The sequence below is a fragment of the Gordonia sp. G4 genome (assembly GCF_057770005.1).
This window is the reverse complement of the sequence record NZ_CM173442.1, coordinates 5,342,779-5,455,317: the sequence shown is the minus strand read 5'-3', so window position 1 is coordinate 5,455,317 and position 112,539 is coordinate 5,342,779. Positions and strand designations below refer to the sequence as shown.

The 112,539-nt window shown below is 68.3% G+C and carries 107 protein-coding genes and 5 pseudogenes (1 of these 112 only partly in view); 59 read left to right on the top strand and 53 right to left on the bottom strand.

From position 1 onward, the window contains the following. A protein-coding gene (locus tag AC3B5T_RS24730) for an alpha/beta fold hydrolase (protein ID WP_055476654.1) crosses the window boundary here: on the top strand, positions 1-655 show its 3' portion. It extends 8 nt beyond the left edge of the window; only the last 655 of its 663 coding nucleotides appear in the window; its start codon lies beyond the left edge, outside the window; its stop codon occupies positions 653-655. Here the strand turns inward: AC3B5T_RS24730 and AC3B5T_RS24725 are convergent. The 9 genes and pseudogenes from AC3B5T_RS24725 to AC3B5T_RS24685 all read right to left on the bottom strand — a co-directional run. Beyond that, entirely contained in the window at positions 639-1,427 is a 789-nt protein-coding gene (locus AC3B5T_RS24725) for a hypothetical protein (RefSeq protein ID WP_231632781.1), read from the bottom strand. The two genes, AC3B5T_RS24730 and AC3B5T_RS24725, sit on opposite strands and share 17 nt — an antisense overlap. Positions 1,428-1,703: 276 nt before the next feature. Continuing rightward, positions 1,704-2,081: a VOC family protein gene (locus tag AC3B5T_RS24720; RefSeq protein ID WP_055476653.1), complete on the bottom strand. Its 378-nt coding sequence runs from the start codon at positions 2,079-2,081 to the stop codon at positions 1,704-1,706. A gap of 249 nt (positions 2,082-2,330) precedes the next feature. Continuing rightward, a complete protein-coding gene (locus tag AC3B5T_RS24715; RefSeq protein ID WP_055476652.1) occupies positions 2,331-3,623 on the bottom strand; it encodes a vWA domain-containing protein in 1,293 nt (430 codons plus the stop codon). Then, entirely contained in the window at positions 3,620-4,924 is a 1,305-nt protein-coding gene (locus AC3B5T_RS24710; protein ID WP_055476651.1) for an AAA family ATPase, read from the bottom strand. The genes AC3B5T_RS24715 and AC3B5T_RS24710 overlap by 4 nt, the downstream gene beginning before the upstream one ends. Positions 4,925-4,964: 40 nt before the next feature. Next, positions 4,965-6,269, bottom strand: a complete 1,305-nt coding sequence (locus AC3B5T_RS24705; protein WP_231632780.1) for a hypothetical protein — start codon at positions 6,267-6,269, stop codon at positions 4,965-4,967. Between the two features lie 212 nt (positions 6,270-6,481). After that, positions 6,482-6,916, bottom strand: a complete 435-nt coding sequence (locus AC3B5T_RS24700) for a DUF1801 domain-containing protein (protein ID WP_055476649.1) — start codon at positions 6,914-6,916, stop codon at positions 6,482-6,484. Between the two features lie 100 nt (positions 6,917-7,016). Continuing rightward, the gene (locus AC3B5T_RS24695) at positions 7,017-7,874 is read right to left on the bottom strand and encodes an ABC transporter permease (protein WP_231632779.1); all 858 of its coding nucleotides are present in this window, start codon (positions 7,872-7,874) and stop codon (positions 7,017-7,019) included. Then, on the bottom strand, positions 7,871-8,347 hold the full coding sequence (locus AC3B5T_RS24690) for an ATP-binding protein DrrA1-3 family domain-containing protein (RefSeq protein WP_488358798.1): 477 nt from the start codon (positions 8,345-8,347) through the stop codon (positions 7,871-7,873). Before AC3B5T_RS24690 ends, AC3B5T_RS24695 begins: the two co-directional genes overlap by 4 nt. 3 nt (positions 8,348-8,350) lie before the next feature. Continuing rightward, positions 8,351-8,772: pseudogene (locus AC3B5T_RS24685) on the bottom strand (ATP-binding cassette domain-containing protein); the annotation flags it as partial. Positions 8,773-9,007: 235 nt separating this feature from the next. Between AC3B5T_RS24685 and AC3B5T_RS24680 the strand changes: the two are divergent. After that, positions 9,008-9,769, top strand: coding sequence for a TetR/AcrR family transcriptional regulator (locus AC3B5T_RS24680; RefSeq protein WP_055476648.1), 762 nt, complete (start codon positions 9,008-9,010; stop codon positions 9,767-9,769). A 25-nt stretch (positions 9,770-9,794) separates the two neighbouring features. Here AC3B5T_RS24680 and AC3B5T_RS24675 read toward each other — a convergent pair whose 3' ends face one another. Next, positions 9,795-10,994, bottom strand: a complete 1,200-nt coding sequence (locus tag AC3B5T_RS24675; protein ID WP_488358058.1) for an NAD(P)/FAD-dependent oxidoreductase — start codon at positions 10,992-10,994, stop codon at positions 9,795-9,797. Between the two features lie 88 nt (positions 10,995-11,082). Between AC3B5T_RS24675 and AC3B5T_RS24670 the strand changes: the two genes are divergently transcribed. After that, entirely contained in the window at positions 11,083-12,744 is a 1,662-nt protein-coding gene (locus AC3B5T_RS24670) for an ABC-F family ATP-binding cassette domain-containing protein (RefSeq protein ID WP_055476647.1), read from the top strand. 2 nt (positions 12,745-12,746) lie between these two features. Here AC3B5T_RS24670 and AC3B5T_RS24665 read toward each other — a convergent pair whose 3' ends face one another. After that, positions 12,747-14,117 carry an LLM class flavin-dependent oxidoreductase gene (locus AC3B5T_RS24665; RefSeq protein ID WP_055476646.1) on the bottom strand — a complete coding sequence of 457 codons (1,371 nt, stop codon included), beginning with the start codon at positions 14,115-14,117 and terminating at the stop codon, positions 12,747-12,749. A gap of 176 nt (positions 14,118-14,293) precedes the next feature. On the opposite strand from AC3B5T_RS24665, the gene AC3B5T_RS24660 reads away from it, so the two are divergent. Further along, entirely contained in the window at positions 14,294-14,665 is a 372-nt protein-coding gene (locus tag AC3B5T_RS24660) for an ArsR/SmtB family transcription factor (RefSeq protein WP_010843435.1), read from the top strand. Positions 14,666-14,668: 3 nt separating this feature from the next. After that, on the top strand, positions 14,669-15,157 hold the full coding sequence (locus AC3B5T_RS24655) for an SRPBCC family protein (RefSeq protein ID WP_014927663.1): 489 nt from the start codon (positions 14,669-14,671) through the stop codon (positions 15,155-15,157). 3 nt (positions 15,158-15,160) lie between these two features. On the opposite strand, the gene ygiD is transcribed toward AC3B5T_RS24655, so the two are convergent. Then, complete coding sequence (ygiD, locus tag AC3B5T_RS24650) at positions 15,161-16,003, bottom strand: 4,5-DOPA-extradiol-dioxygenase (RefSeq protein ID WP_488358797.1); 843 nt, start codon at positions 16,001-16,003, stop codon at positions 15,161-15,163. A 137-nt stretch (positions 16,004-16,140) separates the two neighbouring features. Here ygiD and AC3B5T_RS24645 point away from each other — a divergent pair, with 137 nt between their 5' ends. The 6 genes and pseudogenes from AC3B5T_RS24645 to AC3B5T_RS24620 all read left to right on the top strand — a co-directional run bounded on the left by AC3B5T_RS24645 (position 16,141) and on the right by AC3B5T_RS24620 (position 22,122). Next, positions 16,141-17,376, top strand: a complete 1,236-nt coding sequence (locus tag AC3B5T_RS24645; RefSeq protein ID WP_488358057.1) for a serine hydrolase domain-containing protein — start codon at positions 16,141-16,143, stop codon at positions 17,374-17,376. An 89-nt stretch (positions 17,377-17,465) separates the two neighbouring features. Next, on the top strand, positions 17,466-18,065 hold the full coding sequence (locus AC3B5T_RS24640) for a DUF1707 SHOCT-like domain-containing protein (RefSeq protein WP_488358056.1): 600 nt from the start codon (positions 17,466-17,468) through the stop codon (positions 18,063-18,065). A gap of 99 nt (positions 18,066-18,164) precedes the next feature. Continuing rightward, positions 18,165-19,016: an ABC transporter permease gene (locus tag AC3B5T_RS24635; protein ID WP_010843430.1), complete on the top strand. Its 852-nt coding sequence runs from the start codon at positions 18,165-18,167 to the stop codon at positions 19,014-19,016. 40 nt (positions 19,017-19,056) lie between these two features. Then, positions 19,057-19,838, top strand: a pseudogene (locus tag AC3B5T_RS24630) (ABC transporter ATP-binding protein). 39 nt (positions 19,839-19,877) lie between these two features. Further along, positions 19,878-20,948 (top strand): ABC transporter substrate-binding protein, encoded by a 1,071-nt coding sequence (locus AC3B5T_RS24625; protein WP_014927658.1) that lies wholly within the window; start codon positions 19,878-19,880, stop codon positions 20,946-20,948. A gap of 79 nt (positions 20,949-21,027) precedes the next feature. Beyond that, positions 21,028-22,122, top strand: a complete 1,095-nt coding sequence (locus AC3B5T_RS24620; protein WP_488358055.1) for an LLM class flavin-dependent oxidoreductase — start codon at positions 21,028-21,030, stop codon at positions 22,120-22,122. Positions 22,123-22,161: 39 nt separating this feature from the next. Here the strand turns inward: AC3B5T_RS24620 and AC3B5T_RS24615 are convergent, their stop codons facing one another. From AC3B5T_RS24615 to AC3B5T_RS24605, 3 genes are all read right to left on the bottom strand, one after another. Next, a complete protein-coding gene (locus AC3B5T_RS24615; protein WP_035717730.1) occupies positions 22,162-23,208 on the bottom strand; it encodes a PHP domain-containing protein in 1,047 nt (348 codons plus the stop codon). 90 nt (positions 23,209-23,298) lie between these two features. After that, positions 23,299-23,643: a histone-like nucleoid-structuring protein Lsr2 gene (locus AC3B5T_RS24610; RefSeq protein WP_010843425.1), complete on the bottom strand. Its 345-nt coding sequence runs from the start codon at positions 23,641-23,643 to the stop codon at positions 23,299-23,301. Positions 23,644-23,834: 191 nt separating this feature from the next. Continuing rightward, positions 23,835-24,728 (bottom strand): hypothetical protein, encoded by an 894-nt coding sequence (locus AC3B5T_RS24605; protein WP_488358796.1) that lies wholly within the window; start codon positions 24,726-24,728, stop codon positions 23,835-23,837. 1 nt (position 24,729) lies between these two features. Here AC3B5T_RS24605 and trhO point away from each other — a divergent pair, with 1 nt between their 5' ends. The 6 genes from trhO (at position 24,730) to AC3B5T_RS24575 (ending at position 30,282) form a co-directional block, all read left to right on the top strand. Then, positions 24,730-25,575, top strand: a complete 846-nt coding sequence (gene trhO / locus AC3B5T_RS24600; protein ID WP_055476639.1) for an oxygen-dependent tRNA uridine(34) hydroxylase TrhO — start codon at positions 24,730-24,732, stop codon at positions 25,573-25,575. Further along, the gene (locus tag AC3B5T_RS24595; RefSeq protein WP_488358054.1) at positions 25,572-26,630 is read left to right on the top strand and encodes a CobW family GTP-binding protein; all 1,059 of its coding nucleotides are present in this window, start codon (positions 25,572-25,574) and stop codon (positions 26,628-26,630) included. Before trhO ends, AC3B5T_RS24595 begins: the two co-directional genes overlap by 4 nt. Positions 26,631-26,837: 207 nt before the next feature. Continuing rightward, positions 26,838-27,860: an N-acetylmuramoyl-L-alanine amidase gene (locus tag AC3B5T_RS24590; protein ID WP_488358053.1), complete on the top strand. Its 1,023-nt coding sequence runs from the start codon at positions 26,838-26,840 to the stop codon at positions 27,858-27,860. A gap of 91 nt (positions 27,861-27,951) precedes the next feature. After that, positions 27,952-28,875 (top strand): SDR family oxidoreductase, encoded by a 924-nt coding sequence (locus AC3B5T_RS24585; protein ID WP_488358052.1) that lies wholly within the window; start codon positions 27,952-27,954, stop codon positions 28,873-28,875. A 4-nt stretch (positions 28,876-28,879) separates the two neighbouring features. Continuing rightward, positions 28,880-29,677 (top strand): fructosamine kinase family protein, encoded by a 798-nt coding sequence (locus AC3B5T_RS24580; RefSeq protein WP_488358051.1) that lies wholly within the window; start codon positions 28,880-28,882, stop codon positions 29,675-29,677. Beyond that, a complete protein-coding gene (locus AC3B5T_RS24575; protein WP_488358050.1) occupies positions 29,674-30,282 on the top strand; it encodes a nucleosidase in 609 nt (202 codons plus the stop codon). Before AC3B5T_RS24580 ends, AC3B5T_RS24575 begins: the two co-directional genes overlap by 4 nt. Before the next feature lie 4 nt (positions 30,283-30,286). Here the strand turns inward: AC3B5T_RS24575 and AC3B5T_RS24570 are convergent, their stop codons facing one another. The 4 genes from AC3B5T_RS24570 to AC3B5T_RS24555 form a co-directional block, all read right to left on the bottom strand. Further along, complete coding sequence (locus AC3B5T_RS24570) at positions 30,287-31,267, bottom strand: DUF6542 domain-containing protein (protein WP_488358049.1); 981 nt, start codon at positions 31,265-31,267, stop codon at positions 30,287-30,289. 4 nt (positions 31,268-31,271) lie between these two features. Beyond that, positions 31,272-32,525, bottom strand: a complete 1,254-nt coding sequence (locus tag AC3B5T_RS24565; RefSeq protein ID WP_488358047.1) for a DNA recombination protein RmuC — start codon at positions 32,523-32,525, stop codon at positions 31,272-31,274. A gap of 61 nt (positions 32,526-32,586) precedes the next feature. After that, positions 32,587-33,231 (bottom strand): methylated-DNA--[protein]-cysteine S-methyltransferase, encoded by a 645-nt coding sequence (locus tag AC3B5T_RS24560; RefSeq protein WP_488358046.1) that lies wholly within the window; start codon positions 33,229-33,231, stop codon positions 32,587-32,589. A 108-nt stretch (positions 33,232-33,339) separates the two neighbouring features. Continuing rightward, positions 33,340-34,896, bottom strand: coding sequence for a DNA-3-methyladenine glycosylase 2 family protein (locus tag AC3B5T_RS24555; protein ID WP_488358045.1), 1,557 nt, complete (start codon positions 34,894-34,896; stop codon positions 33,340-33,342). A gap of 119 nt (positions 34,897-35,015) precedes the next feature. Between AC3B5T_RS24555 and AC3B5T_RS24550 the strand changes: the two genes are divergently transcribed. The 5 genes from AC3B5T_RS24550 to AC3B5T_RS24530 all read left to right on the top strand — a co-directional run bounded on the left by AC3B5T_RS24550 (position 35,016) and on the right by AC3B5T_RS24530 (position 38,955). Then, a complete protein-coding gene (locus AC3B5T_RS24550) occupies positions 35,016-35,363 on the top strand; it encodes a hypothetical protein (protein WP_488358044.1) in 348 nt (115 codons plus the stop codon). 83 nt (positions 35,364-35,446) lie between these two features. Continuing rightward, entirely contained in the window at positions 35,447-36,745 is a 1,299-nt protein-coding gene (locus AC3B5T_RS24545) for an AI-2E family transporter (RefSeq protein WP_010843413.1), read from the top strand. Between the two features lie 58 nt (positions 36,746-36,803). Further along, positions 36,804-37,883, top strand: a complete 1,080-nt coding sequence (gene ychF / locus AC3B5T_RS24540; protein WP_014927642.1) for a redox-regulated ATPase YchF — start codon at positions 36,804-36,806, stop codon at positions 37,881-37,883. Between the two features lie 7 nt (positions 37,884-37,890). Then, positions 37,891-38,382, top strand: coding sequence for a peptide-methionine (S)-S-oxide reductase (locus AC3B5T_RS24535; RefSeq protein WP_055476633.1), 492 nt, complete (start codon positions 37,891-37,893; stop codon positions 38,380-38,382). 135 nt (positions 38,383-38,517) lie between these two features. Then, a complete protein-coding gene (locus AC3B5T_RS24530) occupies positions 38,518-38,955 on the top strand; it encodes a VOC family protein (protein ID WP_010843409.1) in 438 nt (145 codons plus the stop codon). A 2-nt stretch (positions 38,956-38,957) separates the two neighbouring features. Here AC3B5T_RS24530 and AC3B5T_RS24525 read toward each other — a convergent pair whose 3' ends face one another. Next, complete coding sequence (locus tag AC3B5T_RS24525; RefSeq protein ID WP_488358043.1) at positions 38,958-40,325, bottom strand: S1C family serine protease; 1,368 nt, start codon at positions 40,323-40,325, stop codon at positions 38,958-38,960. Positions 40,326-40,476: 151 nt separating this feature from the next. Between AC3B5T_RS24525 and AC3B5T_RS24520 the strand changes: the two genes are divergently transcribed. From AC3B5T_RS24520 to AC3B5T_RS24510, 3 genes are all read left to right on the top strand, one after another. After that, positions 40,477-41,025 carry a putative immunity protein gene (locus tag AC3B5T_RS24520; RefSeq protein ID WP_488358042.1) on the top strand — a complete coding sequence of 183 codons (549 nt, stop codon included), beginning with the start codon at positions 40,477-40,479 and terminating at the stop codon, positions 41,023-41,025. A 317-nt stretch (positions 41,026-41,342) separates the two neighbouring features. Beyond that, the gene (locus tag AC3B5T_RS24515) at positions 41,343-42,398 is read left to right on the top strand and encodes a glycoside hydrolase family protein (protein WP_488358041.1); all 1,056 of its coding nucleotides are present in this window, start codon (positions 41,343-41,345) and stop codon (positions 42,396-42,398) included. Positions 42,399-42,553: 155 nt separating this feature from the next. Beyond that, positions 42,554-43,435, top strand: coding sequence for a sulfurtransferase (locus AC3B5T_RS24510; RefSeq protein WP_488358040.1), 882 nt, complete (start codon positions 42,554-42,556; stop codon positions 43,433-43,435). 46 nt (positions 43,436-43,481) lie between these two features. Here AC3B5T_RS24510 and AC3B5T_RS24505 read toward each other — a convergent pair whose 3' ends face one another. Both AC3B5T_RS24505 and AC3B5T_RS24500 read right to left on the bottom strand, forming a co-directional pair. Continuing rightward, on the bottom strand, positions 43,482-44,453 hold the full coding sequence (locus AC3B5T_RS24505) for an isopenicillin N synthase family dioxygenase (RefSeq protein ID WP_488358039.1): 972 nt from the start codon (positions 44,451-44,453) through the stop codon (positions 43,482-43,484). Further along, the gene (locus tag AC3B5T_RS24500) at positions 44,450-44,950 is read right to left on the bottom strand and encodes a nucleoside deaminase (RefSeq protein WP_035717744.1); all 501 of its coding nucleotides are present in this window, start codon (positions 44,948-44,950) and stop codon (positions 44,450-44,452) included. The genes AC3B5T_RS24505 and AC3B5T_RS24500 overlap by 4 nt, the downstream gene beginning before the upstream one ends. A gap of 89 nt (positions 44,951-45,039) precedes the next feature. On the opposite strand from AC3B5T_RS24500, the gene AC3B5T_RS24495 reads away from it, so the two are divergent. Beyond that, a complete protein-coding gene (locus tag AC3B5T_RS24495) occupies positions 45,040-46,620 on the top strand; it encodes a PucR family transcriptional regulator (protein WP_488358038.1) in 1,581 nt (526 codons plus the stop codon). Here AC3B5T_RS24495 and cynS read toward each other — a convergent pair. After that, positions 46,608-47,060 carry a cyanase gene (cynS, locus tag AC3B5T_RS24490; RefSeq protein WP_035717743.1) on the bottom strand — a complete coding sequence of 151 codons (453 nt, stop codon included), beginning with the start codon at positions 47,058-47,060 and terminating at the stop codon, positions 46,608-46,610. The genes AC3B5T_RS24495 and cynS overlap by 13 nt on opposite strands. A 255-nt stretch (positions 47,061-47,315) precedes the next feature. On the opposite strand from cynS, the gene AC3B5T_RS24485 reads away from it, so the two are divergent. Continuing rightward, a complete protein-coding gene (locus AC3B5T_RS24485) occupies positions 47,316-48,182 on the top strand; it encodes a formate/nitrite transporter family protein (RefSeq protein ID WP_488358037.1) in 867 nt (288 codons plus the stop codon). Between the two features lie 16 nt (positions 48,183-48,198). Here AC3B5T_RS24485 and AC3B5T_RS24480 read toward each other — a convergent pair whose 3' ends face one another. Next, the gene (locus AC3B5T_RS24480) at positions 48,199-49,806 is read right to left on the bottom strand and encodes a DUF2339 domain-containing protein (protein ID WP_488358036.1); all 1,608 of its coding nucleotides are present in this window, start codon (positions 49,804-49,806) and stop codon (positions 48,199-48,201) included. Here AC3B5T_RS24480 and AC3B5T_RS24475 point away from each other — a divergent pair. Then, complete coding sequence (locus AC3B5T_RS24475) at positions 49,766-50,236, top strand: hypothetical protein (protein WP_055476625.1); 471 nt, start codon at positions 49,766-49,768, stop codon at positions 50,234-50,236. The genes AC3B5T_RS24480 and AC3B5T_RS24475 overlap by 41 nt on opposite strands. A gap of 144 nt (positions 50,237-50,380) precedes the next feature. Continuing rightward, entirely contained in the window at positions 50,381-50,890 is a 510-nt protein-coding gene (locus AC3B5T_RS24470) for a carboxymuconolactone decarboxylase family protein (RefSeq protein WP_014927629.1), read from the top strand. 99 nt (positions 50,891-50,989) lie between these two features. On the opposite strand, the pseudogene AC3B5T_RS24465 reads toward AC3B5T_RS24470, so the two are convergent. The 3 genes and pseudogenes from AC3B5T_RS24465 to AC3B5T_RS24455 all read right to left on the bottom strand — a co-directional run. After that, positions 50,990-51,991, bottom strand: a pseudogene (locus AC3B5T_RS24465) (transposase); the annotation flags it as partial. A gap of 60 nt (positions 51,992-52,051) precedes the next feature. After that, a complete protein-coding gene (locus tag AC3B5T_RS24460) occupies positions 52,052-53,443 on the bottom strand; it encodes an IS256 family transposase (protein WP_045540970.1) in 1,392 nt (463 codons plus the stop codon). Positions 53,444-53,543: 100 nt separating this feature from the next. Further along, positions 53,544-54,101, bottom strand: a pseudogene (locus AC3B5T_RS24455) (transposase); the annotation flags it as partial. Positions 54,102-54,266: 165 nt separating this feature from the next. On the opposite strand from AC3B5T_RS24455, the gene AC3B5T_RS24450 reads away from it, so the two are divergent. Then, positions 54,267-55,517 (top strand): MFS transporter, encoded by a 1,251-nt coding sequence (locus AC3B5T_RS24450; protein ID WP_055477099.1) that lies wholly within the window; start codon positions 54,267-54,269, stop codon positions 55,515-55,517. Between the two features lie 29 nt (positions 55,518-55,546). Here AC3B5T_RS24450 and AC3B5T_RS24445 read toward each other — a convergent pair whose 3' ends face one another. Continuing rightward, positions 55,547-56,152 (bottom strand): TetR/AcrR family transcriptional regulator, encoded by a 606-nt coding sequence (locus AC3B5T_RS24445; RefSeq protein ID WP_055477078.1) that lies wholly within the window; start codon positions 56,150-56,152, stop codon positions 55,547-55,549. Between the two features lie 114 nt (positions 56,153-56,266). On the opposite strand from AC3B5T_RS24445, the gene AC3B5T_RS24440 reads away from it, so the two are divergent. From AC3B5T_RS24440 to urtE, 6 genes are all read left to right on the top strand, one after another. After that, positions 56,267-57,313, top strand: a complete 1,047-nt coding sequence (locus tag AC3B5T_RS24440; protein WP_055477079.1) for an oxygenase MpaB family protein — start codon at positions 56,267-56,269, stop codon at positions 57,311-57,313. Positions 57,314-57,592: 279 nt separating this feature from the next. Further along, positions 57,593-58,903 (top strand): urea ABC transporter substrate-binding protein, encoded by a 1,311-nt coding sequence (gene urtA, locus AC3B5T_RS24435; protein ID WP_035717714.1) that lies wholly within the window; start codon positions 57,593-57,595, stop codon positions 58,901-58,903. 100 nt (positions 58,904-59,003) lie between these two features. After that, positions 59,004-59,891, top strand: a complete 888-nt coding sequence (gene urtB, locus AC3B5T_RS24430; protein WP_055477080.1) for an urea ABC transporter permease subunit UrtB — start codon at positions 59,004-59,006, stop codon at positions 59,889-59,891. Next, complete coding sequence (gene urtC / locus AC3B5T_RS24425; protein WP_014927624.1) at positions 59,888-61,000, top strand: urea ABC transporter permease subunit UrtC; 1,113 nt, start codon at positions 59,888-59,890, stop codon at positions 60,998-61,000. The genes urtB and urtC overlap by 4 nt, the downstream gene beginning before the upstream one ends. Further along, positions 60,997-61,878 carry an urea ABC transporter ATP-binding protein UrtD gene (gene urtD, locus AC3B5T_RS24420; protein ID WP_055477081.1) on the top strand — a complete coding sequence of 294 codons (882 nt, stop codon included), beginning with the start codon at positions 60,997-60,999 and terminating at the stop codon, positions 61,876-61,878. Before urtC ends, urtD begins: the two co-directional genes overlap by 4 nt. A gap of 3 nt (positions 61,879-61,881) precedes the next feature. After that, a complete protein-coding gene (urtE, locus tag AC3B5T_RS24415) occupies positions 61,882-62,574 on the top strand; it encodes an urea ABC transporter ATP-binding subunit UrtE (RefSeq protein ID WP_055477082.1) in 693 nt (230 codons plus the stop codon). Between the two features lie 24 nt (positions 62,575-62,598). Here the strand turns inward: urtE and AC3B5T_RS24410 are convergent, their stop codons facing one another. After that, on the bottom strand, positions 62,599-63,420 hold the full coding sequence (locus AC3B5T_RS24410; RefSeq protein ID WP_055477083.1) for an SDR family NAD(P)-dependent oxidoreductase: 822 nt from the start codon (positions 63,418-63,420) through the stop codon (positions 62,599-62,601). Between the two features lie 105 nt (positions 63,421-63,525). Here AC3B5T_RS24410 and AC3B5T_RS24405 point away from each other — a divergent pair, with 105 nt between their 5' ends. Next, entirely contained in the window at positions 63,526-64,185 is a 660-nt protein-coding gene (locus AC3B5T_RS24405; RefSeq protein ID WP_055477084.1) for a TetR/AcrR family transcriptional regulator, read from the top strand. Here AC3B5T_RS24405 and AC3B5T_RS24400 read toward each other — a convergent pair. Further along, positions 64,154-64,894, bottom strand: coding sequence for a hypothetical protein (locus tag AC3B5T_RS24400; RefSeq protein WP_055477085.1), 741 nt, complete (start codon positions 64,892-64,894; stop codon positions 64,154-64,156). The two genes, AC3B5T_RS24405 and AC3B5T_RS24400, sit on opposite strands and share 32 nt — an antisense overlap. 47 nt (positions 64,895-64,941) lie before the next feature. On the opposite strand from AC3B5T_RS24400, the gene AC3B5T_RS24395 reads away from it, so the two are divergent. After that, positions 64,942-65,121 (top strand): hypothetical protein, encoded by a 180-nt coding sequence (locus AC3B5T_RS24395; protein ID WP_055477086.1) that lies wholly within the window; start codon positions 64,942-64,944, stop codon positions 65,119-65,121. Positions 65,122-65,207: 86 nt separating this feature from the next. Beyond that, positions 65,208-65,633: a hypothetical protein gene (locus tag AC3B5T_RS24390; protein WP_010843385.1), complete on the top strand. Its 426-nt coding sequence runs from the start codon at positions 65,208-65,210 to the stop codon at positions 65,631-65,633. A 117-nt stretch (positions 65,634-65,750) separates the two neighbouring features. On the opposite strand, the gene AC3B5T_RS24385 is transcribed toward AC3B5T_RS24390, so the two are convergent. Together AC3B5T_RS24385 and AC3B5T_RS24380 are read right to left on the bottom strand one after the other, a co-directional pair. Continuing rightward, a complete protein-coding gene (locus AC3B5T_RS24385; RefSeq protein WP_014927620.1) occupies positions 65,751-66,083 on the bottom strand; it encodes a transglycosylase family protein in 333 nt (110 codons plus the stop codon). A 420-nt stretch (positions 66,084-66,503) separates the two neighbouring features. After that, on the bottom strand, positions 66,504-67,811 hold the full coding sequence (locus tag AC3B5T_RS24380; RefSeq protein ID WP_055477087.1) for a cytochrome P450: 1,308 nt from the start codon (positions 67,809-67,811) through the stop codon (positions 66,504-66,506). 97 nt (positions 67,812-67,908) lie between these two features. On the opposite strand from AC3B5T_RS24380, the gene AC3B5T_RS24375 reads away from it, so the two are divergent. Next, positions 67,909-68,574: a TetR/AcrR family transcriptional regulator gene (locus AC3B5T_RS24375; protein ID WP_156354376.1), complete on the top strand. Its 666-nt coding sequence runs from the start codon at positions 67,909-67,911 to the stop codon at positions 68,572-68,574. A 10-nt stretch (positions 68,575-68,584) separates the two neighbouring features. Here the strand turns inward: AC3B5T_RS24375 and AC3B5T_RS24370 are convergent, their stop codons facing one another. The 5 genes from AC3B5T_RS24370 to AC3B5T_RS24350 all read right to left on the bottom strand — a co-directional run bounded on the left by AC3B5T_RS24370 (position 68,585) and on the right by AC3B5T_RS24350 (position 73,561). After that, positions 68,585-69,247 (bottom strand): GntR family transcriptional regulator, encoded by a 663-nt coding sequence (locus AC3B5T_RS24370; protein ID WP_035717742.1) that lies wholly within the window; start codon positions 69,245-69,247, stop codon positions 68,585-68,587. Continuing rightward, positions 69,244-70,119 (bottom strand): sulfurtransferase, encoded by an 876-nt coding sequence (locus AC3B5T_RS24365; protein ID WP_055477089.1) that lies wholly within the window; start codon positions 70,117-70,119, stop codon positions 69,244-69,246. The genes AC3B5T_RS24370 and AC3B5T_RS24365 overlap by 4 nt, the downstream gene beginning before the upstream one ends. Next, positions 70,116-71,465 carry an LLM class flavin-dependent oxidoreductase gene (locus tag AC3B5T_RS24360; RefSeq protein WP_055477090.1) on the bottom strand — a complete coding sequence of 450 codons (1,350 nt, stop codon included), beginning with the start codon at positions 71,463-71,465 and terminating at the stop codon, positions 70,116-70,118. The genes AC3B5T_RS24365 and AC3B5T_RS24360 overlap by 4 nt, the downstream gene beginning before the upstream one ends. Then, on the bottom strand, positions 71,465-72,286 hold the full coding sequence (thiM, locus tag AC3B5T_RS24355; protein ID WP_055477091.1) for a hydroxyethylthiazole kinase: 822 nt from the start codon (positions 72,284-72,286) through the stop codon (positions 71,465-71,467). Before thiM ends, AC3B5T_RS24360 begins: the two co-directional genes overlap by 1 nt. Positions 72,287-72,475: 189 nt before the next feature. Further along, positions 72,476-73,561 carry an NADH:flavin oxidoreductase/NADH oxidase gene (locus AC3B5T_RS24350; RefSeq protein WP_055477092.1) on the bottom strand — a complete coding sequence of 362 codons (1,086 nt, stop codon included), beginning with the start codon at positions 73,559-73,561 and terminating at the stop codon, positions 72,476-72,478. A gap of 128 nt (positions 73,562-73,689) precedes the next feature. Here AC3B5T_RS24350 and AC3B5T_RS24345 point away from each other — a divergent pair, with 128 nt between their 5' ends. Further along, entirely contained in the window at positions 73,690-74,478 is a 789-nt protein-coding gene (locus AC3B5T_RS24345; protein ID WP_055477093.1) for an enoyl-CoA hydratase, read from the top strand. 27 nt (positions 74,479-74,505) lie between these two features. Here AC3B5T_RS24345 and AC3B5T_RS24340 read toward each other — a convergent pair whose 3' ends face one another. From AC3B5T_RS24340 to AC3B5T_RS24325, 4 genes are all read right to left on the bottom strand, one after another. Further along, entirely contained in the window at positions 74,506-75,657 is a 1,152-nt protein-coding gene (locus AC3B5T_RS24340) for an acyl-CoA dehydrogenase family protein (protein ID WP_055477094.1), read from the bottom strand. Between the two features lie 20 nt (positions 75,658-75,677). After that, positions 75,678-76,910 (bottom strand): acyl-CoA dehydrogenase family protein, encoded by a 1,233-nt coding sequence (locus AC3B5T_RS24335; RefSeq protein ID WP_010843374.1) that lies wholly within the window; start codon positions 76,908-76,910, stop codon positions 75,678-75,680. Between the two features lie 126 nt (positions 76,911-77,036). Beyond that, positions 77,037-78,146 carry an AI-2E family transporter gene (locus AC3B5T_RS24330; protein WP_156354380.1) on the bottom strand — a complete coding sequence of 370 codons (1,110 nt, stop codon included), beginning with the start codon at positions 78,144-78,146 and terminating at the stop codon, positions 77,037-77,039. 251 nt (positions 78,147-78,397) lie between these two features. Continuing rightward, positions 78,398-80,803 carry an acetyl-CoA acetyltransferase gene (locus tag AC3B5T_RS24325; RefSeq protein WP_442902736.1) on the bottom strand — a complete coding sequence of 802 codons (2,406 nt, stop codon included), beginning with the start codon at positions 80,801-80,803 and terminating at the stop codon, positions 78,398-78,400. A gap of 173 nt (positions 80,804-80,976) precedes the next feature. Here AC3B5T_RS24325 and AC3B5T_RS24320 point away from each other — a divergent pair, with 173 nt between their 5' ends. The 4 genes and pseudogenes from AC3B5T_RS24320 (at position 80,977) to AC3B5T_RS24305 (ending at position 86,409) form a co-directional block, all read left to right on the top strand. After that, on the top strand, positions 80,977-82,215 hold the full coding sequence (locus AC3B5T_RS24320) for an acyl-CoA dehydrogenase family protein (RefSeq protein WP_055477097.1): 1,239 nt from the start codon (positions 80,977-80,979) through the stop codon (positions 82,213-82,215). Between the two features lie 19 nt (positions 82,216-82,234). Beyond that, positions 82,235-83,529, top strand: a pseudogene (locus AC3B5T_RS24315) (wax ester/triacylglycerol synthase domain-containing protein). A gap of 544 nt (positions 83,530-84,073) precedes the next feature. After that, entirely contained in the window at positions 84,074-84,538 is a 465-nt protein-coding gene (locus tag AC3B5T_RS24310) for a hypothetical protein (RefSeq protein ID WP_488358035.1), read from the top strand. 125 nt (positions 84,539-84,663) lie between these two features. Beyond that, a complete protein-coding gene (locus AC3B5T_RS24305) occupies positions 84,664-86,409 on the top strand; it encodes an HNH endonuclease signature motif containing protein (protein ID WP_488358034.1) in 1,746 nt (581 codons plus the stop codon). A 26-nt stretch (positions 86,410-86,435) separates the two neighbouring features. Here the strand turns inward: AC3B5T_RS24305 and AC3B5T_RS24300 are convergent, their stop codons facing one another. Continuing rightward, a complete protein-coding gene (locus AC3B5T_RS24300; protein ID WP_010841431.1) occupies positions 86,436-87,404 on the bottom strand; it encodes a hypothetical protein in 969 nt (322 codons plus the stop codon). Between the two features lie 72 nt (positions 87,405-87,476). Continuing rightward, positions 87,477-88,061 carry an HhH-GPD-type base excision DNA repair protein gene (locus AC3B5T_RS24295; protein WP_055475876.1) on the bottom strand — a complete coding sequence of 195 codons (585 nt, stop codon included), beginning with the start codon at positions 88,059-88,061 and terminating at the stop codon, positions 87,477-87,479. 48 nt (positions 88,062-88,109) lie between these two features. On the opposite strand from AC3B5T_RS24295, the gene AC3B5T_RS24290 reads away from it, so the two are divergent. Next, positions 88,110-88,649: a hypothetical protein gene (locus tag AC3B5T_RS24290; RefSeq protein ID WP_055475877.1), complete on the top strand. Its 540-nt coding sequence runs from the start codon at positions 88,110-88,112 to the stop codon at positions 88,647-88,649. Between the two features lies 1 nt (position 88,650). On the opposite strand, the gene AC3B5T_RS24285 is transcribed toward AC3B5T_RS24290, so the two are convergent. From AC3B5T_RS24285 to AC3B5T_RS24265, 5 genes are all read right to left on the bottom strand, one after another. Further along, positions 88,651-89,313, bottom strand: coding sequence for a lysoplasmalogenase (locus AC3B5T_RS24285; protein ID WP_055475878.1), 663 nt, complete (start codon positions 89,311-89,313; stop codon positions 88,651-88,653). Beyond that, entirely contained in the window at positions 89,310-90,608 is a 1,299-nt protein-coding gene (locus AC3B5T_RS24280; protein ID WP_055475879.1) for an alpha/beta hydrolase family protein, read from the bottom strand. Before AC3B5T_RS24280 ends, AC3B5T_RS24285 begins: the two co-directional genes overlap by 4 nt. Positions 90,609-90,659: 51 nt before the next feature. Next, the gene (locus AC3B5T_RS24275; RefSeq protein ID WP_055475880.1) at positions 90,660-91,562 is read right to left on the bottom strand and encodes a hypothetical protein; all 903 of its coding nucleotides are present in this window, start codon (positions 91,560-91,562) and stop codon (positions 90,660-90,662) included. Positions 91,563-91,775: 213 nt separating this feature from the next. Continuing rightward, positions 91,776-92,435: a GAP family protein gene (locus AC3B5T_RS24270; RefSeq protein ID WP_055475881.1), complete on the bottom strand. Its 660-nt coding sequence runs from the start codon at positions 92,433-92,435 to the stop codon at positions 91,776-91,778. A 131-nt stretch (positions 92,436-92,566) separates the two neighbouring features. Continuing rightward, positions 92,567-93,397: an Rv1157c family protein gene (locus tag AC3B5T_RS24265; protein WP_055475882.1), complete on the bottom strand. Its 831-nt coding sequence runs from the start codon at positions 93,395-93,397 to the stop codon at positions 92,567-92,569. Positions 93,398-93,697: 300 nt separating this feature from the next. Between AC3B5T_RS24265 and AC3B5T_RS24260 the strand changes: the two genes are divergently transcribed. From AC3B5T_RS24260 to AC3B5T_RS24245, 4 genes are read left to right on the top strand one after another with little or no spacing between them, the layout of a single operon-like run. Further along, on the top strand, positions 93,698-94,768 hold the full coding sequence (locus AC3B5T_RS24260; protein ID WP_010841423.1) for a thiamine ABC transporter substrate-binding protein: 1,071 nt from the start codon (positions 93,698-93,700) through the stop codon (positions 94,766-94,768). 7 nt (positions 94,769-94,775) lie between these two features. Next, entirely contained in the window at positions 94,776-96,431 is a 1,656-nt protein-coding gene (locus tag AC3B5T_RS24255; RefSeq protein ID WP_055475938.1) for an ABC transporter permease subunit, read from the top strand. Further along, on the top strand, positions 96,428-97,465 hold the full coding sequence (locus AC3B5T_RS24250; protein WP_055475883.1) for an ABC transporter ATP-binding protein: 1,038 nt from the start codon (positions 96,428-96,430) through the stop codon (positions 97,463-97,465). The genes AC3B5T_RS24255 and AC3B5T_RS24250 overlap by 4 nt, the downstream gene beginning before the upstream one ends. 37 nt (positions 97,466-97,502) lie before the next feature. Continuing rightward, on the top strand, positions 97,503-98,381 hold the full coding sequence (locus AC3B5T_RS24245) for an EamA family transporter (RefSeq protein ID WP_055475939.1): 879 nt from the start codon (positions 97,503-97,505) through the stop codon (positions 98,379-98,381). Positions 98,382-98,389: 8 nt separating this feature from the next. On the opposite strand, the gene AC3B5T_RS24240 is transcribed toward AC3B5T_RS24245, so the two are convergent. Beyond that, positions 98,390-98,566 carry a hypothetical protein gene (locus AC3B5T_RS24240; protein ID WP_010841419.1) on the bottom strand — a complete coding sequence of 59 codons (177 nt, stop codon included), beginning with the start codon at positions 98,564-98,566 and terminating at the stop codon, positions 98,390-98,392. 210 nt (positions 98,567-98,776) lie between these two features. On the opposite strand from AC3B5T_RS24240, the gene typA reads away from it, so the two are divergent. The 7 genes from typA to cofG all read left to right on the top strand — a co-directional run bounded on the left by typA (position 98,777) and on the right by cofG (position 108,028). Further along, the gene (gene typA, locus AC3B5T_RS24235) at positions 98,777-100,690 is read left to right on the top strand and encodes a translational GTPase TypA (protein ID WP_488358033.1); all 1,914 of its coding nucleotides are present in this window, start codon (positions 98,777-98,779) and stop codon (positions 100,688-100,690) included. 63 nt (positions 100,691-100,753) lie between these two features. Then, the gene (locus AC3B5T_RS24230; protein ID WP_488358032.1) at positions 100,754-102,706 is read left to right on the top strand and encodes an ABC transporter family substrate-binding protein; all 1,953 of its coding nucleotides are present in this window, start codon (positions 100,754-100,756) and stop codon (positions 102,704-102,706) included. Beyond that, the gene (gene mshB / locus AC3B5T_RS24225; protein ID WP_488358031.1) at positions 102,703-103,602 is read left to right on the top strand and encodes an N-acetyl-1-D-myo-inositol-2-amino-2-deoxy-alpha-D-glucopyranoside deacetylase; all 900 of its coding nucleotides are present in this window, start codon (positions 102,703-102,705) and stop codon (positions 103,600-103,602) included. The genes AC3B5T_RS24230 and mshB overlap by 4 nt, the downstream gene beginning before the upstream one ends. Before the next feature lie 12 nt (positions 103,603-103,614). Continuing rightward, positions 103,615-104,022: a hypothetical protein gene (locus tag AC3B5T_RS24220; RefSeq protein WP_010841415.1), complete on the top strand. Its 408-nt coding sequence runs from the start codon at positions 103,615-103,617 to the stop codon at positions 104,020-104,022. Positions 104,023-104,082: 60 nt separating this feature from the next. Further along, positions 104,083-105,222 carry an FO synthase gene (locus AC3B5T_RS24215; RefSeq protein WP_488358029.1) on the top strand — a complete coding sequence of 380 codons (1,140 nt, stop codon included), beginning with the start codon at positions 104,083-104,085 and terminating at the stop codon, positions 105,220-105,222. 56 nt (positions 105,223-105,278) lie between these two features. Next, positions 105,279-106,784: a flavin-containing monooxygenase gene (locus AC3B5T_RS24210; protein WP_488358795.1), complete on the top strand. Its 1,506-nt coding sequence runs from the start codon at positions 105,279-105,281 to the stop codon at positions 106,782-106,784. Continuing rightward, positions 106,781-108,028 (top strand): 7,8-didemethyl-8-hydroxy-5-deazariboflavin synthase CofG, encoded by a 1,248-nt coding sequence (gene cofG, locus AC3B5T_RS24205; RefSeq protein ID WP_488358028.1) that lies wholly within the window; start codon positions 106,781-106,783, stop codon positions 108,026-108,028. Before AC3B5T_RS24210 ends, cofG begins: the two co-directional genes overlap by 4 nt. Positions 108,029-108,274: 246 nt before the next feature. On the opposite strand, the gene AC3B5T_RS24200 is transcribed toward cofG, so the two are convergent. Both AC3B5T_RS24200 and AC3B5T_RS24195 read right to left on the bottom strand, forming a co-directional pair. Next, positions 108,275-108,649, bottom strand: coding sequence for a rhodanese-like domain-containing protein (locus AC3B5T_RS24200; RefSeq protein WP_068972057.1), 375 nt, complete (start codon positions 108,647-108,649; stop codon positions 108,275-108,277). After that, entirely contained in the window at positions 108,646-109,302 is a 657-nt protein-coding gene (locus AC3B5T_RS24195; protein WP_488358026.1) for a cysteine dioxygenase, read from the bottom strand. The genes AC3B5T_RS24200 and AC3B5T_RS24195 overlap by 4 nt, the downstream gene beginning before the upstream one ends. A 437-nt stretch (positions 109,303-109,739) precedes the next feature. On the opposite strand from AC3B5T_RS24195, the gene fdxA reads away from it, so the two are divergent. Further along, positions 109,740-110,069 (top strand): ferredoxin, encoded by a 330-nt coding sequence (gene fdxA / locus AC3B5T_RS24190; RefSeq protein ID WP_004019217.1) that lies wholly within the window; start codon positions 109,740-109,742, stop codon positions 110,067-110,069. A 10-nt stretch (positions 110,070-110,079) separates the two neighbouring features. After that, entirely contained in the window at positions 110,080-111,222 is a 1,143-nt protein-coding gene (gene dapC, locus AC3B5T_RS24185; RefSeq protein WP_488358025.1) for a succinyldiaminopimelate transaminase, read from the top strand. Positions 111,223-111,234: 12 nt separating this feature from the next. On the opposite strand, the gene AC3B5T_RS24180 is transcribed toward dapC, so the two are convergent. Then, positions 111,235-111,480: a DUF3072 domain-containing protein gene (locus AC3B5T_RS24180; protein WP_014927574.1), complete on the bottom strand. Its 246-nt coding sequence runs from the start codon at positions 111,478-111,480 to the stop codon at positions 111,235-111,237. Positions 111,481-111,540: 60 nt separating this feature from the next. Next, positions 111,541-112,506: a 2,3,4,5-tetrahydropyridine-2,6-dicarboxylate N-succinyltransferase gene (gene dapD, locus AC3B5T_RS24175; protein WP_014927573.1), complete on the bottom strand. Its 966-nt coding sequence runs from the start codon at positions 112,504-112,506 to the stop codon at positions 111,541-111,543. Between the last annotated feature and the right edge of the window lie 33 nt (positions 112,507-112,539).

Here is a 112,539-nt window from a genome sequence, read left to right as displayed (position 1 = left end):
AGATATCGCAATGGGTCGACGACGCGGACACGTGATCAGTCCGGAGATCACTCCGCCACCCGGTTACACCGACGCCGACCTGCAGGCTCGATTGGCCGCGGAGGTCGCGGATTCGGCTGAGCTGCAAGGGCCCTGGCATGTGGTGGGGCATTCGTTCGGCGGACAGGTCGCCCTGGAACTCGCGATCGCGCGGCCCGATCTCGTGTCGCGCCTCACGCTTCTGTGCACCCGAGACACTCCCTTCCCGGCTTTCGATGCAGTGGCCGCCGCCGTGGAGGCCGGCTCGGTCGATGTCGACGGCGCACTCCGACGTTGGTTCAGCACAGGTGAATTGCAGGCCGACGGCCCGGTCGTCCGGTATGCGCGGGAGGCAGTGGCCACCGCGGACCGGGCATCCTGGGCGTCGGCGTTGCGCGCGATCGCGGGCTTCGACTGTTCGCAGCGCACACCCTCGATCGCGTGTCCGGCGACGGTGGTTGCGGCCGAACACGACACGGTGTCCGACGTCGGTTCGATGGAGGCGATGCATCGTCGTATCCCGGATTCGGAATTCGTCGTTCGTGCCGGCGCCTGGCACATGAGCGTCTTCGACGACCCGGTCGCGCTGGCCCAGGTTCTCGGTGACCCGGCTGTGCCGCCTAAGCGGCGTCCTTGATGACCTGTCGCTGTGCCGCGAACATCTCGGCCAGGTTGTTGCTGACCTCGGAATCCATGGCGGGCGGAGTGTCGTCGATGGTGTTGTGCGTGACCGAGAACGACACGCCTCGTTCCTCGCCGATCACGATGATCCCCGCCAGATTGAGCTCGAACCCACTGACCTCGTACGCGCCGGTCATCCGAACGGCCTTGTAGTCGTCGTCGATGGGCAGGTCCACCTTCTCGAGGGTGAGTGCGACCGGGACGTCGCCGTCGTCGAGTGTCAGCGTGAAAGAGGAGCAGGCGGAGAGGATCTCGTCGAATTCGTCGTAGCTGCTGTCGGCCGGTTTGGTGACGTCGGCGCTGTAGTTGTCGAGGCCGAAGAGGATCTCGCTCGACGACGAGGTCTCGGTGAGCTCGCGTTCGGCGCGTTCTCCGGTGGTCTGCTGGGAGTCGACCAGCGTCTTGCACTTCTCGTTGTCGACGGTGCTGCCATCGTCGTCGGTGGCACCCGTCTCGGTGGTGAAATCGCCTGTGATGTCCGGGAACTGGTCTTCGGGCAGGACCAGATCGAGTGCTGAGGCGGTGGGGACCGACGGCTCGTCGTCGCCACCACTCAGCGTCAGAGCCAGCACCACCGCCACGACGACGATCAATACGAGGACGAGTCCACCGCCTCCGATGATCCACCACTTCTTGCCACCGCCAGAGGTCGGCGGCGGGGGGTTGCCGGCCGAACTGCTGGTTGTACGGCTGGCCGTATGGCTGCTGTCCGAAGGGTTGCTGGCCATATGGCTGCTGACCATACGGTTGCTGACCGTACGGCCCCGAGTGGGGCTGACCCGGAGCCGCCTGGGGCCCACCGGGTTGGTGACCGCCGGCGGGCGGCCATCCGGGTTGCTGCGGCCCCTGCGGACCCATGGCGGTCGGCTGGTTGGGGTCGTAGGGACTGCCCACGGTCGGCTCCTATGCGCTCGGTGACCTCGGGAGATTACCGCGCGCGACGTGCCGGATCGTCGCGTTTCATGCAACCGAATGAGCCACGCTCGACCACCGGTCCCGACGGATCACCGGAGCGCGGGCGGTGGATATTTCGGCTCGTACAGGGTGATCTCGCCGGCGCCGGGAACCTTGAGTCCGACGGTGACGCCCCACCCCTCGTCGGTCGGGGCGCCGGCGAACTCCGCGCCGCGCGCCGAGAGTTCGCGCATCGTGGACTCGAGATCGTCGCACATGAACGACACGTCGAACTTCTGGTCGGTGCGTCCGGCGGTCCCTTCGTGCTCCCACGCATTCGGGTGGGCGCCCATCTCGCTGGGGCCGGTCTTGAAGATCAGCCATCCACCGCCGGTGTCGACGTGCGGAAAGCCGAGCACGTCGCGGAAGAAGGTGCGTGCGGCCTCCGGGTCGTCGCAGTAGATCAGTGTGTGCACTGCGGTGATCATGGCGGTCAGAGTAGTCCGCGACGAGACTGTAGCCGGCGGAATGACCGCCTCGGGGTCGGGTGGCCCGGGCCGCTGGGAATGCGCTCCTATAGGTCGTCTCGAGAATTCTCGTCCCCGTGAGCACGGTCGAAGGGCAATGTGCCCTTCGATACCGCTGAGGGGGATGAGAATTCGTCGCCGGTCGCGGCAGGCACCTCCGGGAACGACGATCGCGACAGTTCTGCCAACGAGCCGACGGCACAAGGGCGCTCACCGACCCGCCTCACCGATGCGCACGACGTGGGCCCAGTCGGGTGGCGCCGACCACCCGCCGGGATGGGCGCCACCGCCCCCGAATCCGGAGACGGGCGAACCGGTGAGCGGGACATACGCACGGTGGTCGCGCGCGAAGAGACCGACGATGGTGCGACAGCCGGGCCGGTGACTCGGCCACGGGGTGTGGCCGTCGGTCAGTGCGACGACGACGTCGGGTCGGGTACGCAGGGCGCTGTCGAACCCGGTGCGCAGGTCGGTTCCACCGCCGCCGTGCAGCGGGATGTGCTCCGCACGGCAGATGGGTTGTGCGACATGCGCTGCGGCGTCGCACGACACCACGGTGAGCCGGTCACGCCGGCCGCTCACGGCGCGCGAGATGGCGGCCACCTCGAGCAGGGCGCTGCCGAGTTCGGCATCACTGACCGACCCCGAGGTGTCGATGACGACGCTCACCTTCGGTGGCGTGCGCCGAAGGCTGGGAACGATCACGCCGGGCACCGCCACCGACCGTCTCGCCGGCCGCCCGTAGGTGTAGTCGTCTCCGACACCGGAGGTCGACACCGCGGCTCGTATCGCGGCGCCCAGTAGTGCCTGCCAGGGTTGTGGCGGGTGCACGGCGTCGCGTGCCCACCGCCGCCAGCCGGCCGGCACGTCGCCTGCGCGGTCGGAGATCGACGTCGCCACCGCGAACCGGACGGCTTCGCGTTCCTGATCGCTCAGACCGTCGGCGCCATCCGGTCCCACTTCCCAGTCCCGATGACGGCCGTCGCTTCCGCTACCGCACTCGAGCCAGGCCATCTCATCGGTTCCCGGGCCCAGGCTGAACCACCGGAGGTAGTCCTCCATCAGCAATCCGGTGTCCAGATCGAGCGCGGATGGGTGGACGGCGTCGTCGGGCGTGATGAGTCCGTCCCCGTATACGTCGTCGTTGACCTCGAAGTCGGCGGCGATGTTCATCCGCAACCGTTCCGACGGACCGTCGGTGTCGTGGTCGTCGGCATAGCGGTCGCATCGGCCCGCGTGATCCCGGAGGAGATGAGAGACCAGGTGTACCAGGCGTGCTGCGATCTCCTCCTCGGGTCGGCTCGCGACGAAGGCGGGCGACAGATAGCAGCGCCAGTGGCGGTCGACGCTCATGGTCGGGACGCGCGGCGATTCGACGAGGTGCAGGGCGTACAACGCGGTGGCCATGTACGGCCGGGCGCGGACCGCTTGCAGGCGAGCCACGTAGATCTTGTCCGAGATCGACTCCGATGCCGTCGACGCCGGTGCCTCGCTCATCGTCATCGCATCCGGCCCCGCCCTGGTCGAGCGGCGACCCGCTCGGCGGCGTCGTCGGCTGCGCGAGACACCGACACCACCCCGGCCAGCTGGTCGATCGTGCTGGGGATCTGCCAGTCGTCCCGGCGCAGGCTCGCCAGGGTGGTCGCCGGGACCACCACGAGGTCGGGAGCGCCTGTCTGCACCGCGACGGCCAGCACTTCCCATGCGGCGTCCCACCGGTCGCGGTCGGGTCGGCGCCGAACCGCCGCGACGACGGCATCGAGTGTGGCCTGACGCAGGTCGCCTCGATCGGGGAGCGTGACCGCGGACGGATCGGCGAGCAGCGTTTCGGGGTCCGGGAGATCCATGTGATCGATACTCGCCAGCAGTTCGAAGCCGGGCCCGTCGCCGACCGTGCCGCGGATCAGCAGCGAGAGCACGTCGGATGACGCGGAGGCGGCTGTGGCGAACGCGATCAGTCGCACCGTCGCGGCCCAGCTTCGCGGCGACGGCCAGGCGCCGCCCCGACGGGTCTGGCTTCCCGGAAGCTTGTGGACCAGCGCGGGCCGCGCTGCCAGGAGTGTGCACACGGCGCGGCGGGCGAAATCAACAGCACTGGGGAACTTCTCCGGGTCCAGGGTCGGCAATGTCGCCGTGGGCCAGGTGCCTCCGAGACCGCGCACGACGACCTCGTGGTCGTGGGTCCAGTGCAGGTGGACGAATCGGTTGGCCAGCGGTGCGCTCAACTCCCAGCCGTCCGCCGCCGACGACGGTGGGTTCGCGGCGGCAACGATCCGGACTTCGGGAGGCAGTTGCAGTGCGCCCACTCGTCTTTCGAGCACGAGTCGCAGGAGCGCCGCCTGCACCGCGGGAGGTGCCGTGGAGAGCTCATCGAGGAAGAGCAGTCCGCGGCCCGCGTCGGCGAGTCGGACGGCCCAGTCGGGCGGCGCCATGGGAACGCCCCGAGTCGCCGGGTCGTCGCCGACGATGGGTAGTCCGGAGAAGTCCGACGGTTCGTGGACGCTCGCGATCACGGTCGTGAGGGGCAGATCCAGGGACGCGGCGAGTTGCGTGAGCGCCGCGGTCTTACCGATCCCCGGTTCACCCCACAGCAGGACCGGGAGGTCGGCGGCGACGGCGAGCGTGAGCGCCTCGAGCTGGTCATGGGACCGCTGCTCGGTGGTCGTCTCCTCGAGCATGGCGAGTAATCCGGCGGCCCTGTCGAGTTGAGCACCGCTGGATCGATCGCTGCCGGGCTGAGCGTTGGCGTCGTCTGGTGCGGACTCGGTGGTCCGGGGGAGTGTGGTCGAGGCATGTGCGGGCATGGTTCACCTACGGGTTGTGGAAGGGAAGGGGGGATCGGCGTCAGCGATGAGTCGCATGTCGTGGACGTGCGCGTCTACGTCGGCCGGTGTGGCCGCGGCGGCGGGGTCCACCGGGAATGGGTTGTGGGACAATATCTATGTCGCCGGCGCGATAGGCGTCGTGGATCTCCAACTGAGCGCGAGCGCGTTCGACGGCGTCGCGTAACGGTCCGCTCCGCAGGATCGCCTCAGGGCCGAGCAGGTGCTCGACGATTGCGAGTGCGCCATCGATGTCGCCGAAGTCGAGTCGTTCCTGTACCCCGGTGAGACAGTCGGGCCGACGATGGGCGCGGTCGATCGCCTCCAGACAGGGTAAGGGCGTGCCGGTGAGGGACGCCAGCATCCCCTCGCGGCGAATCTCGTCGCGGTCGTGATCCAATGCCGACAGGACTCCGTTCGCGACCCCGATGCGATGCAGTTCGCCGCGACATCGAACCTCCTGAAAGGAATTGTCGACAAGCGCTTTTCGACGATGGGGTGACGAAGGGGAGTCGGGCGTCAATGCGGCCGCAACCAGAGGGTGCAACCGATCGGGAGTGATGGCGCCGTGTCGGAGCAACTCGAGGTCCGGGAGCGTTCTGGTCGCGGCGTCGGGCAGAACCGGGAACGTCGTGATCTCCCCTGGCGGCGGGTCGTTCACCCAGTGAGCAGCGGTGGGGTCGTCGATATCATTGTGCAGGAACAGATCTCCATGTGTTCCGAGCCGTATCCGCACGCACCCGGACCGGTGCCCCTCGGCGCGGAGCACCACAGTGGCTTCGGCCGCCCACCGATCGACGGCGCAGCCGTCCGGCAGGTCGGGAGGCGGGGACAGGATCGGCGGCGACGGTGAAGAGTCAGCGCCGCAACGGATTCGGAGCTCACTGGTATGCCGGACGTCCCACAGGTGGCGGTGCAGGTCGAGGCGGTATCTGCGATCGGGTCGAGGGTGAGGGTGTGGGTCGGGCGTCGATCCGTCCCACAGGGCCAGCGACACTCGCTGGCCCGCGTCGGCCCAGCGCGGTGCCGTCCGCGCGACCAGATACGTCGAACCCACTGTGCCGAAACGATTTCCGTGTTCGGGCCCGTAACGTGCCAAGGCGATGGTGAGGCCGGGTCGTAGGTGTCCTGCGGGACCTGTTCGCGGCAGATGCCAGCGCAATAGGTCGGGGGCGAGATGGAGAAGGTCGTCCCGTAGGAGTTCGGCCAGGTCGGGGCCGCACCTTCGACGGATGTCGGCGAGATCGATATCGGGGTCGAAACCCGCTGCGGCGCAAGCGCCGATCCAGTCACCGGCGCGGCGCGCAGCGGTGGCGGCGTCGATCATGGAGGGCGGTACCGCGAACTGACGGGCGCGGAGCCAGAGGGAGAGGCGGGGAGGAAATCCAGTCGTGGGCGGGAGGCGCATCAGCACTCACCGCGCACGACGTGGACCCCCAATCTTTGTTCAGAGGAAGTCAACACCCGTCGAAATATACCGTGTCGCAGTCCTCTTGGCCAGGGGTGGGCCCCGATGGCCTGCCCGCGGTCCTCGAACGGTCAGCTCACAGCCTTGGCGACGAGCGTCGTGATCGTCTTCTCGACCCCGGCGTCCACGGTGCTGACAGCGAACGACGTGGGCCAGAAACCGCCGTCGTCGAGGTGTGCGTTCTGGGTGAATCCGAACGTGGAGTAGCGCTCGTTGTCGTCGTGGCCGCTGCGGAAGAAGCACACGACCTTGCCCTTGAGTGCGTACGCGGGCTGCCCGTACCAGAGTTTGGGCGCGAGGTCCGGCGCGGTCGCGGTGACGATCGCGTGGATGCGTTCGGCCAGCGCGCGATCGGCCGGGTCCATCTTCTCGAGCTTGGCGAGCAGATCGAGTTCCTCGGCCGCTCTCTTGTTGCCACGCCCGCGGGTCTTCTCCTTCTCGAGTTCCGCGGCGCGCTCCTTCATCGCGGCACGTTCCTGATCGGAGAATCCTCCCGAGTTGCCCATACGTGTTCCTCTCCTGGTCGTCATGTATCGAGGTGTCACTCACGGTAGCGGGGCACGACCCTGTCGGGCTTCTCGATTCGTGACCGATGAGCCGGCTCGATCAGCGGCGGAGATGCCGGAAGGCGGACACCGCCAGAGGAAGGAAGATCGCGATGATCGCCACCGGCCACGCGATGGCGAGAAGCGTGGCGTGGTCGGCGAACACACTGTCGCCGCCGCCGATGACAGGGGCGCCCAGGAGCTCGCGCAGCGCGGACGCGGTCGCCGACAGCGGGTTCGCGTCGGCAATCGTCGCGAGCCACCTGGGCATGGTCGACGTGTCGATGAACACTGTGGAGAAGAACAGGATCGGCCACACCAGGATGTTGAACGGAACCAGCGCTTCGGGACTGGTCGCCTTCAGACCGATGAAGATCCCGGTCCAGAGCATCGCGATCCGGAGCAGGAGTAGCAGGCCGAGCGCGGCACACGCCTCGGGCGCACTGGTGTCGGGACGCCACCCGAAGGCCAACCCGCCGGCGACGACCACGACGAGCGTGATCAGCGAGTCGAGTAGATCGGCAACACACCGGCCACCCACCACGGCGATGCCGCTGATCGGCAGCGAGCGGAATCGGTCGGTGATCCCCCGTAGGGAGTCCTGGCTGACCGCTGCCATCGTGGTCTCGAGGCCGAGAAAGGCTGTCATGGCGAGGACACCGGGCATGACGAAGTCGATGTAACTGCCGCCGACATCGCCTCCGAGTGCACCACCGAGGAGGCCCAGGAACAGAGCCATCAGGACGATCGGCCACAACCAGCCGAAGATTCTGGCTCCGAGAAGGTGACGCCAGTGCTGGATGTCCCGACGGGTGATCGTCCATGTGTCGGCGAACGCGCGTACGACGGGGGAGGTCGGTCCGTCGGGCGGGATGCTGGCGGGCGCGGCCTGAGGAGTGTGGGTGGTCGGGATCGTCACTTGTGGGCCTCCGCAATGGTGGGTGGGGTGTGTAGTCGTGCGTCGTCGGGCGCGTCCCCGAAGGGGGTGTGCCCGGTGACCTGGAGGAAGACCTCGTCCAGTGTCGGTGTGCGCACGGCGATGTCGCGGACTTCCAACCCGGCGTCTCGCAGGGCCGCCGACGCCCCGATCACCGATGCGGTGCGATCGGCCAACGGCACGCGGACGCGATTGCCGACGATGGTGATCTCGCCCGCAGACCACTGCGAGAGCATGCCCCGGAGCCGGTCGGCGTCGGCCTCGTGGACCGTGCTGACCTCCAACCAGTCGTCGCCGGCGCGGGCTTTCAGTTCCGCCGGGCTGCCGTCGGCGACGACTCGACCGCTGCCGAGCATCGAGATGTGGTCGGCGAGCTGGTCGGCTTCCTCCAGGTATTGCGTGGTCAGCAGGACGGTCGTGCCGCCACGTACGAGTTCCCGGATCGCGTTCCACACATCCTGCCGCACACCGGGATCCAATCCGGTGGTCGGCTCGTCGACGAACAGGACCTCGGGAGCGGTGATCAGGCCGGCCGCGAGGTCGACACGACGCCGCATCCCACCCGAATACGTTTCACCTGGCGATCGGCTGCTTCGTCGAGTCCGAACCTCTCGAGCAACTCCGCCGCGCGCCGAGCCGCGGTTGCCGGTCGATACCGGTTGAGTCGGGCGAACATCACCAGGTTTTGGCGACCCGTCAGGGCTTCGTCGACGGCGGCATGCTGACCGACGAGACCGATCCGCGCTCGCACCCGGCCGGGGTCGCGCACCGCGTCGACGCCGGCGACCCGGACGCGCCCTGCGTCGGGCGCGAGCAGGGTGGTCATGATCCGCACCGCAGTCGTCTTGCCCGCACCGTTCGGGCCGAGCAGGCCGTGCACGCTGCCACGCGTCACGGCGAGGTCGAGTCCATCGAGGACCGGCGCCGCCGATCCACCGCCGTATCGCTTGCGCACGCCTTCGAGCGTGATCGCTGAATCGGTGTCACCCACCGCGAGCCTCCTCGGGGCCAGTTATACGACGTTATTTACACCGTACGTTACGAGCGTACGATACGGTGGCCCCGAACGCACGCGTCGGTGGGATCTGGTTGTGCGAGTGACTACGAGGAGGTTCGTGAACACGCCGAAATCCGCACCCGAGGTGGTGCGCAGCCTCTACCTGCTGTGGGGGCATCATCCGCCGGCGGGTCGTTCGGGCATCACAGTCTCGCGGATCGTGCATGCCGGGATCGAACTCGCCGACGCCGACGGGCTCGACGCCACCTCGATGCGCAAGGTCGCCGAGCGGCTGGGCGTCAGCACGATGGCGCTGTACAACCACGTGCCCGGCAAGGACGACCTCACCGCGCTGATGGTCGACGCCGTGTACGGCGGCCTCTACGACAACGCTGACTCGGCGACGGACGCAGGTGATTGGCGGGCTGGCATACAGTATGTCGCGCAACGGAATTGGGAACTGATCCTGCGCCATCCCTGGCTCCTCGACATCCACGACGCCCGCAGTCTGCTCGGGCCGAACGCCGGAGACAAATACGAAGCAGAGTTGCGTGTCCTCGACGGGATAGGTCTGTCGGATCTGCAGATGGAGGCCGGCCTGACGACTCTGTTGACCGTCGTCGAAGGCGCCGCGCGTGCATATCGCAGTGACCACGAAACCCGGCAGGCGTCCGGGATGGCGGACCCGGAGTGGTGGGCCATCGTCGCGCCCGCACTCGGCCATCTCATGAAGGACCAGGACTACCCGGTATCCGGGCGCGTCGGCACGACCGTCGGGGCCACCTTCGACTCGGCGCGCAGCCCGCAGCATGCGCTGGAGACCGGCGTGACGATCGTGATCGCCGGGATCGATGCACTGATCCGTGCCGACGGGGACTGACCCGGGTGTTCCTACCGGGCGCGGTTCACACGCGTCCGCGCAAGATCGCGTTCCAGTAGAGACGGGGCAGCACGTAGCGGTCGAAGGCCCATGCGCTCCGACGCGGCTTCAGCGGGTCGATGACCGACGGCAGCGACGAGGTGATGGTTCCGTCGCGGTCGAACTCGGCGGCGATCAGATGGTGGGCGTCGGTTGCGATCGGCGCGACGGTGTACCCGTCGTAGGTGGTGAGTTCTTCGCCGGCGCGCGCGGCCGCGAGGTTGTCGACGAGTACCGCGACCTGGCGCCGCAGCCCGCCACCCGACGGGTCGGTGGCGATCGCGGCACCGTCGCCGGCACCCCAGATCGATGCGTGGGTGCGGTGGCGCAGCGTGTGGGGATCGATGTCGACGAGTCCCCGGTCGCGAGTGCCGGCCAGACCCGAGTCGGTCACGAGGTCGGCGCCCCGGAACGGCGGGACGAGATGCAACATGTCGTACTGCACGTCCTGGGTCTCCAAACCGGTCACCACGGTGACCCGGCGATCGACCGGATGCAACCGGACGGTGCTGTCGAGCAGGACACGGACCCCGAGCTCGTCGAGGCATTCCGACAGGCGGGCGTCGAGGCCGTCGACGCCGAGCAGATGCGACCGGTCGACGATCAAGGTGATGTCGAGGGACTCGAGGATGCCCGCGCGTCGCCAGTGGGCTGCCGCCAGGAACAGAGGTTTGAGGGTCGTGCCGGTGCAGCTGACGGGTGGGCGCGGGACGGTGAACACCGCGCGGCCACCCCGCGGCATCGAGGTCACCAGGTCCCAGGTCTGTTCGGCGCGGTCGAGGTAGTTGCTGGCGACCGCACGGTCGGCGATCGCGAGATCGATCCCCGGCATCCCGTCGCAATCCGGCACGAGTCCGACGGCCAGGATCAGGTCCCGGTAGCCGATGTCGGCACCCGAGGACAAGCGGATCGTCCGCTTCCCCGCGTCGACGACCACGGCCGTGTCGCGCACCCAGGTCACCCCGTCCGGCGTCACCGATCGCTGGGTGCGTTCGGCCTCCCGAAGTGTCGCCTGACCGCCGCCGACGTAGGAGAGGAGCGGGCGGTAGGTATGGACGGCCTGCGGTTCGATCACCGCGACATCGGGGAAGCCCAGACGCAGCAGCCGCGCCGCTGCGCTGAGGCCGGCATTTCCGCCGCCGACGATGACGACGTCGAAGTGTCGGGTCTCGCGAGTTGAGGTCATGCGGGCGGGTACCCGATGGGCAGGTCGGGAAACCGCGGGCCGGTCTGCCGGCTCCGACCGGTCGACGACGTGGTGCGACCATGGACGGATGACCGCCACGCTCGTTGCCAAGGACGTCGCCGGGGGATATGCCCACCGCGTCCTGTTCGATAACCTCGATCTCACGGTGGCACCCGGGGACGTGGTCGGCGTGGTCGGCGCCAACGGTGCCGGGAAGACCACTCTCCTGCGGGTGCTCGCCGGTGACCTCGCGCCGCTGGAGGGCACGGTGACGCGAGCGCCGGCCGATGCCTTCGTCGGATGGTTGCCGCAGGAGCACGAGCGACTTCCCGGCGAGGTCGTGCGCGCATACGTCGCCCGGCGGACCGGCTGTGCAGAGGCCACCGCGGCGATGGACGCCGCGGCCGACGCGCTGGCCGACCCGGACGTGACGGTCTCGGGAGACCCGGCCGAGACGTATGCCGCCGCGCTCGACCACTGGCTGGCCACCGGGGCCGCCGATCTCGACGAGCGGTTGCCCGCGGTCCTCGCCGATCTCGGGCTCGGCGACGGCGTCATCGACCCGGACGCCACCCTGATGACGGATCTGTCCGGCGGTCAGGCCGCGCGGGTCGGGCTGGCCGCGCTGCTGTGCTCGCGGTTCGACATCGTGCTCCTCGACGAACCGACCAACGACCTCGACCTCGACGGTCTCGCGCGACTGGAGGAGGTCGTGGCCGGGATGCGCGGCGGCGTCGTCCTGGTCAGTCACGATCGAGAGTTCCTCGCGCGCAGCGTCACCCGGGTCCTCGAACTCGATCTCGCGCAACAGACCAACACCGTCTACGGCGGCGGTTACGAGAGCTACCTCGAGGAGCGGGCCGTCGCCCGGCGTCACCGCCGCGAGGAGTACGAGGAGTTCGCCGCCAAGAAGGCCGATCTCGTCTCCCGGGCGAGGACGCAACGGGAGTGGTCGAGTCAGGGTGTCCGCAATGCCATCCGCAAGGCGCCGGACAACGACAAGATACGACGCCGCGCCGCAACCGAATCGAGTGAGAAGCAGGCGCAGAAGGTCCGGCAGATGGAGAGCCGGATCGCGCGGCTGGACGAGGTCGCCGAACCGCGCAAGGAATGGGTGCTCGAATTCACCATCGGCTCCGCGCCTCGCTCCAGCTCGGTGGTCGCCACACTCAACGGAGCGGTTGTGCGGCAGGGTGATTTCGTACTGGGTCCGGTGTCATTGCAGGTGAACGCCGGCGAGCGCATCGGCATCACCGGCCACAACGGCGCCGGTAAGACGACGCTGCTGCGACTGCTCCTCGGGCGGGTCGAACCCGACGAGGGGAGTGCCCAGCTCGGCGCCAACGTCGCGATCGGTGAGATCGACCAGGCGCGTGGTCAATTCACCGGGCCCCGGCCGCTCGCCGAACGGTTCGAGGCCCTCGTTCCCGAATTGTCCACCGCGGACGTGCGGACTCTGCTCGCCAAGTTCGGTCTGCGCGCCGACCACGTCGACCGTCCGGTGGGAGACCTGTCGCCCGGCGAGCGCACCCGGGCCGGCCTCGCACTGTTGCAGGCGCGTGGCACCAACGTCCTGGTGCTCGACGAGCCGACCAACCACCTCGACCTGCCCGCGATCGAGCAACTCGAGTCCGCCCTCGACTCCTACGACGGCGCAGTGCTTCTCGTGACACACGATCGGCGCATGCTGCAGAACGTGCACGTCGACCGGCACTGGGATGTCGACGGCGGGCGGGTCACCGAGCGCTGAGGTCAGCCCGCCAGCCGGGTGTCGACCCCGCGGATGTCCGCGGGCAGGTCCTCCTCGGCGCTCCCGAGCCCGAGGTGTTCGCGCAGGGTCGCGCCCTCGTACTCGGTGCGGAACAGTCCGCGGCGCTGCAACTCGGGGACCACGTAGTCGACGAAGTCGTTGAAGGTGCCGGGGGTCTGGGCGCTCGAGACGATGAATCCGTCGGCCTCGCCGCCGGTGAAGGACTCCTCGATCTGGTCCGCGACGTCGGCGGCCGTACCGACGAACTGTGGCAGCAGAACTCCCTGCGCATACAGTTTGCCGATGTCTCGGAGGGTGAGACTGTCGCGCTCGGAGAGGCGTCGGGCGACGTCGAACAGCCCCTGGGTGCCGCTCACCTGAACGTCTTCGACGGGGGCGTCGAGATCGTAGGCGGAGAAATCGTGATCGGTGTGGACCGACAGGGTGATCAGGCCCGAGATCGGGTCGGCGAGCTCGTTGTGGAACGCCTGCTTCTCCCGGGCGATCGACTCGGTCTCACCGATGAACGGGATGAAGGACGGGAAGATCTTGACGTGGTCGGGGTTTCGGCCGAAGTTCACGGCCCTCGACTTCACGTCGTCGTAGTAGGCACGGCGACCCTCCGGCGTCGGGTCGATCTCGAAGATCGCCTCGGCCCACCGCGCGGCGAAGTCCTTGCCGGTGTTCGACGATCCCGCCTGGATGAGCACCGGGCGATGCTGCGGTGAGCGGGGCTGGTTGAGCGGGCCCCGCGTCCGGTAGTGCGTGCCCTCGTGGTCGACGGTGTGGATCTTCGACGGATCCGCCCAGACGCCGGACTCCTTGTCCGCGGTCACGGCGTCGGCGTCCCAGCTCGACCACAGCTTGATCGCCGTGCTGACGAACTCCTCGGCGCGCACGTACCGCTCGTCGTGTCCGACGTGGTCGTCGAAGCCGAAGTTCTGGGCCTCGGCCTGCGACAGCGACGTCACGATGTTCCAGGCGATGCGGCCGCGGGTGAGGTGGTCGAGGGAGCCGAAGACGCGCGCGAGCTCGTACGGGTGGAAATACGTGGTGGACTTCGTGACCGCGATGCCGAGTCGGGTGGTGACCGCGGCGATGCTCGCCGCGACCAGGCTCGGGTCGATCGTCGCCGCGGCCTGCGTGCCCCGCCGGAAGGGTTCGGACTGATCGCCGCCGAATCGGACCGGTGCGGCGAGCAGGTCGGCGAAGAAGGCGAAGTCGAACTTGCCGCGTTCGAGGATGCGCCCCACCCGGTGATAGTGGTCGGGCCCGAAGTAGTCCGTCACGGAGCCGGGATGACGCCATGCGGCGTGCGAGTGGGTGACGGGGGAGGCGATCAAGAATCCACCGAGGTGAAGCTGACGGGTCACGAGTGGGTGTCCTTCGTTTCTGGTGTGGCCGTGGCGAACGGGAGTGTCGCCACCACGTGCGCAGGCTGGCGGGGTCGGGACAAGTCAAGGCCCACCGAACGCGAGTGGCCATGGTTGCGCCCGACGTGATCGCAACAGCCTCTTGACATACAACCGATTGGTTGTATGTTTGAGATGTGGCCGAGAACGCAGGCGAACCGACAGACGAGGACCGGGCCGACGCCCTGTTCCACGCGCTGTCGGACCGCACCCGTCGCGACATCTTGCGACGTGTGCTCGCCGGTGAACACTCGGTCTCGGTACTGGCCGCGAAATACGACATGAGCTTCGCGGCCGTGCAGAAGCACGTCGCCGTCCTGGAGAAGGCCGGCCTGCTCACCAAACGTCGTCACGGGCGGGAGCAGCTGGCCAGTGGCGACGTCGCGGCAGTGCGTTCGGTGGCAGCGATGCTCACCGAGCTCGAACAGGTGTGGCGCGGTCGTATCGCCCGCATCGACGATCTGCTCTCGATCGAATCACCCTCACCCACAACACCATCGGAGGATTGAACAATGCCTGTCATCGACGTGACGCCGGACCTCGACGCCCGCACCATCACCATCAACGCCGAATTCGCGGCGCCGATCGACCGCGTGTGGCAGATCTACGCCGACCCGCGCCAGCTCGAGAAGATCTGGGGTCCGCCGACCTACCCGGCCACCGTCGTCGATCACGACCTGCGTCCGGGTGGCCGGATGACCTACTACATGACCAGCCCGGAGGGCGAGAAGTTCGGCGGTTACTGGAAGGTCGAGTCCGTCGACGAACCCCACGGCTTCACCTTCCTCGACGGCTTCGCCGACGCGGACCTCAACCCGATCACCGACATGCCGGAGTCCCGCAACTCCTACGCCTTCACCGAGAAGAACGGCACCACGGTCGCCACGTTCATCAGCACCTACGATTCGGCCGAGGCCTTGCAGAAGGTGCTCGACATGGGAGTCGTCGAAGGTGCGTCCTCGGCGATCAACCAGATCGACGACTTCCTGGCGGCGGCCTGAGGCTCACAGGTTCGAATCGAGTGTCGGAAACCCCTGGGGCAGTTCGGCGGCCGGTCCACCGGTCCCGGATCCCGGGGGTTCGACCTCGAGCCCGAGCGTGTAGGCGGCCATCGAGATCGACCCGGCGGCATGACCATCCACGAGCAGGTCCAGGGGTGAGTCACCGGCGAGTCCGGCGATGTAGAGCAGCGGAAGATAGTGGTCGGGAGTCGGCACGGATCTGTCGAAGTCGGGATGCCCGTCCAGACTCAGTACATTCGACGGATTGTCCTGCAACACTTCGCGTGTGGCGTCGTCGAAGCGATGGGCCCAGTCGAATCCGCTGTCAGACCTTGCGAAGTCGACCGCCCGCAGATTGTGCACGATGTTGCCGCTGCCGATGATCAGCACGCCCTGCTCCCGGAGCGGGGCGAGTCGGCGACCCAGCTCGTAATGGTGTTCGAGGTCCTTGAAGGCGTTGAGCGACAACTGCAGTACGGGTACCGAGGCATCCGGGAACGTGTGCACGAGAACCGACCAGGTCCCGTGGTCGATGCCCCAGCTGTCGACGTCGTGGCCGCACCACGTGGGTTTGACGACATCGGAGACCATCTCGGCGACCTCGGGGTCTCCTGGAGCGGGGTACTCGACGTCGAAGAGGCCCTGTGGGAATCCGTAGAAGTCATGGATCGTCCGCGGTCGCCGCATCGCGGTGACCGCGGTGGCGTTGGTGTACCAGTGCGCCGAGATCACCAGGATCGCACGAGGTTTCGGCACCGACGCGCCCAGTGCTGTCCAGGCCTCGGTGTACCTGTTGCGCTCCAGGGCGTTCATCGGGTTGCCGTGCCCTATGAACGCGGCCGGCATCGGTCCCGACGCCGGGCCCGTTGCGTGTCCTGCTGTCATCGTCGACCTCCTCCGCCGGTGCCACCGACCAGGACGACGGTACTCCGGAATTGGCGAAGTCACCGACAGGGGTTCGGTGCTCGTGGGACAATGCGGGGATGCAAAAGCGCTGGTCGATGCTGATTGTCGCGGTCCTGGCGATCGCGCTGGCGGCGTGCGGTACCGACAGCGGCTCCGATGGCGCGTCCTCGTCGGCCGCGTCGTCGAACCCACAGCAGGCGGCGGAGATCGAGCGGATCGTCGAAGGGCTGATGGAGTCCAAGCACCTGAAGGCGGCGATCGTGCGCGTCACCGACGACGGCCGGGACGTGATCACCAAGGCGTTCGGCGAATCCCAGACCGGCATCCCGGCCACCCCGGACATGCACTTCCGCAACGGATCCGTCGCCATCGCCTACGTCGCGGCGGTGCTGTTGCAACTCGTCGACGAGAAGGCCGTCGGCCTCGACGAGATCATCGCGAAGTGGGTTCCCCAGATCCCCAACAGCGACAAGGTCACTCTCCGGCAACTGGCGACGATGACCTCCGGGTACCAGGACTTCGTGCTCGGGAACGATGCGTTCGAGACCGAGGAACTGACGAACCCGTTCAAGGCGTGGACCACCGAGGAGATGCTGTCCTACGCCGTCAACAAGCCGTTGCTCTACGAGCCGGGAACGAACTGGAACTACGCGCACACCAACTACGTGATCCTCGGGCTGGCCCTGGAGAAGATCACCGGTGAATCGGTTGCCGATCTGCTCCGGCAGCGGATCTCCGAACCGCTCGACCTCGGCAACACCGTCTCGGATCTGACCGCGGTGATCCCCGAACCAGCCCTGCACGCCTACTCCTCAGAGCGGCGCGGGATTCTGAACCTCCCGCCGACGACTCCCTTCTACGAGGAGACCACCGGCTGGAACCCGTCGTGGAGCATCACCCACGGCGCCATCCAGACATCGAACATCTACGACGTCGAGGCGACGGCGCGCAAACTCTTCGCGGGCGAGACACTGTCATCGGAGTCCTACGACACGATGGTCTCCACCGGCACGCGTGACGTGGCGCGCCCACTGGCCGGCTGCGCAACGTGCATGCCGATGAGTGACCGATACACCTACGGGATGGGCGTCGTCCTCACCGGTGACTGGATCGTGCAGAACCCCTTGTTCAACGGGTACTCCGCGGTCGCGGGATATCTGCCGGCGGAGAAGATCGCCATCGCGGTGTCGGTGACGTACGAGCCCGAGGCATTCGGACCCGACGGCTCCTACGACAACGGCGGCAACCCGATCTTCTCGCAGATCGGCGCGCTGATGGCACCCGACGCCGCGCCGCCGATCCCGCGGAACTGACCGGGCCGCACCCGTGCCCCGGTGGCCGCGAGGACCACCGCGAAACGGTGCGACACACCGTCGCGAAGCGGTGCAATAAAGTGGCAGGCATGGTCGACCGCCTCCCCGACGACGATCTACGGGTCGGGAATCCGGAACGTGAACGAGCCGTCACCCTGCTCAATGACGCGTTCTCGTCCGGATACCTGGAGATCGCGGAGTTCGAGGAGCGTTCGGGCCTGGTGTACGCCGCCAAGACCCGCGCCGATCTGCGGGCCGTCCTGGAGAACCTGCCGAACGCCGGCCGTCTGTTCAACGATCCGGCCCCGGCCGTGACCACGATGCCGGCCGTAGCCGTGCCGCCGACGTCGCCGCTGCACCTGGAGGCCGAGTGGGACACGGTTCGACGCAAGGGGACCTGGCACGTCCCGCCGTCGACCCTCGTCACCGGCAGCATGGGCACCGTCGATCTGGACTTCACCCACGCGTCGTTCCCCGGGCCGTCGACGACGCTGCAATTCCAGGTGTCCACCACCACCGTGAAGCTCCGGATCGGTCCCGATCACGAGATCCGATACGGCGACCTGCAACTGTCCGGGTGGTCGAAGGTGAAGGACAAGGCCGGCGCACCGACGCGTCCGGGCGGACCGGTGATCGAGCTGACCGGATCGGCGTCGGGGATGACCGGGATCACGATCAGACGGGGCTGACCACTCGTCGGTACGCGAACAGCGGATCCATGGCCTACTTGTGCTCAGGCTGAACTCAATGGTGTCGCGAGTGTTTCCCGATTCGTAACGTAGCCGCACGTGGCCGACCCAACACTCAGTATCAGCGCGCCCGGCGACCCGCGGGCGGTGGAACCGGGTTCGACCGACGCCTCGTCGGCATCCGCCAAGTCGGGCAGATCGTCGCGGCTGCACACGATCCTGCGTGCGTTGTCGCCCATCGCCGTCCTCGTGCTCTGGCAGGTCGGCAGCGCACTGGGGATCATCCCGCAGGACAAGCTGCCCGCTCCGTCGCTGATCGCCGAGGCCGGGTGGGAGGTTCTCGCCAACGGGCAGCTCGTCGATGCCATCGCGGCGTCGGCCCAGCGAGTCGCGATCGGACTGACCATCGGCGTCGCGGTCGGAATCGGCCTCGGTCTGCTGGTGGGCCTGAGCAGGATCGCCGACTCGGCCATCGACCCGAACATGCAGGCGATCCGCGCACTTCCGCTGTTCGGACTCATCCCGCTGTTCATCTTGTGGTTCGGTATCGGTGAGACGCCCAAGGTCCTGCTCGTCTCCCTCGGCGCTCTGTTCCCGCTCTACCTGAACACGTCGGCCGCGATTCGCCAGATCGACGGCCGGTTGGTGGAAACCGCTCGCGTGCTGGGCTTCTCACGGCTGACCACGATCCGGGATCTCATCATCCCGGGCGCCATGCCGCAGATCCTGGTAGGCCTACGACAGGCCCTGGCCATCGCGTGGCTCAGCCTGATCGTCGCCGAACAGATCGCGGCGACGTCCGGACTGGGATACCTGATCAACAACGCGCGCGACTTCCTGCGCACCGACATCATCTTCTTCGGCCTGATCGTCTATGCCGCACTGGGATTGATCACCGACGCCATCGTGCGTGCGCTCGAGCGCTACACCACGCGATACCAGAACCGGTGACGCTCGCAGCCCGTATACCCCGAGTAGAGGAGGCCCGACCATGACCGCCATCGCCACCCGAGATCTCGAGGTTCCGCTCGCCGAGGAGCGTGCCGGCGCCGTGTCATACGCGGCGGAGGTCGAGCACGCGAGCCTGCGCTACGGGGACAATGTCGTGCTGCGGGACGTCTCGCTGCGAGTGGGCGCACGCGAGATCGTCGCGCTCATCGGACGCAGCGGCAGTGGCAAGTCGACCCTTCTGCGACTGCTCGCCGGGCTGTCGACCACCGAGTCGGGCAGCGTGCGGACCGCCGGTCACCCGGCGGTGTCCTTCCAGGAACCACGGCTCTTCCCATGGCGCACCGTGCTGCAGAACGTCGCCTTCGGCCTCGTCCGCGAGAAGGTCGGCAAGACCGAGGCCCGGGAACGGGCGCGCCGCACCCTCGACGAGGTCGGCCTCAGCGACAAGACGGGTGCCTGGCCGGCGCAGCTCTCCGGCGGCCAGGCACAACGGGTCTCCCTCGCCCGTGCCCTCGTGGCACGTCCGCAGCTTCTGCTGCTCGACGAGCCGTTCGGCGCGCTCGACGCCCTCACCCGGCGCACGAACTGCTCATCAGACTCTGGCGCGACAACGGCTTCGGAGCACTTCTCGTCACCCACGATGTCGACGAGGCACTGCGACTCGCCGACCGTGTCGTCGTCCTGGCCGGCGGCGAGATCGTCGAAGACCTCGCCGTGCCCCGGCCGCGGCAGACCGGCGACCCCGACGACGCCGACTCCGAGATCCCGCGCCTGCGAGCCCGATTGCTGACCGCCCTCGGCGTCGCCGATCCCGCGCACTGACCCGCTCACCACCCATCCGCTTCAACCGAAGGCACTCCGATGACCGACGCCCATCTCTCCGTGCGCGCATCCCGGCCCCGGCGCCGTGTGCTCGCCGCCGTCCTGGCCACCGCCGCCCTCACTCTGGGCCTCGCCGGATGCGTGCAGCGCGAGGACACCGCCGAGTCGATCGCAAACGACACGGTCGACGTCGCCTCCCTACAGGACCTCACCCTTCGTGTCGGGGACCAGAAGGGCGGCACGGAAGCCCTGCTGCGTGCCTCGGGCGAACTCGAGAAGCTCCCGTTCACCGTCGAGTTCTCCACCTTCACCTCCGGCCCGCCCCAGATCGAGGCGGCGACCGCCGGCAAGATCGATTTCGCCGTCACCGGGAACACACCGCCCATCTTCGGCGCGGCGGCGAACGCCAAGGTCAAGATCGTCACCGGCTACGCGAACAATGCCAGTGGCGATGCGATCCTGATCCCGGGCAACTCGACACTGGCCTCCGTCGCCGATCTGAAGGGCAAGAAGGTCGCCGTCGCCAAGGGCAGCTCGGCACACGGACACCTGTTGCTCCAGCTGAACAAGGTTAATCTGACCCTGGGGCCCGGCAAGGACGTCGAGCCGGTCTTCCTGCAGCCCGCAGATGCGTTGTCGGCGTTCACATCCGGCAATGTCGACGCATGGGCGATCTGGGACCCGTACACCGCGATCGTCCAGCTCGAGAACAATCCGAAGACGCTCGTCACCGCCGAAGGCGTGTCCAACGGCTTCGGCTTCGGTATCGCCGGCGACGAGGCGCTGGCCGATCCGCGCCGCAACACCGCGGTACGAGAGCTGGCCCTCGGCATCGCGCGTGCCGCCAACTGGGCCAAGGCCAACCCCGACGTGTGGGCCGAGAAGTACTCGGCCGAGGTCGGAATCGACCCGCGGGCAGGCAGGATCGCCCAGGGTCGGAGCCTGCGTCCGGCCATCGCACTCGACGACAGCGTCGTGGCGTCCGAGCAGACTCTCGCCGACGCCTTCGCCGACTCCGGGCAGCTGCAGGGGCAGGTCGACGTCGCGAAGTTCGTCGACAACCGCTACGACGCGTCTCTCGCACCGCTGTTCGGCGCGCCTCAGTCCTGAGGGTCGTTCGGAGACCGGACGCCCATCTCCGAGACCACCCCGAACACCGGCCCGTCCACCCGTAGGAAGGGAACACGCCATGAGTCATTTCCACTGGTTTCTGCCGACCGCCGGTGACAGTCGCGGAATCGTCGGAGCGTCGCACGCGTCGGCGACGAAGCGCCATCCGCCGGGTTATCGGGCGCCGGAACTGCCGTATCTGATCGATGTCGCGCGCACCGCCGATCGGCTCGGCTACGAGAGCGTACTGACCCCGACCGGAACCTGGTGTGAGGATGCGTGGCTCACGACCGCCGCCGCGATCACGCACACCGACCAGCTGAAGTTCCTCGTGGCGTTCCGTCCCGGCCTGATCTCACCGACCCTCGCCGCCCAGCAGACCGCGACGCTACAGCGTTTCTCCGGTGGGCGAGTCGCGGTCAACATCGTGACCGGCGGCGACGAGGTAGAACAACGACGCTTCGGTGACTGGGTCGACCACGACCGCCGATATGCACGCACCGACGAGTTCGTGCAGATCGTCGAGAGACTCTGGGCCGGTGAAACCGTCGATTTCGAGGGTGAGTTCTATCAGATCGCCGGGGCATTCCTGCCGGACCCGCCGGCCGTCAAGCCGCAGATATTCTTCGGCGGTTCGTCGGATCCGGCGCTGACGGTGGCCGCTGCGCGGGCCGAGGTCTACCTCACGTGGGGTGAACCGCCCGCGGTGGCGGGGGAGAAGATCGCCGAGGTGGCGCGCCGCGCGGCGACGGTCGGCCGGTCACTGGAATACGGTGTGCGACTCCATGTCATCGCGCGCGAGACCTCGGAGGAGGCGTGGCGGGTCGCCGACACCCTGCTGCAGGGAATCTCCGACGAGGAGATCGCGACGGCCTTCGCCCTGCACTCGGGTTCGGACTCGACCGGCCAGCGCCGGATGGCGCAGCTGCACGGCGGCCGTCGCGACGCACTCGAGATCCATCCCGGCCTGTGGGCGGGCGTCGGCCTCATCCGCGGCGGAGCCGGCACGGCTCTCGTCGGCAGCTACGACGAGGTGGCCGGGCTGATCGGCGAATACGAGTCCGAAGGATTCTCACACTTCATCCTGTCGGGATACCCGCACATCGAAGAGGCGCACTGGTTCGCCGAAGGCGTGCTGCCGGTGATCCGGGACCGGGTCGGCGCCCTGAGCTGACGACCGAGCGCGGCGCATTTCCCACCCGATTCTGCCGGCTCAGCGAGAGAGCCACTCCGACAACCGCTCCGACGACCACGTCGTGACGATCCGCTCGGGATCGATCCCGTGCGCCGCGGCCCGCTGGGCGCCGAGGATCTTGAAGTCGAGTTGTCCGGGCGCGTGTGCGTCGGAGTCGATCGCGAACAGACATCCCGCGTCCAGGGCGATCGCGATCAACTCGTCGGGCGGGTCGACCCGCTCCGGCCGGGAATTGATCTCCACGACGGTGTCGTGGGCCGCGCACGCGGCGAAGACGGCCTCGGCATCGAAGGTCGAGGGCGGACGGTGGCCCCTCCCGCTGAGCACCCGACGGCCCGTGCAGTGGCCGAGGACGTGCACCCGGGGGTCGGAGGCCGCGGCGACGAGCCGGGCGGTCATGGCATCGTGTGCCATCCGCAGATTGGAATGCACAGATGCGGTCACGACGTCGAGCCGGGCGATCATCTCGTCGGACTGATCGAGCGCGCCGTCGTCGAGGATGTCGATCTCGATGCCACGAAAGAGACGGAAGTCGCTCGTGTGACCGGCGTTCCAGGCATCGATCGCCTCGATCTGAGAGGCGAGCCGCTCCGCGCTGAGCCCGTTCGCGATCGTCAGGCGCGGCGAATGGTCGGTGATCGCGAGCCAGTCGTGACCCGACGCCTCCGCGGCGGCAGCCATCTCGTCGATCGGCGCCCCGCCGTCGCTCCATTCGGTATGGGCGTGCAGGTCACCGACCACGGCCTCGACGAGGTCCTCCGCCTCGCCCGGGGCGGTGGGCGGATCCTCGCTCTGCAGCCGTGCGAGGTACCCCGGCAGCTCGCCGTCGATGGCCTCGGCGATGACGGCCGCGGTGGTCTTGCCGATGCCCTTGATCGCGGTCAAGGTGCCGGCGTCGGCCCGCGCATGGAGTTCGGACGGATCCAGCCCGGCCGCCGCCTGCCCGGCGCGGCGGAAGGCCTCGACGCGGTAGGTGCTCTCCCGACGACGCTCGAGCAGCCACGAGATGCGCTCGAGCGCACGAACCGGGTCCACCGGAGCCGACAGCGGGGTGAAGGACCTCACCGTGAACAGCCCTTCCAACGCCTACCGCCCGGCGCGCGAAGTGCGGCCGGGCAGTAGGTCTCGTTGTCGGTGACGGTCAGGTCTGACCGATCAGTGTGCGGCTTCGAACGCCTCGATGATGCTCTGCGGGATACGGCCGCGGTCGCTCAGTTCGTAGCCTTCTTTGATGGCCCATTCCCGAATCGCCTTGGTGGTCTCCTTGTTGCGGCCGCTTCCGGTCGCAGTCGAGGCCGTTGCTGCACGCTTGGTCACGCGGCCGGTCTGACGGGAGATGTCGAGGTACTTCGACAGCGAATCGCGGAATTGCTGCGCATGCTTCGACGATGTGTCGAACTCATAGTTCTTTCCATCGAGCGACCACCGGACGGTTTCGTACTGATCCAGTACCTTGCCGTCGAGATCGTCGATGACCTGAACGATTTCCTTTTTCGCCATGAAATACTTGTCCCCTCGAATTGTGTCATCCGACCAAGACGGACGCGCGAGGTCCCAAAACCTGCGTCCCCCCGTTTTGATCTATTCCAACTGTGCACAGCTTAGACTCAAACCATGAGTACTTGCTGAGAACCCCCGCCTAGACCATAAATCATTAGAAAGCATTAGGGAAGTCGAGACACGACCGATTGTTAACGAGTCGGCTCGGTGCTGGTCCGCGACGTCGGGTTACGAGGAGTGGCGGTCCGGTTCGATGTCGGTGTGGTCTCGTCCGTGGGGTCTGCCCCACCCGTCCGCCGGGACGATTCGTCCGATTCCTCGGGGGACACGCTCACCAACGATTCAGGTGCGCGATCTGCCGCATAGATCGTTTGGTAACCGTTCGGGGTGATTGCAAATCCTGATTTGGATCGCGATTCGAGACAAAACATCCCCACGGTCTCAACGAGACAAGAAAAGCGCGATATGGAAATGGTGCGGCCGAAGTCCACAATCGAACTCCGATAGAGAACCGGATATCGATTGGCGCACGCACCACGCTGCGGCCCGTCCGGTCCCAGGACGGCGAGATTCCGCTCCCAGTCGCAGGCCGCCGGGGCAGACGAGGGAGGTCGAGTCGGGTCGTCGTCCCGCTCGTCGTCGATGCGGCACGCAAGTGCCGACGAACCGTTGGTGCCGGTGGAGCAATTCACCGCCCGGTCCGGTGTGGAGAAATGGAAACCGGATGAGTCCTGCAGTGGTGAATCCTCGGTCACCGAGCCCTGATGGAAACGCGAATTGTCGACGCGCGGGGCCATCGCCACCACCCGTCCGATTGTCCAATCGGGCAGATTCTGTGCCGTGTCCTCTCCGGTTGTCGAAGTCGTCGACGAGGACTCGGTCTCGGTCACCGTCGACAACTCGTCGGTGGGCGGAATGACGATTCGAGAGGGGCCCGACTCGGACGGCAATGAGCACCCGGCGAGCGCGACCGAAACGATCAGCGTCCCGATTGCCGCGGTAGCGCAGATCACGCGCAGGAATCGGCGGTCGCGGGACCACGATGTGGATTCGGGGCGGGGTCGCTGAATTACGTACCCTTGCACTGTGCCGACCCCCAAGATCGTTCTCTTCTACGTCTTCGTCCCGCTGCCGGATCCCGAGGCCATCCGGTTGTGGCAGCTGGCGGTGTGCGAGTCGCTCGGGGTCCGGGGCAGGATCATCGTGTCACGCCACGGGATCAACAGCACCGTCGGAGGCGACATCGCCGCGGTCAAACGGTACGTCAGGACGACCCGTGCGTACCCCGGGTTCGCCGGAGCGGACATCAAGTGGTCCGACGGCACCGGCCGTGATTTCCCGCGGCTGAGCGTGCGCGTCCGCCCCGAGATCGTGACCTTCGGGGTTCCCGACGAGATCGAGGTCGACGAGAACGGCGTGGTCGGCACGGGGACGAGGCTGAGCCCGGAGCAGGTGCACGAGCTCGTGGACGCCCGCGGTGACGACGTGGTCTTCTTCGACGGGCGCAACGAGATCGAGGCGCAGGTCGGACGATTCGCCGGCGCGGTCACGACCAAGGCGCGCACGACCCGGGACTTCGTGCCGCTGATCGAGAGCGGCGCCTTCGATCACCTCAAGGACCGGCCGATCGTCACCTACTGCACGGGCGGGGTCCGCTGCGAGGTCCTCAGCACGGTCATGCGCCACCGCGGGTTCTCCGAGGTCTACCAACTCGACGGCGGGATCGTGCGCTATGGCGAGCGCTACGGCGACGACGGGCTGTGGCAGGGATCGCTGTACGTCTTCGACGATCGCATGGGCGTGGAGTTCTCCGACCACGCGGAGGTGCTCGGCCGGTGCGTCGACTGCGGCCGTCCGACGAGCAATGTCGCCAATCACCCCGATCGAGACGGACGCGATCTCGCCGTGATCTGTCCCGACTGCCTGGGATGAGCGCCGCGGGGACACCCGAACGTCGCGGCCCGGTCCCGGTCGTCGTGGTGGCCGGGTACCTGGGCTCGGGTAAGACGACGTTGCTCAACCACCTGCTGAGGTCCGCCGGGATCACCGGCACACGCCTGGGGGTGCTGGTCAACGACTTCGGCAAGGTCAACATCGACGCACTGTTGGTGTCGGCGCAGGCCGACGGCACCGTGAGCCTCGGGAATGGGTGCATGTGCTGCACCGTCGACGCCGACGGCCTCGCCGACGCGCTGGCGTCGCTGGTCCGTCCGAGTGTCGGGCTCGATGCCATCGTCATCGAGGCGAGCGGGATCGCCGAACCCAAATCGCTCATCCGCATGGTGACGTCGGTGGCCGACGCTCGGCTGCGCTACGGCGGACTGGTGTACGTGGTCGATGCGGCGCATCTCGACGAGGTACGTCGGACGCACCCGGAGCTGGACGGTCACGTCGCGATCGCCGATCTCGTTCTCGTGAACAAGGTCGACCTGATCCCGGAGGAATCCCTGCGTGCTGTCGAAGAGCTTGTCGCACAACTCAATACAACCGCTCCGCGGGTGGCCACGTGGAACGCCGCGATCGACCCGGAGCTGCTGTTCGACGTGGCCCGTCGTGAGGTGGAACAGACTCGTCCCGGTCAGCTGACCCTCGACGAGCTGTTGCTGGCGGACGCCGGTCACGATCATCACGAGCATCTGCACGCGGCGTACGAGTCGGTGTCGTTCTCCAGCGACCGGCCGATGGACCCGCGGCGCCTCGCCCGTTTCCTCGAACGGCCGCCGGCCGGCTGTTTCCGGATCAAGGGAGTCGTCCACTTCGATGTGCCACGGCACCGTCAGCGGTTCGTCGTGCACGGTGTGGGCGGTTTCGTGCGCGTGCTGCGCGAGCCGTGGGGAGACCGGCGCCCGACCATCGACCTGGTCGCGATCGGGCGCGGACTCGATGTGGCGACGGTGAATGCCGAACTCGAGGCCGCCGTCGCGCGTCCGGAGGATGCGGCCGACGAGAACGGGATCCTCGGGATCCTTCGCCACCTGGTGGACTGACCCGCGACGCGCCGGGCATGTCACGTACACGCCGATGCGTAAGTCACATCTCCCTAACGAAAACCGGTTGTGCCAGGACGACCATTTCGGATTCCCCGGTTCATTTGTTTCACTGTTAAGTCTGTGACCAGTGTGACCAGTGGTACTCAATGGGAGGGAGTGAGGTAAGTGATCACGCATCTGCGTGCGTCACGGCCTCGACAGAGCATGTTCCGAAAGACGACGACACAACGCCTGACCACCATCGCGTTCGCGGTGGCCGCCGCCACGTCGACGGTGGTCGCCTCGAACCTGGTTGCGCCCGCCGCCGATGCGGCCCCCGCACGCGGGACGGCCCTTGCGGGCAAGACGGTCTTCCTCGACCCGGGCCACCAGGCCTCGGCGGCCGGCCACGACCTGAGGGCGCAGGTGCCCGACGGGCGCGGCGGCAAGAAGGACTGCCAGACCAGCGGTGCCACCGGCGTCAACGGCGCCCGGGAGCACACCGTCAACTGGCAGATCGGGCAGCTCGTCAAAGCAGGTCTCGAGAGTCAGGGGGCCCGGGTGGTCCTGAGTCGCCCGGACGACACCGGGTGGGGCGGGTGTGTGGACGAACGGGCCGCGGCGGCCAGCCGTTCCGGCGCCGCGGTCGCGGTCAGTCTGCACGCCGACTCGACCGCGCGGGGAGCCGACGAGTCCAAGAAGGGCTTCCACATGATCGTGCCGTCGCTCCCGGTGCCGGACCCCACTGTCGATCGCGTGCAGTCGGGCGAGGGACGCAACGCCTCGACGACGATGCGGGACGCCTTCGTCAAGGCCGGGTTCCCGTCGGCCAACTACGCCGGCGTCCGTGACGGCATCCAGACCCGCTCCGACATCGCGGCGGTGAACCTGACCAAGGTGCCTGCGGTGTTCATCGAGATGGGCAACCTGGCCAACCCGGGGGAGGCCAGGGCACTCGCCGCGCGCGAGGGCCACGTCAAGTACGCCATGGCCATCACCGACGGAATCCTCAACTACGTCAACGGGAACGCCGCGACCGGAGCCGGCCCGGCGCCGTCGACGCCGACCGACGACGCGAGTGGACTGTCCTCGGTGATCCCGTTCGTCGAGCAGCTTCTCGCCACCGAGGATCCCGAAGCGGTGGCACGGTTGCTGATGACTCAGGGGCAAGACGTGTCCGCGCAGGTGCTCAAGGCGATGCTGACCATCGTCTACGGACTGTTCGACGGGAAGCTGCCGATCGGCTGAGTGTGCGGGGTCGGGTCCCGCGAAGGCGGGCCCGACCTGCCGATCCGCCGATCGGCTGAGGTCCGCCGTGGCGGACGGCTAACCTCGCGTCATGGGTCTCAGAGAGCTGCTGTTCATGGACACCCCGGTGCCGTCGCTGCGCGGCCGCAAGGTCCTCATCACGGGCGCGGCGAGCGGAATAGGCAGGGCGACGGCGCAGGCCGCCGCCGCCCGGGGCGCCGAACTCGTGCTCACCGACCTGCACGCCGACCAGCTCGACGAGGTCGTCGCGTCCATCACCGCGGCTGACGGAACGGTTCTCTATCACGTCGCGGGCGACGTCTCGGATTTCGACTGGGTGGCCGGCTTCGCCCGCCAGGTCGACGCCGAGGTCGGGGTCATGGATGTGGTGATGAACATCGCCGGCATCTCGGCGTGGGGGACGGTGGAGAACCTGGAACACCGCCACTGGCGAAAGCTGGTCGACGTGAACCTGATGGGACCGATCCACATCATCGAAAGCTTTGTACCGCAGATGATCCGGCGAGGCCGCGGCGGTCACATCGTCAATGTGTCGTCGGCCGCCGGCCTGCTTGCCCTGCCGTGGCACGCCGCCTACAGCGCCAGCAAGTTCGGTCTGCGCGGCGTGTCCGAGGTGTTGCGATTCGACCTGCGGCGCCACGGGATCGGTGTTTCCCTCGTGTGCCCGGGCGGGGTCGACACACCGCTGGTGGACTCCGTCGAGATCGTCGGCCTCGACCGCGAGAATCCCCGGGTCAAGGCCGCCATCAACGGTTTCCACAAAGTCGCGGTGTCGCCGGACGTCGCGGCGGCGGCGATCCTGAAGGGTGTCCGCAAGAACCGCTTCATGGTCTACACCTCGTTCGACATCCGCTTCGGATACTGGTGGGCGCGAAAGTTCGCACTGCCCTATGAGATCGCCATGCGGGTGGCCAACGATCGTTTCGACCGGCTCGCCCGGGTCAGCGCCAGGAGCCTCGAGGCGAAGGCGGCCGACGAGCATTCGCCCCGGTGAGCCCGTGACCCCGACCTTCGTCAAGACGCTGCGTGACAGTGGTCCGCCGGGCGGTCATCCGGACTTCTTCGCGGCCGAGGCCGCCGGACTGCGCTGGCTCGCCGAGGCGGGAGCACCTGTCGTAGGGGTGATCTCGGCCGGTGAGGACACCATCGAGCTGGAACGCCTCGAACCCGGACGTCCGACGCGCGCGGCCGCGCGGGACTTCGGGGCCGCGCTCGCTCGGATGCACGACGCCGGCGCTCCGCACTTCGGTTCTCCGCCTGCCGATTCGGCGGGAACGCCGTTTTCCGGCCAGCTCTTCATCGGTCGGCGGGCGCTCAGCTCCGTCGAATACGAGTCGTGGGGCGAGTTCTACGCCCGTGAACGGGTGGAACCCTATCTGGTTCCCGCCCGCGAGGCCGGAAACCTGACCGCCGCCGACGAGGACGCAGTCCGCGACGCGTGTGAGCTGATCGCCGGCGGCGTGTTCGACGACGACGAGGGGCCCGCGCGGATCCACGGCGATCTCTGGAACGGCAACGTGATGTGGACTCCCGATGGTGTCGTGATGATCGATCCGGCCGCGCACGGCGCTCATCGGGAGACCGATCTCGCGATGCTCGCGCTGTTCGGGTGTCCGCACCTCGACGCGATCGTCGACGGGTACCGGGACGCCCACCCGCTCGTGTCCGGCTGGCAGGACCGCGTCGAGGTCCATCAACTGCATCCGCTCGCCGTGCACGCCGCGGGCCACGGTCCCGGATACGGGTCATCGCTGGGCCGGGCGGCGCGGGCATCCTCGGCGCTCGCGCGTGGATGACGCACGCGATAATCGACGGCGTGAGTCGTACCGGTGGTCCCTTGCAGGGTGTCCTCGTCGTCTCGGCGACGCGTGCCGAGGCCAGACATGTGCCACCCGGCACGCGGGTGCTCGTGACCGGTATCGGCAAGGTGCGGGCGACGATGGCTCTGAGCCGGGAGCTGGCCGGCGGCCCACCGGTCACCGAGGTCATCAACATCGGTACGGCCGGTGCCCTGCGCGACGGCGTCACCGGCGACGCCGAGCTGGGCCTCTTCCTGCCGTCGGCAGTGCTCGAGCACGACATCAGCAGCACCGAGCTACGGGCGATGGGTTATGAGATGACCGATCGCTGGGAGCTTCCCGGCGGCGACGGCACCGTGCTGGCCTCCGGTGACACCTTTGTCGCCGATCCGGTTCGTCGACGAGAACTCGCGCGGCACGCACACCTCGTCGACATGGAAGGGTGCGCGGTCGCGCATGTGAGCACCGAGTTCGGCGTGCCCTGCCGACTGGTCAAGGCGGTCACCGACAACGCCGACGAGGGTGCGATGGAGTGGCCCGATCTCGTCGACGCCGCGGCCCGTCGCCTGGGGCGATGGCTGGAACTCAACGTCGAGAGCTGAGACCTCAGGACCGGGTGTCGCCGACCCCGGCCGGGGGCGTGTCGGTGGCCGACTCGTACGTGGGGATGTCCGAGCGGCGCGGTGGGGCGGGCGAGGCGTCCGACGGGGTGAGGTCGGGCGCCGCGAGATCGGCGACCGTCGGTCGCTGTGTGCCCGACGCGGAACGGGAAGCACCCGCCGAGCGAGAGGTCGGAGACGGCCGGTCGGGGGCGCCGTTGGTGCGGGGCTTGCGACGGCTGCCCGGAGCGGCCTGGGTCTTCGGGGCCTGCGGTTTCGGTGCGCGGGTGGTCCTCGAGGCGGGCGACTCCGCCGGGGGAGCGGACGGCGCGCCCTGCTCGGCGGATCGGGTCTTGTCGGCGGGCGACGCCGGCGGGGCATCGGCGGCCGATCCGGCAGATCCGGCTCCCTTGGCACGGCGATGCGATGTCGCGCGTCGGCGTTGACTGTCGGAGCCGCTGTCGGTCGTGGCCTTGGTGGTCGCGGCCTTGGAGGTCGGGTTGCGGCCCGACCTGTCGCGGTTCGGGGTCCTACGGTTCGTGGACTCGGCGGGGTCGCGGGTGAGGAACCACCGGGCCAGCACGAGCGCCAGCGTCACCAGGAACGTCGTCAACATCCACGGGAAGTCTGCGGCGATCGGCAGCAGGACGTTGAAGATCAAGCTCTTCAGACCCGACGACGCCTGCTCGGAGTTGAGGCCGTAGAGGGTGACGATACTGACGAAGAACGCGATGAGCGGGGGCTGCGCGGCGGCGGTGAACAGCGCCCGGCGGCGGACGGCCAGCGCGGCGATCACACAGCCGACGAGGTAGCAGAACTTGTAGATCGACCCGAGCGAATCGTTGCTGCCGGCGTCGATGGCCGCGCCGAGGCCCGTGATCCCGGTACCCAGGAGAACGGCGCCCCACCACGGCACACCGCGGACCGCGGGCAGTACCGACTGCTGGTCCAGCGGTACCGCGGTTTGGAGACGTTGCGGGGAAGGCACATGGTCACGGTACCGGTTCGTCGACGGAATTCGTTCCACCCCCGGGCCGTGGCGTCGGTGCCGGCTCCGTCGTCGTCCCAGGTGTGACCACCGACCCCGCGGCGCGGCAGGTGTCGTGGATCACTGGAGGTCGCGGGGCCTCGGGGACGTCGCCCAGGGCGTCGAGCTCGGCCAGACGGCGGGCGGTGACGCCCAGCCGGCTGTCGACCGAACCGATCGTCGAGTTGTAGGCGTCGACCGTCCGCTGCAGGGACGTGCCGAGTGAGCCGAGATGACCGAGGACGCCGGCGAGCCGCTGGTGGAGTTGCAGACCGAGGTCGTGGATGACCGCGGCGTCGCGGGCCATCGCGTCGTGACGCCAGCCGAGCGCGACGGTGCGCAGCAGGGCGATGAGGGTGGTCGGGGTGGCGATGACCACGTTGCGGGCGAAGCCGAACTCGAGCAGATCGGGATCGGTGCGCGCAGCGGCTTCGAGGACGACGTCGCCGGGCAGGAACAGCACCACCATCTCCGGCGTGTTGTCGAAGGCGGACCAGTAGGACTTGGCGGACAGTCGTGCGATGTGGGCGCGTAATGCGCGGGCATGCTCGCCGATGAGTCTGTCGCGAGTGGAGGAGTCAGTCGCCTCGGCCGAACGCAGGTAGGCGTCGAGGGGCACCTTGGCGTCGACGATGATGTCGCGGCCGCCGGCGAGATGGACGACGAGGTCCGGGCGCAGTGTGGTGGAACCCCGGCCGTTCCCCGAACCGTTGGCGCCGGACGTGTCGGTGACCGACACCTGTGTGCTGAAGTCGCAGTGTTTGGTCATACCGGCGAGCTCGACCACACGCTCGAGCTGGACCTCCCCCCACCGGCCGCGTGCGTGGGGACTGTGCAACGCGTTGGCGAGCTGCCGGGTCTGATCGTTCAGCGCGACCGATGCCGAGTGGATTCCGCGCACCTGCTCGGTCAGGCCCGCGTAGGCGCCGATCCGGTTGTTCTCGACCCTGCGCAGTTCGTCGGCGAGTTGCGCCAGGTTGGCGCGCAACGGCTCGACGATGTGGGCGACCGAACTGCTGATCGCCGACGACTGCCGCCGGGCCGCGTCCTCGGTTGCCCACGACAGCGAGGACGCGACGTCCTCGCGGCCGGCGCGCAGCATCTCCACCTCGGCGCGAGCGGCGGACACGGTGGCGGCGCTGCGGGCGGCGTGCGCCCACCAACCCAGCGCGATGCCCAGGACGAGGCCGACGACGAGGGAGAGCGCAGCAGCAGTCATGTCGTCGATGGTGTCGGACACCCCCGACAAGTTCGGTCAGACCGTCGGGGTCGAGTGCCGGCTAGTGCCCGTCCGAAGCGTCGCTTGCCCCTGCCTCGAAGTCGAGCAGCCACTGCTTCGTGGGCAGGCCGTACCGGAAACCGCCGAGGGTGCCGTCGCTGCGCTTCACCCGGTGGCACGGCACGAAGAGCGCGGCCGCGTTGCGGGCGCAGGCCGCGGCCGCGGCCCGGACCGCCGCCGGCTGCCCGGCCAGTTCGGCGAAGCGCGTGTAGGTCACGGGGTGTCCGGCCTCGACCTTGCGCAGGGCGTCCCAGGCCGGGCCCAGGAACACCCCTCCGGAGCGTTGGACGACGGGAATGCGCGACGGTGCGGCGAGATCGCCGGCGTAGTAGGCCGACACCGCGTCGGTGATCTCGCCCAGCTCGGCCGATGGCTGTAGTGATCCCGGCCGGAGAGCGCGGTGGACGAGTGCCGTCAGGTAGGCGGGGTCGTCGGTCCACCCCGACGCCAGGACGTTGTGGTCGGAGTCGGCGACGACCGTGAACGGACCGTTGGGTGTGGATACGGTGGCATGGATGCCGATTGTCGTTGTGGGACCGTTGGTTTCGTGACCGGCCGGGACGGTGCCGGCGGGTTCGGCGTCGGCTGGTTCGGTGCCGCTCGCTATGGAGCCGGTGGTGTCGGGGGTGGTGGTCGGTGCGGACATGTCACTCCTGAGAGATCGGTACGGCTGGGGAATCGGTACGGCGGGGATCGGTGAGGTCGTCATCGGTACGGAGACCGAACCGCGACGCGGTCGTCGGAAGTCTGCTCGTCACACGACCTGTCCGGCGGCGTCGAGTCGGTGTCGCCAGAGGTGCATGGTCGCGTACGAGCGCCACGGTGCCCAGTGCCCGGTGTCCCGCAGATCGATTCCGAGGTCGGCGGCCGCGCGGACCAAGACGAGGTCGTTCGTGAGCAGGACGTCGGGATCGCCGGTGACCCGCATCGTGACGATGTCGGCGGTCCAGGGGCCGATCCCGGGCAATTCGAGAAGCTGGGCACGAAGATCAGACGCATCGACCCCCACATGCGGTTCCATCTGACCTTCGGCGAGCGCTTCGGCGACGGCGATCACGGCGTCGACCCGGCGCCTCGGCCCGCGCAGGACCTCGTGTCCGCGGGCGGCGATGACGCTCGGCGTCGGAAAGGACTTCGACGGTGGATCGTCATCTGCCGTCGATGCTTCGGATGCGACGGCGAGCGAGTCGCCGACGGGTTCACCGAGGACGTCGACGAGACGGTCGATCTGGTTGCGGGCGGCGGCGAGGCTGACCTGCTGACCGAGCATGGTCCGGATGATGGTCTCGGCCGGGTCCAGACTGCCGGGCGCCCGGAGCCCGCTCGCCCGGTCGAGAAGTCGTCGCATCGTGTCGTCGGCGGCGAGCGCGTCCTGGACGGCGGTGATGTCGGCGTCGAGGTCGAGCAGACGACGTATCCGATTGACCGCTACACCGAGATCGCGCATGTCGAGTCCGCGGAGCGAGACGACGGCGTGGTCTTCTCGCGGTTCCACCTCCGCCGAGGCCGGGCCGTGCGGTAGTGCGAGGACCCGCCGATAGCGCCAGCCATGTGGGCTGCCCGGGGCGTCGACGACCGATTCGACGCCCGCGGCGGCGTGTGCGTGCAGGAACCACCGCATCCACGGCCATCGGTACGGCGCGCGGAACGGCAGGCGCAGGGTGACGCTCCCCGGGGCGGAATCGTTGTCGTCGTTCGGATTTCTCTTCCGGCTGGGAAGTCGACGGAGTTCGGTCGGGGTCAGTCCGAAGACCGCGCGGACGGTGTCGTTGAACTGGCGGACGCTCGCGAACCCGGCGGCGAATGCGATGTCGGTCATCGGCATTGTCGTGCACTGGATGAGCACGCGGGCGTTGGTGGCGCGGTGTGCCCTCGCGAGCGCGAGCGGCCCGGCGCCCAGATGCCGGGTCAGCACCCGGGTGAGATGTCGGGGCGAGTACCGCAGGCGCGTGGCGAGACCCTCGACGCCTTCGCGTTCGACCACACCGTCGGCGATGAGCCGCATCGCGCGAGCCGACATGTCGGCGTTGATGTTCCACAGCGGGGACCCGGGCACAGCATCGGGTGCGCAACGCCGGCAGGCGCGGAACCCCTGCTGCTGGGCGGCCGCGGCGGTGAGAACGAACGCGACGTTGCCCGGCCGGGGCGTCTGGGCCGGGCACGACGGCCGGCAATAGATTCCGGTGGTGCGGACCGTGACGAAGAACTGTCCGTCGAAACGGGCGTCGCGGGCCTGTACGGCGCGGTAGCACCGGTCGAAGTCCGGCGCGCCACCTCCGGTGTCGGGTTCTGCTGCGGTGCCTGTGGTCACCCGTTCACTGTGTCACCCGGCGGCGACGCGGTCTGGCGGGATTCGGACACGACAGCATCCGTCCCACCGAGCGGGCCAAAACTGTGATCTGGGTAACATCTTTGTGGCACCATGGCGCCATGACGACCCGGTTCGATGGCCGCCGACGAAGCCGGCACGACGACCTTCCACTCACCGGACTCCCCGCATGGGGGCTGGAGATGATGATGGGCCTCTACGGCCCCGAGACGATCAGGCGTGTCTGCGCCGAGGAGGCTGAACTCGGCGTCGTGGCTCCGCCGGTCGAGACGTCGCCGCGATGTACCGAGCACGCACTCTCGTCGGCTGACGACGACTGCCCACCGCGATCGGGCGGGGGGGCCGGCGAGGGCGGGGACTGCCCGGCCGTCTTCAATCACGTCGACGCGGAACTCGAGGCGATCAACTCGCTGGTCCGTTTCCTCGGGCGAAAGCTCCGCCGCCGCTGATCGCGTCGTCGGCCGATCGCATGTTCGGCCGATCGTCGCCGCGTCGATGTCGCTTTGTCACCGCGATGTGTGAGGATCCTCGGGTGACCGACAGCTCGGACGACAAGCGCGCGGACGACACGTCCGCCGACGCGAGACAAGAGACCAGCAAGCTCGGTGCCGATGCCGTCCTCGGCGGCGACGCGGTGCTCGGCGGCGGGGAGAAGTCATACCCGACTCGCGCCCAGGTGATGATGTCGGGCCTGCGCTCGAGCGCGACGGTCGGGCTCCAGATCGTGCTGGTCGCCGCCGCGACCTGGGTGCTCTTCTGGCTGCTGGGCAAGTTCTGGGTGATCCTGCTTCCGATCTTGCTGGCCATCATCGTGTGCACCATCCTGTGGCCGCCCGTCCGGTGGATGCGCAACCACGGGGTCCCGGCCGCGGGGGCGTCGCTGTTGATGATGCTGGTCGGACTCGGGGTCCTCGGCGGGGTGGTCGGGCTGATCGTGCCGTCGGTCGTGGATCAGGCTCCCGAACTGGCAAGTCGTGCCACCGATGGTGTGGAACGTCTGCAGGAATGGGTGCAGGGTCCGCCGCTGAACTTCGACGACAAGCAGCTCGACAACATGGTCGACACGATCACCGGCCGGCTCCAGTCGAGCGCCTCGACGATCGCGGCCGGCGTGTTCAGCGGCGTCGGCACCGCCACCTCGGTCCTCATCACGATGTTCACGGCGCTCGTGCTGGTGTTCTTCTTCCTCAAGGACGGCCCGAAGTTCGTGCCGTGGCTCGACCGCACCGTCGGCAAGCCCTCCGGCAATCACCTCGGCGAGGTGCTGACGCGCATGTGGAACAGCCTCGGGGGCTTCATCCGGACGCAGGCGATCGTCAGCTTCGTCGACGCCGCGCTCATCGGTCTGGGCCTGTTCATCCTGGGTGTCCCGCTCGCCGGTGTGCTGGTGGTCATCACCTTCCTCGGCGGGTTCATCCCCATCGTCGGTGCATTCGTCGCCGGGGCCCTCGCGGTCTTGATCGCCTTGGTGTCCAACGGGCTGACCACCGCGCTCATCGTGCTCGGCATCATCCTCGCGGTGCAGCAGCTCGAGGGCAACGTGCTGCAGCCGTGGCTGCAGTCCAAGTCCATGGATCTGCACGCGGTGATCGTGCTCCTGTCGGTGACGCTCGGCGGCACGCTGTTCGGAATCACCGGCGCGTTCCTCGCGGTGCCTGCGGTGGCCTCTTTGGCCGTCGTCCTGCGCTACCTGAACGAGCAGATCGCCGAGCGGGCCGGCGAATCGTTGCCACCGACGAACACCCCGGTGACGACGCAGGTCGGCGTCCCGGACAAGGACCCGCCCACGGATCCGCCGAACCCGGTGAAGGGGTTGCTCGACCGCGACTGAGGCGCCCGAAGCCACGCCCCGGCGGACTCCGCACCGCCTGCCGATAGACTGGGCGCCCGTGAGTCTCACCCTGGGAATCGTCGGTCTGCCCAACGTCGGTAAGTCGACCCTGTTCAACGCCCTGACCCGTAACGACGTGCTTGCGGCGAACTATCCGTTCGCGACCATCGAGCCCAACGTCGGCGTGGTCGAACTGCCGGACCGTCGGCTCGATCGTCTCTCGGAGATCTTCGGCAGCGAGCGGATCCTGCCCGCCACGGTGTCCTTCGTCGACATCGCCGGCATCGTCAAGGGCGCATCGGAGGGCGAGGGCATGGGCAACCAATTCCTGGCCAACATCCGTGAGGCCGACGCCATCTGCCAGGTGGTTCGGGTCTTCGACGACGGCGACGTCGTCCACGTCGACGGTCGCGTCGACCCCTTCGCCGACATCGAGGTCATCGAGACCGAGCTGATCCTGGCCGACATGCAGACCCTGGAGAAAGCCATCCCGCGCCTGGAGAAGGACGCGCGCAAGAACAAGGACCTGGCCGAGACCCTGGCGGCCGCGAAGAAGGCGCAGGAGCTCCTCGACAGCGGAAAAACGCTGTTCTCGCAAAAGGACTCGTTCGACCTGGCGTCGGTGCGCGAGCTGCACCTGATGACCGCGAAGCCGTTCCTCTACGTCTTCAACTCCGACGAGGGCGTGCTGACCGACGACGCGAAGAAGGCAGAACTGCGTGCGGCCGTCGCACCGGCCGATGCGGTGTTCCTCGACGCCAAGGTGGAGAGCGAACTCCTCGAACTCGACGAGGAGGACGCGCAGGAACTGCTGGACTCCATCGGCCAGGACGAGCCGGGCCTGACATCGTTGGCGCGGGCCGGTTTTCACACACTCGGTCTGCAGACCTATCTCACGGCCGGTCCGAAGGAATCGCGGGCCTGGACCATCCACCAGGGCGACACCGCCCCCAAGGCGGCCGGTGTCATCCACACCGACTTCGAGAAGGGCTTCATCAAGGCCGAGATCGTCTCCTTCGACGACCTCGACGCCGCCGGATCGATGGCCGCTGCCAAGTCCGCCGGCAAGGTCCGTATGGAGGGCAAGGACTACGTCATGAAAGACGGCGACGTCGTCGAGTTCCGGTTCAACGTCTGATCGAACGATGAGTTCCGTCGCGCCGAACGAAGAGCTCTACCTCGCCGGCGGATGCCTCTGGGGCGTGCAGGCGTTCGTTGCGACGTTGCCGGGCGTGACGTTCACCGAGGCCGGCCGGGCCAACGGCACGACCCTCACCCTCGACGGTGAGTACGACGGATACGCCGAATGCGTGCGGACCCAGTTCGATCCGAACCTCGTGAGCGTCGAGCAGCTCATGGCGTACCTGTTCGAGATCATCGATCCGTACAGCGTGAATCGACAGGGTCCCGACGTCGGCGAGAAGTATCGCACCGGCGTGTACTCCGACAGGCCAGAGCACCTCGAACAGGCGCGAGCCTTCATCGGTGCGCGCGACGACGCGGATCGCATCGCCGTCGAAGTGCTCCCGCTGACGAACTATGTCCGTAGCGCCGACGAGCACCAGGACCGGCTCGCGCGGTTCCCGGAGAGCGCGTGCCACCTCCCGCAGGAGCTGCTCACCAAGTACCGCGGCTGAACGTTCAGCATTAGGTATCGCTCAGCGATACCTAATGCTGAATTCACGCGCCATTGGCTCCCCGTCTCACATTCAACTGATGCCCAAAGACCGGACAGGTCGTATTCGTCGGGGGCGCCCACTAGCGTGGCGGTCATGCCCATCAAACTCGAGAACGTCGCCATCGCCGTGCGCGACCTCGACGCCGCGATCGCCTTCTTCACCGACCTGGGTCTCGACGTCATCGGCCGGGACACCGTGAGCGGGGAGTGGACCGACACCGCCGTCGGGCTCGACGGCAATCACGCGAAGATCGCCATGCTGCAGACCCCGGACGGGCACGGGCGCCTAGAACTCTTCGAGTACATCCACCCGGAGGCCGTCGAGACCCGGCCCACCCAGCCCAACGACATCGGGATGCATCGCGTCGCGTTTTCGGTCGACGACATCGACGCAGCCCTCGAAGTGGCGGCGCGGCACGGGTGTCATCCGTTGCGCGGCGTCGCCACCTACGAGGACCTGTACAAACTCACCTACGTGCGCGGCCCCAGCGACATCATCGTCATGCTCGCCCAGCAACTCTCACCGAGCTGACGTCACGGGATCCGGCCGAAGGGGTTGCCGCCGAACGGCAACGGAGAGCCGCCCGATCCGCTTCCGGACTCCGGCACCGTCGTCTCCTGCTTGTCGACGGCACTGCCCAGCTTCACCTCGACCGTGCGGGCATCGGAGCCCGAACCGATGGTCACCGGTACGGTCTCACCGGGCTTGTGGGTGAGGATCTGCGCCATGAGGTCGGCGTAATCGGCGACGGTGGTGTCCCCGATCTTGGTGATGACGTCGCCCTGCCGGATTCCCGCAGCCGCGGCGGGGCCGCCCTGCTGCACCGATGACACCGTTGCGCCCTCCGTCTGGTCGCCGGCCGACAGCGAACCCGACACGCCCAGAACCGGTTTGGTCGCCTCGCCATCCTGCAACAGCTGATTCGCGATGCGCTTGGCGGTGTTGATCGGGATGGCGAATCCCAGCCCGAAGGACTGCGGACCGCCGGACGCGGCCTGGCCGGTGTCCACCGCCGAGTTGACCGCGATGACCTGTCCCTGCAGATTCACCAGTGGCCCACCGGAATTGCCCGGGTTGATCGGGGTGTCGGTCTGCAGGCCGTTGTACACGGTGAGCGACGAACCGCTCCCGTCCCCGGCGGTCACCGTGCGCGACAGCGCGCTGACGATGCCGGAGGTCACCGTGTTGGACAGGCTGTCGGGGCTGCCGACGGCCACCACCTGCTGGCCCACCTTCAGCGCGTCCGAGTCGCCGAGCGCTGCCGGGGTGAGTCCGGATGCTCCCTCGAGCTTGATCACTGCCAGGTCGTACGACGGGGAGGTCCCGGTGACGGTCGCCTTGTGCTGGTGACCGTCGCCGGTGGTGACGACGATCGTGCTCCCGGAACCGGCGCCTGCGACGACGTGATGATTGGTCAGCACATATCCGTCGGGGGACAGGACGATCCCGCTGCCCACGGAGGTGCCGTTCGCGGTCTGCACCTTGATGTCGGCCGTCGACTTCGACGCCACGCTCGCGGCATAGGTCACCGAACCGGGTTGCGCGTCCGCGACATTGGCCGCCGCGGCCGACTGCGAGCTGAGGACCGGAACCGAGGCGGCGTCGTGCCCGAGCAGCGCACTGCCCCCGATGCCGACGGCGCCACCGAGTAGCCCGGCAAGCAACGCGGTCACGATGATCGGCTTGGTCACCCCGGCGCGTGGACGCGACACCGGTGGCATCGCCGGCGTGGGCAGGGGCGACGTGGGCGGCGGGGTGATGTGCTGATTCACCAACCAGGGACCCGGAGGTTGCGCCGGTCCGCGGGGCGGCACAAAGGGTTCGGTGATCGGATCATGGTCGGGGGTCTGCGGCATGGGGGTCTGGGGCGTGTTCACGGCACCACGATGCCCGGGGCTCATGTGAACAGGGCTACAGATATCCTGCGGATTTCCTGACAAGCTCGACGCGGACTCTCAGGTGTTTCTGACCTGCGCACAGCGGATCTCCCGCCTGATCCGACGGGCCGGCGCGCGCGGGCCGGCGCTCGGTGAGGCTGCTAGCGTTCGGCCGATGGCAGACTTCGAGTTGACCGACGACGACCTGCGCGTCGTCGTGCGTTATGCCACGGAGTGGGCTGCAGAAGTACTGCCGGTCTTCGAGCGAGCGCTGCCCGGTGATGAGCGGCCGCGCGCAGCCATCGAGGCGGCGCGGGAATTCGTCGGCGGTGCACAGAGATCCGCGCTGCAGCGGACTTCGGCGTTTGCGGCGCACCGGGCTGCGAAGGATGCGCCGTCGGAAGTCGCGCGACTGGCCGCACAAGCCGCCGGCGACGCCGCGGCGGCCGCCTATCTGCACCCGATTGCGAAAGCGCACCAGGTCGGGCACATCTTGCGGGCGCCGACGAACCGGGCGCTCATCGCCGAACTCGAGAGCGGCAACGACCCCGGTGTAGGCGACGAAGCGATCGAGGCCGTGTGTAGACGGACGCCGCCCGAACTCGTCGACGTGTTGTGCCGATACCCGGAACCGCGCGGTGGGGCGTCGCGATCCACGCGTCTGATGGCCGATCTCGACAGGCGATTGCGGGCGTCGAGGCGACGGACCGACTTGGACGCCTGACTGAGACGACCGGCCGTTCGGTATCGCTCAATCACACTGCGCGGGAACGGGTTTGTGGCTCATTTGCCTGACAAACGACACTCGGCCATGGGAGTGTGTGATCTGGTCGGTGAGCAGTCCGGTTCACCGGCCGTCGAAGTCCGCTCATGTCGAAAGGTGTTCAGTGTCCTCGTCTGATATCGGTCTCACCGTCCTGTTCGCGTTCATCGGTCCGCTCCTGGCGCTGTACGCCAACGGCAGCTAGAAACGCCGGGGTCTCCAGCGGACTCCGTGATCCTCGCCGGCCGCACGGATTCGCACTGGTGGTCCGTGCGGCGATGGCGTCGCGGCGGACGCGTGTCACCGTCCGGGCGAAAGTTGCACATCGCGTGCCGATCGTCGTCGATACTGCACCGGTGACTCTTTCCAGACGAACCGTCCTCTCCGCCGTGACCGTGGTGTTGTTGTCGGTGGCCGGACTGCTCGTCCCGACACCGGCGGGCAGCGACGCCGCCCCTTCGGGCTGGCGTTACACGATGGTGGCGTTCAGCAATTCGAGTGCGCGCGACATGGATGTGTACGAGTCCACCGACGGCCTCGAGTACCGCATGGTGCGCAAGTCCGCCTATCGGCCGCCGACGGGGTACGTCCGAGACGCGAGCATCTTCCGGCACACCGACGGCTGGTACTACGTGACGTATACGACCGCCGACGGGGCCAGCATCGGTTTCGCGCGCAGCCGCGACCGCGTGAACTGGAGCTTCCTGTACAACTGGCCGGTGCCGCTGTGCTGTGCGTTCCTTCCGGGCACGGGTGACGGCCGGGGTCTCGGCTCGTCGAGCGGGCCCGGCTCCTCCGGGTCGGCGGGTTCGAGCGACGGTCCCTCGTTGTCGCCCTTCACGACCAAGGCCTGGGCTCCCGAGTGGTTCGTCGAGGGTGGCCGGGTCAGCGTGATCCTGTCGATGTCCACCGGGGGTGGCTTCGTCCCCTATGTGATGACGGCGCTCGATCCCGGGTTGCGTATCTGGAGCCCGCCCGTCCCGTTGTTGAGCATCGGTGCGGATCACATCGACACCACGGTCATCAAGGTCGGCCCGACCTACCACGCGTTCACCAAGAACGAGACGAAGAAGTTCATCCAGCACGGGGTCGCGACGTCGTTGCTGGGGCCCTACCGCTTCGTGCCGCCGGGCAACTGGGGTCTCCTCGTCGAAGGGCCGGCGGTCGTCCAGCTTCCGAACGGTGCCTGGCGCATGTACCTCGACGCCTACCGGAACGGGCGATATCTCTACTCCGACAGCACCGATGGAATGCGCACCTGGACGCCGGTGAAGCAGATCCCCGGGATCTCGGGGACGGTCCGTCACGTCGGGGTGATGCGCGAGCGGGCCTGACCGTGAGTACGTGCTCGCAACCGGGCACACGCTGCCCCGTGCGCGGCGGTCCGTCAACCGTCGTGCTCGGTGAGATTCGGCACCGTGCCGAGGCATCGACGGACACCTAGTCTCGGAGGAGTCGGGGTGTTTTGCCCGTTTCTCGAGAGGTTCAGATGAGTACACCTGCCCTGCCCGCCCTGGTCGATGTCGCCTGGTTGCGGGAACGTCTGGATGACCCCTCGCTGGTCATCGTCGACGCGACCACCCACCTCCCCATTCCGAAGGAGGGACCGTACGTCCCGCAGTCGGGTGCGGAGTCCTATCGCGCGGAACACATCCCGGGCGCGGTGTTCGCCGACCTGCTCACCGACTTCGCCGACGCCGCGAGCGCCGAACCCTGGACGGTCCCGTCGTCGGAACAGTTCGCCTCTGCGGCTTCGGCATTGGGCATCGGCGACGGAGCCACCGTCGTGGTCTACGACCAGCTCGAGGGATTCTGGGCCACGCGTTTCTGGTGGCACCTGCGCCTCGAGGGATTCGACGCCGTAACCGTGCTCGACGGCGGGCTGCAGGCCTGGAAGGCCGCCGGTGAGCCGGTGACCGATGCCGAGTCGACCGCCACTCCGCGCAGCTTCAGCGGGACGCGCCGCCCCGAACTCCTGCGGTCGACCGCCGATGTCGCTGCGTCGCTGGATGATCCGTCGACTCTGCTGGTCAACGTCCTCGACGAGGCGACCTATCGCGGCGAAACCACCACGTACGCGCGCCAGGGTCACATCCCCGGGTCGGTGAATCTGCCGGTGTTCTCGATCCGCAACGCCGAGACCGGCGATCTTCGACCCCTCGACGAATTGCGCCGGGAATTCGAGGCGGCCGGGTTGCTGGCCGAGGACACCAAGGTCGTGACCTACTGCGGCGGCGGGATCGCGGCTACCGGAATCGCCCATGCACTCGCGCTCGTCGGTCGCGACGATGTCGCGGTGTACGACGGATCGATGACCGCCTGGGCCAACGACCCATCGCTCCCGCTGGTCACCGGATCCGAGCCTCGCTGACGACGCCTCTGCTCCCTGGGGTGCCTCAGGGAGCAGAGCGCACGTCTCAGCCGACGGTGATCGCGTCCAGGCGCTGCCTGATGAAGTCCCCCGAGACCACCGGCTCGAGTCCGGCGCGGCGCCCGACAGGCGGGGCGAGGGGAGAGACGAGCGCGTCGTGGTCGAGCTCGTAGAAGAAGATCAGCGAGACGAGGTCCTCGGCCGGTGCGTCGGATTGCGGTGGGAGGACGCGGTGCCGACCCGCGGGCCAGCGTCCGGCCGACCAGTATTCGAGGATGTCGCCGATGTTGACGGTCAGGGCCTCGGGGTTCCATGGCGCGTCGGCCCAGCCGGACTGCTCGCTGCAGACCTGTAACCCACCGGCGCCCGGCTCACGGTCGAGAATGGTGACGGTGCCGAAGTCGGTGTGCGGTCCGATGCGGAACTGGCCGGGTTCAGGATGTCCGACGTCGTGCAGCGGCGGGTAGTGGTTGATGTTGGACGACCACGTCGGGTTCGACGCGAGGTTCCGGAACGGGTTGTCCGCACCGGCGAGGCCGAGCGCGGCGGCCATCAGCCCGAGCAGGTCATCGGACAGCTTCCTCATCTGAAAAGTCCACGCGGTGAACAGTTCCCGGAGTTCGGGTGTCTCGTCCGGCCACACGTCCGGAGCGAACCAGTACTCGTCGATCTCGGATGTGCCCACCGGTGTCTGCGCGCCGGAGGTGAACGATTCCTTGAGATCCGGCGGAGTCTCGGTGCCCTCGGAGAAGCCGTTGGCCTCCTTGCCCGGTCCGATCCAGCCGCGACCGCCGACGCCGACGGAGTACTTGGTCTTCACGTCGGTGGGGAGAGCGAAGAAGCGTCGGGCGGCCGCGCGAAGGGACCGCGGCAACTCGGGATCGAGCCCGTGCCCGGTGACGAGGAGGAACCCGGCGCGTTGCAGTGACTCGTCGACGGCGGCGCACACCCGTTGTGCGGCAGCTCCTCCGGAGTGCCACTCGCTGAGGTCGACGGTGAGGACGGGGCTGTCGGTCATGCCTTTCGCTCCGTCGCGTCGGCGGGAGCGATCCCGATGTCCTCGTTCCACACCGCCGGATTCGCCGCGATGTACGACGACATCATCGTCGTGCATCGCTCGTCGTCGAGCACGATGACCTCGGTCCCGTGATCCCGCAGCCAGTCCTCACCGCCGTAGAAGGAGGTGTGCTCGCCGATGACCACCGTGCCGATGCCGAACTGACGGATGAGACCCGAGCAGTACCAGCACGGTGACAGGGTCGTCACCATGATCGTCGAGGCGTAGTCCTGCTGCCGCCCTGCGGCGCGGAACGCATCCGTCTCACCGTGTGCCGACGGGTCGTCGGCCTGCACACGCCGATTGTGGCCCGCGCCGAGCACGGTGCCGTCCGAGGCGAAGAGGGCCGCGCCGATCGGGATGCCGCCCTCGGCCAGGCCCTGACGTGCCTGCTGGTAGGCGACATCGAGCATCCCGGAGAGGTCGAGACCGGCGCGGTCGGGGAGCGAGAGCGTCATGCAGTCGAGAGTGCCGTGCGGCATCGGCAGCCGCAACTGACAGATCGTCGCCCTGCAGAGGACGTGGCCAGTGCATAGTGTCTCGGTTCATGACAACCGGCCGACACTCGACGAACACCGTCACGTCGACGCTGCGAGAGATCCTCGACAACGAGCTGGCCGCGGCCGAGCCTCGGATTCTCAGCGGCCACGAGCACCTCGACGCGCCGGTGCGGTGGGTGCACTCGAGCGAGATCTACGAGATCGGACCGCTGCTCACCGGTGGCGAGCTGTTGCTGACGACGGGACTCGGGTTGCGTGGGCTGGACGCGGGAACCCGCAAACACTACGTCCAGGACCTCGCGCAGCGTGGCGTCGCGGCGGTGGCGATCGAGGTGGGCCGCACGTTCGAGAGAGTGCCCGAGGAGATGGTGAGGGCCGGCTCGGTGGCCCGGCTGCCGATCATCGAGTTGCGGGCAGTGGTCCCGTTCATCGATGTGTGCCGCGCGGTCAACACCTCGATCGCCGCGCGTGAGGTCGACGAACTGCGTCTTCGCTCCACGCTCGTCGACGCCCTACACGACGACCTGGCGGCGGGTGCCGGCGTCGCACCCATGCTCGGTCATCTCTCCGAGATCCTCGGTGCCCCGGTCGTTCTCGTGTCCACCTCCGACGCGCTGCTGTCCGCACACGGCGTCGACGACGACTCGGCGGCGTGGCGGATCGTCGACCGGGCCGTGGCCGAGGCCGTGGTCCTCAGCAAGGGGCGTCCGATGGCGCGGCTGGTCGTGGGCGAGCGTGCCGACGCCGGCCCGAATCCGTTCGCCGAGAGCCTGCTGCGCGCGGCTGCCGGTCCCGTGGCGGTCGGCCTGACCCGTACCGGTGTCCGCGGATCGGCCCTGGCCGCGCGGCTCGTCGAAGATCTCGTCGACGGCAGGCCCATGCGGCCCGCGGACCTGCGGACACGTTTGGCCGGCGCGGGGGTGTCCGTGGCGGGACCCACTGTGGTGGTGCCCCTGGCAGCCGAAGCTCCCGACCCGCGGATGGCCGATGCCGCGGTCGCCGGGGCCGCGCTGGATTCGGTGGCGCGCAGCATCGTCGACGCCACGGTGTATGCATTGGTCGCGGTGCCGGCCGGTGGCGGCCAGGGCACCCCCGATCCGGTCGACCGAGTGGTGTCGTCACTGGTACCACGCGGCAACCGGCTGCCAGGCGCCACCGTCGTGGTCGGAACTCCCTGCCGCCTGGACGATCTCGGGCCGGGCACGGATACGGCGGCCGTCCTCTCCGAGTCGCTGCGCCGGTGCGGGCGACAACTCGGTCTCGCGGCGTCGACCGCCGCTCGCCTCGGGACGGATCGCCGGGTGTTCACCTCTCGCGAACTGCTCGCCGACGATGCCGTCCGTATGCTCGACCCCGCGGTCCGCGCGGAGCTCCGGTCACTGGTGGAACCGCTGGTGTCCAACGATGAACGCTCGTCGTCCGATCTCGTCCGGACGCTGGCGGTGCATCTGTCGAACGGGTGCAGCGCGACTCGGTCGGCCGCGGTGCTGCACATCGGCAGGCAGAGTCTCTACCAGCGCATCGAGCGTATCCGCACGGTTCTGGGTTTCGACCCCACCGAACCGGCCGTGTACGCCTCGATGATGCTCGCGCTGCGATCGCTGACGGCTGACATTCACCAGTTGTAGTCGAGGAACTTGCCGTCGAAGGTCACGATCACCCGGTCGCCGTTCGGGTCCGGCCGGCGTTCGAAACCGATCTTGAAGTTGATTGCGCTCATGATGCCGTCACCGAATTCCTCGTGGATGAGTTCTTTGAGCGCGGGCCCGTAGACGGCGATCGCCTCGTGGAAGCGGTAGATGGTGGGATCGCTCGCCACGGCATCGTCGGCCACACGTGTGGGCTGCTGACGCAGGCTCTCCGCGACACCTTCGCCGAGACCCAGCAATTCCACGACGGCGGTGGCTTTCGCGGCCGGGACCGGGTGTTTGCCCAACAACGCCGCGACGGTCCAGACCAGGGGGGCGTCGATCTTCTCGGCGATCGTCGCCCAGGTGAGTCCCTGGCGTATCCGTGCGGCGTTGATCAGCTCTGCGGCATCGGCTTTCGGCATGATCGGGGTGGTCATCGTCATCTCCATCGATAGTGTTGGACCACATCCACATTGCCCATCGGCGCGCGCGGTGCCAAGTCGACGCAGCAACATTCGGCAGTGTTCACACGAACGACATGTGGTTCGGCGCGGCCGGCGTCATCTGAATTTCACACCGCGACGTGGCGGGAGTGAGGTCGGTGTAACAGGGCGACTCGTCGATGACACCGGACGGTCATGTGACCTCGGTTCCATGGGGCCCGACAAACTGAGGAATTCGAGGAGAACCACATGTCTTATGTGAAACCGTCCGAATTCGCGGTGAAGATGGTCGACGCCGGCGAGTCGAAGGCGTTCATGTCCACCCGCGACACGCTGATCAGAGCATTCATGGCCGGCGCGATCCTGGCTCTGGCCGCGGCGTTCGCGGTGACGGTCACGGTGCGAACCGGTGAGCCGCTGCTGGGGGCAGTGCTGTTCCCGGTCGGGTTCATCCTGCTCTACCTGATGGGATTCGACCTGCTCACGGGCGTGTTCACGCTGGTGCCGCTGGCATTGCTCGACAAACGTCGAGGTGTGACCGTCCGGTCGATGCTGCGCAACTGGGGCCTGGTGTTCGTCGGGAACTTCCTCGGCGCCATCCTGGTCGCGGTGATGATGGCGGTCATCCTCACCTACGGGTTCAGCGTCGCACCCGACGAAGTGGGGCAGCAGCTCGGCGAGATCGGGCACAGCCGCACCGTCGGGTACGCCGAGCACGGGGCGGCCGGCATGCTGACGCTGTTCATCCGCGGTGTGCTGTGCAACTGGATGGTGTCCACCGGCGTCGTCGCCGCCATGATGTCGACGTCGTTGCCCGGCAAGGTCATCGGTATGTGGATGCCGATCATGCTGTTCTTCTACATGGGCTTCGAGCACTCGATCGTCAACATGTTCCTCTTCCCGTCGGGTCTGATGATGGGTGGCGACTTCTCGATCGCCGACTATCTCGTGTGGAACGAGATCCCCACGGTGATCGGCAATCTCGTCGGCGGACTCACCTTCGTCGGGCTGACGCTGTACCTGACGCATGTCCGGACCGCCCCGGATCGTCGACCTCCCGCCCACGATGCGACGACCGAGGTCGACGTGGCCGCGCCGGTTCGTACGACCACCTAGTCCGTCATCGACAGGGTCAGGCGGCTGTCACCGAATCCGGCTCCGAAGGATTCTCCTGCAGGGCGCGTGCGTACCAGGCGCCCAGTCCGAGGAGGATGAGTCCGGTCACGATGAACACGATGACGCGGAAGATGCCGTCGAGGGTGGCCAGGTCGAACAGGAACAGCTTGGCGATCGCCGCGGCGACGAGGACAAGGCCTCCGGTGACCGCGGCGGTGCGTGCCACGCCGCTGCGACGTCGGGCATATGCGAGCGCCGCGCCGGCGAGCACCATCCAGCAGGTGGTCGCCAGAACATGTCCGGCCAGGAACCCGTCTGACCCACCGATGAGGACACCTGCGGTCACACTGATCACGGTGAGCGCATAGACGACGACCATCCCGGCGGCGATGTGGGCTGCGCGAGAAAGCGCCTCGTCGGTGAGGCGCACCCAGCCCGCAGCCAGGACGAGCGCTCCAGCAGCCGCGAACAGGCTCGCGACAACGATCTCCAGGTTCGCATCGCGTCCGATCAGGTCGGCGTCGGCGAGCACGTACGGAGGCGCTGCGTGGAGCAGGGCCGCGAAACCGATCGCCCAGATGACCGAGCTGCCGGCGAGAAGCACACGCGAGGTCGTCGACCACGTCCGTGCCACGAGACCGGTCACCGTGGCCAGTCCCAGCAGTACGGCGACCGCCACCGTGCCGTCAAAGGTCTCGAGGACCGCGACGAACAGCAGGAGAAGTGCGGTGGCGGACCAGATCTGGGCGACGGTGTCGGGGACGAACCGGGCGCGGGTGCCCGAGAGCGCCGAACCGATCAGCACGGTGCCGATGAGCGCGAGGGCGATGGAGGCCTGGAGGATGACCGCGCCCGGCAGATGCATCGCCGAACCCGCGAACAGTGCCGGGATGGTGGTCGCACTCGCCAGGCCCGCCATCGGTTCGGGAAACGCCGTGGTGGGCATGGCTATCAGGGCGCCGCCGACGGCCAGCAGGACGACCACGACGACAGCTGTCGCGAAGACCGGGTCGGAACTCCCGGGCGCGCTCCATCCGGCGAGGCCGGAGAGGCCGACCAAGGTGAGCGGGATCGTAGGGGCGGCCAGCCGCACCGCGTGCAGCCAGATCCAGTCGCGACCGAGCTGGACCCACGCCGACGCGGCGCAGAGCACCACCATGAACGCGATCAGGGTCGTGTCCAATCCACCGGCGAGGACCGGTGCCAGGACGATGAGTGGCACCACGACCAACAGGCCCAGGTGTTCGCTGCGCCACCGGTGGGCCAGCACGAGACCACCCGCCGCGACGAGGCCGGCGACGCCGAGGCCCGGGACGATCGGTAGCCACTCGTAGATCTTCGTCGCGGCGAGGACATCGAGGTAGCCGGTTGCGATTCCCGTGGCGGTCAGCGCAATGGCACCGATCCGACCGTCGGTGCGGCCGCGCAGCCACATTCCGCCGGCGACGAGTGCGGTGGCGAGCACCGCGCCGCCGGCGACGCGGAATTCCGGACGGAGGATTCCGGCCTGCGCGGCCAGGACGAGGAGCAGCGCTACACCGATGAGCGTCACGCCGACGCCGGCGGTGGCGAGGATCTTGCCGATGAGCCCGCGTTCGGCGGCCGCGCCGATACGGTCGGACATCGACGGTGCGGGTGGTCGAGGCGGCGGGGCGGCCGACGGTCGGGGCGGTCGGTACGACGGCATGGTCGTCGGACGAGGCATCTGCGGTGACACCGCGGCGCCCGCCGGATTCGGGGGAGCGGCCGGGGGCCGATGGGGTGGTGAGAACGGTGGCGCCGGCGGGGCCCACGCCGTCACGGTCGGCGGAGTGAAGCCGGGAGGCGGTGTCTGTATCTGCGTCGGTGTCCGGGGCGCGGGTCGCGGGGCGGTGCTCGTCTCGCGGGCGGGTTCGAGCGGCTCGGCGACGATGCGCCGTAGCTCTGCGAATTCGGCTGACACGGTGGACATCTGGCGCGCGATGGCGTCGAACTCGGTCGAGATCCGCGCGAGCGTGGCAGTACTCGGATCGCCGCCGAACATGCTGCTGGGAGAGGTCATGCTCCGACGATGACCGAGCGCGTCCCGGCACGGATGAGTAGTCCTACCCAGACGGCGTGGGGACTTCGTGTGATCAGACGGGTCGTGCTGTTCCCGGGCGTCCTCGGCTGACGCAGCGGCTCGTGGGCCGGCGACCGCGGGCGGTTACTGTTGGGCCATGCCTGCGCAACGGGTGCGAATAGACAAGACCACACCGCAGGTCTATCGAAAGCTGATCGCGGTGTCGGCCGAGGTCGCCGCGGCCGCCGAAGCGATCGGGTTGAGCCGCTCGCTCGTCGAGCTGGTGAACCTGCGGTGCTCGCAGCTCAACGGCTGCGCCTACTGCATGGATCTGCATGCGCAACTGGGCCGTTCCGCGGGTCTGTCGACGCAGCAGATCGACGTCATCGCGGGGTGGCGCGACGCGCCGGACCTGTTCGACGATGTCGAACAGGCCGCCCTGGAGATCGCCGAACTGGTCACCGAGCTGCCCGCGCACGACGCCGCCGACCTGGCCTACGACCGGGCCACAGACATCCTCGACACCGAACAGACCTCGGTGCTGATCTGGGCGGCGGTGACCATCAACGCGTTCAACCGCATGTCCATCGTGAGCGGTTATCGGCCCAGACCCGGACGGTCTCCGCGCAAGGCGGCGGCACCGTTCGCGAAGGACGCGAACGGCTAGGAGGCTGCTGAATTATTGGTTTCCTGGGCTGGGGGTTGTGGTCGGGTTGTCGGTCTCGCCTGGCTGTGATTGTGGGGGTGGCCTGGATGCCGAGCTGGCTCAGGCCAGGGTCCAGGTGTTGTGGGTAATGCTCAGGCCCAGGCTGGCCAGTCGGCGGAGGTTGAGCGCGGCGACGCGGTGGTGGAGCCAGTTGTTGTTGTTCTCGACACCGCGGAAGGGCACGCGGCGGTTGTTTCGGGTCAGCCAGGCGATGGATCGTTCCGCCATCGGCCGATGTTGCCGGTAAGTGTCCTGAATATGGTTGTCGGCAAATTGTTTTCGGTGTTCGCGCTGCAGTTGGTGATGTTCACCGAGAACAATCTTGCGGCCCCGAGGCGAGGTGGTGCAGCGCTGGCGCAGTGGGCAGCCGCGGCAACCCGCGCCGAAGGTGACCCGCCCTTTCGCGGTGACCGGCCGAGTCAGATTGTTCGGGCAGGTCAACGTGTTCGTGGTGGCGTCGTAGGTGAAGTCGTCGCCGACGAAACCACCCTTGACGGCCGGGCGGTGTGGCCAGGGTTTGAGGACCGCAGTCCAGTTGGTAGGTGCCAGCGACGAGAGCATGGCCCCGGTCGCGTATGCCGAGTCGCCGAGGACCTCGAGGTCAGCAGCGCTGTCGGCGACGGTGGTGTCGGTGGGCAGCAATCGCGCCCCGACTGTGGCATCGGAGTTGTCCTCGCCAGCGGCTTTGGTCAGCTCGGTGGCGGTGACCAGCCCGGTATCGGGTTCGACCACGACATGGGCTTTGAACCCGTCCTGGCGGCGGGACTGGGTTTTATGAGCATGCCGGGCATCGGTATCGACCGTGGAGATCACCCGATCCGGGGCGGTCCTGCGCGCGATCTGCCAACGACCGTCGGTGCCGTCAGAGCCGGCGGCGGGTTCGACATCCTGGCCGGCCACCAACGCCAGCAACGCCACCGCCTGCTGCTCGGATTCGTTATCGGGCTTCTTGGCGATCGCGGTGAGGTCGAGGTCGTCGAGCACGGCCAGGGCGTCGTTGACCAGGGCGCTCACCAAATCGTGTTGGGCCTGTTCATCGTCCCAGGCGATGCGGGGTTTGCCGGAGCTTGTCAAGATGTCTGTGTAAGAACGTGACTCCTGATTTTCTTGTGGTCCGTGGGTTTAGCCGAGGTGCGGTTCGATCCGGTCGGGGTAGGCCAGAGCGAGCTGTCCGAGGGCTTGCTTCCAGTTGGTGACGACCTGTCCCTCGACCAGTCGTCCGAGGGCCTTACGGGGCTGTGACCGCCTGGTCCCGCGTTCTTTGAGGCGTTGAGCGGCTCGTTTGTCTTCGATGTCGCAGATGGCCAGCCACAAGAGTTTGCGGACCGCGATGTCGTTGGGGAAATGTCCGCGGTTCTTGATGACCTTGCGGAGCTGGTAGTTCAGCGACTCGATCGAGTTGGTGGTGTAGATGACTTTGCGCAGCTCGGGCGGGAATGCCAGGAAGGGGATGAACCGATCCCAGGCTCGGTCGAAAGCCATTGCCGCACTCGGATATTTGGCGCCTAGTTCCGAGTCGCGGAAGGCTTCCCACTCGCGGCGGGCGGTCTCGGCGTCGGGGGCGGTGTAGATCGGTTTAATCGCCCGAGCGACGTCTTTGCGGTCTTTGTAGTTCACGAACCGCATCGAGTTGCGGATCAGATGCACCACACAGGTTTGCACGGTGGCCAGCGGCCAGGTCGCCTCGATCGCTTCGGGGAATCCGGTGAGCCCGTCACAGCACACGATCAGCACGTCCTTGACGCCGCGGTTGGCCAGATTCGCACACACCCCGGCCCAGAACTTGGCGCCTTCTTCGGCCTGTATCCAGATTCCCAGCACATGCTTGACGCCGGCCATATCGACGCCAATAGCAATGTGGGCGTGCTTGTTTCGGACATGGGCGCCGTCTTTGACCTTCACCACCAGGGCATCAAGGTAGATGACGGGATACAACGGCTCCAGCGGCCGGTTCTGCCATTCATCGACCGCGTCGAGGACCTCGTCGCAGATCTTCGAGATCGTCTCGTGCGAGAGATCGGTGCCGATCGTGGAGGCCAAATGGTGTTGGATGTCGCGCAACGTCATGCCGCCGGCGTAGAGCGAGATGATGATGTCGTCGAGGCCGCCGAGGCGGCGCGAGCCCTTCGGGACCAGCCGCGGGGTGAACGTGCCGTCACGGTCACGAGGAATGTTCAGCTCGACCGGCCCGGCCTCCGAGGCCACCGTTTTCGGGCTCGACCCGTTACGGGCGTTGGGCAACTCCCGCCCGGCCGGATCGCCCTTGGCATAGCCGAGGTGATCGGTCAGCTCGGCCTTCAGACCGCGTTCGAGGGCCAGTTTGATCAGACCTGGGATCAACCCGCCTTCGCCGGTGATCTGGATCTGGCCGGTATCGATCTGGGCGAGCAGCTCATCGACCATGCCCGAGGCCTGTAATGCCTCGGCGACTTCCGCGGTCGAGCGCGGCTCGGCCAGTTCAGGCAACTGCTCGTCGTCGTGGCCCTGCTGCTTGTCGTCTAACGCCATGCTCATAGATCTTCCTCTCACTGATGAGCACTGGACTTACACAGACCATCTGACACCCCCGTTTGCCGGTCTGCTCATACCCGGAGCCGGTCAGGGCGGCCAGCCGGGTGGCCCGCCCGGCCACCACCACCTGCGCGCCCTCGACGTCGCGGGCCACCCGCCGTATCGCCGCGATCAGCTGAGTCACGGTGTCTTGGCGGGCCACCGCATCATCGAGCACCGTCGAGTCCAGTGCCCGGCGATGTTTGCCCGCCACCGCCCCGGTCTCGGTGATGACCTCGCGAACCTTCTCGAAAATCAGGTGTGGCCGCTCGCAGCCAGCCAGCCGACGCCGCCAATACGTCAACGTGGACGGATGAAACCCTTTCGTGCCCAACGTGAATCCACACGCCGCTTTCCACCGCAGATCGAACATGACCGCCTCAGCGGCCTCACGATCAGAGAGCCCGTGCAGGGTTTGCAACACGATCACCGAGGCCATCGTCTCGGCCGGGATCGACGGCCGGCCCCGCCCGCTGGGAAACAGCTCCGCAAACATCGCCGCCGGGAACAACCGTTCCCGATGCTCGGCGAGCAACGCGAACACACTGCCCGCCGGCAACAGATGCCCGACCAGCGACCTCACATCCAGGAACTCATCCTGATGATCTGACTCACCCTGCATACCGTCCAGGATCCCAGCCCACCAGCACCAACACGAACCAGCCACGCCGAAAACGACTGCGATTATTCAGCAGTCTCCTAGCCGGCCGCCCGCACATGAACACGTCTGCGCCGACCCGCCGACGCCGCGTGGGGCATGATGTCACCCATGTCGAGTCCGCGGTCCATGTCGACCCCGCGCTCCGGTCGGCTCGCTGTCGGCACCCTCGTGTTGCTCACAGTCCTCTACTTCGCACAGGGTCTGCCCTATGGCTTCTTCAGCCAGGCGATACCCGTCATCCTCCGCGAGGAGGGTTACTCGCTCACCCAGATCAGCGTCTACGGACTGCTGTTCGCGCCCTGGGGCCTGAAGTTCCTGTGGGCGCCCTACGTCGACGCCTACGGAACCCGGCGCAGATGGCTGCTGACCCTGCAGTTGTCGTCGGCAGTGGTCGCGCTGGTGCTAGCGTGCCTCGACCTGTCCGGGACCCTGGTGTGGTTGCTGGTGGGCATCGCGGTCATCAACCTGCTCTCGGCGACGCAGGACATCGCGACCGACGGCCTCGCCGTGTCGATGCTCGAGCCGCGTCAGCGTGGTCTGGGCAACGGAATCCAGGTGGGCGCCTACCGGATCGGCATGATCACCGGGGGCGGCGGCCTGCTCTGGCTGTTCTCACTCGCCGGGTGGCGTGCCCTCTTCGTGGTGATGTCGGTGCTGCTGTTCGCGGTCACCGTCGGGGTGTGGTTTCTCGCCCGTGAACCCGGGCCGCGAGCCGGCGATGGACCGTCGGCGTCACCGACTCCGGTGTCGCCGCGTTTGTTGCTGACGGGGTGGTGGTCGCGGCTCCGACGCCCGGGCGTGATCGGTTTCATCCTCGTCGTCGGCGCGTTCAAATTCGGCAACTCGATGGCGTCAGCGCTGGTCGGCCCGTTCATGTCCGACATCGGACTCACGCTGGGACAGATCGCACTCGTCGAAGGTGCGCTGTCGTCGGCCGGGGCCCTCGGCGGGGCAGCCCTCGGCGGGTGGCTCGCCTACACCTACGGCCGGCGGCACGCGCTGCTCGTCGGCGGTGTCACCCAGACGCTCAGTCTCGGTCTGTATCTGGTGGCGTCGATGGGGGTCGGCGGTTTCTGGCTCGTGGTCACCGCCAGTCTCGCCGAGCACATCCTGGGTGGGGCGGCGACTGTCGCGGTCTTCACACTGATGATGGACGCGTGCCAGAAGGGCTACGAGGGCAGCGACTACACCCTGTTCGCCTGCGCCGTGGTCGGCGTACAAGGCGCTGCCGGGTTCGCCGCGGGGATCATCGGTGACCTGTTCGGGTTCCCGGCGATCTTCGCGAGCGGGCTGGTCCTGTCGGGTCTCGGGTGCCTCATCATGATCCGCGCCCTCGACCGCGGTCTCATGAAACGCCTAGAACCCGCGATTACGTAGCGTGAGTGCGCTTTTGGCGCGCATTGTCGCTACGGAATCCGGGTGGGGAGCAGGGTCGCCATCGCCTCGTCGACGACGCGGTCCAGATCGTCGCCCAGGCTGCCCGCCAAGAACTGCTGCACCAGTTCGGCCATCGCGCCGGTGAAGATCGCGGCTCGGACCCGACTGGTGAGCGGGTCGGCGTCCCGGGCGTCGGCCTCGGCGAACGCCATGTCGCGGAGCATCGCCTGGGTGACGGCACGCCGTTGGGCAAGAACAGGATTGGTGACTCCGGCGGTGAACAACACGCGGCCGCGACGCGGATCCGAGGAGGCATGGCCCAGCACCGCACGGATTCCCGCGCGCGTGCGCGACCGGACCGAGGGATCCGCCTCGCCCATCGCCGCGGCGACCACCGTGCCGAGTTCCGCGGCGGTGGCGTCGTACACGGCGCCCAGCAGCTCGTCGGTGCCGGTGAAGCTCTCATAGAAGTACCGGGTATTGAAGCCGCAGTGGCGACACACCGAGCGGACCGACAGTTCGGACTCGCCGCCGCCGCCCCCGAAGATGTCGAAGGCGGCCGCGATCAGGTCGGACCTACGCTCTGCGCGCCGGTCCGCGAGCGGCACGCCAGCCCAGCGGGTCGGTAGGGACATCGTCTCACCATAGTCGGCGGCGACCCGGCCGGGCCAGATCTGGTCACACCCGTAGCCAAAGAGTTAGTCTGGATACGACCGTCTCCAAAGGTCGCCCCGAGCGGAAGGTCTCCGATGACTGTGTCCATGGCTCCTCTCCGGTTGCCGTCCACCGACTGGGTACCCGTTCCGCTCCCGCACGAGTTCGTCGGTTCCTGGCTCAACGGCAAGTTCGACGCCCACGTGCGTGCGAAGTTCTTCCGCGGGATGGAATTCGAGAATCCCGCGGGGGACCCGGGCTGGTTCGGCCCGGACAGCGCGACCTGGTACGTCCACTCGCACACGCCCGCGCTGATCTTCGGCCTGCAGTGCGCGTCGTACCTCGAGCGTCTGGACCCGAGCATCTTCTGGATGGGCGTGCAGCACTCGCGACTGGTCCGGCGGCGCGAGGACGGTACCCCGACCCTGTCCATCGACCCCGACGGAGCCATGACCAGGCTCGGGCACTCGCTGGCTTTCTTCATGGGGACGGCATACGGCTCGACGGAGTCGGCGGAGCGATTGGCCCGGACGGTGCGCGCGATGCACCACACCATCAAGGGCGTCCGGCCCGACGGTGCGACCTACGACGCCGACGATCCGGCCTGGTTGCGATGGAACTACGCGACGGTCGTCTGGGGTATCGCGACCGCGCACGAGATCTATCACCCGAAGCCGCTGCGTGGCGACCAGCTCGACTGCTATTACCGGGAATTCGTACGGGTCGGTCATGCGCTCGGTGGTACCGACCTGCCCACGACCAAGGCCGACACCCTTGCCTGTCTTGCGGAGTACCTGCCGAAACTCGCACTGACACATGGCAATGCGATGGCGACCGGGTTGAACGTGCGCAACCCCGCCCAGGGTGCCGTGGACTGGGCGATCCGGGACACGATGCCTCGCTGGGCCAGGGAGCTGATCATGTACCGGGCGCCCAATCCGATCGAGCGACGCGCCCGGCGGAGCGCGGTGTGGAGCATCATCAACTCCGCGCATCTGACGATGGGAGAGGCTCCCGAGTTCGCGGCCGCGTGCCACCGTGTGGCGCCGGGAACCACCGTCCCGCACACCCTTCCCCGATATGAGCTCGGATCTGACCCCGAGCGTACCCGCGCCGAGATCGAGGCATCCTTCGCCCACTAGCGCCTGCGGGCCGTCGTGTCAAACCGGACCTCTCTGAATCATCAATGAAGGCAACAGAATTCGGCGACCCCCGGCCGCGGTGACGCATCCGGAAGCGGAAACACCGATTTCATCTCACGTCACGCCGGCGTAACAAAGTCAAAATACGTTTACCCCCCATACGCCAGATCGCAAGCTTCTTGCGGCGCGTATCTCATCGGGGGTCATGCGGTGACATGCCGCGTGTTCGTCGTGCCCCCACCTGAGTGGACCTGAGACGTAGTGAGAAAGGCTTCGCCGATGCCGTCTGTTCCGTTGCCGTCCGGCTCTTCGCCGACGGACACCCCGCCGCCCGCCACCACCCGCTCACGCCGGCGGCGGTACGGCATTCTCGTCCCCGCGGCCCTGTCCGCAGTGGCGCTGGTCCTCAGCGCGTGTGGCAGCTCGGCCAGCGATGAATCGGCGTCGAGTGCCGAATCGTGCGTCGACACCTCCGGTAGCACCATCAAGGTGGGGTCGCTGAACTCCTTGTCGGGAACGATGGCGATCTCCGAGGTCACCGTTCGCGACTCGATCAAACTCGCCGTCGACCAGATCAACGACAACGGCGGCGTCCTGGGCAAGCAGCTTCAGCTCATCGGCGAGGACGGCGCGTCCGAGCCGACGATCTTCGCGGAGAAGGCCGAGAAGCTGATCTCCAGTGACTGCGTCGCAGCGGTGTTCGGCGGCTGGACGTCATCGAGCCGCAAGGCGATGCTGCCCGTCTTCGAGGACAACAACTCACTGCTGTACTACCCGGTGCAGTACGAGGGACTCGAATCGTCTCCGAACATCTTCTACACCGGTGCGACCACGAATCAGCAGATCGTGCCCGCGCTCGAATACCTGAAGGAAAAGGGCGTGAAGTCGCTCTACCTGGTGGGTAGCGACTACGTGTTCCCGCAGACGGCCAACCGGGTCATCAAGGCATACGCGGAGGCCAACGGCATCGAGATCAAGGGTGAGGACTACACCCCGCTCGGCTCGACGGACTTCTCGACCATCGTCAACAAGGTCCGTACCGCCGACGCCGACGCCGTGTTCAACACTCTCAACGGCGATTCCAACGTGGCGTTCTTCCGCGAGTACAAGAACGTCGGACTGACCCCGCAGGCCATGCCCGTCGTCTCGGTCTCCATCGCCGAAGAGGAAGTCGGCGGCATCGGTGTGGACAACATCGAGGGCCAGCTGGTCGCGTGGGACTACTACCAGACCGTCGACAACCCGGCGAACACCTCGTTCGTCCGTGACTACAAGGCCGCCTACGGCGCCAACAAGCCGACCTCCGATCCGATGGAGGCCGCCTATGTCTCGGTGTACCTGTGGAAGAACACCGTCGAGAAGGCCCAGTCCTTCGCGGTCGCGGACGTCCAGAAGGCTGCGGGCGGAGTCACTTTCGACGCCCCGGAGGGACTCGTCACGATCGACGGCGAGAACAACCACATCACCAAGACCGCGCGTATCGGTGAGATCCGCGGCGACGGACTGATCTACACCGTGTGGGATTCGGGCCAGCCGATCGAGCCGGACCCCTACCTGAAGTCGTACCCGTGGGCCGAGGGCCTGAGCTGACACCGCCGACGACCCGTCCCGCGTCTCGCGACGTGGGACGGGTCGCGTACGGCCCCTCTCTGGAGTAAGCGGCGCACGCCGACGACGAACGGATAGTCACGTGGAAACCGTTATCGGACAGCTCTTCACCGGGCTCAGTCTCGGTTCGATTCTGCTCCTCGCAGCTCTCGGCCTGTCTCTGACCTTCGGGCAGATGGGCGTGATCAACATGGCCCACGGGTCGTTCATCATGGCCGGGTCGTACACCGCCTACTCGGTGCAGGAGTACCTGATCTCCAATGCCGGGGTGTCCCTGCTCGTCTCGCTCGTCATCGGCTTCCTGGTCGGCGGGCTGATGGGGGTCCTGCTCGAGGTCACCCTGATCAAGCGCATGTACGACCGCCCCCTGGACACACTCCTCGTCACCTTCGGCGTGGGACTGATCCTCCAGCAACTCGCCCGGGACATCTTCGGCGCACCGGCGGTCGACGTGGTCGCGCCGTCGTGGTTGTCCGGCGGCGTCGACATCCTCGGCGCGGTCGTCCCCAAGACGCGTCTGTTCATCATGCTGCTCGCGATCGTGGCGGTGACCGCCATCGCGGTCACCATGAAGTACACGCCGATGGGCCGCCGTATCCGTGCCGTCGTCCAGCACCGCGATCTGGCCGAGACGAGCGGGATCTCCAGCCGTCGCACCGACATCACGACGTTCTTCATCGGGTCGGGACTGGCCGGCGTCGCCGGCGTGGCGCTGACTCTGATCGGCTCCACCAGTTCGAACACCGGGATGACGTACCTCATCGACGCGTTCCTGGTGGTCGTCATCGGCGGTCTGGGCCAGATCAAGGGCGCGGTCATCGCGGCCATCGCCCTCGGTGTCCTGAACTCGTTCATCGAATACAACACGACGGCGTCGGTGGCGAAGGTCGCCGTGTTCGTCATCATCGTGATCTTCCTGCAGATCCGGCCGCAGGGGCTTTTCACGGTCCAGTCGAGGAGTCTTGTGTGAAGGACTATTTCAGCGGTTCCTGGAAGGTCTGGGCGGGGTTCGGGTTCGCCGCGATCCTGCTGTTCGCGGTCGCACCGGCCGTATTGTCGGACTTCCGGCTCAACCTGCTCGGCAAGTTCCTGTGCTTCGGCATCGTCGCGGTCGGCATCGGCCTGGCGTGGGGACGCGGCGGCATGCTCACCCTGGGCCAGGGCGTGTACTTCGGTCTGGGTGCGTACATCATGGCGATGCACCTGAAGATCTCCGACGCCGAACTCCGCGGCGACGACGTGCCGGACTTCATGCAGATCGCCGGGATCACCGAGCTGCCCGGGTACTGGAAGCCCTTCGCCTCGCCTCTGGTGACGATCCTGGGCATCCTGCTGGTTCCCACGTTCCTGGCGATCCTGCTGGGCCTCGGTGTGTTCAAACGGAGGGTCAAGGGCGCGTATTTCGCGATCCTGTCCCAGGCGCTGGCCGCGGCCTTCGCCATCCTGCTCATCGGTCAGCAGACCACCGGTGGCAGCAACGGGCTCAACCGCTTTCGCAGTTTCTTCGGTCTCGCGCTCAACGACCCGGTGAATCGGCAGCTGCTGTTCTTCATCACCGCGGCCATCCTGCTCGCCGTCGTCGCCATCACGCGTCAGCTGATGTACAGCCGATACGGCGAACTGCTGGTCGCCGTCCGCGACCAGGAGGAACGCGTCCGGTTCCTCGGCTATGACCCGGCCAACGTCAAGGTCGTCGCCTACGCCATCGCTGCGCTGTTCGCCAGCATCGCGGGCGCCATGTTCGTCCCCATCGTCGGCATCATCTCGCCCGCGGACGTCGGGATCGTGCCGTCGATCGCGTTCCTGATCGGCGTCGCGATCGGCGGGCGCACAACGCTTCTCGGTCCGGTCCTCGGCGCCATCGCGGTGGCCTGGGCGCAGACGAGTCTGTCGGAGAGTTTCCCGTCCGGGTGGACCTACGCCCAGGGCATCCTGTTCATCGTGGTCGTGGGCTTCTTCCCGGCCGGGCTGGCCGGGCTCGGGGCGTTGGTCAAGTGGCGTCGGAGAAGAACGCCGGACCCGACCCCGACCGGTGACATCGATGAGCACAGCGTCAGCAAGGTAGGAGCGTCGTCATGACCGAGACAGAATCGACGGTCGTCGAACACCCGCCGGTCGCCGGCGGCAATGCCGGAATGGACAGCGACTACCTCCAGGTGCGCGGTCTCAGTGTCGAGTTCGACGGCTTCAAGGCGGTCTCCGATGTCGACCTCACCCTGCTGCAGGGCGACCTGCGGTTCCTGATCGGACCGAACGGCGCCGGGAAGACCACGGTCATCGACGCGATCACCGGTCTGGTGAAGCCGACCGGGTCGATCCAGAAGTCCGGTGTCGAACTCGTCGGCAAGAAGGTGCACCAGATCGCGCGTCTCGGTGTCGGCCGGACCTTCCAGACCGCCAGCGTCTTCGAGGAACTGAGTGTGCTGCAGAACCTCGACATCGCGGCGGGTGCCGGGCGTTCGGTGTGGACGATGCTGCGGCGTCGGCCGACGCAGATCCCCGACTCGATCGCCGAGGCGCTGGAGACCATCGGTCTGCAGGACCTCGCCGACACCCCGGCGGGCGTGCTCGCGCACGGCCAGAAACAGTGGCTCGAGATCGGGATGTTGCTGGTGCAGAACGCCTCGGTGCTCTTGCTGGACGAGCCGGTCGCCGGCATGAGCCATGAGGAGCGCGAGGAGACCGGGAACCTGTTGCGCCGCATCGGTGGTGAACGCACCGTGGTGGTCGTCGAACACGACATGGATTTCATGCGGTCCTTCGCGACCTCGGTGACGGTGCTCGCCCGCGGCCGGGTGCTCGCCGAGGGCACGGTGGCCGAGGTCCAGGCGAATCCGAAGGTCCAGGAGGTGTACCTCGGAACCGCCGCCGGCGGCGAGGAACTCGAGGAGATCGCCGCCGAGACCGACCCCGACGTGGCGGGCACCTCCACGCAATCGACTCAGGACAAGGGCTGAATCATGCTGAAACTCTCCGGAGTCCACGCGGGCTACGGTCGTACCGAGGTGATCCACGGGGTCGACATCGAGGTACCCACCGACGGCGTCGTCGCCGTGATGGGACACAACGGCGCGGGGAAGACGACCCTGCTGCGCGCGGCCGTCGGACTCGTCAAGACGACCAAGGGGTCGATCACCTTCGACGGCGTCGACATCACCCGGGCGCGCCCCAGCGCCCGGGTGGGGCACGGCATCGCCTATGTGCCGCAGGGCCAGCAGAGTTTCGGGCACCTCACCACCGCCGAGAATCTGCAGGTCGTGGCCGACGGCCGCAAGCGCGGCAAGGAGCTGGTCGCCGAGATGCTGGACATGTTCCCGGCACTTACGGAACTGCTGGGACGACGCGCCGGCCTGTTGTCCGGAGGACAGCGTCAGCAGCTGGCGATCGCTCGCGCGCTCATCACCGAGCCGCGCATGCTGATCCTCGACGAGCCGACCGAGGGCATCCAGCCCTCGGTGGTCGCCGAGATCGAGCAGACCATCACCACGCTCACCCAGCGTGGCGGACTGGGAGTGCTCCTCGTCGAACAACACATCGGTTTCGCACTCGAGGCGGCGCAGCGGTACTACGTGCTGGAAAGCGGACGCGTCACGTCGTCGGGTGACGGCGGCTCGGCTGCCGAAAGTGCTGTGCGCGAGGCGATGACGATCTAGATCGATCAGGAGTGGGGTGGCACCTCAGCCCGGGGCCTGCCGGCTGAGGTGCTCCCATTCACGGTAGATGCCCTGACGCGCCCGATCCATCTCCAGCACGTGATCGAACGACTGGCTCCCCACGATGAGGCGCCGAGGCGGATCGGGGAGTGCCGCGAGCTCCAGGATGACCGGCGCGGCCGATGACGGCGGGGGACCTGCGGTATCACCCCATGACGCCTCCATCTCGGTCCGCAGATCCCGATACTGCGGCATCGGTTCGGTGTTCGTCGTTCCGGTGGTGAACAACCCGGTGTCGTAACCACCCATCTGCACGATGGTGACCCGGACGCCGAACTGCTCGGCTTCCATCGCCAGCGCCTCGCTGACCGAGTCGAGCGCCGCTTTGCCCGCTCCGTAGTAGCCGACGGTGGCCATCCCTCCACCGGTACCCATCGACGTCACCTGCAACAGTCGGCCGCCGCCGCGAGCGCGTAGGTGGGGCAGGACGGCCTGGGCCACCCAGACGGCGCCGAAGAAGTTCAGGTCCAGGTGCGCGCGGACCTGAGCCTCGGTCGCCTCCTCGACCATTCCGTAGAGCATGCCGCCGGCGTTGTTGACCACGATGTCCAGCCGGCCGAATGCGGCGATCGCGGTCTCGACGCCGTCGAACACGGCTTGCCGATTCGTGACGTCCAGGGGCAGCGGTCGCAGGTGTAGGGGATACCGCTTGGCCAGCGATGTCAGCGGATCGACGTTGCGGGCGACGGCCACCACGCGATCGCCGGCGGCGAGGGCCGCCTCGGCGAACGCCCGTCCGAGTCCGCGGGACGCGCCGGTGATGAACCAGACCCGTGGCGTTGTCATCTTGCCTCCTAAGTAAACGGACCGTTCCGTCTCGTAAAAACGGTAATGCCGGTACTGGGAAGGAGTCAAGACGGATCGTCTCGTTTCGTGGACTATCCTGGCTTCATGCTGCGAGACGCAGGACCGGATCATTCACGCCGAAAGGAGCGGTCTCGCCAGGCGATCCTCGAGGCGACTCGAGCCCTCGTCGTGGAGGCGCCGTACGAGAAGGTGACTGTCGAGGCGATCGCGGCCCGGGCCGGCGTCGGCAAGCAGACGATCTACCGGCGGTGGCCCTCGAAGAGTGCCGTCGTCTTCGCCGCCGTCCTCGCACTGAGCGAGGGTGACGACGGGCGGTCGGTAGATCTGCCAGACACCGGTGATCTGCGTGCCGACCTGAAGCAGGTCATGCGGGCGACGGTGGAAGAGTTCGCCGATCCGTCTTTCGATCGCCTGATCCGGGCGGTGAACACCGAGATCGCGAACGACGCCGAGCTCGCGGCGGAGTACCGGGAGAAGCTGTCGCGACCACTGGACGACGCCAAGAAGGCGCGGCTCCGCAAGGCCGAGCGAGACGGCCAACTCCCGGTCGACACCGACCTCGACCTCTTTCTGGAGATGCTCTACGCCCCGTTGTTCCAGCGGTGGCTGCACCGCAGCGGACCGCTGACCCCGACCTACGCCGACGACCTTGTCGAGGCGACGCTCCGGGCCTTCGATGGCCGACCATCGGCCGCCCGGCGCGGCGCCGATGTCAGTCCAGCCGGACCCCCACCTCCGAGGTGAGTTCGTGGGGCGGATGGAGGGGGAGTTGGTCGCCGCTCCAGAATCGCCCGGGGTCGAACCAGTTGGAGTCCTTGGCGGTATCGAGGATGCCCATCTCGCGATAGGTGATCGCGACCACCTCGGCGCAGTAGGCGGCTTCGAGTCCGACGCCGTCGGTCTTCTGGCTGCGGCGCTGCTGCCGTTCGTCGCGTCGTTGACGGACCTTGCGGTCGAGGTAGGGGATGCCCCGGACGAGGTCGGTCGAGTTGGGCACCCGGCCGCGAAACCACCGCCCGGCGAGGCGTGCGGTCGTCGGGAACGGGGTCCCGTCGAGTTCGGCGATCACCTTGAGCAGAGCGTTCTCCTGATCCGGGGTGACCTCGGGGGTGAGCTGACGAAACCAGCATGCCTGCTTGTAGCGGATCATCCACTGCTCCACGGCTTCGCGCGCGTCATGTAGCTGAACGCCGCGATGATTCGACCCGGTCCACACGTCGGTCAGCCGATCGCCGAGTTCGGCGTGCCAGAGCAGCGGCGGCAGGTCGTCGATGCACACCGCCATCGCGACATGGTTGACCGGCGCGTTGGTCAGGGTGCGGATGGCCCGATCCGGCCCGGAATGGCCTCGGAAGAGCCAGATGTCGCCGGTGCGGGTGGCGTCGAGCGCGTCGGTCAACGAGATCCCGGAGTCGGCGCGGTCTCGGCCGAAGAGAATTCTGCTGGTGGGCACGAGAGAAGGCTAATGCGTCCGCGTGCCGCGCGACCTATCCTGCCCGCATGAGGAACTTCTGGAAATGGCTGGGACTGGCGGGCGCGGTCGGGGTGGCCACCGGCGGGGCGATGGTCGCGCGGGATCAGCGGCAGCGGAAGTCCTATTCGGCCGACGACGTCCGCGCGCGTCTGCACCAGCGGCTCGACGAGACCGGGAACGAGGATGGCGGACCTGCTGATCGGTGAGGGCCGGGTGGCGGAGCCGCTGATTTCTGAGGACACTGGGCAGTGTTGCCCGACGCTCGTCAGAGTGAACGGAGAAAGGTGGCACCATGCCCGACAACAGCGGTTCCGGCGGATCGTTCAATTTCGGCCCCGAGGACTTCGACCGGTTCGCACGTGAGGCCGGGGAGGGACTGCGTGACGTCTTCGGCAAGCTCTTCGAGGGGCAGGCGGGACCGGCAGCCTTCTCGATGTTCTTCGACGAGGCCTCGCGTGGCCGGACTCGTACCAAGCCGCAGCCGCGCGAAGAGACCACGGGGGAGGCCGGCTCCGGAGTATGGGCGGTCTTCGTTGTCGACGACGACGGCGGTGCCCGGGTCGAGCAGGTCTACGCCACCGAACTCGACGCCTTGCGTGCCAACAAGAGCAACACCGATCCGCGCCGCAACGTGCGGTTCCTGCCGTACGGCATCGCGGTCAGCGCGTTGGACACGACGGTCGGCGACTCCGGCGACGACACCCCGACGGTGACGTAGGAGCCTGAAAGACGCGCGAGGCCGGCGGGTCCCTGGTGGACCCGCCGGCCTTGCTGTCACCGGTGCTGCGACGTCACGGGATGTGACGCGCCGGTGCGGTGGTCAGAAGTGCGTGCGTCAGAGGTTGGCGCCGCACGTCGGCCAGGCTCCGGGCCCCTGCGTGGCGAGCACGTTCTCCGCGACGCGGATCTGCTCCTCGCGGGAGGCGTCTGCCGGGTTGCCGGTTCCGCCGTTGGCCTGCCAGGTGCTCATCGAGAACTGGAGACCGCCGTAGTAGCCGTTGCCGGTGTTGGTGGCCCAGTTGCCGCCGCTCTCGCACTGAGCGACCGCGTCCCAGTTGCCTGCCGCGTGCGCAGTGGACGTCAGCATCCCGAAGGGCGCGGCAGTCAGTGCGCCGACGATCGCGGCGCGGGCGACGAGCTTGGTCATGTGGGTCTTGGTCATACGCATGGTCTTCGTTCCTCCTCACCGCCCTGGGGTTGGCAGGGCAGTTGATCTCGGACCGTGGGCGACCATACGGGTTCGGTAACGGCTGGGTCACGTCGAGCCCCTGACCAGCGCTATTCGGATAACGCCCGGATAACGCTGTTAGCTTTACAGTGAATTCCCAGCGCATACCGCAATTCGGCGGGGGTGTTCGGACATACGTGTTCGGCCGCGTTCGATGACGAAGGTCACAGCAGGGGTGTGGGACCCGTCACGTTCGATGCGGCGTCAGGCGGGGTTGAAGCGTGGTTGTGCCGCACCGGTTGCGTCTTTGCCCGGTAACCGGGCGAGAGAGCAACGTGATGACGGCAAACCTCGGTCGAGGTCCTCGCCTTGTTCGCGCCCGATGCACAGTCGACGGGCGTGCCGAGGCGATCGAGTGGGTCAGCGTGGTCGGACCGCGATCCGACCGCCGCGGGACGGGGCGTAGGCCACCCCGCGCGAGAACCAGCGCTCCGCGCGGGCGGTGGTCGGCAGCAGTTCGAACTGCTCGAGCAACGTCCGCAGGGTGACGTCCATCTCCATGGTCGCGAACGCCGCCCCGATGCACCGTCGGGTCCCGCCGCCGAACGGGAGCCACGCCGACGGGGGCTTGGTGCCCAGAAAGCGGGTCGGGTCGAAGACCTCGGGCCGGGCGAATTCGCTGCTGTCGTCGTGGAGCAGGGCGATGGACACGAGCACGTTGTATCCCTTGGGTATCCGCCAGTCGCCGAGGTCGAGATGGTCGGCGACCACGTGCCGGCCGGCGAAGTCGATGACCGGTCGGCTGCGCTGGACCTCCAGGATCGTCGCGTGGCGGTAATCGTGTCCGCCGGCGTCCACCTCGGCCCCGAGCTCGCGCACGACCTCGGGGTGCCGCCGTAGCCGCTCGAGCGCCCACGCGAGGGTTGTCGCCGTGGTCTCGTGCCCGGCCGCGAGCAAGGTGGCCAGCTCCTCGGCGATCTCGTCGTCGGTCATCGGACTGCCGTCGTCGTAGGTGCTGCGAAGCATGATCGCCAGGATGTCGGTGCGCTCGTCCAGGTGAGAATCGTTGCGTGCCTTGGTGATCAGTCCGCTGACATATTCTCGGTATTCGGCATTGCGACGCGCGTACCGGTGATTGGGGTCGATCGGCCGGAGGGGGAGGGGCAGCGGGGGTACCGTCGCGGCCCGCGAACCGACGGTCACCATCGGCGGGATCATGTCGCGGAGTCGGTCGAGATCCGTGCCCTCCGCGCCGAAGACGGCGCGGAGGATGACGTTCAGGGTGATGCGCATCATCGGTTCGATGCAGGCGAACTCGACCCCGGGGCGCCACGTCGCGGTCTCGGCGCGGACCTCGTCGACGACGATCTGTTCGTACGACCGAATCGGCTTGCCGTGCAACGGCGGGGTGAGCAGCTTGCGTCGCGCGCGGTGCCGGGCGCCCTCCAGCGCGAACATCGATCCGGTGCCGAGGATGCGTCCGAGGTTGGGCTGGACGTTCTCGACCTTGTCGCCCGCGGTGAACAGCTCGCGCGCCATGGCGGCGTCGGAGATGACGACGGACGGACCGAAGACGGGCAGGTTCACGGTGAACGCCGAGCCGTGTCGGTCGTGGAGATGGCGGAAGAAGTGTCGGCGCGACACGACCGCGCCGAGCCCCTGGATGGCGGACGGGATCGACGTGGTGGGCGGGAGAACCGCCTCACCACTTCGGGTCGGTGTGTTCACGAGCGTGGGGTCCTCTCGCCGCGGCGGCTGGTACGTCTACGTACCAGCTCGACGGTACGCTCGCGTACCGACCGAGACAAGGGCCTATGCTCGAAGGGTGACTGCTGGATCGGGCCCGCTCGCCCCGCCCCCGGCGCCCGCACCACCGGGCCCGCTCGCTCCGCTCCCGGCGCCCTGGCTGATCTCGTCGGCGGGGGCGTCGACCCGGGATCGGCTGCTCGCGGCGATGCTGGAATGCATCGTCGAGGCGGGATACCGGGAGACCACCGTCGCCGACATCGTGCGTGTCGCGCGGACCTCGAGGCGGTCGTTCTATCAGGAGTTCGCCGACAAGCAGGCATGCTTTTTCGCGCTGCTGACGGTGACCAACGAGTTCATGATCGCCGAGATCGTGCGTCGCGTCGACTCCGAGGCGTCCATCGAAGATCAAGTGCGGCAGGCGGTCTCGTCATACGTCGCAGCGAGTGAACGGTACCCGGGTCTCACGTTGAGCTGGATTCGGGAATTGCCTGCGCTCGGCAGTGCGGCCCAGTCGGTCAAAGACGAAGCGCTGGAAGCGTGGATCGAGCTCTTCGTCGGTCTCACCTCGACCCCGACGATGGCCGCGGCGGGGGTGATCCCGATGGACCGCCAGCGCGCCATCTTCCTGTGGGGTGGTTTCCGCGAACTGACCGCCGGTGCCGTCGAATCCGGTGTTCCGCTGGCGTCGATCATCGAACCGGCGACCGCGGCATCCCTCGCCCTGCTGACACCGCCGCGCTGAGCCCCGCAGGTCAGTGGTTCCGGGACCCGAGGGCACCGCGCACGCGCTCTTCGTGATCGCGCCGCATGTGTTCGAGCATCAGTGATCTCGCCGCCTCGGAGTCGCGGGCGACGATGGCTGTGAGTATCGCCTCGTGCTCGTCGCACCTGTCGTCGTAGGACCGGTCCGCCTCGTCGGGGCGCCAGGGCGCGGACACCTTGGCCTGGGCGTCGAGGGTGTGCAGGAGGTCGGCGATGGTGGCGTTGCGTGCGGCGAGTCGGACTGCGTCGTGCCAGGCGTTGAACAGTTGCCGGACCTCGGTCGGGTCCGACTCGGCACGAGCCCTCGCGGTGAGATCCTGCAAACGATGCAGGTCGATGCCATCTCGACGATCGGCGGCTGCCGCAGCTGCCGCGGCGTCGAGCACGCCCCGTGTCTCGAAGATGTCCACCAACTCCGACTCCGATCGGATCCGCAGCGCGAATCCGCGCGACGTCCCGCGGAGCAGGCCTTCCTGCTCCAGCAGGCCGAGTGCTTCTCGGACCGGTGTCCTCGAGACCTCGAATTCGGCGCTCAGGACGCCGGGAACGAGTGCCACGTCCGGGGCGTACTCGCCGGTGGTGAGACGTCGGCGTAGTTCGGCGTAGACGAGGTCACGAGCGGTGCCGCCGCGCGCCGGGCCGAGCGCACTCACGCGTCGTCCCCGGGTCGGGAAGACGTCGCCAGCGGCCGCGATCCGTCGGCGCGCCATTCGGCGAGCGATCCGTCGAACACGCGAGCGGACTCGATGCCGTGCTCAGCCAGCGCCAGCGCGAGACCCGCCGCGTTGATCCCACCGCCGCAGTACAGGATCGGCGACTGTGCGGGGTCCACACCGGCGGTCTCGATGAGTTGACGGGTGGCGGCCGGGTCGTGGCGACCGGCGGCATCCAGGGTCTCTGGATACGGGATGTTGATCGATCCCGGTATCGACCCGGTCCCCGGAACCGCGGGGTCACCGGCGAAGTCGGTTGCACGCAGCGCACAGATCACCGGCGCTCCGGTGTCGCCGGCCTCCGCCGCCCTGGCGGTCTCGTCGATGTCGGCGACGAGATCACGCATGTCGGTCGGCGTGAACACCGATGCCTCAGCGGCGGGCGGCCGTCCCGGTCCCACCTCGACGTCTTGTCCGGATGCCACCCACGCGGCCAGTCCGCCGTCGAGCACCCGGACGTGCTGATGCCCCCACGACCGCAGCACCCACCAGAGCCGGGCGGCCCAAGCCCCGCCCGACTGGTCGTAGACGACCACCGAAGTGCCCGGACCCACACCGACAGTCGCTGTCGCGGCGGTGATCTGGGTTCGCGTCGGACGTGTGAAGGGAATCTGCGAGTCCGGATCGGAGAACGCGGTGAAGAGATCGGCGAACCGCGCGGTGGGAACATGGCCCGCCTCGAAGAGCCGGCGTCCGTCGCTGTACCGCGGTTCGTCGTCATTGCGCTGAACCGTCGCGTCCAGCACCACGACATGGTCGAGGTGCGCGGCCAACCAGTCGGCATCGACGAGGTGCCGGTTCGATGCTGTCACGAGAGCGCTTCGGCGCGTGTCGATTCCGCCCGCGCCCGCCACTCGCCGGGTTCCGGGCGGCGGAGCCCGAGATGGTCGCGCAGCGTCGTCCCGCTGTACGACGTGCGGACCAGCCCGCGGCGACGTAGTTCTGGCACGACCTCGTCGGCGAAGTCCTGGAACGCGGCGGGGACGTGGGTCGCCTGGATCATGAACCCGTCGGCCGCGCCCGCGTCCAACCACCGCTCCATCGTGTCGGCTATCTCGGTGGGCGAGCCGACCATGTTGCCCTCGGTGCGGGCTCCGTACCACTTCCCGATCTCACGGATGGTGAGCTTCTCGCGCCGGGCGAACTCCAGGATCTCGCGGTAGTGCCCCTCCACTCCGACTTCCTCGAGCTCCGGAAGCGGGCCGTCGAGATCGTAGGCGGTCAGGTCCACGTTCACGTGGTAGGCCATCCGTGACAACCCGGCTTCGGGAGCCACGAGATCGACGAACTCCTCGTGCCGTCGTCGGGCGTCGTCCGCATTCGAGCCGACCACGGTGGTCGCGGCCGGCAGGATGCGGACCTGCTCCGGGTCACGGCCGCGGGCCGCCACCCGAGCACGGATGTCGCGGGCGAAATCGACCGCGGATTCCAATGACTCATGGCTGCAGAAGATCACATCCGCCCAGCGGGCCGCGAAGTCCCGACCGGACGGAGAAGCACCGGCCTGGATGACCACGGGGTATCCCTGCGGCGGGCGCGGCACCCCGAGCGGCCCGCGGACCCGGAAGTGTGCGCCGTCGTGGTCGATCGCCGAGACCTCGTCGGGTCGTCCGAACGTGCCGGACTGCTTGTCGCGGATCAACGCGTCGTCGGACCAGCTGTCCCACAGACGGGTGGTCACTTCCAGGAACTCCTCGGCCCGGTCGTACCGAGCCGCCCGTCCCGGCAGCGCGTCCTGGCCGAAATTCTGCGCCTCGGCATCCTGGAAGCTGGTCACGACGTTCCACCCGGCGCGCCCACCGGTGAGGTGGTCGAGCGTCGCGAAGGTCCGTGCGAGGTTGTACGGCTCGTGGTAACCGGTCGAGACGGTCGCTGCCAGCCCCAGATGCCGGGTGACCGCGGCCATGACGGTGATGACCGGCAAGGGGTCGAGACGCGGGGTCCCGGTGCCCCACCGGACCGCGGGATCGAAGGTGTCGCCGAGACTGCGTGGTACAGCGAGAGAATCAGGGACGAAGGCGAGATCGAAGCAGGCATCCTCGAGGACGCGCGCGATGCGTACGTAGTGGTCGGCGTCGAGGAATCCGTCGCCGGCATCGGGATGGCGCCAGCCGACGGTGCCTTGTGGGCCGGCGTTGAGGAAGGCCGCCAGATGCATCAGTTGGCCAGCTCCCAGAGTCCGTCCACGAGGGCGGTGGCGAACGAACCGCTTCCACCACGCGGCCCCAGCCGCGCGGCCGCGGTCTCGGCAGCACGCGCATAGGCGGCGTGAGCTGCGACCGCCGCATCGAACGGATCATCCGCCACGGCCGCCACCGCGGCGTTGAGCGCGCCGAGGCTGCAGCCGGCGCCGGTCACCTGGGTGAGTCGGACGTCTCCACCCCCGATCGCGACGACACGCCGGCCGTCGGTGATGTAGTCGATCGGCCCGCTGACGGCGACGATCGCCCCGGTACGCGCGGCGAGATCGGTGATGTGCGGGACGGCATCGATCGAGTCGGCCGTCGTCTCGACACCCTTGCCGAGCGCGTCCCCTCCGGCCAGCGCGATCAGCTCACTGGCATTGCCGCGGATGATCGTCGGCCGATGGTCGAGCAGCGAACGCACGAAAGCGTCGTACTCGGTGGCGCCCGCGCCGTTGGCGACCGGGTCGAGCACCCACGGGGTTCCCGCGGCGTGGGCGGTGCGTGCGACGGTGGCGACGGTGTCCAGGTCGTTGCTCATGACCGTCGCGGTGTTGATCCACACACCTCCGGCACCTGCGGGGAAGACGGTGGGCCAGTCGGCCCCGGCGCCGATGGCAGGACCCGCCCCTGCTGCCAGCAGGACGTTGGCGCTCAGGTTCGCGGCGATGTAGTTGGTCAGGCCGTAGACGAAGGGGGCCGCCGTTGCGACCCGTCGGAAGGTGTCGGCGACCGACGCGTCGTCGAACGATCGTCGCTCGACGGTGGTCGCGTCGAATGTGGTGGTCTCGGTCATGGTGCTCCTTGATGAGCGGTTCGCGATCAGGGTGGCGCGTCCGTCGGGAGCAGCACCGCCTATTTGTATACAGCTACATACACACTCCCGAGATGGTTGCGATCACCCCGATCGGAACTCGAAACGTCGCCAGCTCACATCCCGGGGGGGTCAGTCGCCCTCGTGGGCGTCGGCGTCAGGTCCGGGGGCTCAGTGCCACGAACCCCGTTGGTACTGAGGGGGATATGGCGCCTGCCGGCGTTCGATGCCCAGCTCGTGCGCGGCGCGAAGCGGCCACGACGGCTCCCGCAGGGCGACGCGACCGAAGAACACGGCGGTGATGTCGTCGTCGCCGGCGATCTTCTCGGCTTGATCGGGCTCGGTGATGAGGCCGACGGCCGCTGTCGGCACGCCGGACTGCCGGTGGATGGATCGGGCGAGGTCGACCTGGTAGCCGGGCCCGATCGGGATGTCGGCGAGCACGTTGCCTCCCGAGGAGACGTCGACGAGGTCGACACCGCGGCCGGCGAGGAGTTCGGCGAGGCGCGCGGACTCCTCGACATCCCACCCGCCCTCGGTCCATTCGGTGCCGGACACCCGGATGAACAGCGGCTTCGACGACGGCCACACGGCGCGGACCGCGTCCACGACCTCGAGGGTGAGCCGGATGCGTCCCTCGAAGTCGCCGCCATAGGCGTCGGTGCGCCGGTTCGAGAACGGGGAGAGGAACTGATGGAGCAGGTAACCGTGCGCCGCGTGGATCTCGACCACGTCGAACCCGGCGTCATCGGCGCGGCGGGCGGCCGCTGCGAACGCGTCCACCACCGCTGCGATCTGCTCGGTCGTCATCGCGACGGGAGCGGGCAGCCCCTCGAAGGCGACGTCGGACGGACCGAACGTGGTCCAGCCGCCGTCGTCGAGCGGGATCGACCCGGAGCGATCGTCGAAGGGCGCGTAGGTGGAGGCCTTGCGGCCGGCGTGGGCGAGCTGGGTGCCGATGACCGAACCCTGCGAGTGCGCGAAGTCGACGATCCGTCGCCACGCCGCGGCCTGGTCGTCGTTCCACAGACCGGCGTCGTGCGCACTGATCCGACCTTCGGGCACCACGGCCGCGGCCTCGGTGAGGATGAGTCCGAAACCACCGGCGGCCCGGGCCCCGAGGTGGGTCAGGTGCCAGTCGGTGGGCACCCCGTCGCCGGCGAAGCAGCTGTACTGGCACATCGGAGCGAGCCAGATCCGGTTGGGGATGTCGACGTCGCGGATGGTGAGCGGTTCGAAGAGCGCGGTACTGGTCACGAGGAGACACAACGAACGATCGGGCCTCGTATTCCCTTCTCGCTGCCATATCGTGAAGATCCGCCGCTCTCGCCGCGCTCCCGGCGCGGAATGACCGGCGACGACGAACGGAAGAGAGGCCGCCGGACATGACCGATCAGACCGCGCGCGATGCGGTGTCGACGGACGTCGCCGAACCCCTCGGGGTGATCACCCTGGGCGACGCGCGACGTCGTAACCCGTTGTCCACCAGCACGATGCGAGCCATCACCGCTGCGTTACGTGCTTTCGACGACGACCCGCGCGTGCGTGTGATCGTGATCCGGGCGCTCGGGCCCGCGTTCTCCGCCGGGCACGACCTCGGTGAACTCGTCGACCGAACTCTCGACGACGAGCGGGCCGTGTTCGCGACGTGCACGGAACTGATGCGGACGGTCCACCACGTACGGCAGCCCGTCATCGCCGAAGTCGCGGGCATGGCCTTCGCCGCGGGGTGCCAACTCGTCGCCACCTGTGACCTGGCCGTCGCGGGACGCAGCGCACAGTTCAGCACACCGGGCGTGCGCATCGGATTGTTCTGCTCGACTCCCATGGTCGCGCTGTCCCGGGCGATCGGACGCAAGCGCGCCATGCACATGCTGCTCACCGGCGAGGCCGTCGACGCCGAGACCGCCGCGGAGTGGGGACTTCTCAGCGGCGTCGTCGACGATGCCGACCTGGCGGACACAGTGCGCGACCTGGCACTGCACATCGCAGGCTCGAGTGCGCGGACGGTGTCCATCGGCAAGCAGGCGTTCTACCGGCAGATCGAGCTGGACGAGTCCACCGCCTACGACGAGATGGGCGAGACGATGGCGACCAACGCGATGACCTGTGATGCGCAGGAGGGCATGTCGGCATTCCTGCAGAAGCGGAAGCCGGTCTGGACCGACAGCTGAGCCCCCTGGGATCGCCGGCAGTGCCGGTCAGGCGTCGATCTGCGCGCCGGCCCTCGCGAAGCGTGCGAGATGGGCATCGGCGGTGCCGAATTCGTACTCGATCGCGGTCAGCCGCTTGAAGTAGTGGCCGATCGCCAGCTCCTCGGTCATGCCCATGCCGCCGTGTAGCTGCACCGCGTTCTGGCCGATGAACCGGGCGGCGCGACTGACCGTCGCCTTGGCGGCCGAGACCGCCGCTGCGCGCTCGGCCGGCGAGCCGTCGAGTGACAGGATCGCGAAGTACTGTGCGGCGACCGACTGTTCGAGCTCCAGGTGCATGTCGACCATGCGGTGCTGCAACACCTGGAAGCTGCCGATCGGGACCCCGAACTGCTCGCGCTGCTTGGAGTATTCGACGGTGTCGGTGAACACCTTGCGCATGAGTCCGACGGCCTCGGAGACGACTGCGGCGGTCGCGGTGTCCCAGGCCTTCTCGAGGATCTCGATCGCGTTGTCGTCGGCGATGAGTGCCTCGGCGGGCAGACGCACGTCGTCGAACGTGATGTCGGCGGCCTGGCGGTCGTCGATGGTACGCAGGGTGTGCAGTTCGAGACCGTCCGGACCGCCGCCCGCGAGGTCGATCAGGAACAGCGAGACTCCCGCGGGGTCGTGTGGCTCGCCCGCGGTGCGGGCGCTGACGATCAGGTAGTCGGCGAGCGGCGCCGTGGTGACGACGGCCTTGGTGCCGTTGAGCACCCACTCGTCACCGTCGCGATCGGCGCTGGTCTCGATGCGGGAGAGGACCCCGCCCGAGCCGTCTTCGAGCGCGGCGAGGGCGCTGAGCGCCTCGCCCTCGGCGATCCGGCCGGCGGCTTCGAGGGCGGCCGGGTTGCCGGTCGCGTGCAGCAGCCCGGCGCCGAGCACCACCGAGTCGACGAACGGCTCGACCACCAGAGCGTGGCCGAGCGCCTCGGTGACGACCATCAATTCCTCGGGGCCGCCGCCGAATCCGCCGATGTCCTCGGGCAGACAGGCGCCGACGACTCCGAGGTCCTCGACGAAGGCCTTCCAGATCTTCGGCTGCCAACCCTCGCCGACCTTCGCCGCGTCGCGGCTGACCTGCAGGTCGTACCGTGCGTCGAGGAACTTGTTGAGACCGTCGGACAGCAGCTGCTGTTCGGGTGTGAGTGTGAAGTCCATCAGTTATCTCCTGTGACCCGTCAGAGACCCAGAGCGGCTTTGGCGAGGATGTTTCGTTGAATTTCGTTGCTGCCGGCGTAGATCGAGCCCGCGCGGTCGTTGAAGTAGTGCAGCGGCGCAACGGCCTGCCACGGTTCGCCGCTGACATAGCCGTCGGTGGGCGGTGTGTACTGGAAGATGGGTCCGCCCGGCTTGGTGGCGTGCGGCTGGAAGACGCGTCCGTGGGGGCCGGCGGCTTCCAGGCTCAGCGTCGTGATCTCCTGGCTCAGCTCGGTGCCGAGGATCTTCAGCATCGACGCGATCGAACCGGGGTCCTTGCCCGAACTCATCGCGGCCAGCGCCCGGTACTCGAGGACCTCGAGGATCTTCGCGCGGACCTGGAGGTCGGTGAGTTTGGCCGCGAACGCCGGATCCTCGGACAGGGGACCGCCGTTCGGGGCCGTCACCGATGCCGCGTCACGACCGAGTTGCTCGGCCATGACCTGTAGCGCCGGAGCCGCCGCGCCGCCCCCTCGCTCGAAGACGAGCAGGTACTTGGCCACGGTCCAGCCGTCGTCGATCTTGCCGAGGACGTTCTTCTTGGGCACGCGCACACCGTCGAAGAAGACCTGCGCCTGCACCTGCTCGCCGGACGCGAACACCAGGTTCTGCACCTCGATACCCGGCGAGTTCATGTCGATCAGCACGAAGGTGATGCCCTGCTGTTTGCGTTCCTGGCGCGACGTACGCACGAGGCAGAAGATCCAGTTCGCCTCCGATGCGTGCGTGGTCCAGATCTTCGAACCGGTGACGACGAGGTCGTCGCCGTCGTCCACCGCGGCCATCGACAACGACGCGAGGTCCGACCCCGACTCGGGTTCGGAGTAGCCCTGGCAGAAGAACACGCTGCCGTCGAGGATGCCCGGCAGGAAGAAGTTCTTCTGCTCGTCGGTGCCGAAGGCCATGATCGCGTGGGACACCATGCGGATGCCCATCGGCGACAGCGAGGGCGCGCCGGCGAGGATCGACTCCCGGCTGAAGATGTAGTGCTGGGACTGCGACCAGTCGCACCCCCCGTACTCCACCGGCCAAGCGGGAGCGGCCCAGCCACGCTCGTGCAGGATCGCCTGCCACTTCATCGCGGCCTCGTGGTCGGAGTAGACGCTGGTGCGCAGCGTGCCCGCCGCGCGCAGGTCGGGGGTCAGTTTCTCGTCGAGGAACGCGCGGACCTCGTCGCGAAACGCAGCGTCGTCCGGAGACCAGTTCATGTCCATGAGCGGTGCGCAACCTATCTGTAAACGGTTGTGGTCAGATGGGGGTCGAAAGGGAATCTACCCAATGATCGGCGCGGCGCGTAGCCCGCCTCACCTTTCCGGTTCCAGTGTGACGCCCGCGGCCGGTCAGGGGGTGGGATCCTGCCCCTTCGTGTCCGGAGTCTTCGCGACTCCTGCGGGGTCGTCAGCGGGTTCGTCGTCGGGTGTCTCGTCGCCGGGCTTCCCACCCGACGACAGCAGCACGTCCGCCCAGCGGGTCGCGGGGTCGATGTCGATGAGCAGGGCCTTGGCGAGCAGCGTGAGCGGTACCGCGAGGATCGCCCCCAACGGCCCGATCGCCCATGCCCAGAAGAGCAGGGACATGAAGGTCAGAGTTGTCGACAGTCCCACGGCGTCGCCGACGAACTTCGGCTGGATCACCGATTGGATCGTGACGTTGATGGCGCTGTAGACGACGATCACGATCAGCATCTTGGTCGGTCCGCCGTCGAGGAGGCCCAGCAACGCGGGCGGGACGAGACCGATGATGAACCCGACATTCGGGATGTAGTTGGTGATGAACGAGAGCAGTCCCCACAGGATCGGCAGGGGGATGGACAGCAACGCGAGGGCCACGCTGTCGAGTACGGCGACGATCAGGCCGAAGACCGTCGACACCCAGAGATAGCTGCGCGTCCCCTGCGAGAAGGAGCGGAACGCCGAAGCGATGTCGGGACGCATCCGGTCCAGGATGTTCATCCGGTCGTCGAAGCCGACCGAGTCCGCGGCCATGAACAGCAGCAGCGCGAGGACGAGCACGAGTGTCGACGCGACACTGAACGTGCTGGCCAGCACGTCGGTCACCGCGCTGACGACCTTGCTGGTGTCGACGTGGGAGATCATGTCCTGCACCTTGTCGTGGCTCACGCCGTGACTGGTGAGGAAGTTCTGGAAGCTGGTGACGAGATCATCGAACTTGTCGTCGTACTGCGGGAGGATCGATGCCAGGCGTGCGACGGAGAACACCAGCGCCGCAAAGAGTCCGATCAAGATGCCGTAGACGAGCAGCACGGTCGTCAGGAACGCCGCCCAGCGCGGCAAGCCTTTCGTGCGCAACCAGGTCGGGACCGGCTGGACGGCGACCGTGAGCATCAGTGCGAGGAAGACCGGCGCGGCCAGGGAAGCGACCGACTTGATGCCGGCGACCGCGACGACGAGGCCGGCGATGGTGAGGAGCACGATGGTGCCCCGGGGCAATGTCCAGTCAGGTGGATCCACACGGTACGAGCTTTGTGGCGGAGTACGTGTGGATGTCGTGGTTCCGCTTGCCTTACTACGACCGGACATGGTGTGCCGCCTTTCTGGACACGACTGATGTGTCGTAACAGCGGCCACCCGGTACGCGGAGCGCGTTCGGAGTGGCCGCCGACCAAGTGTTCAGCATCCGGCGACCATCCGCGCGTTTTCGGCGTGCTTTCGTCCTCGTGTGAGTGGTTCGGACTGAGTCCTCAGTGGCCCTTCCAGTTCGGGGTCCGCTTCATCACGAACGCCATGATCCCCTCGAGGGTGTCGCCGCTGATCACCAGTGAGTCGAGCACCGAGGTGCTGGCGTGGACGGCGTCGACGGTGTCGGTGATGGCGTCGGACTGCTCCATGGTGGCGATCGACGCCCGCACGGATGTCGGTGAGGCGGCGAGGATCTCCTCGGCCACCCCGCGAGCGGTCTCGAGAACTTTTCCGGCGGGGGCGATCCGGCTCACCAGGCCGGCGGCCGCGGCCTCGGCGGCCGAGATCCGGCGGCCGGTCAGGATCATGTCGCGCGCGAGTGCCGGTGGCACCATCCGCGGCAGGCGGACCAGCCCGCCGGCGGCCGCTGCGAGTCCGACCTTCACCTCGGGCAGGCCGAACGAGGCGTCCTCGTCGGCCACCACGATGTGGCAGGCCATCGCGATCTCGCAGCCCCCGCCGAGCGCGAAGCCGTTGACCGCGGCGATCACGGGTTTGGGCAGGCTGCGCCGTGACGTCAGGCCGGCGAACCCGTTCTTGGGCACCGACAGTGCGGCCGGGCCGGCGGTCGCCGCGAGGTCGTTGCCCGCGGAGAAGGCCTTGTCTCCCTTGCCCGTCAGGATGGCCACCCACAGGTCGGGATCGGCGAAATACGCCTCGAAGATCGAGTCGAGTTCGGCGTTGGCCGCGGGATTCAAGGCGTTGCGTGCGTCCGGGCGGTTGATGGTCACCTCGAGCAGCCGGCCGTCCCGACGGATCTCCACGTGCTCGTAGGAATCGCGGAAAGCCGGTGCGACAACCGGATGCCGGGAGTCCATGGCCGAAGCGGTCAGGGCCACCCGATTGCCCTTGTCGAACGACCGCACCACGATCGGCGTGCCGACCGGATCGTCGGAGGTGAGGAGGAGCTCGAAGAACTCGTCGTCGTCGGAATCGAGGTTGGCGACGAACCGCGCGCCGAGCCCCTCCGGGGAGGTCGAGTCGACGAGCCGGCCGATGACCACGCCGGTGCGGCGGCCGCTCTTCTGCGGGATGACCGTGTAGGTCTCGATCACCGCGGGGCCGTCGGCGTCGGCGATGGTGGGAACGGTTGCCACCGCGTCGAGCTCGGCCTGGACCGGGCCGCTGGTGTCCGGACGCCAGGGCGCCGGCGTCGTCGAATACACCCCGGCGGCATGCTTGCTCAGCACCCCGCCGTTGGCGACCACCAGGCCGAATTCGCCCGGTGATCGCCGGACTCGGGTGACGACTTCGGCGATCGCGTGCAGGGAGTAGTCGTTGCCCGGGCCGCCGAAGAACGGCAACCCGCCGGTCACGGTCAGCCCGCGCGGGTCGTCGGGCGCCATCCCGATTCCGTCGAGGACGTTGAACACCGCGATCGGGAAGCAGCTGTAGATGTCGACGACGGAGATGTCGTCGAGTTCGAGTCCCGCGACCCGCAGCGCGTGGTGTACCGCCGCGGGAGCCGCGGGGGCGGAGCCGAGTTCGGGACGGGCCAGTACCGGCCGCTCGACGGTTGACGAATGCCCATGCAGGAATACCCATTTCGCGGGATCGATACCGGCGGCCTGCGCTGCCCGCACCGACATCACGACGACCGCCGCGGCCTGGTTCACCTGGTCGCGCGCCACGATGTACCGGGTGAAGGGATCGGACACGACTCGGTTCTCGGGGGTGACGGTGACCAGTTCGGCCGCGGTGCGCGCTGTCGGTGCCGCCGAATGCGGGTTGGCGGCGGCGACCTCGGTGAAGGGTGCGAACAACTCACCCATCGTTGCGATGTAGGCGTCGCGGCCCAGGCCCGAGGCGTGCCGGCGGGCGTTCTCGAGCAAGGCGTACTGCGGCAGCACCGACGCGAGGCCGTGCCGCATCTCGGCGACGGTGATGATGCCCTTCAAGCCGAAACCACGGTCGTCGAGCTGGCCGCCGACCTCCTCGGCGAAGCTCGGACGCTTGTCCTCCGGCTGGGACATCAGATGACGGACGGTCGACATCACCTCGGCGCCGAACACGACTGCGCCCTCGGAGTCGCCGGCGGCGATCGTTCCGGCGAGCTCGGTGAGAATCGTCTGCGGGGTCTGACCACCGGTCACCGCCTGCACCGCGCGTCGCGGGTCCACACCGACCCGGTTGCCCACCGCACGCGGCATGTTGTCCGGCCGGCCCAGCGGTGACGACGACAGCGGGCTCGAGATCTCGAACGACCGGATCGCGGCGATCGTGTCGATCGACGCGGCGACATCGCCACCGGAGTCGGCGAATGCGGCGGTCACAGCCCGGGCGGCGAGGTCGGCCTCGCCGAGAGCTTCGTAGCCGGGATCGGTCAGGCGTTCCGATGCCTGTCCCACGCCGACGACGACAGGGGTGTTCGGATCGATATCAACGAGCGTTGTTGGCATACCAAACATTGACACACCACGTGACCGGGGTCTCATCGGAGGTGTCCACGAATGTCCCGCGCCAGTGTGCGGCGGTCCCGCCGGGAACGTCAGTGTTGCGGTCAGCGCGGTTACAACCGTGGTCGGCCGATGCGGTTCGGACCAGACTGTCGCCGACCGGATTGCGATCGAAAGGACCACCGATGACGTCCACTGTGCCCACCACGAGGCCTTCTGGCAGCGCCTCCGACGGAACGAGCGACGAGCGGCTCGACGAGGTGTTCGCGCCGATCTTCGCCCGGATCGCCGAGGGCGCCGTGCAGCGCGAGGACGACCGCAGGCTTGCGCACGATGAGGTCTCGTGGCTGCGGGAGGCGAAGTTCGGTGCGCTGCGCGTGCCGGTGGAACTCGGCGGATACGGCGCGTCGATCCGTCAGCTGTTCCGGTTGCTCATCGACCTGGCCGCCGCGGAGTCCAATCTGCCGCAGGCCCTGCGGGTGCACTGGTCGTTCGTCGAGGACCAGCTCGCCGCCCTGCCGGACGAGGGTGCGCAGCGGTGGTTGCGCAAGGTCGGTGAGGGCACGCTGGTCGGCAACGCGATCACCGAACCCGGCGTCGGTGCCATCGACCGATATCAGACGCGGCTCACTTCGGACCCCGCGAGCCCGGACGGCAACTTCCGGCTCGACGGCACCAAGTACTACAGCACCGGCAGCCTGTACTCCGACCACATTCTCGTCGCCGCCGACCAGGACGGCGAGCGGGTCTCGGTGCTCGTCGACGCCGACGCCGACGGCGTCACCCAGCACGACGACTGGGACGGTTTCGGCCAGCGCCTGACCGCCAGCGGTACCACCGAGTTCGCCGGTGTCGAGGTTCCGGCCGAGCGTGTTCTCGGTCCGGGTTACGGCGGGGAAGGGCGCACATACGCGACGTCGTATCTGCAGCTGGTGCAGCTCTCGGTGCTCGCGGGTATCGCGGCGCGTGCGACCGACGACGTCGTGGAGTGGGTGCGCAACCGCACGCGCACCTTCACCCACTCGACGGCCGACCTGCCGCGCCACGATCCACTCGTGCAGCAGGTGATCGGTCGTCTCTCGGCCGCGGCCTACACTGCGCGCACGCTGGTCCTCGACATCGCCGACGAGCTCGATGAGCTTGCTCTCGCCGGGTGGGAGGACGCCGAACTGCTCGACCGCGTCGAGTTCGACGTCGCCCGGGCTCAGGCCGCGGTCATCCCCACCGTGCTCGATGCGACCACGCAGCTGTTCGAGGTCGGCGGCGCGTCGATCACCTCCGAGCGTCTGCGCCTCGACCGCCACTGGCGCAATGCCCGAGTGATCTCGGTGCACAACCCGCTGATCTTCAAGCTGCAGGCGGTCGGCGACCACGTGCTCAACGGCACCGACCTGCCCTACGCCTGGAGCGCCGGGCAGAAGTAGGGCCGCTACGCTGGCGGTCATGCACAGGATGGCCGCCGCAGACGCGGCGTCGTACTGGATGTCGCGCCGTATCCCGAACGACCAGTTACTGGTGTATTGCTTTGCCGCACCGAGCAGTTCGGTCGAGGACTGTGCGGCGCGACTCTGGCTCCGCGCCGCGCTCGTCGACGACCTGTGCCTCCGGATCCGCGATGTGCCGGGCACGGTCGACCGCCCGTACTGGGAATCCGTCAGTCCCGCCGACGACCAGGTCCGTGTCGATTCGACGCGCCGGACCTGGTCGTCGTGCCTGGCCGAGATCACCGGGCTCATCGCCCGGCCACTCGACCCCACGCGGGCGGCGTGGCGGGCGCATCTGTTCGGTCCCGTCGTCGACGCCCCGGGCGCCGCAGGCGACGTCTACGTCGTCGTCGTGCAGATGTGTCACGCACTGGGCGACGGGCGCCGCGCGTCTGAGATCGTGCGCGAGTGGTTCACTGCCCCCGCCACACTGCGACGGCCGGCCTCCACGGTGCGTTCGTCCGGTCGCGAACTGCTGGTCGACGCGGGGACCTTTCTCGGCGGCGTCCTCCGGTTCCCCGGCGAGTTCGTCACCACGGCTCGGCGAGGGTTCCGCGTGGCGCGCCTGGCCCCGGCGTCTGCGCCTGGACCGTCGGGATACCCGCCGACACGGCTGAACACCCCACCAGGACCGCGACGGACCCTTCGGGTACTGGTGTTCGACCGCGACCATCTCACCCGCCGTGGACAACCGGTCACGGTCGCGGTACTCGCCGCGATCTCGGCAGCGCTACCGGAGTACCTGGGCGAGAACGGGCGGCGGTTCGGCGTCGAGCTGACGATCGGGAGAACGGGAGAACCGCAGGCCCGCAACCACTTCCGCAATGCTGCGGTCGACCTGCACGTCGACGTCGACGATCTGGTCGAGCGCGCGCGACTCATCGGCGCGGAGGTCGCCGCCGCCCGCGCGGCCGAGGCGGACCCGGTGCGGCTCGCGCAGTGTCGGGCGTCGGAGTCGACCCCGCGATCCTGGCCCGATGGGGGATCGGGGCTGTCGACCTCGAGACCCCGCCGGAGACGGTCACCGGCGTCACGGTGGTGTCGTCGGTCGACCGTGGCGCCGCCGACATCGATCTCGACGGCGGCGAGATCCTGTTCACGACCGGATTTCCCGCGCTGTCACCCGCCCAGGGACTGACCCACGGCGTGCACGGCATCGGTGATCGCATCGCCCTCTCGGTGATCACGAGTCCCGAGGTGATGGGGGATGTGGACCGGTATGTGGAGTTGCTGGGCGGAGCGCTGAGTGGTTGAGAAGGGTTGCAATGCTGGTGTGGCCACGGTCGAAGCGAGCGCGTGCCGGGGTCGACACGCCCGGGAGTCGACACGCAAAAGCGATGGCTCAGCTGGAAGGAAAGCATGACCAGGCTCTGTATGCAACGAGAGCCGTCAGTCCTGATCGGCGCGCTGTGGTGAGTGACCGTGGCGGTGAGCCTCGGAATCGCAGTCTTCACCGCAGGGGAACCGACCCTCCAATACACGGAGTGCGAGATAAGCGGGCGCAACGAACCGGCTTGTACGAATTCGACACTCGGCGAGCATGGTGTCGGCTACGCCCTCCGTGCAGCTGTCCTCGTGGCTCTCGGCGTGCTGGTTGTACAAGTCGCGGTCACAACGGCGCGCAACGCCGGCGGTTAGGGCATCGACGGCCTGTCGGCTGTGCTCTGATGGTTGGGTGGTGTTGAAGCCGTGCGAGACAGCTCGAGCTGCTGCCTGGATCGTTGAGTCCGGCCAGCCCTGGCAGGATCTGGCTGGTTTCGGCCCGTCGGGGTTCGAGTCCTACGCACGATTGCGGTTCATGCCCGATCCCGGCAGTGGATCCGACGTCGCCGACCCCGACGAACCCACAGATCAAGCCAAGGTCGCCCGTCTCTGTGCGCTGCTTCGCAGTGCAACAGCCACTCCCGACGATAGTTACTTCGCGATCTGGGAGGGCTGGCCGAATTCTTCCGCCCTCATGCGTCAGAGCGCTCGGATGCACATCCCGAACCGGTCCTACTACCTGCTTCGCGGCAGTCTGTCCGAATTCGGGCAGTGGGGCGTGCCGGAGACGGGGCACAACCCGGCCGCGTTCGTGTGGCCGGCGGATCATGCGTGGTGCATTGCCTCTGATGTCGACGATCACTGGGCGAGTGTGGGCGCGAGTGCAGCGGTGATCGAGGGGCTTCTGATCAATGGCGGCCTCGACATCGTCACGGCCGATCCCGATCTCGGTGCTGACTCGCAATACTGCCCGCCCGCCGGGTACTTCCGGCGACGCTGACCCGGCCCCACGCAAAGCAAGCGTTGGCAAACACTGTAGTGGGGTCGTTGAGGAGGGCTGTCGACGCGCAATTCTTGTCGGTGGTCGGGTCTATCTTGGTAGGTGAACAGTCGGACCGGCCAACAATGCCGGGCTGCAACGACTTTGGAGTCACCGTGGGGGAATGGGTCGATCTACCGGGCGAGTTTCTCGCCGGGGTCGATGCTGCCTGCCCGTCGGACGCCGACACGGTCTCACACATGCAACGCCTGGGTGCTGTCCGGGCTGGGGAGTCGTATTTGGCGTGGTGCCGCTATCAGACGATCCTGGTGCTGTGTGACCGATTGTTGACCCCGACCGGTTCCAGTTATGTCTCTGATGGATTCGGCGACATCGTCGCCCGGGTGGCCCGCGAAGCGGGCATCACCCGCTACCGTGCGGCGGCGCTGGTCGACGACGCGCTGTGTCTTCGTGATCGGCTACCGCGGGTGTTGGAGACGTTGCGCGACGGCATCATCGCCCCGCACCAGATCCGCGAGATCATCAGCCGAACCCACCTGGTGTCCGACGATCACCATCTCGATCCCGACGACCCCGACAGTCGGCGGATCATCGAGGTTCTCGACGAATCGATCGCCGACTTGCTACGCGGTCGGGGCGGGTCGTGGTCGACGTCGGGTCTGCGCGACATGATCGACCGTCTGGTCTTCGGTCACGATGCCGACGCGGTCCGCGAACGGCGCCGCGAAGCGCTGGACAACCGTGGCGTGTGGACCGAGAACACCGGCGACGGTACCGCCGAGATCACCGCGGTCATGGCCGCAGAGAACGTTCGGGCCTGCCAGGCGTCGGTGCGCGCGCTGGCCGCATCGGTGTGTGATCGGGATGGGCGCACCCTGGGTCAACGTAAGTCCGATGCCATGTGCGCATTGCTCACCCGAACTGCGTTCGCGTGCGCATGTGGCGAATCCGACTGCACCGCACCACCTCCTGACCCGACCGCCGCGGCGTCGGGCACCGAGATCGTGATCCACGTCGTGACCGACGCCGACACGCTGGCCGGTGGGTCCGGGCCCGGATGGGTCGACGGACACGGCGTGATCTGCGACGAGCACGTGCGCGACCTCGCCGCCCGGCCCGACGCCACCCTGACCCCGGTCACCCCGATACGCACACCACCCGCCCGGGTCGTCGCCGACGACGAGACCACCACGACCGCGCATGCAACCGCACCCCGCAGAGACACGAGCAGCCGGGTCCCGGAGCCGGACCGGGAGTCGGAGTCGGTGTCGTCGGAGCTTGTGGTGGTGTTTCCGGGTGCTCTGCCGGGTGATCCGTATCGGCCGACCAGTGCGTGTGCGGAGTTCGTGCGTGTGCGGGACGGCTACTGCACCGAACCTGGCTGCACGCGGTCGGCGTTCACCGCCGATGTCGATCACGTCGCCGAGTACGACCATGCCCGCCCGGCCCGTGGCGGCGCGACGTCGAGTGAGAACCTCAACGCGAAATGCCGTGCCGGGCATCTCCACAAAACCCACGGCAACTGGACCGACGTGCAGTATCGCGACGAGCATGGCCGGCTGGTCACCGAATTCGTGACCCCGGAAGGGTTTGTCATCCCCGGCGAGGCCGAAACCCTCGAAGACCTCTTCCCCAACCTGCGTCGCATCCGATTCGAGCAAGCCGCGAAAGCCCCACCGACACCGCGGATCATCGTGCCCGAGCGGCCAACCCGACAACCACGCACGATCACCGAACGAACCGCCGCGAAACACGCGAAGCGGCGAGAAGAACGTGCCCGCAACCAGGCACAGCGCGAAGCGAATCGACATGCCAGGAACGCGGCGGCCAACCGTCAGCCGAAGACCGATGACAACCCGCCGCCGTTCTGAGTGGCTGCGCGTGCAGTGTCCGGAGGCTAGGCCCGCGGGTATCCGTTCGAGTCGGCGGGAGCGGCGTCCCCGTTGCCGTTGCCGCCAGAACCCTTGGGGGGGCGGGTGAGTCGTTTGGGGAGTCGTTCGGCGAGGCCGCCGAGGGGAGCGACTGTCTGGTTGAGCAGGTCGACGGTCTCGGCCAGCTCGTGCACGGTGTCCTGCATCGCGAGCAGGTTCGGCGCCAGTTGGCCGATGACCTCGGTCAGCTCGGTGATCCGGTCCAGCGGCCCGCCGGGGGCGATGGCCCGTTCGACCGCGCCGTCCTCACCGACGAGTTGATCGAGCAGCCCGCCGTCGGCGGCGAGACGATCGAGGATGCCGCCGGCCGCGGTGACCTTCTCCAGCACGCCGTCGGGTGCCGTCAGCTTGTCGACGATCCCGCCCTCGGAGGTCAGGCGTTCGAGGATGCCCTCGTTCTCGGTGAACTGGTCGACGACGCCGCCGGGGCGGGTCAACCGGTCCAGGGGGCCGTCCTTGGCGGTGAGCCGGATCAGGATGCCGCGTTCGTCGGCCATCTGATCGAGGAGCCCGCCCTTGGCGGTGAGCTTCTCGAGTGGGCCGTCGGGCGCGGTCAAACGGTCGATGACACCGCCCGGGTTCAGCAACCGCTCCAGTGGCCCGCCGTTGGCGAGGATGCGCCCGAACGGCCGGTCGGGTCCGAGTAGTTCGGACAACTGGTTCAGCAGGGCGAGCGGCGTGCGGGCACTGCCCAGTTCGTCGGCGTCGACGCCGACGGCCAGCGCGAGTTCGTGCTGGACGCTGCTGGCGGTGACCCGGGCGATCGTGACGGCGGACTCGGCGGCGCTCAACACCACGCCGGTCACGGCGAATCCGATTCGGAAGGGCATCTCGACGAGAGCACGGCCGGGATCGAGCGCAGCCTGACGACGCTCGACTTCTCGTCGACCGGGGACGGGACGGTCGGGGAGAGACCGATCCGGAAGGGACTCCATGGTGTCCGACCCTAGGCCAACCGGTGTGCGTTCGGGGTGAGGGTTGCGCGATTCCGGCGGACGGTGTCGCTGCTAGGAGTCGGTGCCCGAGGCCTGCGCGGCCTTCGCGGCCTTTGCCGCCTTCTTGAAGTCGCGGACCTTCTGCAGCGACTCCGGGCCGGTCACGTCGGCGACCGAACGGAATCCCTTCTTGCTGTAGTCCCCGGCGACCTTGGTCCAGCCGGACGGTTTGACGTCGAGTTGCTTGGCGACCAGGGCGACGAAGATCTTGGCCTTCTGGTCGCCGAACCCGGGCAGTGCGCGCAGCCGCTTCATCAGGTCCGCACCGTCGGAGGCCTCGGTCCAGATGCGCGCGGCATCCCCGCCGTACTCCTCGGCGACGACCTTCGCGAGTGCCTGGACCCGACCGGCCATCGAGCGTCCGTAGCGGTGGATGGCCGGGGGTGTGGCGCACAGGTCGGCGAACGCCTCGGGGTCGGCGTCGGCGATCTCGACCGGGTCCATCGTGCCGAACCGATCGCGGATCTTGGCCGGCCCGGCGAACGCCCGCTCCATCGGGAACTGCTGGTCGAGCAGCATTCCCGTGAGGAGGGCGAACGAATCGCTGGAGAGGAGTTCGTCGGCCGCGGGTTCCTGGGCGATCTGGATCTTCGGCATGGATCGATTCTGGCAGACGTCACCCGTGCACGGCTCTAGACTGCCTCCATGATCAGCGGGGAGAACACGGTCGGCGTCGGGAACAGCAGGGTCCGGCGCATCGGTTGGGGGACGGTCGCGATGGTGGTCGGAACCGTGATGGGGCTGGCGGTGATGCTGTTCGGCACCGGTGTCGCCGCGGCGGCACCAGCCGACCACGGGGCGAACTACGTCACCACGCTGCGGTGCGACAGCGTCAACCCGTGGCCCGCGGGCACGGTCAAGGTCCGGGTCGACGTGTTCAACCAGATCCAGCACCCGGCCGACGGCCTCCCCGGCCCGGTCATCGCGCTCATCGGCACCGACCGCGCGCAGCGCGTCGCACTCGAATACACCTACGAGGTGTCGGTGTCGTGGCGGAATCTCCGCACCGGACGGACCGGCGTCACGACGGTCCCCGGCCGGGGGTACACGGTCAAGTGGCAGGTTGACATCCACCCGGGAAGCGGCCCCGTGGCCTTCACGATCCGGCAGAAGATCGGCGCGCTCGCGTTCTTCCCGATGACCAACCCGAAGTACTCGACGTGTTCGGGTCGCGCGGTCGCGTGACCTACCGGTCGGCCAGTCCGCCGACCAAGAGGTACTGCGCGGTGAAATAACTCGCGAGCACCCAGGCCTCGCCGGCCACCCGGAGTCGCGGATCGCCGACCAGGTGCCGTCGGTTGATGATCGCGAGATCGGAGAGCAGGAACAACCATCCGCCGGCGCGCATCCGCGGTTGCGGTGCGGGTACGTCCGACGCCAGCGCCGACATCGTCGCGAGCGTGTTGCCGTACGTACTCAGCACCGGCAGGAGTGCCGGACGGTGGCGGGCCAGCACCGTCGCCGATTCGGCGAGGATGCTCATCCGCGGTGCGACGGTACGGACCGACGGTCGTGCGCCGGCGCGCCACATCGCGGCCGCGTAGCTCAGTTGCGCACCCGCGAAAGAGGCTGCGCCCCTGCGGAGGAATCGATCCTTCGCCACCGGGTCGTCGTGTTCGAACTCCTCCCGCAGCATCAGTCGGTCGCCGACGGCCGAGAACCCGAGTACGGCCGCCAGTGCGACGGTGTCGGCCACCGGGCGACGTCGAGCACCTGCGGCCACCCGTGCCGCGAGCAGCACGATCGGCAGCGGCTTGGTGATCTCGGCGCTGCGCCGGCCACCGGCGGACCCGGTGATCGTCGCTGCCGCGGCGGCGGCCGCATAGACGATCCGGAATGCTCGATTCACCGCAGGATTCGGGCGACGAACCCACGGATGTCGGTGTCGGAGAGTCGCTTCGAGTGCGTGCCGTCGAGTGTCAGGTACGTGCGTGCCGACACCTTGGTGTCACCGGCCCGGGCGTCGTTGAGGTACTTGAGGGTGAGCGGCACGACGACGGAGGTGTCCTGCAGTGTCTGGGTCATCAGGACGGGACGCTCGAAGTCACGGGTGGGCAATTCGGTCGCCTTGGTGAGCAACGCGGTGAGTTCGGTGTTCCCCGACAGGGGTTTGGTGAACAGCGAGCCGATCGCCAGACCGTCGACCTCGCGGACGAATTCGGTCGCGCACGAGGCGGCGGCCCTGGTCATCCATTTCTTCCCGGCGTCGGTCAGGTAGGCGTCCAGGTCGATGTCGGACTGCGCGTTGCGGATCGCGCTCAGTGTGTACAGCGCGTCGGCGGCCAGCCCGGACGGCATCGCGGCCGACGACGGGCCGAGATTGGCCACCAGCGAACCGAATTGGGCCGGGATCGAACTGGCCGCGGCACCCTTGAAGTCGAGTTTGCCGCCCTGGATCGTCGGGGCCAACCGGGCGAGCGTGATGGCGGCCGCCGCTCCCTGTCCCTCGCCGACGACCGCCCACGAGCGCGACAGGTTGTCGGCGATGTCACGCGAGGCGCGCACGGCGTCGACGATGTTGCGAGCGGTGGCCTCGAGGTCGTAGTACTGCGGGGTGCCGGGCGTACCGACACCGGCGTAATCGGTACTGACGACGGCATATCCACGTCCGAGCCAGCGCTTGAGCTCCTCGGTGTCCTCGGCGGTGGGCCGTGTCGACGGCGCGCATCTGTCGGCGATGCCGCGCGAACCGTGCGCCCAGGCGACGATCGGCCAGCCGCCGGCCGGGGCGCGCCCGGTGGGCACCATCAGCACGCCGGAGGAGAGATGGGCCTTGCCGTCGGCGCCGGTGCTCCAGTAGGTGAAGTCGTTACCCGAGGCGGCGCCGCTGACCGTACGGGCCCGGGAGAGTTCACGATTGGCGTAGACCGCGCCCGGGGCCTGTCCCGGACCCCGGGTGTCGACGGTGCCCGCGTTGTCGTCGGCGGGGGCGGCCCCGTCCGCGGTCGACGGTTCCGAGGCCGGGGCGGATGTGCCCGGTGTCGATGAGTCCGGTGTCGATGTCCCCGGGGTCGGTTCGGCGGCGGCGGTCGCTGTCAGGCCGAGCGCGGCCGGGGCCACGACGATCGTCAGGGCCGCAGCGGCCGCGAGGGCACGGGCGAGATGGGCACTCCGGGGTTTCGAAGCGTTGCCGTGGGGGTTCATGTGTCGTCAGTTCGTTCTGTGAGAGGAGGCGAGTACCGAAGGCGTTGCGGCTCAGGCGTTGACGACGCCGACGGCCGGTAGGAACCAGCAGTTCTGGGTGCCGTTGCTCGCGTTGCCGAAGACCGCGGACAGGATGGTGCCGCTGCCGGTCTTCACCGGTGCCAGGCGAACCCCGGACAGCAGGGGCAGTGCGGTCAGCGCGGTCTGATCGGTGATCGGGTCGAGATCGGCGAATCCGCCCTGCAGGGTGCTGGTGTTGAACCAGGCGACCTGCATGGTGCCGCCGCTGCCGGCCGTGGGTGAGGCGGGCACGAACGCGTAGGCGGTCTCTCCCTTGTCGACGAGGTTCAGCTTCTCGGGCAGCTTGACGCCGGGGATCATGTCCAGCAGCGGCTTGAGCTGGGTCAGCGGATCGGTCTTCATCGGCCACGGACCCGCCACGGCTCCCGCGCCGGCGGTGACGAGACCGAGCGGGTTGTCGGCGGTCGGTGCGGTGCAGAACGGCGACACCGACGGGGTGAGTGTCTGGATCCCCAGCGTGCGGAGCAGGGCGATGGGATCGGTCGGCGCGGCGGCGGGAGTGGCGGCCGACGCGGGTGCACCCTCGGCGGCGGCCGGCAGCGGGAGGGCTCCCGCACGACCGGCGATGTCCTCGACCGACAGCTGCCCGGCGCTGCCCATGATCGTCTGCGCGGCCTGAACGGCGATCTGGTCGACGCCTGCAGCCTTCAGCAGACGGATCGCGCCCGCCAGCTCGGCGTCGAACGGGATCGACAGCGCACCCAGCATGTTCGCCGGGATGAGTGGCTCGGCGGCCGCGGGTGCCGACGTGGCGGTGAGTGTGGCCGCCGCCATCGCCACACCTATGAGTCCGGCACCGCAGCGTCGCATTGCGCGGTTGCGGGTGACGCGACGGTCGGCGTCGGTGCGCGTGAACCGAGACGTGAGGGACATGGCTCTCCTTATGGCAACCCCGGTGATGACAACCGAGCACCCGCCACGTGTGGCGGGTGTGACAGATGGGACTCGAGTTACACGAGACCACGCGGGCGGCGGCCGCGGCAAGTCGCGAGTCCGACCTGTGACACGGGCGCGATCAGCGAGAGACCGAACCCGCGGCGACCTGCGTCTTCGCCTGTGGCCGGGCGAGCCGTGTCCTCGGTGTGCCTATCCGCTCGCCGCGCCGATTCCCTTGCCGATCAACACGATTCCGATCACCAGGATCAGCACCGCCATCACGGTCGCATTGTTCGCCTGCAGCCACGACTTCAGGCGGTCGAGGGGGCCGCGCAGGCGTGCCGCCGCGACCTGGAAACCGACGACGGGCACCACGACCGAGGTCGAGGCCAGAAGCGCGAACACCGCGACGGCGACGACGTCGCCGGACGCCGACAGCGCGCCGGAGGCGATCGTGACCCCCGCCGCCGCGCAGAGTACGAGGTTCTTCGGATTGATCGCCGCCAGCGCGAACGCGATTCCCAGCGCGGTCAGCGGCCGCATCTCGTCGATCGCCGACATCCATCTCGGCGTCGCGGACTCCGCGTCTCGCGAACGCCACTGGCGCAGGCCGACGACGAGCAACACACCGCCGAGCGCGATCTTGACCCAGCCGGTGCCCGACGACGAACCGCCGATGTCGACGGCATTGCCGAGCGCCACGAACACGACCACCGCGACGACGATGCCGACGAGCCATCCGACCGCGAACCCGATACTCGTCGTGCGCGCGTGGCGGCCCAGGAGCATGAGAATCGCCGCGATGATCGGGATCGGCGACACCGCGACACCGACCGCAAGGGGTAACAGCTCACCGAGCACGGGTCCCATCGAGAACTCCTCACGACTGGTGGCGACACCTAGTTGTACGCCATGGGGGTGGTGACTGTCCGAACATCGGTGTCACGACGAAGGCACCCCGGCGATGTGCCGGGGTGCCTTCGTCTGTGAGAGGGGGAGAGTCAGATGATCGCGAGTCCGATGACCGGGACGATCGTGCAGGAGACGACCTTGCCCTTCGTCTTGGTGGTCACGTTGCCGTGGATCGCCGAGATGACACGGCCCTTGCCGGTCCGCGAGATACCGGTGAAGGTGCCGGGTCCCTCCTGGACGTTGATCTTGGGATTGCGCTTCAGCGTCGTCATGCCCGTGCGGCCGGTGTCGACGTTGAACCAGCTCACCGTGAGGGGTGCGGCCTTGTTGTCGATGGCCGGGCCGGTGCCGAGCGAGGTGTAGACGTAGCCGCTCTCGCCGCGCTTGGGGCCGGGAGCCGGGGCCTCCTGCGGTCCCGCGGTGACCAGGGCGCGCCCGAGCGACCCGCCACCCGGGATGCAGCCGAGGCCGAAGGTCGGGTAGAGGAATTCCTGGATCTTCGGGGCGTTCGGGCCCTGCGGGATCTCCGGGTCGCCGGGCTTGCGCTCGGCGGCGAGTTCACGCGCGGCCTGCTTGCGGCCGGGTTCGCCCAGGAAGTCGGCGATCGAGCGCCAGATCTTGCTGACCTCGCCGGGCATCCCGGGAGTGTTGGCGAACGACTGGGCCTGACGGAGCAGATCGGCCGAGACCTTGCCGTCGGGTCCGGGCGTCGCCACCGAACCGATGATCGCGGGTGCGAACGCGCCGAGCGAGTCCAGAACGCGCTGATCGACCTTCGGGGCGGGTGCGGCCTGTGCGGCAACCGGCAGGGCGAGCGAGGTGGCCGCCGCCAGCGCCGACACGGCGACGAGGAGGCGACGAGTCCGGATTCGATGCGGGGCATTGCCGGGCCGCAACCTCGGTGGCCGGGAGAAACGCACTGGTGTGTCCTAACGGTCGTGGCGCCGGCGGGAGAGCCGTGCTGCGCCTCGTGGTCGTGTCATCCGCCCGGGTGTCGGGTCGCGACAGTCCATCCTCTCACCCGAGTCGTCGCGGGTCATTCTAAGCCCCCTGCGGGTTCCAATGTCCAGGCCGTGACGGCGTTACGGGTGAGGTTTATGTGGTTATTGATGCAATTGTTACTGAAGTGATGTTCAGTCGGTCGAATCGAGCGCCCTGTCGGCAACCTGGTTGGATGAAGAGAATTCGGGGAACACGGACGGGTCGAACAGGAGTCTGATGTGAACGAGCTGCGCACCGACGGCTTGCCGGGTCGTCGACGCGGGAGATCGCGACTGACGCGCGCGGTCGTCGCCGCGGCCGCGATCGCACTGGTGGCGACGACCGCGAGTGCATGCGCCGACGACTCGTCGTCGGGTGCCGAGGTCACGCTGCTCACCCACGACTCCTTCGAGCTTCCCGAGTCGGTGCTCGACGCGTTCCGCCAGGAGACCGGTCTGACCCTGAAGATCGTGAAATCCGGCGATGCGGGGCAATTGGCGTCGACGGTGTCACTGACACCGGGCGCGCCCAAAGGGGACGCGGTCTTCGGCATCGACAACACCTTCGCCTCACGGCCGATCGACGCCGGCGCCCTGGAGTCCTACGAGTCGCCCGCCGCGGCCGACGGTGCCGCGGACTATGCGGTGCCCGGCGCGGAGGGGCAGCTGACGGCTGTCGACCGGGGCGACGTGTGCCTCAACGTCGACGACGGGTGGTTCGAATCCAGGTCGCTGACCCCGCCCGCGAGTTTTCGCGACCTGACCCGGCCGGAGTTCGCCGCGCTCACCGTGGTGACCGACCCCGCGACATCGTCACCGGGTACGGCGTTCCTGCTCACCACGGTCGGTGCGCTCGGAAACGGCTGGCAGGACTACTGGAAACAGGTCGTCGGTGGCGGTGCGACCGTCGTCTCGGGGTGGGAGGTCGCCTACAACCAGCTCTTCACCGCCGGCGAGGGCCGCGGTGACAAGCCCATCGTGCTGTCCTATGCCTCGTCGCCGGCGGCCACGCCCGGGACGAGCGCGCTGCTGGACAGCTGCTTCCCCCAGGTCGAGTACATCGGCGTCCTGAAGGGCACCCGGAACTCCACCGGCGCACGTAAACTCGTCGACTTCATGCTCAGTCCCACTGTGCAGAAAGAACTTCCGTCGTCGATGTACGTCTACCCGGTGCAGCGCGACACGCCGCTGCCGGAAGGGTGGCCGGCGCGCGCGGAGGTGCCCGCCTGGATGTCGTCGCTGCCGCCCGCCACGATCGCGGAGAACCGCGAGATGTGGCTCGATCAGTGGCGTGCCGCGGTCGGCCGGTGATGCCTCGGTGACCCGAGCCGCGACGGCGGTGACCCGAACCACCCGGGCTGCCGGACCGGTGGCGCTGTGGGTGATCCCGGCTGTGTTCATCGTGGTGCTGTTCGCGTGGCCGGTCGTCGCGCTCGTCCGGCGCGCCGTGTCGATCGCCCGCGACTCGGGGACCGGCCTGGGCGAACTGCTCGAACGCACCGACGCGCTGGGACTTCTCGGCGTCACCCTGGGGCAGGCGGCGGCCTCGACCGTCCTGGCACTCGCCGCCGCGGCACCCATCGCGTGGTTGTTCGCCCGGGTCCGCGGGACCACCGCGGTCGTCCTCGCCGTCGTGGTCACGGTGCCGTTCGTGCTGCCGACGGTCGTCGTCGGCGTGGCGTTCCGCTCGCTGCTGTCCGGCCCGTTGGCATTCCTGCACATCGAGTCCGGGCTACCGGCCGTGCTCGCGGCGCATGTCTTCATCAACGTCGCCGTGGTCGTGCGCGTCGTCGGCGCAGCCTGGCGCAACCTCGACCCACGGCTGCTGGAGGCGGCACGGTCGCTCGGCGCGAGCCGGATACGGGCGACGCTGACCGTGGTCGTGCCGCGACTCGTGCCCGCGATCGCCTCGGCCGCAGCGCTCATCTTTCTCTTCTGCTCCACCAGTTTCGGTGTCGTGATCATCCTCGGCGCCGGTGAGCTGCGCACCCTGGAGACCGAGATCTACACCCAGGCCATCGGGTACTTCCGGATCCCGGAGGCGGTCGCGCTGTCGATGCTGCAGATCGTCGTGGTCCTCGCCGCGCTGCTGCTGACGCGGGTGTTCGCCGACCCGGCGGGCCGAGGATCGGGTGGCGCCAGGCGACGGACCGAACGCGACCGCAGGGTCGTCGGCGGCCGGTGGACACGGCCGGCCGTCTGGGTGGTCGGGGTGTGGACGGCGCTGCTCCTCGTCGGGCCCGTCCTGGTGCTGGTGGTGCGGTCGATCCGGCCGGTCGCGCACGGCGACTGGACGCTCGCCGGTTATCGCGCACTGGCCGAACCGGTCAATGGCGTGACACCGCTGGAGAGTCTGCGCTATTCACTGGTGACCGCAACCGCGGCGACCGCGATCGCGCTGGCGGTCGGGACCCTCGCCGCCGTCGCGTTGCACCGGGCACACGGGGTGGTCGGGGCGATCGGGTCGGCCATCTCGCTCGTGCCACTCGGGATCAGCGCTGTCACACTGGGATTCGGATACCTGATCGTGCTGGCATCGCTGCCGTACGAGATCGCCGCGTCACCTGCGGTCATCCCGCTCGTCCAGGCGCTCATCGCCATACCGGTGGTCATCCGCATCATGATGCCCGCCCTCGAATCGGTACCCGCCCGGCTCCGGCATGCGGCGGCGACGTTGGGGGCCAGACCGATTCGGGTGTTCGCCACGGTCGACCTGCCGATCGTCGGCAGGTCGATCGGAGCAGCCGGCGGTTTCGCCTTCGTCATGGCACTGGGCGAGTTCGGCGCCACCAGCTTTCTCGCACGCGCCGACACCACCACCCTGCCCGTGCTGATCGGGTCCGCCCTGAACCGGCCGGGCGCCGACAACCTCGCGACCGCCATGGCCGCCTCGGTGGTCCTGGTCGTCGCGACGGTGCTCGCCGTCGTCGTGGTCGAGGCGTTCCGTCCGCGCTCGGAGGTTCCACTGCTGTGACCTCGGGGAATTCATTGGAAGTCAGTGACCTCACCGTCGCCTATGGGGGTGACGCCGTCATCGACGGCCTGTCCTGGCGCCTCGGGGGAGAGGGTTCGCTCGTGACCGCGATCCTCGGCCCGTCGGGGTGCGGAAAGTCCACACTGATCCGGGCGATCGCCGGGCTCGAGTCCCCGGTCCGGGGAACTGTGCGGTTCGGCGGTGTCGACCTCGCCGGTGTCGAGGTCCATCGCCGGGACTTCGGCGTCGTCTTCCAGGACGGGCAGTTGTTCGGCGGACGCAGCGTCGCGTCGAACATCGGTTATGGACTCCGGATGCGGCGCTGGTCGCGCCGCGCCATCGCCGCACGAGTCGGGGAGATGCTCGACGTCGTCGGCCTCGCCGGCTACGACACACGTCTCGTCGACACCCTGTCGGGCGGTCAGGCGCAGCGGGTCGCACTTGCGCGCGCGCTGGCCCCCCGTCCGCGTCTGCTGTTGCTCGACGAGCCGCTCGCGGCCCTCGATCGTCGTATGAGAGATGAACTGGCCGTGGAGATCTCAGAGATCGTCCGGGCGGCAGGCGTCCCGACGATGGTGGTCACGCACGACCATACCGAAGCCGCGACCATGGCCGACGAGATCGCGGTGATGCGGGACGGGGTGATGATCCAGACCGACGCCCCGGCGGCGCTGTGGCGACGCCCGGTCGACGAGTGGACCGCGCGATTCCTCGGCGCCACCACCGTCATCGACGCCCAGGTCCGGTCGGGCATGGCCGACACCGTGCTCGGTGGGATGCCGCTGGACCTTCCCGACGGCTCCCGCAGGCTCGGTCTGAGGCCCGAGTCGGTGTCGATCGGCCCGCTGTCGTCCAGAGAGGCCGAGGACGCGGCGGCGACCGTCGTGCTCGTCGCCGAACTCCCGGGCGGTCCGCGGGTGCGCATCGACACTCCGATCGGCGAGATCGACGCCGTGACGAACACTTCGGTGGCCATCGGTGACCGGGTGCGGATGCGTCTGGTGCCCGAACGGGTCGCGGTGATCGGGCCGTGACGACGCGCGCGGTGGGACGGACGTTGCCGTGCCGGTGATGCGACGCGACCTGCTCGTCCCGCCGGGTCTGATGATCGTCGGCGCGACGTCGATGTACCTCGGTGCGGCTGTCGCCGTGGGTCTCTTCGATGTCATCGCCCCTGCCGCGGTGGCCTGGCTGCGGATCGCCGGGGCGGCCCTGGTGTTGCTGCTGTGGGTGCGGCCGCCCCGGACCGCGTGGCGGTGGGGGCGACTGCGCCTCGCGGCCTGTTTCGGGCTGATCACCGCGGGGATGAACATCGCGTTCTACGAGGCGCTCGCGCATCTGCCGCTGGGTACGACCGTCGCCCTGGAGTTCCTGGGGCCGATCGTGGTGGCCGCGTTGGGCTCGGCGACGCGTCGCGATGTCGCCGCCCTCGTCCTGGCGGCGGTCGGCGTGGTCCTGATCGCCGATGTCCGGTGGTCGGGAACGGCGATCGGCGTCGTCCTGGCGCTCACCGCGGCCGCCTGCTGGGCGGGGTACATCGTCCTGGGCAAGCGCGTGGCGGCGCGAGGCGCCGGCGTCGAGGACCTGGCGACGGGTTTCGCGGTCGCCGCGTTGCTCACCGCACCGCTCGCGTGGTGGGTGGCCGACGCGGTGCGCGAGGGTGCCGCGCTGCCGGTTGTGTTGGCCCAGGGCCTCCTGCTGGGCATCGCGTCGACCGCGGTGCCGTACGCACTGGACCAGGTGGTGCTGCGGCGGGTCGGCCAGGCGAGGTTCGCCATTCTGCTCGCGCTGCTACCGGTGACCGCGTCGGTGATCGGCCTGTTGGCGCTGGGACAGGTCCCGCGGCCGCTCGAGGCGGTCGGGATCGCGCTCGTCGCGGTGGCCGTCGCGGTCCGATCGGTCGACGACGACCGGCTCGGAGAACGCGAGGGGGACATCCCGCCGGGGTGAGGTCGGGCTCAGGCCGCGCGCGCCTTCTTCAGCGCCTTGTGGAGTTCTTTTTTCGACATGTCGGAGGTGTCGAGCTTGCGCATCCGGTGGATGACCACCGGACAGCGGACGCAGCGCGTGGAACTCCGGCAGCACTTCTTCTTGGGCTTCAGAGAGCCCACTTTGGTCGGGTCGACCTTGCCCATACGGCGAGGTTAGCAGACCCTAACTAGACCGCTTCCGGGTGCTGTGATCGCGGTCTCACCGTCCGAGCCGATACTCTGTCACATTGAATCCCTAGGTGATCTGCTCCCCGCGCCGGTCAGAGCCGTTCGGATGCGAGCGTCGCCGACGTTCCGCAGTCGAGCCGAGCGCCGGCCGCCGCCGCAGGTCCCCACCCACACGAAAGAGAGCCAGTGAGCGCTGCCCCCACCTTCCGCAACGTCGCGATCGTCGCGCACGTCGACCACGGAAAGACCACACTCGTCGACGCCATGCTGCGCCAGTCCGGCGTCTTCGGCGAGCGCGCCGAGGTCGTCGACCGGGTGATGGACTCCGGTGACCTCGAACGTGAAAAGGGCATCACCATCCTCGCCAAGAACACCGCGGTCCACCGGCGCCAGCCGGACGGCACCGAGGTCGTCATCAACGTCATCGACACCCCCGGCCACGCCGACTTCGGTGGTGAGGTCGAGCGCGGTCTGTCGATGGTCGACGGTGTGGTGCTCCTCGTCGACGCCTCCGAGGGCCCGTTGCCGCAGACGCGCTTCGTGCTCCGCAAGGCGCTGGCCGCCGAGCTGCCGGTGATCGTCGTCGTCAACAAGACCGACCGTCCCGACGCCCGCATCCAGGAGGTCGTCGACGAGACGCAGGACCTGCTGCTCGACCTGGCCTCGGACCTCAGCGACGAGGCCGCCAAGGCCGCCGAGCTGGTCCTCGAACTCCCGGTGCTCTACGCCTCGGGCCGCGCGGGCAAGTGCAGCACCGTCCAGCCCGCCAACGGCGAGGTCCCGTCGGGGGAGAACCTCGACGACTTCTTCAACGTCCTGCTCGAGCACGTCCCGGCGCCCAAGGGTGACCCGGAGGCTCCGCTGCAGGCGCACGTGACCAACCTCGACGCCTCGGCGTTCCTGGGTCGTCTGGCGCTCGTCCGCATCCACAACGGCACCCTGCGCAAGGGTCAGCAGGTGGCCTGGTGCCGCGAGGTCGACGGCGAGGCCGTCGTCGAACGCGCCAAGATCACCGAACTCCTCGCCACCGTCGGCGTCGAGCGGGCACCGGCCGAGTCGGCATCGGCCGGCGACATCGTCGCCGTCGCCGGTATGCCGGAGATCATGATCGGCGACACGCTGGCCGACGTCGACAACCCGCAGCCGCTCCCGCGGATCACCGTGGACGAGCCCGCCATCTCGGTGACGATCGGCACCAACTCGTCGCCGCTGGCGGGCCGGGTCTCGGGCCACAAACTGACCGCCCGCATGGTCAAGCAGCGTCTGGACACCGAGCTGATCGGCAACGTGTCGCTGCGCGTGCTCGACATCGGCCGGCCCGACGCCTGGGAGGTGCAGGGACGCGGCGAGCTCGCCCTGGCCATCCTCGTCGAGCAGATGCGTCGTGAGGGCTTCGAGCTGACCGTCGGCAAGCCGCAGGTCGTCACCCGCAAGGTGGACGGCAAGGTCCAGGAGCCGTTCGAACACCTGACCGTCGACGTGCCCGAGGAGTACCTCGGCGCGGTCACCCAGTTGCTCGCCGCCCGCAAGGGCCGCATGGAGCAGATGAACAACCACGGCACCGGGTGGGTCCGGATGGAGTTCATCGTGCCCTCGCGTGGCCTGATCGGTTTCCGCACCGACTTCCTCACCGAGACGCGCGGCACGGGTATCGCCAACGCCGTCTTCGACGGATACGACGCCTGGGCCGGCGAGATCCGCGCCCGCCACACCGGCTCGCTCGTCAGCGACCGCGCCGGCACGGTGACCCCGTTCGCGATGATCCAGCTGGCCGATCGCGGCACGTTCTTCGTCAACCCGGGCGACGACAGCTACGAGGGTCACGTCGTGGGTATCAACCCGCGTCAGGAAGACCTCGACATCAACGTCACCCGCGAGAAGAAGCTGACCAACATGCGGCAGTCCTCGGCCGACGTGATGGAGACCCTCGCCAAGCCGATGCAGCTCGACCTCGAGGCGGCGATGGAGTTCTGTGCCGCCGACGAGTGTGTCGAGGTGACCCCGGAGGTCGTGCGGGTGCGTAAGGTGCACCTCGACTCGAACACGCGGGCACGTGAGCGTTCGCGGGCAAAGTCCCGAGACGCCGCCGTCGGATCCTGACCGCGGCCGGCGATCGGGGCGGTGGCCTCGACACGTCTTGACGGACCGAGCAGCTTCTTTGTCATGGGGGTATCCGAGGTGAATCGCGCGAGACCACGTCCTGGCCGCGAGGCCGCGAACCGGGTCCGTGGCCGGATCCTCGGTGTGCTCTCGTGCGGTGTCGCGCTGCTCGTCGTGCTGACGGCGTGCATGTCCGATCCGCCGCCCCCGGTCCGCGACACGGGGCCGCCGCCCACCCCTACCGAGTACCCGGTGGAGAAGACGATCTACATCGCCACCGACTCGGTCGGCTCGGGGTTCAATCCGCACATCGCCGCGGACCAGAACCCGGTGACCACGGCGGTCGCGGCGATGACGCTGCCCAGCGCCTTCGCCCCGGTCCAGACACCGCGCGGGACGGTGTGGGAGCTCCAGCGTTCGTTCGTGACCTCCGCGGAGGTCACGTCGCGGGCGCCGTTCACGGTCACCTACCGCATCCACACCGACGCCCAATGGTCCGACGGCCTCCCGGTGACCGGTGACGACTTCAACTTCTTGTGGCAGCAGATGTCCCGGCAACCCAATGTCGTGGCTCCGGCCGGTTACCGACTCATCGATTCGGTGCAGTCCAGCGAGGGCGGCAAGGTCGTCGAGGTGCGGTTCGAGCGGCCGTATCCGGCCTGGCGAGAGCTCTTCACCGGGCTGCTGCCGAGCCACGTGCTGAAGGGTGCGCCCGCGGGTTTCCAGACCGGGATGGACACCGGCAAGCCGGTGTCGGCCGGTCCCTACGCGATCGTGGGGATCGACAAGACCCGGGACGAGGTCCGACTCGCCCGCAACGATCGCTACTGGGTGACACCGCCGCGGCTGGATCAGATCGTGCTGCGTCGCGCGGGCACCGAGGCCCAGATGCTCGACTCCGTGCGCTCCGGCGATTCGGCCGTCGTGGCCCTGGGTGCCTCGCCGGCCACCGACGCAGAACTGACCGCGCTGCCCGGTCTGGAGACCGCGCGCAGCCTGACAGCGCGATCGCTGGGCGTCAGCGTGAACGCCCGGACCGACGCGATGAGCTCGGTCGAGGTCCGGCGCGCGATCCTCGGGCTGATCGACCCGCGGCTGACGACCTTCGCCGGTGCCGGGGACTGGGTCGTCGAGCCGTACGCCAACACGGTCTTCGCGCCGTCGGACCCCGGTTATTCGCCGGTGGACCGACCGCGTGCCGGACCGGCCGAGATCGACGCCCTGCTGGCCGGCGCCGGTTATCGTCGCGCCGCGCCGGAACCGGTCGGTTCCGCGTCCCCGGTGCCCGCGCCCTCGTCCGAGTCGCAGTCCTCGTCCGCTTCTCCGTCTCCGTCCCCGTCCTCGTCCGGTTCATCCGCGGTCCCGAGTTCGGGCGAGGCCCCGATCGAGGGGCTGGCCGAGGTGCCGGAGCTGCCCGAGGGCATCCTGCCGTTCCAGCGAGACGGTCAGGACCTCATCGTGCGTGTCGGCGCGGTCGCCGGCGATCCACGGACCACATCGGCCGCGTCGAGCATCGTCGACCAGCTCCGCGGCGCGGGGGTGCGCGCGCAGGTCGTCACACTCCCCAACAGTGAGCTGTACGGTTCGGCCCTCACCAACAAGCGCGTCGACCTGGTGGTCGGGTGGTCGGGGCTCGGCGTGCCGCCGGCGGCATCGCTCGCCTCGCAGGTCGACTGCAACCAACCCAAACCCGGCACCGAACCGTCGCCCGCGACGCCGCCGACCCCCACCAGCATCGCGCCGAGCGGCGGCGATCCCGGGGACAGCTACGCCAGCAACATTTCCGGACTGTGCGACCCCCGCCTGATCGAGCTCGCACGGACCGCGCTCTCCGAGGACGACCCGGTCCCGACGCTGAACGAGGCCGAACCGCTGCTGGCCGCCCAGGCCGTCTATCTGCCGCTGTACCAGGACTCGATGGTCGTCGGAACCACGTCCGCCGTGCGCGACGTCCCGCTCACCGGACCCATCCAGGTCTCGATCTTCGGGACCGCGGTGGACTGGGAGCTGTCGTGACCGGTACCCCGGACGGTCGCCGATTGCTGCTCGTCCACGCTCATCCCGACGACGAGACGATCATGACCGGCGGCACCATCGCCCGGTATCTCGCGGAGGGCGTCGACGTGCGGGTCCTGACCTTCACGCTGGGCGAGGAGGGCGAGGTGATCGGTGACGAGTGGGCGCAACTGGTCGCCGACGGAGGTGCCGACCAACTCGGTGGTTTCCGGGTCCTCGAACTGACACGGGCCCTGGCCGAGCTCAGTCCCGACGGCCGGGCCCCGCTGCGGCCGCGATTCCTCGGCGGCGCCGGACGCTGGCGGGATTCCGGAATGGCCGGCGCGCCGTCCGCGAACCACCCGCGCGCGCTCGTGCGGGCACCGTTCGACGAACCGGTCCGCGCGCTGGTCGACGTGCTCACCGAGTTCGCACCCCAGGTGGTCGTCAGCTACGACGCCTCGGGGACGTACGGACATCCCGACCACAAGCTCGTGCACGAGGTCACCGCGGCCGCGGTCGCCCGCGCCCGCGAATTGGGCCGGGGCCCCGTGAAGGTCTATGAGTCGGTGACCGAACGCAGCGCCCTCGAGTCCGGTCTGGCCCGGGCCGTCACGGTGCCCGACGACTGGCGGATGCCCCGTGCGGGGGAGTTGCCGAGCTACCCCGATGCCGACATCACCACCGAGATCGACATCAGTGCGTACCTCGACCGCAAGGTTGCCGCCCTGGCCGCCCATGCCACCCAGGTGACCGTCGCCGCGTCGGGTACCGAATACGCGCTGTCGAACAACATCCTGCAGCCGATCGCGAGCGCGGAGCACTACATCCTCACCGAACCGGAACGCCACGAGTCGCTCGGTGCCCCGGACGACCCGGGCGCACGTGAGTCGGACCTGTTCGCCGGGATCGACTGAGACCCGGGATCGATGAAGCCGATGACACGTTCCACTCGCCCCGCGCCGGGGTCCGTCCTCGACCGGGTCCTCCTCGGATTCCTGATCGTCGACGGGTTCGCCATCGGACTGCTCGGCGTCGCGTTCACCTACCAGCGTTTCGGTGGCGTCGCTCTGCCCGTCGCCGCCCTCGTCGCCGGGGTGGTCAACGCGGTCCTGCTCTGGCTCGCGGCCGCCTTCACCGCCACCCCGTGGCGGTACGGCCCCCTCGCCGCGTGGGGACTCGTGGTCGTCATCGCCGGCGGACTCCCCGGTCCGGGCGGTGATGTCGTGCTCTCGATCAGCGGCGGCTACCTGGTGCAGACATTGCTGCTCCTCGTCCTCGGGGTCGGGCCGTGCGCCGCGCTGGCCTGGACCGGTCGGCTGCCCGAGCCCGACTGACCGCACCTGCGCGGGGGCGCTCTGCGCTGCACTGCGGTGGGCGGCGTTAGAGTGAGAGACATGCTTCTGCGCGCGTGGGCCGAAGACATCCTGGCCCCGAACGAGCGCGTCACGGCCGCATTGAGCCGTGTTCGTGACGACCCGACACTCGGGGCCGACGCCCTCGACGATGACGGCTGGGTCGCGCTGCTCGGCGCTTGCGGCGCGCACCTCGACGAACTGTGCGACCTCGCCGACTCCGTGCGGCGTCGCGTCACCGACCCGGATGCGCTGACCTTCGTGGTCAACCGCAACTTCGACACCGGCGTCGTCAGTCGTCTCGGGCCCGACGACCCGGGGTTGGACGAGCTGGTGGCCGAGGCGGTCGGGCTCGGCGCGACCGAGATCTGCATGCAGGGTCCACTGCCCGCCGAGTTGCCGGCCGACGGGTACGTCCGGCTCGTCGAGGAGATCACCGGTGCCGCCGACGGGCTGCACCTGCACGCCTACCGGGCCCCGGAGATCGTCGACGGCGCCGAGCGTGCCGGGGTGTCCGTCGCCGAACATCTCGGGCGGTTGCAGTCGGCGGGCCTGGGATCGGTGCCGGGGACCGCCGCCCAGATCCTCGACGACACCGTCCGGGCGACGCTGTCCCCCTCCGGCTCGGCCCCACCGGTCGGCAGCTGGGTCGACGTCATCGAGACAGCCCATCGCGTGGGCCTCTTCTCCACCGCGACGATGCTCTACGGACACGTGGAGACGCCCGCGCACCAGATCGCACATCTGCGGTTGCTTCTCGAGATCCAGCGTCGCACGGGCGGTTTCAGCGAGCTGATCCTGATGCCGCTGCTGCCCGAGAACGTGCCTCCCCACCTCGCCGGGTCCGCCTCGCGGACGGCGTCGGAACGGGAGACCCGCGCGTTGCATGCCGTCGCCCGGCTCATGTCCGCGGGCCTCCTCGATCATCTCCAGGTGGCCTGGACGAAACTCCCGGCCGCCACCGTCGATCTGGTGTTGCGCGGCGGGGCGGACGATCTGGGTGGTCTGCTGCTCGACGGCGCCCTGATGCCGGCCGCCGGACCGGAAGCGGGTCGCGTGCTCGACGCCGCCGCCGTCGTCGACATCGCGGCGCGCGCCGGACGCACACCGCGTCAGCGCACCACCCGCTACGAGGAGCCCGGATCCGATCGGCAACTCCCGCTGCCCCAGGTGTCCGCGTGAGTGGGACACCCTCCGCGGTCGGGTCGTCGACCGCAACGCGGCAGCCCCCGCTGACCATGGACGACGTCGATGTCGTCATCATCGGCGCGGGCTTCGCCGGCCTCGGGATGGCAACGCAACTCGCGCGTCGCGGGCAGGAGTCGTTCGTCGTGCTCGAACGGGCCGACGGAGTGGGGGGCACGTGGCGCGACAACACATATCCCGGTATTGCCTGCGACATCCCGGCACATCTCTACTCGTTCTCGTTCCGGCCACCCGCGGACTGGTCGACGCGGTTCCCGCGCGGTGCCGAGATCCGCGGCTACCTCGAGCAAATCGTCGTCGACGAACGGCTGGCCGATCACATCGAACTCAATCGTGAACTGCGCGAAGCTGTCTGGGATGAGCGGGCCGCGCACTGGGTGATCACCGCGGCAGCGCCGGACGGAAGGTCCGCCACGTTCTGTGCCCGCACGCTGGTTCTGGCCGTGGGGCGGCTGTCGGAGGCGCGCATCCCCGACATCGACGGACTCGACACCTTCCCGGGGCAGGTTGTCCACACGGCCGGCTGGCACGACGAGGTCGCCGTGGCGGGGAAGCGGGTCGGGGTCGTCGGGACCGGCGCGTCGGCGGTCCAGCTGGTCCCGCACCTCGCCGACGTCGCCGAGGAGCTCGTCGTCTTCTGCCGCACCGCACCGTATGTCGTGCCTCGGGCGGATCGGAGCTACACCGACGACGAGCGCGCCGCGATGCTCGATCCCGTCGTCGCCTCCGAAGTGCGCGACCGACTCCTCGCCGAGGCCGACGTGGCATTCCGGCAGCGGCTCGGGCTGCATCCCGACATCGACGAGATCCGGGCGCGGGCCCGTGACCACCTGCACGGGCAGGTGGCCGACGCCGACCTCCGTGAACAGCTGACCCCGGACTACGAGATCGGTTGCAAGCGAATACTTCTCAGCGACGACTTCTACCCGGCGCTGCAGCGGTCCAACGTGGTGTTCGAGCCGAGCGCACTGGCGTCGGTCACCGAGTCCAAGGCCACCGCGCACAGCGGTCACACCTACGACCTCGACGTGCTGGTGATGGCAACCGGTTTCGAGTCCGCGCGGCCCCCCGCGGCGTCGCGCATCACGGGACGGGCCGGCCGGCGGTTGTCGGAGCACTGGTCCGCGGGTATGACCTCCTACGCCTCGACCGTCGTCAGCGGATTTCCCAACATGTTCGTCCTCGACGGGCCGAACGCCGCACTCGGACACAACTCGGCGATCTACATGATCGAGACGCAACTCGACTACGTCGTGGGTGCGTTGGAGTACATGGCCGACAACGGGGTCGCGACCCTGGCGGTCTCGCCTGCGGCTGAGGACGCGTACACGCGCGAGATCGACGCGCGCAGCGAGTCGACGGTGTGGCTGACCGGTTGTGACAGTTGGTATGTCGACCCCGACAGTGGTCGCCTGACCCTGCTCTGGCCGGGCACCGCGGCATCGTTCCGGGAACGCAACGGCACCTTCGACCCCCAGCCGTATGAACCAGGTCCCGGCGACACCCGCACCGGAACACCCGAGGAGGGGGAGGAATGACCGACCAGACCACCATTCGTGCGGCGCTGGCCGCCGCCCGCGACCGGGCGCCGATCGGTCTCGACGAGGCCGTGGCGCTCCTGTCCTGTTCGGGAGACGACCTCGCCGAACTCCAGTCCATTGCCGGGGCGATCCGCGACGAAGGACTCGAGGCGGCCGGCAGGCCGCGTCAGATCACCTACTCCCGCAAGGTGTTCATCCCGCTGACCCGGCTGTGCCGCGACCGCTGCCATTACTGCACCTTCGTGACGGTCCCCGGGAAGCTCGCACGCGCGGGGGAGGGCCTCTACCTGGAACTCGACCAGGTCGTCGACCTTGCGCGACGAGGTGCCGAACTCGGTTGCAAGGAAGCTCTTTTCACCCTCGGTGACCGGCCCGAGGACCGGTGGCCGCAGGCCGGCGAATGGCTGGCCGAACGCGGTTACTCCTCGACGCTGGACTATGTGCGTGCCGCGGCGGTCGCGGTGCTGTCGGAGACGGGACTGCTGCCGCACCTCAATCCCGGGGTGATGAGCCTCGAGGAACTGCTCCGGCTGAGGCCGGTCGCGCCGTCGATGGGCATGATGCTGGAGACGACGTCACGCCGCCTGTTCACCGAGAAAGGCCAGGCGCACTACGGAAGTCCCGACAAGGACCCCCTGGTCCGCATGCAGGTGTTGCGCGACGCGGGCGCCGCACGCGTTCCGTTCACCACCGGCATCCTGGTCGGGATCGGCGAATCCCTCACCGAGCGAGCCGAATCGCTGCTGGCGATCGCCGATGTGCATGCCCGGGGCGGGCACATCCAGGAGGTGATCGTGCAGAACTTCCGCGCGAAGCCGGACACCGCCATGCGCTCGACCCCCGATGCCGAGATGACCGAGTTCCTCGCCGCCGTCGCGGTCGCCCGGATCGTCCTCGGTCCGCACATGCGGGTCCAGGCGCCGCCGAATCTGGTGTCGCCCGCCGAATGCGCGGCACTGATCGCGTCGGGCGTCGACGACTGGGGTGGGGTGTCGCCGTTGACGCCCGATCATGTCAATCCGGAGCGCCCGTGGCCCCACCTCGACGCCCTGGCCGCACGCACCGCGGAGTCCGATTTCGTTCTCACCGAACGCATCACCGCGCAGCCGCCCTATGTCCTGAACGGTGCCGACTGGATCGACCCGGCTCTGACCCATCACGTCGCCGCACTCGCCGACCCGGTGACCGGCCTCGCCGTCGACACCCGCCCGGCCCCGCGTCCGTGGCCCGCCGTCGCTTGAGAATCACTCTGCGCCCTCGAGGTTGCGTGCGGAGTCCCGCCCCCTGCTCCCTGAGGAGCGCCCGGAGCTTGCGGAGGGCGCGTCACGAAGGGTCTTCGCAACCCGACTCACCAGGACCCTTCGTGACGGCCTCCGCAAGCTCCGGCCTCCTCAAGGAGCAGTGATTGGGCTCGCGCCGAGCACGGCGAGTTCTTTCGTAGTCCACGACGGCCGCCAGGCCGCAGACACCGACGTGCGATCGAAGGGTCAGCCGAGAACGGGTGCGAGCGCTTCGTATCCGCCGACGACGTCGGTGGCGCGATGTAATCCGAGATCCTGCAGCGCCGCGGCGGCGAGGCTCGACGTATAACCCTGGGAGCACAGGATGATCCAGCGGACGTCATGGTCGACGGCCTGGTCGATGCGGGCGTCGCTCGCCGGGTCGCATCGCCATTCGAGGACATTCCGTTCGATGACGAGGGCTCCGGGGGCCTCGCCCTCCTCCGCGCGCTGCGCCGCGGGACGGATGTCGACCAGAACCGCCCCGTCGGCCAGCTCGGCGGGGACGTCCGCAGCCTCGACCCGCGCGATCCGCGACCTTGCGTCGGCGAGTACGTCGTCGATGGTGCGGGGAGTGCTCATTCGGGCTGGTCGGTGAGAACGGTCCGGTTGCGGCGCAGGTGTCCGCCCTCGGAGATGTCGTAGTAGGACATCGCGGTCAACGGCGGTGAGTAGGCGTGCACGCTGAGCGTGGGCGTCACCAGGGCGACGGGCTCCTCGTTCGGCGACGAGTCCGGCGTGGCCGCAACCGGGTTCCGCACGACGTCGTGCACCCACCCGAGGGGGAAGGCGGCCTGGTCGCCGGCGTCGAGGATGCGCACCGCCAGATCGTCCCCCGTCCAGTGGTACTCGCGCAAGCTTCCCGACAGGACGGTCAGCGCGCCGAGCGAGCCGGCGTGGTCGTGGAGTTCGGTGGCCTCACCCGGCGTCCAGCTGATCAGCCACACGTCGACGTCGTCGTCGGCGTGCAGACGTGTCGACCAGCGGTGCCGCTCGTCCCACACCTCCGGAAGGAGTGCGTCGTGCCGGCCGTCGAGAACGTCCGCGACGCACTGGTCGGTGATGCGAAGGAGGTCGGCGGGCCGAAGCCGCGTCGGCAGGTGGCTGAGGGCGCGCGGGGCAGCGGTCACTGGACGCTCACGGAGCGACGAAGAGTTCCGCGCACGGCGGGCGGGGGAGAGGGACGGCGTCGAGGACGGAGATGCCCGTTCGGTGCGGGCGAGTGTGGAGGTCATGGCGAATCCTTGCGAGGGTCGATGGATGTGTGTGGCCGATCGGTTCAGCAACAGCACATCGACATCGACCGCGCCGTGGGTCGGTGCGGCACCCGAGCGCATGCGCCCACGGGGCGGTGGCCCGTGAGGACGGATTCGTCGACGACGATCATGTGCCCGAGACTGCCCGCCGACCGCCGTGGCGTCGAGGTTTGGCGGCACGCTGAGCGAAACCCGGGACGTCGGTTTGCCGCCCGAGTGTGATCCTCGTTACTCGAAGGGCGATCCAGGTGCTTCTCGACGGGGGCCGATTTCGTCGCAGCGTCCACCGGGGCGGATACTGTGGGGTGCGGTTCGACCAGCCCTCGGGCCGCACCGGCGCCGATGCCGGAGTGCTGTTCGACGCCGAACCGCGCTTCTCGTCGCGCCGACCCGGATCTTCCCTAGCGAAGGAGTGAGTGGTGACCTACATCATCGCGGAGCCTTGCGTCGACGTGTTGGACAAGGCTTGCGTGGAGGAATGCCCCGTCGACTGCATCTACGAGGGTGGACGCATGCTCTACATCCAGCCGGATGAGTGCGTCGACTGTGGTGCGTGCGAGCCGGTGTGCCCGGTCGAGGCGATCTTCTACGAGGATGATGTTCCCGACGAGTGGGAGCCCTACGTCAGCGCGAACGCCGACTTCTTCGACGACCTCGGTTCGCCGGGCGGTGCCAGCAAGGTCGGCAAGACCGATGCCGATCCGGCGTTCATCAAGGGCCTCCCGCCGATGAACGAAGAGGACTGACCGGCTCCGCATGAGCAGCTCCGTCTCCCGTGCGGCCGCACCGTTGCGTGTCTCCTCCACTCGTGTGAGCGGACGCCTGCCGGACTTTCCCTGGGACACGATCGCCGGCGCGAAGGCGACAGCCCAGGCTCACGCCGACGGCATCGTCGACCTCTCGGTCGGCACACCCGTCGACCCGGTGCCCGCCCTCATCCGCGACGCACTCGCCGACAGTTCGACGTTCCCCGGATATCCGACGACGACCGGAACGCGCGAGTTACGCGAAGCGGCCGCGGAATCGTTGATCCGACGGCACGGCGTCACGTCGCTCGACGAGACGGGCATCCTCCCGGTGATCGGGACGAAGGAGGCCATCGCCGGGCTCGCGTCGACCTTCGGGCTCGGTGCCGGCGACGACGTGGTCATCCCCGAGGTCGCGTATCCGACGTATGAGGTGAGCGCCCTGCTCGCGGGTGCCCGGCCGGTGCGCGCGGATTCGACCGTCGCCCTGGGACCGATGAACCCGGCCCTGATGTTCATCAACTCGCCGTCGAATCCGACCGGCAGGATTCTCGGCCTCGACCATCTCCGCAAGGTCGTGGGGTGGGCACGCGAGCGGGGAACCGTCGTCGTCTCCGACGAGTGCTATCTCGGCCTGAGCTGGGAGGGCGAGCCGCTGTCGATCCTCGACCCCAGGGTCTGCGACGGCGACCACACCGGGCTGCTCGCGGTTCACTCGCTGTCGAAGATCTCGAACCTGGCGTCGTATCGCGCGGGCTTCTTCGCCGGCGACCCCGAGCTCATCGGTGAACTCCTCGCGGTCCGCAAGCATGCCGGACTCATCGTGCCGTTCCCGATCCAGGGGGCGATGACCGCCGCGCTGCGGGACGATGCCCATGTCGACGAGCAGCGCGAACGCTATGCCGCGCGCCGTCGTCTGCTGAAGGGTGCGGTCGAGGCCGCGGGCTTCCGGGTCGACCACTCAGAGGCGGGCCTGTATCTCTGGGCCACCCGGGATGAACCGTGCCGGGAGACCGTCGACTGGCTCGCCGCGCGTGGAATCCTCTGTGCCCCCGGCGATTTCTACGGGCCGGCAGGCGAACGCCATGTGCGCATGGCGCTCACCGCCACCGACGGACGCATCGGTGCGGCGGTCGCTCGTCTGGCCGGCTGAGTCCCGGCCTGGTCAGCCGCGCCCGCTCTTCTTCTGCAATCGGTCGATCTCTTCGGAGGCCTCCGCCTTGGTGAGGTCGGCCGAGATCGTCTCACCGGCCTCCCGCGCGAGGGTGTCGAGGTAGCTGCGCTGCGCCCCGGTCATCGGCTCGTCACCGGTCACCCAGTCGTCGGGATCCTTCTCGGTGGAGTTTCCGGCGCCTGCGCCGAGGACCTCGTTCTCGGTGTCGTTCGTCGAACGATTGTTCGATGTGCTCATGAGCCCACCATACGTCGGGATCGCCGATCCGGCCAGTGAGCGGCGATCCCTCCGAGGGACTCAGTCGTTCTTGTGCAGGGCCTCGTTGAGGGCGATGCCGTCGCCCTTCCACGGCACGACCTCGACCGCGCCGGTCAGGCTGTTGCGACGGAACAGCAGGTTGGACTGTCCGGACAGGTCGCGCGCCTTGATCTGGGTGCCGTCGGGCCCGGTGACCTTGGTGCCGGCCGTGACGTAGAGACCGGCCTCGATGACACAGTCGTCACCCAGCGGGATGCCGCAGCCGGAGTTCGCGCCGAGCAGGCACCGCTTGCCCAGCGCGATGATCTCCTTGCCGCCACCCGACAGGGTGCCCATCGTCGATGCGCCGCCGCCGATGTCGGAGCCGTCGCCGACCACGACACCCGCGGAGATGCGACCTTCCACCATCGACGAACCGAGGGTTCCGGCGTTGAAGTTGACGAAGCCCTCGTGCATCACGGTGGTGCCGGCCGCGAGGTGCGCACCGAGGCGGATACGGTCGGCGTCGCCGATGCGGACGCCCCCGGGCACGACGTAGTCGACCATGCGCGGGAACTTGTCGATCGAGTAGACGGTGACCGGTCCACGCGCGCGGAGCTTCGCCCGCACCGACTCGAAGTTCTCGACCGCACAGGGCCCGTGGTTGGTCCACACCACGTTGGTGAGCATTCCGAAGATGCCCTCGAGGTTGGCGCCGTGCGGGGTGATGAGCCGATGCGACAGCAGGTGCAGTCGCAGGTAGACGTCGTAGGCGTCGATGGGTGCGGCGGCGATGTCGGCGATCCCGGTGCGGACCGCGATGGTCTTCACCCCGCGGGCCTCGTCGACTCCCACCAGCTCACGGAGGTGGGCCGGCGTCGACTCCTCGTCGAGGGTCACCGTCTCCGCGGTCTCGACACCGTCGAGTTCGGGCTCGGGGAACCAGACGTCGAGGACGACGCCCGGAGTCGAACCCCCGTCGATCACGGTCGCGATGCCAGTTGCGTGTGCGCCAGTAGAAGTCACGACACGTGAGTCTAGGTGATCGATGCCGGACGT

What these genes read in the sequence shown, in the direction of transcription:
- AC3B5T_RS24475 (WP_055476625.1), top strand. Translation starts at nt 49,766, where the DNA reads ATGAGCCCGCGTTCGGCGGCCGCGCCGATACGGTCGGACATCGACGGT.
- AC3B5T_RS24215 (WP_488358029.1), top strand. Translation starts at nt 104,083, where the DNA reads ATGCTTCTGCGCGCGTGGGCCGAAGACATCCTGGCCCCGAACGAGCGC.
- AC3B5T_RS24325 (WP_442902736.1), bottom strand. Translation starts at nt 80,803, where the DNA reads ATGTTTGGTATGCCAACAACGCTCGTTGATATCGATCCGAACACCCCT.
- AC3B5T_RS24485 (WP_488358037.1), top strand. Translation starts at nt 47,316, where the DNA reads ATGTCTTATGTGAAACCGTCCGAATTCGCGGTGAAGATGGTCGACGCC.
- AC3B5T_RS24240 (WP_010841419.1), bottom strand. Translation starts at nt 98,566, where the DNA reads ATGGGCAAGGTCGACCCGACCAAAGTGGGCTCTCTGAAGCCCAAGAAG.
- ygiD (WP_488358797.1), bottom strand. Translation starts at nt 16,003, where the DNA reads ATGCCGGCCGCGTTCATAGGGCACGGCAACCCGATGAACGCCCTGGAG.
- AC3B5T_RS24515 (WP_488358041.1), top strand. Translation starts at nt 41,343, where the DNA reads ATGGCGTCGCGGCGGACGCGTGTCACCGTCCGGGCGAAAGTTGCACAT.
- AC3B5T_RS24405 (WP_055477084.1), top strand. Translation starts at nt 63,526, where the DNA reads ATGCTGCGAGACGCAGGACCGGATCATTCACGCCGAAAGGAGCGGTCT.
- AC3B5T_RS24340 (WP_055477094.1), bottom strand. Translation starts at nt 75,657, where the DNA reads ATGGACTTCACACTCACACCCGAACAGCAGCTGCTGTCCGACGGTCTC.
- AC3B5T_RS24410 (WP_055477083.1), bottom strand. Translation starts at nt 63,420, where the DNA reads ATGACAACGCCACGGGTCTGGTTCATCACCGGCGCGTCCCGCGGACTC.
- AC3B5T_RS24705 (WP_231632780.1), bottom strand. Translation starts at nt 6,269, where the DNA reads ATGATCGACGCCGCCACCGCTGCGCGCCGCGCCGGTGACTGGATCGGC.
- urtA (WP_035717714.1), top strand. Translation starts at nt 57,593, where the DNA reads ATGCCGTCTGTTCCGTTGCCGTCCGGCTCTTCGCCGACGGACACCCCG.
- AC3B5T_RS24230 (WP_488358032.1), top strand. Translation starts at nt 100,754, where the DNA reads ATGGGGGTATCCGAGGTGAATCGCGCGAGACCACGTCCTGGCCGCGAG.
- AC3B5T_RS24655 (WP_014927663.1), top strand. Translation starts at nt 14,669, where the DNA reads ATGCCTGTCATCGACGTGACGCCGGACCTCGACGCCCGCACCATCACC.
- thiM (WP_055477091.1), bottom strand. Translation starts at nt 72,286, where the DNA reads ATGACCGAGACCACCACATTCGACGCGACCACCGTCGAGCGACGATCG.
- AC3B5T_RS24585 (WP_488358052.1), top strand. Translation starts at nt 27,952, where the DNA reads ATGGGTCTCAGAGAGCTGCTGTTCATGGACACCCCGGTGCCGTCGCTG.
- AC3B5T_RS24530 (WP_010843409.1), top strand. Translation starts at nt 38,518, where the DNA reads ATGCCCATCAAACTCGAGAACGTCGCCATCGCCGTGCGCGACCTCGAC.
- AC3B5T_RS24390 (WP_010843385.1), top strand. Translation starts at nt 65,208, where the DNA reads ATGCCCGACAACAGCGGTTCCGGCGGATCGTTCAATTTCGGCCCCGAG.
- dapC (WP_488358025.1), top strand. Translation starts at nt 110,080, where the DNA reads ATGAGCAGCTCCGTCTCCCGTGCGGCCGCACCGTTGCGTGTCTCCTCC.
- AC3B5T_RS24535 (WP_055476633.1), top strand. Translation starts at nt 37,891, where the DNA reads ATGAGTTCCGTCGCGCCGAACGAAGAGCTCTACCTCGCCGGCGGATGC.
- AC3B5T_RS24295 (WP_055475876.1), bottom strand. Translation starts at nt 88,061, where the DNA reads ATGCCGAAGATCCAGATCGCCCAGGAACCCGCGGCCGACGAACTCCTC.
- AC3B5T_RS24345 (WP_055477093.1), top strand. Translation starts at nt 73,690, where the DNA reads ATGACCGATCAGACCGCGCGCGATGCGGTGTCGACGGACGTCGCCGAA.
- AC3B5T_RS24480 (WP_488358036.1), bottom strand. Translation starts at nt 49,806, where the DNA reads ATGTCCGACCGTATCGGCGCGGCCGCCGAACGCGGGCTCATCGGCAAG.
- AC3B5T_RS24715 (WP_055476652.1), bottom strand. Translation starts at nt 3,623, where the DNA reads ATGACGATGAGCGAGGCACCGGCGTCGACGGCATCGGAGTCGATCTCG.
- AC3B5T_RS24575 (WP_488358050.1), top strand. Translation starts at nt 29,674, where the DNA reads ATGACGCACGCGATAATCGACGGCGTGAGTCGTACCGGTGGTCCCTTG.
- AC3B5T_RS24525 (WP_488358043.1), bottom strand. Translation starts at nt 40,325, where the DNA reads ATGAGCCCCGGGCATCGTGGTGCCGTGAACACGCCCCAGACCCCCATG.
- AC3B5T_RS24470 (WP_014927629.1), top strand. Translation starts at nt 50,381, where the DNA reads ATGCCTGCGCAACGGGTGCGAATAGACAAGACCACACCGCAGGTCTAT.
- AC3B5T_RS24620 (WP_488358055.1), top strand. Translation starts at nt 21,028, where the DNA reads ATGAGTCATTTCCACTGGTTTCTGCCGACCGCCGGTGACAGTCGCGGA.
- AC3B5T_RS24280 (WP_055475879.1), bottom strand. Translation starts at nt 90,608, where the DNA reads ATGAACCCCCACGGCAACGCTTCGAAACCCCGGAGTGCCCATCTCGCC.
- AC3B5T_RS24445 (WP_055477078.1), bottom strand. Translation starts at nt 56,152, where the DNA reads ATGTCCCTACCGACCCGCTGGGCTGGCGTGCCGCTCGCGGACCGGCGC.
- AC3B5T_RS24645 (WP_488358057.1), top strand. Translation starts at nt 16,141, where the DNA reads ATGCAAAAGCGCTGGTCGATGCTGATTGTCGCGGTCCTGGCGATCGCG.
- AC3B5T_RS24290 (WP_055475877.1), top strand. Translation starts at nt 88,110, where the DNA reads ATGATCAGCGGGGAGAACACGGTCGGCGTCGGGAACAGCAGGGTCCGG.
- AC3B5T_RS24300 (WP_010841431.1), bottom strand. Translation starts at nt 87,404, where the DNA reads ATGGAGTCCCTTCCGGATCGGTCTCTCCCCGACCGTCCCGTCCCCGGT.
- AC3B5T_RS24200 (WP_068972057.1), bottom strand. Translation starts at nt 108,649, where the DNA reads ATGAGCACTCCCCGCACCATCGACGACGTACTCGCCGACGCAAGGTCG.
- AC3B5T_RS24610 (WP_010843425.1), bottom strand. Translation starts at nt 23,643, where the DNA reads ATGGCGAAAAAGGAAATCGTTCAGGTCATCGACGATCTCGACGGCAAG.
- AC3B5T_RS24670 (WP_055476647.1), top strand. Translation starts at nt 11,083, where the DNA reads ATGACCGCCACGCTCGTTGCCAAGGACGTCGCCGGGGGATATGCCCAC.
- AC3B5T_RS24720 (WP_055476653.1), bottom strand. Translation starts at nt 2,081, where the DNA reads ATGATCACCGCAGTGCACACACTGATCTACTGCGACGACCCGGAGGCC.
- AC3B5T_RS24385 (WP_014927620.1), bottom strand. Translation starts at nt 66,083, where the DNA reads ATGCGTATGACCAAGACCCACATGACCAAGCTCGTCGCCCGCGCCGCG.
- cynS (WP_035717743.1), bottom strand. Translation starts at nt 47,060, where the DNA reads ATGACCACCCCGATCATGCCGAAAGCCGATGCCGCAGAGCTGATCAAC.
- urtD (WP_055477081.1), top strand. Translation starts at nt 60,997, where the DNA reads ATGACCGAGACAGAATCGACGGTCGTCGAACACCCGCCGGTCGCCGGC.
- AC3B5T_RS24395 (WP_055477086.1), top strand. Translation starts at nt 64,942, where the DNA reads ATGAGGAACTTCTGGAAATGGCTGGGACTGGCGGGCGCGGTCGGGGTG.
- AC3B5T_RS24550 (WP_488358044.1), top strand. Translation starts at nt 35,016, where the DNA reads ATGACGACCCGGTTCGATGGCCGCCGACGAAGCCGGCACGACGACCTT.
- AC3B5T_RS24320 (WP_055477097.1), top strand. Translation starts at nt 80,977, where the DNA reads ATGACGTCCACTGTGCCCACCACGAGGCCTTCTGGCAGCGCCTCCGAC.
- AC3B5T_RS24495 (WP_488358038.1), top strand. Translation starts at nt 45,040, where the DNA reads ATGACAACCGGCCGACACTCGACGAACACCGTCACGTCGACGCTGCGA.
- AC3B5T_RS24560 (WP_488358046.1), bottom strand. Translation starts at nt 33,231, where the DNA reads ATGTCCGCACCGACCACCACCCCCGACACCACCGGCTCCATAGCGAGC.
- AC3B5T_RS24520 (WP_488358042.1), top strand. Translation starts at nt 40,477, where the DNA reads ATGGCAGACTTCGAGTTGACCGACGACGACCTGCGCGTCGTCGTGCGT.
- AC3B5T_RS24640 (WP_488358056.1), top strand. Translation starts at nt 17,466, where the DNA reads ATGGTCGACCGCCTCCCCGACGACGATCTACGGGTCGGGAATCCGGAA.
- AC3B5T_RS24270 (WP_055475881.1), bottom strand. Translation starts at nt 92,435, where the DNA reads ATGGGACCCGTGCTCGGTGAGCTGTTACCCCTTGCGGTCGGTGTCGCG.
- cofG (WP_488358028.1), top strand. Translation starts at nt 106,781, where the DNA reads ATGACCGACCAGACCACCATTCGTGCGGCGCTGGCCGCCGCCCGCGAC.
- AC3B5T_RS24460 (WP_045540970.1), bottom strand. Translation starts at nt 53,443, where the DNA reads ATGAGCATGGCGTTAGACGACAAGCAGCAGGGCCACGACGACGAGCAG.
- AC3B5T_RS24725 (WP_231632781.1), bottom strand. Translation starts at nt 1,427, where the DNA reads ATGGCCAGCAACCCTTCGGACAGCAGCCATACGGCCAGCCGTACAACC.
- AC3B5T_RS24565 (WP_488358047.1), bottom strand. Translation starts at nt 32,525, where the DNA reads ATGACTGCTGCTGCGCTCTCCCTCGTCGTCGGCCTCGTCCTGGGCATC.
- AC3B5T_RS24275 (WP_055475880.1), bottom strand. Translation starts at nt 91,562, where the DNA reads ATGTCCCTCACGTCTCGGTTCACGCGCACCGACGCCGACCGTCGCGTC.
- AC3B5T_RS24335 (WP_010843374.1), bottom strand. Translation starts at nt 76,910, where the DNA reads ATGGACATGAACTGGTCTCCGGACGACGCTGCGTTTCGCGACGAGGTC.
- AC3B5T_RS24440 (WP_055477079.1), top strand. Translation starts at nt 56,267, where the DNA reads ATGACTGTGTCCATGGCTCCTCTCCGGTTGCCGTCCACCGACTGGGTA.
- AC3B5T_RS24625 (WP_014927658.1), top strand. Translation starts at nt 19,878, where the DNA reads ATGACCGACGCCCATCTCTCCGTGCGCGCATCCCGGCCCCGGCGCCGT.
- AC3B5T_RS24700 (WP_055476649.1), bottom strand. Translation starts at nt 6,916, where the DNA reads ATGGGCAACTCGGGAGGATTCTCCGATCAGGAACGTGCCGCGATGAAG.
- AC3B5T_RS24450 (WP_055477099.1), top strand. Translation starts at nt 54,267, where the DNA reads ATGTCGACCCCGCGCTCCGGTCGGCTCGCTGTCGGCACCCTCGTGTTG.
- AC3B5T_RS24710 (WP_055476651.1), bottom strand. Translation starts at nt 4,924, where the DNA reads ATGCCCGCACATGCCTCGACCACACTCCCCCGGACCACCGAGTCCGCA.
- AC3B5T_RS24195 (WP_488358026.1), bottom strand. Translation starts at nt 109,302, where the DNA reads ATGACCTCCACACTCGCCCGCACCGAACGGGCATCTCCGTCCTCGACG.
- AC3B5T_RS24510 (WP_488358040.1), top strand. Translation starts at nt 42,554, where the DNA reads ATGAGTACACCTGCCCTGCCCGCCCTGGTCGATGTCGCCTGGTTGCGG.
- AC3B5T_RS24305 (WP_488358034.1), top strand. Translation starts at nt 84,664, where the DNA reads ATGCCGGGCTGCAACGACTTTGGAGTCACCGTGGGGGAATGGGTCGAT.
- AC3B5T_RS24245 (WP_055475939.1), top strand. Translation starts at nt 97,503, where the DNA reads ATGCGACGCGACCTGCTCGTCCCGCCGGGTCTGATGATCGTCGGCGCG.
- AC3B5T_RS24595 (WP_488358054.1), top strand. Translation starts at nt 25,572, where the DNA reads ATGAGCGCCGCGGGGACACCCGAACGTCGCGGCCCGGTCCCGGTCGTC.
- AC3B5T_RS24210 (WP_488358795.1), top strand. Translation starts at nt 105,279, where the DNA reads ATGGACGACGTCGATGTCGTCATCATCGGCGCGGGCTTCGCCGGCCTC.
- AC3B5T_RS24505 (WP_488358039.1), bottom strand. Translation starts at nt 44,453, where the DNA reads ATGACCGACAGCCCCGTCCTCACCGTCGACCTCAGCGAGTGGCACTCC.
- AC3B5T_RS24180 (WP_014927574.1), bottom strand. Translation starts at nt 111,480, where the DNA reads ATGAGCACATCGAACAATCGTTCGACGAACGACACCGAGAACGAGGTC.
- AC3B5T_RS24360 (WP_055477090.1), bottom strand. Translation starts at nt 71,465, where the DNA reads ATGCATCTGGCGGCCTTCCTCAACGCCGGCCCACAAGGCACCGTCGGC.
- AC3B5T_RS24220 (WP_010841415.1), top strand. Translation starts at nt 103,615, where the DNA reads ATGAAGCCGATGACACGTTCCACTCGCCCCGCGCCGGGGTCCGTCCTC.
- urtE (WP_055477082.1), top strand. Translation starts at nt 61,882, where the DNA reads ATGCTGAAACTCTCCGGAGTCCACGCGGGCTACGGTCGTACCGAGGTG.
- AC3B5T_RS24590 (WP_488358053.1), top strand. Translation starts at nt 26,838, where the DNA reads ATGTTCCGAAAGACGACGACACAACGCCTGACCACCATCGCGTTCGCG.
- AC3B5T_RS24500 (WP_035717744.1), bottom strand. Translation starts at nt 44,950, where the DNA reads ATGACGCTCTCGCTCCCCGACCGCGCCGGTCTCGACCTCTCCGGGATG.
- AC3B5T_RS24675 (WP_488358058.1), bottom strand. Translation starts at nt 10,994, where the DNA reads ATGACCTCAACTCGCGAGACCCGACACTTCGACGTCGTCATCGTCGGC.
- AC3B5T_RS24310 (WP_488358035.1), top strand. Translation starts at nt 84,074, where the DNA reads ATGCCCGATCCCGGCAGTGGATCCGACGTCGCCGACCCCGACGAACCC.